This is a genomic window from Pontibaca salina (genome assembly GCF_016307205.1).
GTDB lineage: Bacteria > Pseudomonadota > Alphaproteobacteria > Rhodobacterales > Rhodobacteraceae > Pontibaca > Pontibaca salina.
In genome coordinates, this window is record NZ_JAEIJD010000003.1 from 222313 (window position 1) to 303835 (window position 81523).

Genomic DNA, 81523 nt, shown 5'->3' on the forward strand with positions numbered 1-81523 from the left:
CCGCGATCCGGAGCACCTATCCGTTTCTCGCCGCGCATGAGGCACGCCGTCTGGTGCGTGCCTATGGCACCGACGCGCGGGTGATGCTGGGGGATGCACGCCAGCCATCCGATCTGGGCCGCAATTTCGGCGCGGGGCTCAGCGAGCGCGAAGTCATCTGGCTGATCCGCCACGAGTTTGCCCATGAAGCTGATGATATTCTATGGCGGCGCAGCAAACTGGGGCTGCGCCTTAGTGCCGAGGAAGCGCAACTGCTGGAGGACTGGATCGACCAGCACCGGAACGAAATTTTGGCGACGACGCCGCCAGAGCAATATCCGGAAGAAAAAGCTTCGCCGCGCGGTTAAAGAGCGATGCGAAAACCGGCACCTTGAATTGCTACTCTGGACAATGCCATCCTTCCGGTTATCGCCAGAACATTCAGGCCGCCAATGAAATACATCCTTGCCATCGATCAAGGCACCACCTCGACCCGCGCGTTGCTGTTTGACGCGGCATTTCAGGTTGTCGCCACCTCGCAAGAAGAGTTCCCGCAACATTTCCCGCGCTCGGGCTGGGTCGAACATGATCCTGACGATCTGTGGACCAAGACCGCTGGCAGCTGCCGGAAAGTGATCGAACGCGCCGGGATAGATGCCCGCGACATTGTGGCAATCGGGATCACCAACCAGCGCGAAACCTCGCTCATTTGGGACCGCAGCACCGGCCGGCCCGTGTATAATGCCATCGTCTGGCAAGACCGACGCACCGCCGAATTATGCCGTGATCTGCGCGCTGCGGGCCATTCCGATATGATTGCGCGCCGCACCGGATTGCTGATCGACCCGTATTTCTCGGCGACCAAGGTGAAATGGATTCTCGACAACATCGAGGGTACGCGCGAGCGGGCGCGGCGAGGTGAATTGCTGTTTGGCACCGTGGACAGTTTCCTGATCTGGAAGCTGACCGGGGGAAAGGTCCATGCCACCGACGCCACCAATGCGGCACGCACCATGCTATATGACATCCACAAGGGGCGCTGGAGCCAAACAATCTGCGACCTTCTCGACATTCCTACCGAAATGCTGCCCGATGTGCGCGACAGCGCCGCTGACTTTGGCCAGACGCGGGCCGATCTGTTCGGGCGCGAAATCCCGATCTTGGGGGTTGCGGGCGATCAGCAGGCGGCGACCATCGGGCAGGCCTGTTTCACGCCGGGAATGCTGAAATCAACCTATGGCACGGGCTGCTTCGCGCTGCTGAACACCGGAACAACGCCGGTGCAGTCACAGAACCGCCTTCTGACCACCATCGCCTATCAGTTGAACGGCACACCGACCTATGCGCTGGAAGGGTCGATTTTTGTCGCTGGTTCGGTCGTGCAATGGTTGCGTGACGGGCTGGGCTTGATCCGCGATGCGGCGCAGACCCATGAAATGGCCGCGCAATCCGACCCCGATCAGCCGGTGATGCTGGTGCCCGCCTTTACCGGTCTTGGCGCGCCCTATTGGAACGCCGATTGCCGCGGCGCGATCTTTGGCCTGTCGCGCAATACCGGCCCCAACGAGCTTGCCCGCGCGGCGCTGGAAAGCGTCGGCTACCAGACCCGTGATCTGCTGGAAGCGATGCGGGCAGATTGGGCGGACACGGCCGATGCGCCGGTGTTGCGCGTCGACGGCGGGATGAGCGCCTCGGATTGGACCATGCAATTCCTCTCCGACATCATCGGCGCGCCGGTGGACCGTCCTCGCATTCTGGAAACGACTGCGCTGGGGGCAGCATGGCTGGCCGGGATGCAAGCCGGATTCTATCCGCAGCAAGAGGACTTCGCGCGCTCCTGGGCGCTTGACCATCAATTCACCCCCCGGATGGATCGCGACACCCGTGCCAAGAAATACACGGCTTGGAAACGCGCGGTGAAATCTACGCTGGAATATTGACCGGGAACGGGGCTTGCTGCGCGTTACCGTCAGCGGCCCAATCACAAAAGGGATATGCGACGGGGCCTGAGGAATATGTTGACTATTCAACCGTGAGGGATTCGGGCGCGGGCACGTGACGCCTAAAAAGCTACCTGAACAAGATTCATAAACTTGTCGCGGATTATGAATTTGCCAATAATTCGCCGCTCCGCTAGGCCTGAGGCTCCAGCCCAATAAAGGTAGCGAGCCATGAAAACCTTCAGACTGCCCCAATCCGACGTTTTCGCCGCTCTGCATGAGCAGGCGCGCCAGCGTATCCTGTTGCTTGACGGCGCTATGGGCACGATGATCCAGGCACTCGCGATGAGCGAAGAAGATTATGCGGGGACTGGCACGGGCACGCCCTGCGCGCACCCTACGGACCTTCCGCAAAAGGGTAATAACGATCTGCTGTCCTTGACCCAGCCCGAAGCCATCGAGAAGATTCATTTCGATTTCGCCATGGCGGGCGCGGATATCGTGGAAACCAATACGTTTTCCTCGACCACGATCGCGCAGGCCGATTACGGGCTTCAAGCTGCCGTTCACGACCTGAACGAACAGGCCGCCCGCGTTGCCCGCCGCGCGCTGGACCGGGCAACCGAAATTGACGGACGTCCGCGCTATGTGGCCGGGGCCGTGGGCCCGACCGCCCGCACCGCCTCGCTCAGCCCCGATGTGAACAACCCCGGTTATCGCGCCGTCACCTTTGATGATCTGCGCATTGCTTATGGCCAGCAAATCAGGGCGCTGATCGCGGGCGGGGTTGACCTGATCCTGATCGAAACGATCTTTGACACGCTGAACGCCAAGGCCGCAATCTTTGCCTGTTTCGAGGTCTTCGCCGAGATCGGCCAGCGTTTGCCGGTGATGATTTCGGGCACGATCACCGATGCCTCGGGGCGCACTTTGTCGGGGCAGACGCCGACCGCTTTCTGGCATTCGGTGCGCCATGCGCGCCCCTTCACCATCGGGCTGAACTGCGCGCTGGGGGCTTCGGCGATGCGCCCGCATGTCGCGGAAATTGGCGCGGTGGCGGATACGCTGGTCTGCGCCTATCCCAATGCGGGCCTGCCCAACGCCTTTGGCCACTATGACGAAGGACCCGAGGAAACCGCTGCACAACTGGGCGAGTTCGCCTCTACCGGCCTGGTTAACATGGTCGGCGGCTGCTGCGGCACCACGCCCGAGCACATACAGGCGGTTGCCGAGGCCATCGCCCCTCATTCTCCAAGAAAGGTTCCCAGCCATGACTGATCGCCAATTGCGCCTGTCGGGCCTTGAGCCCTTTGTCCTGACGCCGGAAATCCCCTTTGTTAACGTCGGTGAGCGCACCAACGTCACCGGCTCGGCGCGGTTTCGCAAACTGATCACCAATCGCGAATACGCCGCCGCCCTGGAGGTCGCGCGCGATCAGGTCGAGAACGGCGCGCAGATCATCGACATCAACATGGACGAAGGCCTGATCGATTCAAAAGCGGTGATGGTCGAATTCCTGAACCTGCTCGCGGCCGAGCCCGATATCGCCCGCGTACCGGTGATGCTCGACTCTTCCAAATGGGACGTGATCGAGGCCGGGCTGCAATGCGTTCAGGGCAAGCCCATCGTCAACTCGATCTCGATGAAGGAAGGCGAGGACGAGTTTCGCGAACACGCGTCACTATGTCTGGCCTATGGCGCCGCCGTGGTGGTCATGGCCTTTGACGAAAAGGGTCAGGCCGATACCAGCGCGCGCAAGATCGAAATCTGCGCGCGGGCCTACAAAATTCTGACCGAAGAGGTCGGTTTCCCGCCCGAAGACATCATTTTCGATCCGAATGTCTTTGCCGTCGCCACCGGCATCGAGGAACATAATAATTACGGCGTCGATTTTATCGAAGCGACGCGCTGGATTCGGCAGAATCTTCCGCATGCCCATGTTTCAGGCGGTGTGTCGAACCTGTCGTTCAGTTTCCGTGGCAACGAACCGGTGCGCGAGGCAATGCATGCCGTGTTCCTCTATCACGCGATTCAGGCTGGCATGGATATGGGCATCGTCAATGCCGGGCAATTGGCGGTCTATGACCAGATCGACCCAGAGCTGCGCGAAGCCTGTGAAGACGTGGTCCTGAACCGGCGCGAAGACGCCACCGAGCGCCTGCTGGATCTGGCCGAACGGTTCCGTGGCGACGGCAAGCGCGAGGAAAAGGTGCGCGATCTCAAGTGGCGCGATTGGCCGGTCGAAAAGCGGATCGAACACGCGATGGTCAATGGCATCACTGAATTCATTGACGACGACACCGAAGAAGCCCGGCAAAATGCCGCCCGTCCGCTTGACGTGATCGAAGGCCCGCTGATGGCCGGCATGAACGTCGTCGGCGACCTGTTCGGTGCCGGCAAGATGTTCCTGCCGCAGGTGGTGAAATCGGCCCGTGTGATGAAACAGGCTGTGGCGCTGCTTTTGCCTTATATGGAAGAGGAAAAGCGCCTGTCAGGTGTTGAGTCCAGTAACAGTGCAGGCAAGATCCTGATGGCCACCGTCAAGGGCGATGTGCACGATATCGGCAAGAACATCGTCGGCGTCGTGCTGGCGTGCAACAATTACGAAATTATTGATCTGGGCGTCATGGTACCGCCGCAGAAGATCATCGAAACTGCACGGGCCGAAAATGTCGATGCGATCGGCCTGTCGGGCCTGATCACGCCGTCGCTGGACGAGATGGTGAACATGGCCAATGAGCTTGAGCGGGAAGGCTTTGACATTCCGCTGTTGATCGGAGGCGCGACCACGTCCAAGGTGCATACGGCGGTCAAGATCTCGCCCGGCTACAATCGTGGTGCGACGGTGCATGTGAACGATGCCAGCCGCGCCGTCGGCGTGGTGTCCAGCCTGCTCAGCGACGAACAAAAGCCCGAGTTTGTCGCCGAAATCCGCGCTGAATACCTTGAGGTGGCGGAGAAACACGCGCGCGGCGAAGCGGCCAAAAAACGCATGCCGCTGGTCGATGCGCGCAAGAACGCGATGCAACTGGACTGGTCGGCATACGCTCCGGTGCAGCCGCAATTCGACGGTGTCCGTGTTATTGAGGACTGGGATCTGCGCGATATCGCGGATCACATTGATTGGACCCCGTTCTTCCGCACTTGGGAGTTGAAGGGGATCTATCCCAAGATCCTTGATGACGAAAAACAGGGCGAGGCCGCGCGCACCCTGTTTGCGGATGCAAAGAAGCTGCTGAACCAGATCGTTTCTGAAAAGTGGTTCAGCCCGCGCGCCGTCGTCGGGTTCTGGCGGGCCAATACGGTGGGCGACGATATTCGCCTTTATACTGACGCAAGCCGCAGTTCGGAACTGGCGACCCTGCACACCCTGCGCCAACAGACCACGAAACGCGCCCCGCGTCCGAATCTGGCATTGTCGGATTTCGTCGCGCCCGAGGGCACGGCAGAGGACTGGGTGGGCGGCTTCGTCGTCACCGCCGGACCCGAAGAAGCCGAGATTGCCAAGCGTTTCGAACAGAAAAATGACGATTATTCCGCGATCCTTGTCAAATCGCTGGCCGACCGCATGGCCGAATCCATGGCGGAAATGCTGCACGAGCGGGTGCGGCGCGAATATTGGGGCACTTCGCCCGATGAGAACCATACGCTGGAGGAGTTGATCGCCGAGAAATACAACGGCATCCGCCCTGCCCCGGGCTATCCGGCGCAACCCGACCACACCGAAAAGACCACACTTTTTGGATTGCTGGACGCCGAGGCCCACACCGGTGTGACACTGACCGAGAGCATGGCCATGTGGCCCGGCAGTTCGGTCTCGGGGCTCTATATTGGCCATCCCGAGAGCTATTATTTCGGCGTCGGGAAGGTCGAGCGCGATCAGGTGGCGGATTACGCCGAGCGCAAGGGCATGGAGCCGGAAGAGGCCGAGCGCTGGTTGGCCCCGATCCTGAACTATGTGCCTGCCGCCCGCCCGGCGCTCGCTGCCGAATAGCGCCGGCCCGCGCCTTGCCGCGATATTCCGCGTTCGTTGGCGCAGGAGTTCTGATCGCAAGACTGCTACGACCGGGGGTTGAGTTCCGCCCCCGGATCGCGCAGTTTTACGCGAGCTTACTTTGAGATGCGCCATGACTCCGGATTATCAAGTTGCCGCATTGTGGATTGGGGGCCGCCTGTCCTTTCTGGAGGAACTGTGCCTGAAATCCTTTGTCGATGCCGGCCAGCATACGGTGCTTTACACTTACGAGGGCGTGGGCAACGTTCCTGATGGGGTGGAACTGCGCGACGGCAACGACATTCTGCCCAACCCCAATATCGTTCGGCACGGACGCACCGGCAGCCCGGCATTATTTTCCGACCTGTTTCGCTATCGTTTACTTGCAAAACTGGACAACACGATCTGGGCCGATACCGACGCCTATTGCTGCAAGCCGTTCACGACCTCAACCGGACATTTCCACGGATACGAGAAAACCGACGAAGTAAATGGCGGAGTGCTGGGCCTGCCTAATGACAGCGCGACGTTGCGCGCGTTGATTGAGCTCACCTCGGACGAGTACAACATCCCCGAATGGCTACCGCCCGAGACCATCGCTGAATACGAGGCCGCGAAAGATGCGGGCAAGCCGGTTTCGGCAGGGGACATGCCGTGGGGCATCTGGGGGCCGCAGGCGCTGACGCATTACTTAAAGAAAACCGGCGAAATCGCACATGCGTTGCCGCAGATTGCACTTTATCCGATCCCATATAAGAAGCGGGGTCTGATGACTCGTCCGGGCGCGGATCTAAGCGAGATGATCACCGACGAGACATTTTCGATCCATTTCTATGGCCGCCGGATGCGACCACGCCTTTCGGAACGCTTCGGCGGCATTCCCCGCCCCCGCAGCCTGATCGGCCAGTTGCTGAAGAAACACGGAATCGACCCGACGAAGAACCCGCTGCCAGACCGCATCGGGGCCGCAACACCCGCATGACCATCACCATGCCCAACGCGCAGGCGATGCTTGATTGCATCGGCGGGAAGCCCACAACCTTCGCCGAGCTTGGGGGTTTGGCCGAAGACCTCGCGCTGGCAGCGTGGCAGCGGCATAGTTGCACGATCCTGCCGGTGGATATCGACCGGCGCGTCCATGGGCGGCTATGCAGCGGCGGCCTTCAGCGCCGCCTGGCCAGGGGCCGATGTGGTGGCAATCAGCCCGCAATCGACGCTGGACAAGGTGCTGGTCCCGTTCGAGACCCGCTATCGCGCGGCCTGGGGGTTGGATTTCTCCGGCCCCTATGGCGACGCGGCACAAGCCAGCGCTTCGGCGCGGCGGGTCACAATTCTTTACGACCCGTATGAGCGGCTGGATACCGGCCATGTCGCACGTTTCGCCGCACCCAACGTGGTCCGGCTGCGCTGCCCGCTGATGGGGCATCGGCTGGGTTCGTCGCTGTCGCAGATGGGTCTGCTGACGCCGACGATCCTCGGCGCGCTTTCGGGCAACCTGACACCGGCCGAGTTCTACCGTGCGCTGCGTGTCCGCCACCGCTTTCCCCGCTATCAGCGCGAATTGTTCCACCGCGCGCTGGCCCGGGGCCGCCCGGATCTGGCCCGCCGGGTCGGGCGCTGGGTGTTGGCGCGCGGCGATCACCGCGCGATCCGACGCGGCATGGCACAGCTGGAAGCGGACGACCGGCGCCATCAAACAAGACCGGTCAGTCAGTTTGAAGGATAGAAACAGCAGGCACTACTGGTCGAGAGGATCGATCTTATACTTCACTGATTTACCGCGAAGTATTTTTACCATCAAACGGGAAAGCTCACCGTTTTTTGATATTGGCTTCAGAACTTCATGGCCGACATTGGGCAACGGGATAAGGTGCATCTTTTGATAGCGTGGGCCGATATATTGGAACAAGAACCTGCTGTCGCGCATGATCAAGGGATCAAAAAATACCGTCGGCACTGGGCTTGGCAAAGGTTCCGGTAAAAGCTCCTCATGGTAAAAAGGCACGTCTTGATAAAGTCAAGATATGAAATGCGGGTGATTGGACAAACGTGGCGAGGCCGCGATTACCTTTGCGCCTTATGGCCCCGCCAAAATAAAATGCCGCATAGCCGCCCACACTGGCGCCATATGTGCAAATCGTTTCATATCCGCCAAGATAGTCTTTGACCGACGCTTTAAACGTCTCGCGGGATAGAAGCTGATATTGTGTCTTACGTTTTTGCGCTACATAGATGGTGTCATACCCGGTCGCGAGAGCCCAACGTGTCCCAAAACCCTCTGAAGCAAGTCTGCTTTTTATATCGCCAAACGTGATAATTAACCTGCGTGGTTTTTTCGCTCGAAAGTAACCAGTAATACAGAACCCGTCCGAGCGTGCGATTTCTTGTGTCTCGACCATCAACGTCCTCATAGTTCCGAGCATGCGAGCTTGTGCCGGGCTTTTTCACCGTCATGCCGAAGAACTATCGGTTTACCGTGCTTGGCATCAAGCCTGCAAAGTGATGCGGCAGCAGATTGGATTTCCGATCATGGGCAATTTGTTGTAGTGAATGACAATCAAATACCTTGATATTTCGGAAAACCATGATGAAACCCCGTATCATCACCCGTCATTTGGCGTCGCAGAGGCTTGGCGAGGCGCAGCTATTGGATCTGGTCGCAGACACGGCGGCGGAGCGGGTGCGGTATTTCTTTGCCAAGGGTACAGTGCGTGACGTGGCGCTGGCCGCGGTGTCGAAGCCGGTGCTGGCCGAGGCGATGATCGACGGCGCGCCGATGTTGATATGCGCTGATCCGGAACCCGGCAGCACCGTTTCGCAGACGGAACCGGAGCTTTTCGCAGGCGATAATGTCACCATCGCCACCCGCAACAACGAGCCCGCCGAAACCGTGGCCGCATGGTTGGCCTATCACCATACGCGCTTTGGCCTGACCGGCGCGGTGATCTTTGAGCGCGCTCAAAGCGGCGAGGAGCCGGGGTTCTGGGACGAAGTCGATGCGCTGTTGCACAAAGCCGGCACGGCGGTGCAGGTTGTCGTGGTGTTCTCGCAGGTGCCGCTGGGCGCGCAGCATATGCCGCCGGAATCCCATCCCTTCTGCCTGTCCGAAGCGCCGGGGCGCGACCGAATGGACGTTCCCCCTGCTGATCGCTGGCGCGCGCCCTTGGCCGAAATGTCGATCTACGAAATCGCGCGGCAGCGGTTCCTCCCCCGCGCGCGCGCCGTTGCGAATTTCGACCTGCATGATCTGTTGCAGCCGCATCAGGCTGGTTCGCCCTTCGACATGGCTGCGGCATCACCCGGTGTGGCGGTGATGCTAACGGGGCAGCATTGCTATCCCTGGCGGGTGCGCAAGGGGCAAACGCCGAGTTTCGCTGACCATATCTGCGTCCAGTTCGATAAACCATTGTACCGCCAGCGCTGGTGTGTTGCGCCCGCCACATTACCGCAAGGCGCGTCTCTGAAATGCCTGCAGGTCTCCGAGACGGCGCGCCAGCCGGGCGGTACGTTCTTCCGCTTCATGGCAATCCGCCATCCGATCAATAGGATCAGCCGGATCGTCCCGAAATCAAGTTTGGTCGAACAGGACGCGCTTTTGGCGCTGGCTCAAGACATATTCAATGCAAGCCCGGTGCGCGTTCCAGCGATTGATTTCTCCATGCCCGAGCAGACGAAAGACAATCGAACGGCCATCGTCACCACGATGAAGAACGAGGGGCCGTTCATTTTGGAATGGCTGGCCTATCACCGCGCCATCGGGGTGCAGGATTTCCTTGTCTATACCAATGATTGCAGTGACGGCACCGACCGGATGTTCGACCTGCTGCAACGCAAGGGGCTGGTCCAGCACCGCGAAAACCCATTCCGACAGGTGAACCTGAAACCGCAACACGCTGCTTTACAGGCTGCCGAGCACGAACCCCTGATCCAGAACGCCGACTGGATCATCTGCATGGACGTGGACGAATTCATCAATATCAAGACCGGCGAAGGTTTGCTGAGCGATCTTTACGCTGCTATCGGGGATGCCAATATGATCTCGTGCACATGGCGGCTGTTTGGAAACGCAGACATCGACAGCTTTTGCGACAAACCAACCATTGCGCAGTTCGAGCGCTGCGCCGAGGAGCTGTCACCAAAACCGCATCAGGCTTGGGGCTTCAAAACCCTGTTTCGCAATACCGGTATCTTCAAGAAACTGGGCGTGCACCGCCCCAAAGGCCTGAACCCGCAGCTTTGGGATCACGTGCGCTGGGTCAACGGCTCCGGCCAGCCGATGCCAAAACACGAGATCCGCAATGCCTGGCGCTCGACGGTCGAGACCTATGGCTATGATTTGGTGTCGCTCAACCATTACGCGGTGCGCAATTGCGAGAGCTTTCTGGTCAAGCGCGACCGCGGCCGGGTCAATCACGTGGACCGCGATCAGGGGCTGGCCTATTGGTTCCGGATGAACAACAACGCCACCACCGACCGCTCGATCCAGCGTCATCTTCCCAAGATGCAACGAAAATTGGAAAAATTGCTGTCAGACCCCGAGATCGCCCAGCAACACCACGCCTGTGTTGTGGCTCACGAGGCGAAGATCTCCGAACTGAAACAGGACCCCGAGCAGCAAGCGTTTTATCAGGAGCTGACCGGCGCGCGAATGAAAAAACTGTCGCGGATGCACCGGCACTTTGGCGCAAATGTATTCCTTTCTGGCCCGGATGCGATACCTGAAGAGGTCGTGTGGACCGATCACGATGAAAGGTTTTTCTTTACCGTGGAGAAGGCGAAAACCAACCACTGAGCTTTCCTCCCGGTTTCTGCGCGCGGAAATGCGAGTCGCTGACGTCGCGACCGCTGGCAGCGGGGTGATCTCAGCACCCGACGGCTCATCTACATCTGGCGGGCGGGATGTATTTTCGGCCTCGAAGGGCTGGGATCAAGAAAGTGGTCATCGGCCTCGCTGAAGGCGACCGCGAAAGCTCCAAGTGGGCGGGGCGTTATTGCTCGATCGATAACGGCGTGGCCTCACCCAAGCTCCTGTGCTTGAAATTGCCGGTGGCGCTTTTGGGTTCTGCACAGATCTGTGCCTTGCCATGGTGTTCAAACCGATAGTGTCAGTTCAAAACAAATGGCGCAAACCCCATGCCTGTGATCATTGAAGGGATTGAATTCAAGGACGGAATCAAGCAACTTCAAAATGCCGCCTGATCACGCCGTCACCAACTTTCGGTCCTTGCCCGCATCCTACCATGAACACAAATGGAGGACATTTCTCATGAAAGTTGTCGTTATGGGTGCAGGCGTTATTGGCGTCACCACCGCCTATTATCTTGCCAAACAGGGCGCAGAGGTCGTGGTCATCGATCGTCAGGCCGGACCGGGGCAGGAAACCAGCTATGCCAATGCGGGCCAGTTGAGTTATGGTATGACCTCGCCCTGGGCTGCGCCCGGTATCCCGGTGAAGGCGGTCAAATGGCTGTTCATGAAGCGCCGTCCGCTGTTTATCTGGCCCCTGATCAGCCCGACCATGTGGAAATGGTGCGTCTCGATGGTGCGCAATTGCAATGAGGACAGCTATCGCATCAACAAGGGCCGCATGGTGCGTGTCTCAAGCTATTCGCGCGATGTCATGCCCGAACTGATCGCCGAAACCGGCATAGAATACGACGGACGTGCGCAGGGCACTTTGCAGCTTTTCCGGACGGTCAAGCAGATGACGGGCTCGAAGGCGGATCAGGACATTCTGGCCGACTACGATTCCCCCTACGAGGTGCTTGGCCGCGATGCCTGTATCGAGGTTGAACCCGCCTTGGCCGAGGTACGAGACAAATTTGTCGGGGGCCTGCGCCTGCTTGCCGACCGTACCGGCGACTGCCAGATGTTCACGATCGCGCTGACCAAAAAATGCCTCGAGATGGGGGTGGAATTCAAATACGGACAGGCGATCCAGTCTATCGCCATCGAGGGTGGCAAAGTCGCGGGTGTAGACACGGAAATCAGCGGGCGGATCACAGGCGATGCCTATGTCTGCGCCATGGGCAGCTATGCGGTGAAGGTGCTGACCCCAATTGGCATCAAGCTGCCAGTCTATCCGATCAAGGGCTACTCTGTTACCCTGCCGGTTACCAATGACGAATTTGCCCCCCAGTCCACGATTATGGACGAAACCCACAAAGTCGCGATCACTCGTTTGGGCGACCGCATCCGGGTGGCGGGCACGGCGGAAATTGCCGGATATTCCAAACGCCTCGGCCCTCATGCTACCGACACGGTGAAACATGTCATCGGCGATCTGTTCCCCAAGGGGGGCGACATTTCCAAGGCCGAAGGTTGGACCGGCCTGCGGCCGATGACCCCCGATGGAACACCTGTTCTGGGGCCGACGAAATACGACAACCTGTTCCTGAACACGGGGCACGGAACGCTGGGCTGGACGATGGCCTGCGGTTCGGGCCGCGCCGTGGCGGATGTGGTGCTGGGCAAAACACCGGAAATCTCCTTCGACGGGCTCACCGCAGCGCGTTACGCACGCTGAACTTGGCCTTGACGACCAGCCAGACCCAATTCTTGGCGCGGCTGCTTGCCTCGTTGGCAGCGCAGCGTCGGGTAATGCAGCGCCATCGCAACATCGTGTAGCAGATATGGGAGAGCATGCAGGACGAGACGAGTTGCCATGTAAGGTCCAATCTGATCTGGCATTCGCGCCTGCCACCCTGAATGCAAAAAGGATCTCTTTGGGCAGAAACGACCCCTCATGCCTAAACGCGTCTAAGGTCCCCGAGTGCGACTGGTATTCGCGAAGAATCCCCACGACCTCGCAATTTTGGGTTGGGGCCAACACCCGTCGTTTGGCCCGTGATCTGACTGGCTTTAACCGCTCGAAGCTTTCGTGGGCGGGTCCACAGTCTATAAATCAGTCGCCCAAAATCGACGTTGGCGTCGGAATTTGGCGCGCAAAACTACTTGATTGCCCCTATACTTGGCATGCGGCGAGGGCGACAGTCTTCAAGTTTCGGGTATCGACCGAAGCAAAGACGCGCTCCCGAGAATGTCGACGTCAGCGTCATATCCTAGACCGCGACGCTTTTGGGGATACGAAGATGGTGAAGATCAGTCTCGTCTCAGCGCTGCTTTCAATCACAGCCAGCACGCTTCCGGCCTACGCCGACGACTTGGTCGAGCGCGGCGCTTATCTCGTGAAACACGTTGCGGCCTGTGGCAACTGCCATTCGCCGCTTGATGCCACCGGAGAGATCGCCGGTAAGGAACTATCGGGCCGCTTTGTGATTTCGACGCCAGGTTTCGACGCCTATGCACCTAACATCACTCCTGCAGGGATCGGTGGCTGGTCTGATGAAGAACTTTCTATCGCAATCCGCGAGGGCATTCGCCCGGATGGCACCTTGATCGGTCCGCCAATGCCGATCGAACTCTACCGACGCCTTTCGGACAGCGACCTCGCGGCGATAATTGCCTATTTGCGGACTGTTCCCGCCGTCGAGAGCGATCTACCCCGCTCACGCTACCGGATAGAGCTGCCCAGCAGCTACGGCCCTCCGGTCAGTTTCGTTGCGGATGTCGCGCCGGGCGAAACGGTCGAATACGGCGCTTATCTGGCAGGCCCAGTCGCCCATTGTATCGAGTGCCACACACCAATGACGGAGGCCGGCCATTTCGACTATGCCTCACGGCTTGGCGCCGGTGGCCAGATCTTGGAAGGACCTTGGGGCATCGCCGTCACCGCCAACCTGACATCCGCCCCGGATGCGCTCGCTCGCTGGAGCGACGAAGAAGTCATCAACATGATCCGAACCGGCCACCGGCCAGATGGATCGGCTATGGCAGGGCCGATGGGTTATAGCTTTTACAGGGGAATGGCTGAGCAAGACGTGCGCGCGATCGTTGCTTATCTCAGGACTCTGCCGGCGCGCGTTCCCTGACCCACATAACCTCATTAAGCCTGGGGAGCCACACGACCGGTACCAAGGCCGTCGGGCAAGTCTGCGACCTGTTGACCAAAGCGGGGCGCTATAACTTCTTTAAGGCCGCAGGTTATGAAACCGCGTTAGCGCAACATGGTCTAACGACCCGCTCGCTCGTTGTTAATCGGGAGTGTCAGAGCGCCGACCCTCTGCCAAATCTTAACTCTTGAACCTGCTTGCGGTTCTATAAAGCTTGCTCCGACGCACGGGTGCGAATGTGTCCGGCGCCGAGAGGTATTATTTTTCTGGCTCGTCCTTTGGTCGATCAGCCTCGTCCCCTTTTTCCAGCGCCGATACGTCAACAAGGTTGGCGTCGGGAATATCTTTATGATCCGGCGCAGGCTCTGAACTATCGGGCTTGCCGACGATCAGAGGTAGCAGATGCGCGCCGGTGGCCGATGCATAGTGCTGCGCTTCGGGGGTTTCCCAGCTCAATGTGTCAAAGCTCTCGCAATTGGTGCAGATCGGTGTCCAATCACCGTGGATATGCTGGCAATTCGTGCAGACCCATTGCGGGCCACGCGGGGCGCTCAGCGCTTTGGTCAACCACCCATGCACCACCGCGTCCGATGCGCCTTCGCCACGTTCGATGGCCGCCATCAAGGTCAGCGCGCGCGCGTCTGCGGCGGCATGCGGGAGATCGCCAAGCGCGCGACGGGCCTCGGGGAAATCTTCGGCGGCAATGTGCAGTTCGGCCCGCAACAGGCGGGTTTCAGGGTGGTCGGGGTGAAGCCGCGTCAGCGCAGTAAAGCGTTTGATGCGCTCGATTGGCGTTTCGTCAGGTTTGATCTCGGCAAAGGCTGCCGCCAGATCGGGATGCGGCTGAACATCCCACGCCTTTCTTAAGATACGCGTGGCATTGCGCGGCTTGTTGCGGGCAAGATAGGAGCGCGCTGCCATTGCCGCTGCCGGGACCAGATCAGGTGACAGGCGGTTTGCCTCGATCGCCTTCTCGCGCGCCTCGATTGTGGCCTCTTCGTCGATCACGTCGCGCGCCTCGGACAGGGCCAGAACCGCGTCACGGCGGGTATGGACATCGCGCGGCAGCGTACCGGATTTCAGCTTGGCATTCAGGGTGCTGCGCGCACCAGCCCAATCGTGCGCCTGCGCCTGAAGTTTTAGAAGAAGATCTTGCGTTTCCTCGTGCTTTGGCTTCAGGGCGAACGCCTTTTCGGCCAGTTTGCGCGCGGTTTCAGTATCCCCGTCGGCGACCTTCTGCTTGAGGATACCGCGAATTCCGACAAAGCGGGTGCGTTCATCCGCCACCAGTTTTTGATAGGTCTCGGTTGCGGTGGCGCGATCACCGGCAAGTTCCGCCGCCTGCGCCTTGAGCAGATTGGTCAGCGCCGGTTGTTTGAGATATTTTTCGGCCTTTTTGGCCTTGTTCAGCGCCAACCGCCCCTCACCCGAAGCCAGAGCCATCAACCCGTCGGCCAGCGCCTGAAATCCACGCTGTTCACGGCTGCGGTCAAAGTAACGTGACAGAGCAGTTTCATCGCCGCTCAGGAACCTTAGAACCGCGCCCAGCAATGCCAGCAATTTCAATAAGACCCAGACCGCCACAATCAGCAGCAGCCCGGCGATGACCGATTGCAACGGCCCTAATGTGTATTCCGTGCCTGCCACGGTGATCTGCACACCGCCGTCGGTTTCCAGAAGATAGCTCGCGCCCAGCGCCAATGCGGCGGTGATCGCCACGAAAACCAGGATCTTGATCAGGGACCAAAGCATGGGACGTCCTTCAATTTGCGTTCAGGCTTTGCGCCAGATCATCAGCCGCCTCGATTGCGGCCAGCCGGCTTTCCGCCCGCTCGCGCCAACCATCCAGCGGCGGTTTGGCCGCCTCAGTCAGACTGTCGATCTCTCGCAATGCGCGCGACAGGTCGCCATTGGTCAACGCTGCCTCGGCCCGCGACAGGATCGCGTCCGGATCGTTTCCGTCGCGTGGCGCGACCGAGCGCGCACCAAGTTGGCGTTGCAGAAAGGTTCCAAAACTATGGGATCCGTCGGCGCTCTGGGCTCGAACCGCTGCCAATGCATTGCGCGCCGCCGGTGGAAAATCGGTCTGCAGTGCCGCAATCGTGGCGACACCTTCCGCTGCCGGGCCTGACAGGACTGCGGGAACGGAAACATCATTGCTCTCAAGCAACTGCACCTGATCCATATAAGGACGTCCCGAATCCAAAGCTGCGCGCATCTGGGCAACGGCAGTGCGATTCATCGCTTTCTGCGCGGCAATGGCCGCCTGATCTTCCTTGGCGCGGGCGTCGGCCTCCATCTGACGAGCTTGTTCGACCAGCGCCTGCATCTCGGCACGTTGTTCGGCGACCGAACTTTGCAGTGTCTGCAACTCGCGCTCGTAGGCGGCAATCGCGCTTTGCGAAACGCCTTGCGTTAGCGGGCGTTTTTCAAGTTCGGTCAAGCGGTCATCCATGGGACCAAGCCGGGTCTGAATCTGCTGAAGTTCTGCGGTGATAATGTCCAAGCGCTCGGTCAACGGGTCAATCTGAGCCGTCAAATCGGCTAGCCCGGTTTCAAGGGGGGTCAGATCGGGAATCGGCAACCCTTCAATGTTGGCGCTCAAACCGCTGATTGCGGTATCATGTGCAGCAACCTCGTCGCGGAGTGCCGCGATTTCCGCACCGGTTTTCCCCGATTGCAGCGCCTTGGGCAGAAATTGATCCACCAAGTCGGCGCGTGCCGCCAGAAATCCAAGCATTGCCGCAAGGATACCGCCCAGCAGCGCGGGTACAAACCCCCGCCGTCTTTCGATCACCCGATCGGCGGTTTTTTCATCTGACAGGGGCTCGGATTTCACAGGTTCCGGCTTGGACCGGGGCTTGGTTGTCTTGGGTTTCTTCGGCAGCGGGCTTTTGGCCTCGGGCGCGGCTTTGCTTTCTTCCGGCATGACAAGGGGATCGCCCGAGGTCGCGCTTTGCGGTTTGGATGCAGGCACCTTGTTTGCGGCCTTCGAACCGTCGCCGCCGGTCGTCTTTGGGTTTTCCGCGGACTTGTCCTGGGTCTTATCGTCGGCTTTTGGCGTGGAGTCTTTCTTGTCGGCCACCGTGATGATCCCTCTTGATTCTGACCCGATACTTGTCCTGCACCGGAAAACCTTACTTCGCGCTTGGGCCACCCTCAACCCGACTTGCCTGATTAGCAAGTATTTCAACGCCATCCGCCAGCGCCGCGGCGGTTGGTCGTGATGCCACGATCAACCGTTTCAGGGGCAGATCGCGCAAAGGCCGAGCCGCCGCTTCGCTGATCGCAACGGCATGTACTTCCGCACCGATCTGCGCAACCCGGGCAAATTGCTGGGCGGTTCTGGGTGAAAATAACGGCACGATAACCTGTCCCGGACCGTTCAGCGTGGCCTGCGCGGCATCCGTAAGCGGCAGGACTTCCTGTTCGTAGATCACCTGCACCACCACACTGCATCCGACTGGGGCAAGTTCTCCGGCAATATCACCACTCCCGTGACGTCCGCGCAAATGCAATAACGGCCCCTGCGGTGGATTAGCGCGCAATGTGGCAATCAGTTCGGCGGCGTCCTCGCCCACCATGCGGGCCTGCCAGCCGAGTTTACGCGCGGTCTGAGTGGTCCACGCTCCGACGCAGTAACAAGGCAGATTCCGTCGGTCGGTCACGTCTGCCGCAATGGCAACCCCATTGGCCGACGTAAAAATAAGTCCGCGCGCGTCATCAAGATCGATCTGCTCAGCAATCGGTACGATTCGCAGCAACGGAGAATGGCAGACGGTCAGTCGCTCGCGCAGTACGGCGGGCAGGTCCGCCACAAAACGTTCGCCAGAGACGCGGGGGCGGGTCATCAGCAGGGTGGTTTCCACCATCGCGGTAGGCTCTCTCGGGATTGTTTGCAGGCTGTCCGAGTGTTACCTGCCAAGAAGCGGGGTTGCAACGGGCAGGCACATGGTGCGGACAGTAACGGTTTTAGGGTTGGAGAGCAGCTGCGACGATACCGCCGCCGCCGTGGTGCGGCAGGGACGGGACGGGGCGCAAATTTTGTCCTCGATTGTGCATAGTCAGGATGATCTGCACAGCGCTTATGGGGGTGTCGTACCGGAACTGGCAGCGCGGGCCCATGCCGAGAAACTGGATATCTGCGTGATACAGGCACTGCATGATGCGGGCCTGACGCTGGCCGATCTGGATGCGGTTGCCGTCACTGCCGGGCCGGGGCTGATCGGCGGCGTGGTGGCTGGCGTCATGTGCGCCAAAGGCATCTGTGCCGCGACCGGTCTGCCATTGATCGCGGTCAACCATCTGGCCGGCCACGCGCTGACGCCGCGTTTGACCGATAACGTCGACTTTCCCTATTTGGTGCTGCTGGTCTCGGGCGGGCATTGCCAGTTCCTGATCGCCCACGGCACCGAGAGTTTCACGCGACTGGGCGGCACCATCGACGACGCGCCGGGCGAGGCCTTTGACAAGGTCGCCCGTCTTCTAGGTCTGGCGCAACCGGGTGGCCCTGCGGTCGAAGCCGAGGCGCGCAAGGGCGATGCGGCCCATTTCGCCCTCCCCCGCCCACTGTTGGATCGGGCCGGATGCGATCTGTCGTTTTCCGGATTGAAAACCGCCGTGCTGCGCCAACGCGACATCATCGCCCTCGATAAGGGAGGGCTAACCCGGCAAGACCGCGCCGATCTCTGCGCCGGATTCCAGCAGGCCGTGACCGATGTGCTGGCCGAGAAAAGCCGCCGCGCACTGGCGCTATACCTGACGCAAGACCCCGCCGCGCCAGTGATGGCCGTGGCCGGCGGCGTCGCTGCCAATGGCACGATCCGGGCCGCATTGGAGGCGGTTTGCGCGCAAAGCAAAGTTGCCTTCGTCGCGCCCCCGCTGGCCTTATGTACCGATAACGCCGCAATGATCGCCTATACCGGGATCGAGCGGTTCCGCCTCGGCGCGCGCGATGGCATGGATCTCGCCGCCCGCCCGCGCTGGCCGTTGGATCAAAGCAGCCCGGCGATGCTGGGCAGCGGCAAGAAGGGGGCAAAAGCATGAGCATTGCCGTCATCGGCGCTGGAGCATTCGGCACGGCACTGGCGATCTCGCTGACCGCGAACGGGCCGGTTTGCCTGTGGACGCGCGACCAAGACCACGCGCAAGAAATGCAGGACACAGGCCAAAACACGCGCCGCCTGCCCGGTGTCGCGCTGCCTTCTGGGCTGACCGCAACCGCCGAGTTTGATCAGGCCGCGCAACATGAAACCGTGCTGCTGGCCGTGCCCATGCAGCAATTGCGCCGCGTGCTGAGCGAACACGCCAGTGCATTACGCCACGCCACGCTGGTTGCCTGCTGCAAGGGAATCGAACTGGAAACTGGCATTGGGCCTTGCGCCGTGATCGGGCAGGTGCTGCCCGAAACGCCCTGTGCGCTGCTGACCGGTCCCAGTTTCGCGCATGATATCGCGCGGGGCTTGCCCACCGCGCTGACTCTGGCCACCGAAAATGCCCAACGTGGTGTCCGGCTTCAACAATTGCTCAGCACAGCCAATATCAGGCTCTACCGCACCACAGATGTGATTGGCGCCGAACTTGGCGGGGCATTGAAAAACGTGATCGCCATTGCCTGCGGTACAGTGATCGGCGCGGGGATGGGCGCCAGCGCGCGCGCCGCACTGATGACGCGGGGCTATGCCGAGATGCAGCGCATGGCGCTGGCCCTTGGCGCGCGGGCCGAGACGCTGGCGGGGCTGTCAGGTTTTGGTGATCTGGCGCTGACCTGCACATCGGATCAGTCTCGCAACTATCAGCTTGGGCTGGCCATCGGCCGGGGCGAAGGTTTTGACCCCTCCATCACGGTCGAGGGCGCAGCCACCGCACGAGCGGTTGCCGCCAAGGCTGAACAGATGGGGCTAGATATGCCGATCACCGAAATCGTGGTCGGCCTTTTGGACAGCGCCCTGACCCCTGAAAGCGCGATGTCACGCCTGCTGGCGCGCCCCCTGAAAGAGGAATGACGCGACAACTTACCGGCGGTTCAAAACCAGATTCACGGACCCGTGTTCTGAGCCAGCCAAAGGTCAAGGACGCGACCGCCTTGAGTCGCAGATACCATTGAAGTCTGTACGAAAATGAACGTGTGGCTTGACTGAAGGATGATACGGAAAAGAAGATTGGAATATGACAATGACGGGTAAAAACACCGGGGCAGATTTAAAATCGGGCAGCTATTTCTTTCTCTTGGCTGCGCTCATGCTCATACTCGCCACCATCGGCATCTTGCATTTCTTCAGTGCGGAAGACCAAAAACATCTACTTGCCGAAGGAGGTTTTTTCGAGAATTTGACCGTTTTGGGCTATGGGGTCTGCCTTTTGCTTATTTGGTCCTGCTGGCCTTGGCAGAAGGTACGCGAGCGCTGGTACTTCTCGGCATTGATAATTCTTTTTGCGTTACGCGAACTCGATTATGACAAGTCTCACTTCACTTTAGGGCTTTTGAAGGCCCGTCAATATACCGGAGACATGGTGGGGTTTCCCGAGAAAATCATCTCAATCATGCTTCTGGTTTTGTTGGTGGCCTTACTGATTTCCATTCTGGTCAACGAAACCCGTGCTTTCATATCCGGTTTGATCGCAGCCAAGCCAAGCGAACTGGCCGTACTAAGCAGCCTGGTGCTTATTGTCGTTACCAAGTCGGTCGACGGACTTGGCAGAAAATTGGCTGACTTTAATATCACAATTTCCAAATCCGTAGAACAGACTGCCACTGTTGTTGAAGAGATCGGCGAACTGGGCATACCGATCATGTTCGCTGTGGCGATCATACTGAGTGCGGACTTTTATTTCAGGAAACGCTCGGTCTTGTGACAGGGGTTCAGGGGTCACATGCTACCGGAACCATGATGCGAAAGCTCAAATGCGAGGCGGCCGCCAGAGTCGGCGGGCGCTGCAATCGCGAGGCCAGACCAGTTAGCCGTAGACCGACTCTTTGCCGAAATGTTTGGTCAGCATGTAATAGACAACCGCGCGGTATTTGTTGCGCTCGGACCGGCCATAGGTGTCGATTGCCGTGTCAATGGCTGACATCAATTCGGGACCGTCCGGCAAGCCCAGTTTCTTGATCAAAAAATTGTTCTTCACGGTTTCAAGCTCACTTTCCTGCGAGCCTGCGACTGTTGCCGCGTCGTCGTTATAAATTGCCGGGCCGCAGCCGATGGTGACCTTGGTCAAAAGGTCCATGTCCGGCGTCATCCCGCATTTGTTTCGCAGATCGTCCGCATATCGTGCAATCAAATCGTCGCGCTTACCCAAAACACTTCTCCCGCTACCAATACGCGCATGCGTGTGCTGTCTGAACCAACGACACCATGCCGCACAAAGTCTAGCGGACCCTGACGATCACACAATCTTTATTTCTGGTGGCTTTGTTCCGTGGCGGCCACTCCGTTCACAGAGCGACCGCCATCCAAATCAGTATCGGTAATGTTCGGGCTTGAAAGGTCCATCCGGGCTGACGCCGATATAAGCGGCCTGATCGTCGCTCAGTTGGCTAAGTTTTACGCCGACCTTGGCAAGGTGCAAACGCGCCACCTTTTCGTCCAGATGTTTGGGCAGAACATAAACCTTGTTCTCATACTGATCGCCCCGGGTCCAAAGTTCGATCTGCGCGAGGGTCTGGTTGGTAAAGCTGGCCGACATCACAAAGCTGGGATGACCGGTGGCGTTGCCAAGGTTCAGCAGACGCCCCTCAGAGAGCAGGATGATCCGATTGCCCGAGGGCATCTCGATCATGTCCACCTGTTCCTTGATATTGGTCCATTTGTGGTTTTTCAGCGCCGCGACCTGAATTTCATTGTCGAAATGGCCGATATTGCCGACGATGGCCATATCCTTCATCTCGCGCATATGTTCGATGCGGATCACGTCCTTGTTGCCGGTGGTGGTGATGAAGATATCGGCGGTCTTCACCGCATCTTCCAGCGTCGTCACCTCGTAACCATCCATTGCCGCCTGGAGCGCGCAGATCGGGTCGATCTCGGTCACTTTCACCCGTGCTCCCGCACCGCTGAGGCTGGCGGCGCTGCCCTTGCCAACGTCGCCATAGCCGCAGACGACCGCGACCTTGCCCGCCATCATCGTATCGGTAGCCCGGCGAATGCCATCAACCAGCGATTCCTTGCAGCCGTATTTGTTGTCGAATTTCGACTTGGTGACGCTGTCATTGACGTTAATCGCCGGGAACGGCAGGTGGCCGCTTTCCATCATCTGGTACAGGCGATGCACACCGGTGGTGGTTTCCTCGGACACGCCTTGCAACATGTCGCGCTGTTTCACGAACCAGCCGGGCGTCTCTGCCATCCGCTTGCGAATCTGGGCGAAAAGCGCCTCTTCCTCTTCGCTGGTAGGGGTGGCGATCAATTCTTCCTCGCCCTCTTCGACCCGCGCGCCCATCAGAATATAAAGCGTCGCGTCGCCGCCATCGTCCAGGATCAGGTTCGCACCCCCTTCAAACTGAAAGATCCGGTCGGCATAATCCCAGTATTCTTCCAGCGTTTCACCCTTGAACGCAAAGACCGGCACACCGGTGGCAGCAATAGCCGCCGCAGCGTGGTCCTGAGTGGAAAAAATATTGCACGAGGCCCAGCGGACATCGGCCCCGAGCGCGGTCAAGGTCTCGATCAAGGCCGCCGTCTGAATCGTCATGTGCAGGCTGCCGGCGATCCGTGCGCCCTTGAGCGGTTTGCTTTCGCCATACTCCTCGCGCAGGGCCATCAGGCCAGGCATCTCGGTTTCAGCGATATCCAATTCCTTGCGACCATACTCGGCCAGTGAAATATCCCTGATAATATAGTCCTGTGCCATTCGAGGCTCCCTAACGTTGCGATCGCGAATCGGTTACCATCTTGCGCAGTCCGCCTCAATGGCGCGTGTCGCCTGGGTGCCGGGTCTTTTTGAAGCAGTCGCCGCGCCGCATGCGCGCGCTGCGATCAACTCCCCGACCAATCAAAGCTGGGCCGTGTGATCTTCCGGCACCGATCTGGACAATCCTTCGCCGGTGCATATTCTGCGCGAGATCTTGACCTGATGCGGAGCCTGTGATGCCCAGAATCCGACGCGCCTGGCAGCGCATGCTTTCTGGCCGCCGGCTGGATCTGCTGGACCCCACACCGGTGGATATCGAAATCGAAGACATCGCCCACGGGCTGGCCTTCGTCGCACGCTGGAACGGCCAGACACGGGGCGATTACGCCTACTCCGTCGCGGAACATTCGCTGTTGGTCGAAACCTTGTTCGGACGGCTCGCGCCGGATGCCCCGGTGAAATGGCGGTTGGCCGCGCTGCTGCACGACGCTCCGGAATATGTGATCGGTGATCTGATTTCCCCGGTAAAGGACGCGGTCGGACCCGGATATAGCGATCTGGATGACCGTCTTTCGGCGGCGATCCATATGCGCTTTGGCCTGCCCGCGATCCTGCCCGCCACAGTTAAACGCCAGATCAAGCGCGCCGACCGTGTCAGCGCCTGGATGGAGGCGACCCGCATCGCAGGGTTTACCCAAGCCGAAGCCGATAAGCTGTTTGGCAAACCCAAGGCCGAAATGATCCAAGGGCTGGATATCCAGTTGCGTGCGCCCAAATTGGCGCGCGATGCTTATACACAGCGCCACGAGGAATTGCTGGCGCAATTGTGAGCGCGCCTAGCGCGGGCTGCGCTTGGCCAAGATGCGCTGCAATGTACGGCGGTGCATGCCCAGACGTCGCGCGGTTTCGCTGACATTGCGATCACAAAGCTCGTAAACCCGCTGGATATGTTCCCAACGCACGCGATCCGCGCTCATCGGATTTTCCGGCGGCGGGGGCATTTCATCGGGCGTCGCCAGCAAGGCATTGGTGATATCCGTGGCATCGGCGGGTTTGGACAGGTAATCTGTCGCCCCGATCTTGACCGCCGCGACAGCGGTGGCAATCGCGCCATAGCCGGTCAGCACAACAATCCGGCTATCGGGGCGGCGGTCACGCAGCACCTCGACCACATCTAGCCCATTCCCGTCATCAAGCCGCAGATCGATCACCGCATAGGCCGGCGGGCGGGCCGTGGCGATTGCCTTGCCTCCAGCAACGGATTGGGCTGTTTCCACCTCAAAGCCGCGCTTTTCCATGGCCTTGGCCAATCGGCGCACGAAAACTTCGTCATCATCCACCAACAGAAGCGATTTGTCCGGTCCGATCTCTGGCTTTGACGCGTCGGCCATGCTCACCTCAGGTTATTAGGTAGGAATGGAAATATTAACAGGCAGCGGGAAAAGGTCAAACACGCTGTCACCAGCCTGCCGCCTCAAGATAACATCCGATCTTGTCTGCCATCTCTTCCGGGCCGGTATCGCGGCGAAAAAACTCGACAAAACCGGAATCCGGCAGGACCAGATAGGAAAAGGTCGAATGATCGACCAGATAGAAATCGTCCTCGGCCGGATGGGCGTTGTAATAGGTCTTATAGGCTTGGCTGGCCGCCTTGACCTGTTCGGGCGAACCGGTCAGCCCGACCATCCGCTGGTGCATATTGTCCGCAAAGTCACCGACCACCTTCGGCGTGTCGCGCTTGGGATCGATCGAGATGAAAACCGGCGTGACCATCTGGCCTCGCTCTTCCAGAATATCCACAGCGGCAGCGTTGCGGGCGACATCCAGCGGACAGACATCAGGGCAAAATGTATAGCCGAAATAGATGAGGGTGGGCTGGGTAATCACTTCCGTATCCGTCACGGTTTGACCCTGAGCGTTAACCAATTCAAACGGCCCGCCAATCTGGGCCGCGCCACCGGCGATCTGCCCGCCGCGACACTGCGCGAACTTGTCGCCATCATCGCTTGCCATGGTCCGCCACCAGACTGCGCCCGCAACCGCGATGACAAGCACGACGATAGCGGCGACAATAGCATGAATCGGTTTCATCTGGTCTCTCCGGGCTGGCAGAACGGTTGATCGTTCCGGCCCGCACTTCTATCAAACTGAGTAGCGGTTACAACTGAAATGGATTTTCCATGATCGAGTCCGATGTCAGCCTGCTGGACGGGCGTACACAGCGAAACTGGATTCGGCTGCGCACGCTGATCCTGTTGCGTTGGTTCGCCATTGTCGGTCAACTTGCCGCGATCAAAGTGGCCCATCAGGTCTATCAAATCCAGCTTGAACTAGGGCTTTGCTATATGGCGGTGGGCGTGTCGATGATCGGCAACCTGATCGCGATGTTTGTCTATCCGGAAAACAAGCGCCTATCTGAACCCGAAACCCTGATTACGGTGCTGTTCGACCTGCTGCAACTGGCGCTACTTCTGTATCTGACCGGGGGGCTGAACAATCCGTTCGCCATGCTATTGCTGGGGCCGGTGACGGTGGCGGCCAGTGTGATGGGTCTGCGCTCGACCTTGATTATCGGCGCCAGCGCGATTACGCTGGTGACGCTTCTGGCTCAATTTCATCTGCCATTGCTGTTGCCGGATGGATCGGTATTGCAGATGCCGGACATATTCCTGTTTGGCAATGGCACCGCCATTATTATCGCCACGCTGTTCATGGGCGCTTATTCACGTCGTGTCAGTTCGGAAATGCAGTCAATGAACGATGCACTGGCGGCAACCCAACTGGCACTGGCGCGCGAGCAAAAGCTGACCGATTTGGGGGGCGTGGTGGCCGCCGCCGCACATGAACTGGGCACCCCGCTGGCCACCATCAAACTGGCCAGTTCCGAGCTAATAGACGAACTGGCCGACAATCCCGACCTGCGCGAAGACGCTACCCTGATCGGCGAACAGGCCGACCGCTGCCGCGATATTCTGCGCGATATGGGCCGTGCCGGAAAAGATGATCTACACCTGCGTCAAGCCCCGCTCAGCGCGGTTCTGGCCGAGGCTGCAGAACCCCATATGAACCGCGGCAAGGCCGTGTATTTCGAAGAGGTCCCCGGTGACGACGACCACCAGCCTATAATCATGCGTAAATCCGAACTGATCCACGGGTTCCGCAATCTGATCCAGAATGCCGTGGATTTCGCCGATGCTAATATCTGGATCGAGACCCGCTGGAGCGACGACCAAATTGCAATACGTATCATGGATGACGGACACGGCTTTCCGCCCACGCTGATCGGGCGCATCGGTGATCCTTTCATGCGCCGACGCACGGCCCCGTCGGACCCATCCACACGCCCCGAATATGAGGGCATGGGGCTAGGGTTGTTCATCGCAAAGATCCTGCTGGAGCGCACCGGCGCCGAATTGACCTTTGCCAATGGATCAAACCCGTTTAACAACCCCGGCAAAGAATATACCCGGCGCGGCGCAGTCGTCGAAGTTATTTGGCCGCGTGACAAGATCGATGCACACCCCGACGGCATCGCCCCTGCTCACGGCAGGAACGAGCGGTTTTCCTAGATATCCGTTAGTCGCCGAGGGCGGTTAAACCCATTTTAACCATTACGCCTGCACAGTCCCCGATGAATTGCTACCTGTTTCGGGAACACTTGCGATGTGGGAATGGCTGATCCTTGGCGTGACGAGTGCAACCGCCGCGATCGGCGCCGTATGGCTTCTGGTGCCGCGCGGTGCAAAGCCCGGCGGCGCGTTGGCGGTTTTCCGTTCGGCACAGGATGCGCCGCCGGTCTGGTTGTTCGAGGGGCAAACACTGGTTGATCGCAGCCACTCCGCGCGCGCCTTAAACGGCCAAGGTGCAAACATTGTAGGCTGGGTGGATTTACGCGATCAGCTGCAGGCGCAATTTCCGGCTTTTCCAGAAACGCCCGAGGCGGCGGTCAATCCCCTGATCGTCGAATCGGCGCTGGAAGACGATGCAAGACAGGTGGTCTTCGAATGGTTGGGCGAAATGGTTCGGGTTGAATTGCGCCCTCGCCCGGCCAGTGCAACCCATAGCGACCAACCCACAGCTGATGTCCTGCTATCCGCAACCAAACATGCGCCTTATCCGGTCTGGCGGCTAGATGCAGACAACCGCGTCAGCTGGCATAATGATGCCTATTCCCGGCTGTACGCTATGGCCCGCGAGTCCCGCCCTGAACCTTCAACGCCGCTGTTCACCATCACCCCGGACAGACCGGCAACCGGTAGAGCCGCCCGCAAATTCGTCACCGTCAACAATAGCAATCAAAAACTGTGGTACGATATCTCGGTCGTGCCGCATGGTAGCGGACGCCTTTGCTACGCGGTTGATGTAAACGCGGTGGTCGATGCTGAAGTCGCCCAACGTAACTTTGTCCAGACGCTGGCCAAGACCTTTGCGCATCTGTCCATAGGCTTGGCCATCTTTGATCGCAATCGGCAACTGGTTCTGTTCAACCCGGCCCTGATCGATCTGACTGCTCTGCGGGCCGATTTTCTAAGCGGGCGACCCAACGTTTTGTCATTTTTCGACCGGCTGCGCGATCAACGTATGATGCCTGAACCGAAAAACTATAGCAGTTGGCGCCAGCAAATGGCCGATCTGGTCGCCGCCGCCGCCGACGGGCTTTATCAGGAAACATGGTCCTTGCCGTCGGGATCAGTCTACTCCGTCACTGGACGACCACATCTCGATGGCGCGGTTGCCTTCCTGTTCGAGGATATCACCGCCGAGATTACCCTGACCCGTCAGTTTCGCGCGGATCTGGAGCTGGGGCAATCCATACTCGATCAATTGCATCAGGCGATCGCGGTGTTCACAATCGATGGCACGCTGAGTTTTTCGAATGCGGCCTATCATCAGCTCTGGGGCGTCGACCCCGACCGCAGCTTTGCGCAGTCCACAATTCTGGATGCTACGCGCTTGTGGCAGGATCACTGCCGCGCAACACCAATGTGGGGTGAAATCCGCGATTTCGTAGCGATCGGCGAACACCGCACCGAGTGGTTTGGAGCAATCAGACTGGTAGACGGGGCGGAAATGATCTGCTCCGTCTACCCAATCAACGGTGGCTCGACGATGGTCAGCTTTGAAGAATCCCGTGGCGCGAGCTTGCCCGCGCTTCGGCAACCAAAGATGCAGGTGATTGGCGCCTGAACCCGCTTGCGGCCAACCCTGTGCACAGCCATTGTAGCACCATGACCGCCTTTAGGACTCTGACCTTCCACTCGCCGGAAGAAACCGCAATTTTTGCGACCCGACTCGCCCCGCAACTACGGGCGGGTGATTGTCTGTTGCTTGACGGCCCCGTGGGTGCGGGAAAGACCCATTTCGCCCGTCATTTGGTGCAATCGCTTCTGACCGTGCCCGAGGATGTGCCCTCGCCCACCTATACGCTTGTGCAGACCTACGACACCGCTGCGGGGCCATTATGGCATGCCGATCTTTACCGTCTGACCGCGTCCGACGAGATCGAGGAACTGGGCCTGATCGAAGCCTTTGACACCGCGATTTGCATCATCGAATGGCCCGACCGTCTGGGCTCGCTCGCACCGCGAAACGCGCTTTGTTTGCGGTTTGGGCACGACGACAATCTGCCCGATACGCGCCACATCGAACTCAGTTGGAACCATTCCGGGTGGGCTGACCGTATTGGAGCGATTGCCGATGTCTGAGCGGGAAGAATTGATTGCCGGTTTTCTTGCCGGCACGAGATGGGCCAAGGCGCAGCGCGAACCGCTCGCCGGGGATGCGTCTTCGCGACGCTATGAGCGGCTGAATGATCCGCAAACCGGTGCCACGGCGGTGCTGATGGATGCACCCCCCGATCAAGGCGAAGACGTGCGTCCCTTTGTGCGCATCGCCAATCATCTGCGCGACCTAGGGTTAAGCGCACCCGAAATTCTCGCAGAGGATACCGAGAACGGGTTTCTTTTGCTTGAAGATCTGGGCGACGATCTGTTTGCGCGTCTGCTGAACACCACACCAAAACAGGAAAACGACCTGTATCGCGCCGCGACCGATGTTTTGATCGCATTGCATAACACCGACCCGCCTGAACTTAAAACCTATACTCCGCCAATCATGGCGGAAATGACCGACCTGGCCTTTACCCACTACCGCGCGGCGATCTGGGGCCGCTCTGAGCCGCAGCTTCAGGAGCGCTTTCAGCAACGGTTCACCGACATCCTCAGCCAGAGCGTGCAATCCGAACCCGTGCTGGTGCTGCGTGACTATCACGCAGAAAATCTGCTTTGGCTGCCCAAGCGAGACGGCATCGCCCGCGTTGGCCTGCTGGATTTTCAGGACGCCGTGCTGGGCCACCCGGCTTATGATCTGGTGTCGCTGTTACAGGATGTGCGCCGTGATGTGTCGGTTGCCGTCGAACAGGTGATGCTGACCCATTATATCAAGCAGACCGACGCGGACGATCATCGCTTCCGGCGGGCCTATGCGGTGCTGGGCGTGCAGCGCAACTTGCGTATTCTGGGCGTGTTCGCAAGATTGGCGCGCGAACGCAACAAACCTTATTATCTGACGCTGATGCCCCGCGTGTGGGAGCATTTGACGCGCGGTCTGGATCATCCCGCTCTCGCCCCGGTCGCTGAACTACTGACCCGCGAGTTGCCACCTCCCACACCGGAAAACCTGGATCGATTGAAAACCGCATGACCCAACCCGTTATGATGTTCGCCGCCGGTTTCGGCACGCGCATGGGCGCGCTGAGCGCCAAACAACCCAAGCCGCTGATCCATGTGGCAGGGCGCGCACTGATCGATCATGCGCTGGATCTGGCGCGCGCTGTCGACGCCGCGCCGATCGTCGCCAACGCCCATTACCGCGCCGAGATGCTGGCGGCACATCTTGCGCCGCTGGCCGTGCAGGTCACCCATGAGACCCCCGACATTCTAGATACCGGCGGTGGCTTGCGCGCGGCGCTGCCGCTGCTGGGGCCGGGTCCGGTCATTACCATGAACACCGATGCGATCTGGTCGGGGCCGAACCCGCTGTCCCTGTTGTTGCGCTATTGGAACCCCGAGGTGATGGATGCACTGCTGATCTGCGTGCCGCTCGACCAGGCCATCGGCCGCAAGGGCACGGGCGATTTCACCCGCATGGACGATGGTCGCATCCAGCGGGGCGGCGATCTTGTCTATGGCGGTGTGCAAATATTGAAAACCGACGGGTTGGCGGAAATCGACGCGCCCGTGTTTTCCTTGAACCGCCTCTGGGACCAAATGCAGGCGCAAGGCCGGCTCTTTGCACATGTCTATCCGGGGCGCTGGTGCGATGTCGGCACGCCAGAGGGCATCCCGCTGGCCGAAGACCTGCTGCGAGGGGGCGAACATGTTTAAGCCAAGCGACAGGCCGCGCGTTTTCGCCCTGTCCTGTGGCGTCGATTTTCCCGCCGCATTGATCGACGGGCTTCTGGCGCGCAGTGACGGCCCGCCGGAGGCTTTGGCGCGGGTGAATCTGATCGTCAACACCCGCCGCATGGCGCGGCGCATCCGCGATATCTTAGACGCTGGGCCGGCGCGATTGCTGCCGCGCATCTCGCTGCTGACCGATCTCGACCACGGCCGCGACAGCGCCGCCCTGCCCCCGCCGATCCCGCCACTGCGCCGCCGTCTGGAACTCGCGCAACTGATCGGCAAGCTGCTGGACCGGCAACCCGATTTGGCGGCACGCGCCTCGGTCTATGATTTGGCGGATTCGCTCGCTGACCTGATGGACGAGATGCAGGGCGAAGGCGTCGACACCGATGCGATCCGCAACCTCGACGTCAGCGATATGTCCGGCCACTGGGCGCGCTCGCAAGCGTTTTTCGACATCGCCGCCGATTTCATCGCGCGCGCCGGTGTCGACGGACTTGACGCGCAGGCAAGGCAAAGGCGCATGGTAGAAACCCTTGCTGCGCGTTGGCAAAAGGCGCCGCCGCAACACCCGGTCATCCTCGCGGGTTCAACCGGGTCGCGCGGGACCACGCTGATGCTGATGCAGGCAGTGGCGCGATTGCCGCAGGGCGCAGTGGTGCTGCCCGGTTACGACTTTGACCAGCCCGAAGCTGTCTGGGCCTCGCTGGATGCAAGCGATCACGCACTGGCGGCGCAAGATCACCCGCAATTCCGGTTTCGCCACCTGATGCAAGCCTTTGACCTGTCGCCCGGCGAGATCCGCCCTTGGACCGATACGCCGCCACCCTCGCCCGCGCGGAACCGGCTGGTCTCGCTGGCCCTGCGCCCCGCGCCTGTGACCGATGCATGGATGGAGGAAGGGCCGCGTCTGCGGGACCTTGAGGGCGCGACCGCCGACATGACCCTGATCGAAGCGCCCTCGCCCCGCGCCGAGGCGCTGGCCATTGCGCTACGGCTGCGACAGGCGGCGGAAACCGGCCAGCGCGCGGCACTGATCTCGCCCGACCGGATGTTGACGCGGCAGGTGACGGCCGCGCTTGACCGCTGGAATATCCTGCCCGACGACAGCGCGGGCACGCCGCTGCACCTGTCGCCGCCGGGGCGGTTTCTGCGCCATGTCGCCGGTCTGTTCATCGGACGTCTAACTGGCGAGGCGCTGTTAACGCTTTTGAAACATCCGCTGACCCATGATGGGGCCGAGCGGGGCGAACATCTGCGCCAGACCCGCGATCTGGAACTGCGCCTGCGCGCCAAGGGGCCAGCCTTTCCCGATGCGGTTTCGCTTGCCGCTTATGGTGAAACCAATGGGCGGTCGGGGCCGTGGCTGACATGGCTCGGCACCTGCCTCTGCGGGCAGGAAGTATCGGGCGACCGCCCGCTGACCGACTGGATCGCCCGCCTGCGTGAGGTGGCCGAAGCGATCGCGGCCGGGAGCGCGGCGCAGGGCAGTGGCACGCTCTGGCAGCGCAATGCCGGGCAAAAAGCATTGCAGGTGGTCGAGCAGCTCAGCACCGAGGCCGCGCATGGCGGTGCCATGACGGCGATGGAATTCGCCGATCTGCTGGGCGCACTGCTGGCCGGGCAAGAGGTCCGCGACCGCGATGCGCCGGACCCGCGGATCATGATCTGGGGCACGCTTGAGGCGCGGGTCCAAGGCGCCGACCTGCTGATCCTCGGCGGGTTGAACGAAGGGGTCTGGCCCGAGGCCGCCCGCCCCGATCCCTGGCTGAACCGCGCTTTGCGTGCGCAGGCAGGGTTGTTGCTGCCGGAGCGGCGCATCGGCCTGTCGGCCCATGATTTTCAACAGGCCATCGGCGCGCCCGAGATCTGGCTGACCCGTTCCACCCGCACCGACGACGCCGACAGTGTTGCATCACGCTGGCTGAACCGGCTGACCAACCTGCTGGGCGGCCTGCCAGAACAGGGCGGATGCGCGGCGCTGGCCGCGATGCGCGCGCGGGGCCAGATATGGCTGGATTGGGCTGACACGCTGGAAGAGGTCAAGCGCCAACCCGCCGCCCACCGCCCGGCCCCGCGCCCGCCGGTTGCCGCGCGGCCACGCCAACTGCCGATCACTGCGATCAAGACCCTGATCCGCGACCCTTACGCGATCTATGCGCGCCATGTGCTGCGGCTGCGTCCGCTCGACCCGCTGGTGAAAACACCCGACGCGCTGCTGCGCGGGATCGTCGTGCATAAAATTCTCGAAGTCCTGATCCGCGACAGTCTCGAAAAGCCGGAAACCCTTACCCGCGACGGGTTTCTGGAACTGGCCGCGCGGCTGCTGGAAGAACAGGTCGCGTGGCCCACCGCGCGCCGCCTCTGGTTGGCCCGAATCGAGCGGATTGCCGATACTTTTCTGGCCGAGGAAGACGCACGGCAGGCCCACGCGACACCGCAATGGTTCGAACACCCAGGCCACCTGCCGTTACCGCCACTGAATTTCACGCTTACGGGGCGCGCCGACCGGATTGACCGGGACAAAACCGGCGCGTTGTTAATTTATGACTATAAAACCGGTGTGCCACCCTCGCCTGCGGAACAGCGCAAATTCGACAAGCAACTCTTGCTGGCCGCCGCGATGGCGGAACAGGGCGGGTTCAAGGAAATCGACCCGACCGATGTACGGGGCGCGGCTTTCATCGGCGTCGGTGCTTCGCTGAGGACGGTGCCCGCACCGCTGGACAAGGAGCCTCCCGCACAGGTTCTGGACGATCTGAAAAAGCTGATCGCGCTTTATCTAACGCAAGAGCAAGGATTTACCGCGCGCCTGGCGCTGCAACGAGACAGCCATGGAAGCGATTACGACCACCTAGCGCGGTATGGCGAATGGGATCGCACCGCAGCCGCAACGCCGGAGGATCTGACATGAGCCCGCGCGATGAGGCCACCGAGCGCCAGGTTCAGGCGGCGCGACCTGATGTTTCGACCTGGCTGGCGGCCAATGCCGGGTCGGGCAAGACACGGGTGCTGACCGACCGGGTGGCGCGGCTGCTGCTAGAAGGTGTGCAACCGGAACATATCCTGTGCCTGACCTATACCAAAGCCGCCGCCAGCGAGATGCAGAACCGCTTGTTTCAGCGCTTGGGTCATTGGGCGATGCTGGATGACGATACGCTGACGCAGCAGCTTGCCGATCTCGGTGGCGTGGATGGGATTGCCCGCGACGACCTGCCCCATGCGCGCACCCTGTTTGCGCGCGCAATCGAGACGCCCGGTGGCTTGAAAATCCAGACCATTCATTCTTTCTGCGCATCGCTCTTGCGGCGCTTTCCCCTTGAAGCTGGGGTCAGCCCGCAATTCAGTGAAATCGAGGACCGCGCCGCCGCGCTGCTGCGTGACGAGATCATCGAAGATTTCGCCGACGGGCCACAAGCGCATCTGATCGACGCGCTGGCGCGCCATGTCACCGGCGCCGGGTTCGACAGTATCGCCAGCGCGGTGGTGCAGCGGCGAACAGCATTTGAAACGGCGCTGAGTTGGGACGACATGCTGGCCGCATTCGACCTGCCAGCGGGTTTCGATGAAGAACAGCTTCTGGCGGGCGTGTTTCTGGGTGGTGAAATTGAGTTGATCCAGCGCCTGTCGCCCGACCTGCTCGCAAGCGGCGGCAACAATGCCAAGGCGGCCGCGAAACTTGCCGCCCTTGACGGCGCAAACCTTGCCGCCTTGCCGGTGTTAGAGAGCGTGCTGCTCACTGGTGCTTCGGCCAAGGAACCCTTTACTGCCAAGATCGGCAGTTTTCCAACGAAGGCGCTGCGCGAGGGCGATCTGGCCCCGGCCATGCCCGCGCTCGAGTCCTTGATGGCCCGTGTCGAGGCCGCGCGCGACCAGCGTCTGGCGCTGGCGGCGGCGCGCAAATCGGCGGCTTTGCATGATTTCGCGGCCGAGTTCCTGCCGGAATATGCGCGGCGCAAGCAATTGCGCGGCTGGCTGGATTTCGACGACCTGATCCTAAAGGCACGGGCGCTGCTGACCGATCCGGCGGTCGCCGCCTGGGTGCTTTATCGGCTGGATGGCGGCATTGACCATATTCTTGTGGACGAAGCGCAAGATACCAGCCCCGAGCAATGGAATGTGATTGAGAGGCTGGCGCAGGAATTTACCTCCGGACGGGGCGCGCGCAGCGATGTGGAGCGCACGATCTTTGTGGTCGGCGACAAGAAACAGTCGATCTATTCCTTTCAGGGGGCCGATCCAGACGAATTCGACCGGATGCAGCACGAATTCGCGCACCGCCTGAATGCGACCGGACAACCCTTGCAGGATCTGACCCTGGAATTCTCGTTCCGGTCTTCCGATGCGATCCTGCGGCTGGTCGATCTGGTCTTCGAAGGACAGGGCGGCGCCGGGTTTCACAAAGAATCGCTGCACCGCGCGTTTAAGGCCGATCTGCCCGGACGTGTCGATCTGTGGCCCGTGGTGGAAAAGGTTGAAACCGATGAGGATCGGCACTGGACCGACCCGCTGGACCGGCCCGGGGCGCGACATCACAATGTTGTGTTGGCCGAACGCATCGCGCAGCAGATCAGGAGCATGATCGAGCACGGCGAGACTGTTCCAATGGATGGCCCGACCCCCGGCAGCATGGGCAGACGCCCGGTGCGCGCGGGTGATTTCCTGATTTTGGTGCAGCGCCGTTCGGACCTATTCGCCGAGATCATCCGTGCCTGCAAGGCTGCGAACCTGCCTATCGCCGGAGCCGACCGGTTGAAAGTGGGGGCGGAACTTGCGGTCAAGGATCTGGCGGCGCTGTTGACCTTCCTTGCCACGCCCGAGGACGATCTGGCGCTGGCGACGGTGCTGAAATCGCCGCTGGCGGGCTGGAGCGAGCAGGATTTGTTCACGCTTGCGCATCATCGCCCGCCAAAAGGCTATCTATGGGCCGCGCTGCGTGATGCGGCCGAACAGTATCCGCAAACGCTGGCGATGCTGGACGACCTGCGCAACCAGACTGATTTCCTGCGGCCCTATGACCTGATCGAACGTATCCTGACCCGTCATCACGGACGGGCAAATCTGTTGGCCCGTCTTGGGCCCGAAGCCGAGGACGGGATCAACGCGCTGCTGTCGCAAGCCTTGGCCTATGAACGTTCGGACATTCCCAGTCTGACCGGCTTTCTGGTCTGGATGGAAACCGATGATCTGGAGATCAAACGCCAGATGGGCAGTGCTGGCGACCTGATACGGGTGATGACCGTGCATGGAGCCAAGGGGCTGGAAGCGCCGATCGTGATCCTGCCCGATACCGGTCCGCGCAACCCGCCGCAGGGGGGCGAGGTGGTGCTGGCCGGCGATGTGCCGCTGTGGCGCGTCAATGCCGATGCGATGCCGGCCCGTCTATCCGCCGCGCGGGAAGCGGCGCGCGAACGCGAGGCAGCGGAGCGATTGCGCCTGCTTTATGTGGCCCTGACGCGGGCGGAAAAGTGGCTGATCGTGGCTGCCGCTGGCGATCTGAGCAAAGAGGGCGACAGCTGGTACCAGATGGTCGAGGCCGCGATGAAACGCGACAATGCCGCGACGGTGCCAGTGGCCGATATGGAGTGTTTGCGCCTGTCACATGGCAACTGGGACGGCCCGGCATTGCAGCACATTGCCGATCCGGTGCGGGATCGCGTGCCCCTGCCCGCACTGTTCCGCCAGCCAGCACCGCCGCCCGAACCTGAGCCACAAACGCTCAGCCCCTCGGATCTGGGCGGGGCCAAGGCGCTGCCGGGCGAAGATGGCCTGGACGAAGCGGCGGCGATGCTGCGCGGCACCCGGCTGCACCTGCTGCTGGAACACCTGCCGGCGGTCGCCCCAGACCAGCGCGGGCTGTTCGCCGACCGGCTTCTTTCTGATGCACCACAGGCTGAACGCGCAGCGCTTCTGGCCGAAGCATGCCACGTGCTGGATAGGCCTGCATTGGCACATCTTTTCGCGCCCGAAACGCTGGCCGAGATCCCCGTCACCGCCGAAATTGGCGGCGTGCGGTTTCATGGGGTGATCGACCGACTGGTGGTGTCCGATGAGATGATTCTAGCCGTCGATTTCAAGACCAATGCCACCGTTCCCGCCAATACCGCCACCACCCCCGAGGGGCTGTTGCGCCAGATGGGCGCCTATGCCCAGGCTCTGCAACAGATTTATCCCAACCGACCGGTGCAAACCGCGATCCTTTGGACCCGAACAGCGCAAATCATGGAATTACCCGGCGGTCTGATTTCATCGGCATTGACCCGCGCGCTGCGTCTTGACGCGGATGGCCCGCGTTCATAGGTTCCACTCAAGCAACACCCATTCAGGAGAAAGAATATGTCCACCATCGCCGTCACGGACGATACTTTTGATGCAGAAGTGAAAAATTCCGACATTCCGGTGGTCGTGGATTTCTGGGCCGAGTGGTGCGGCCCCTGCAAACAGATTGGCCCGGTTCTTGAGGAACTGGCCACCGAATATGCCGGCAAGGTCAAGATTGCCAAGGTTGATGTGGACAGCAATTCCACCATGGCGGCACAATTGGGCGTACGCGGAATCCCCGCGCTGTTCATCTTCAAGGACGGTGAAGTCGTGTCGAACCGTGCCGGTGCCGCACCCAAGGCCGCGCTGCAAAGCTGGATCGAAGAATCGATTGCATGACCGCCTGAAGACGGTTCTGAAAGGGCGTCCGTTTCGGGGCGCCCTTTTCACATTCGGGCGCGCCCTTGTGCCGAATCTGGACGCGGTCCATATACCCTTCAATGATTAGGAGACAGCCATGAGCAACGACAGTTTCCCCGGCTGGCACGGGACCACGATCATCGGTGTGCGCAAGGGCGGCAAGGTGGTGATCGCCGGCGACGGGCAAGTGTCGCTGGGCCAGACCGTCATCAAGGGGACCGCGCGCAAGGTGCGCCGGCTCAGCCCCGGCGGACATGATGTGTTAGCCGGATTTGCCGGTTCGACCGCCGACGCCTTTGCACTGCTGGAACGTCTGGAGGCCAAACTGGAAGCCTCACCGGGGCAACTTCAACGGGCAGCCGTTGAACTGGCCAAGGATTGGCGCACCGACAAATATCTGCAAAAGCTTGAGGCAATGCTGATCGTTTCCGACGGTGTCGAGCTTTATGTCATCACCGGTGCGGGCGACGTGCTGGAACCCGAACATGACGTCACCGCCATCGGATCGGGCGGCAATTTCGCACTGGCCGCAGCGCGTGCGATGATGGACAGTGACCGCGACGCCGAAACCATCGCCCGCGAGGCGATGGCAATTGCCGCCGACATTTGCGTTTATACCAATGGCAATTTGACGGTCGAGACGATCTCGAAATGACAGAACACTATGCCTGCCCGCTGAAAGGACGCGATATATGACCGATCTCACCCCCCGCAAAATCGTCTCGGAACTCGACCGGTTCATCATCGGGCAAAAAGACGCGAAACGCGCCGTGGCTGTGGCGCTGCGCAACCGCTGGCGGCGCAAGCAATTGTCCGACGACCTGCGTGACGAGGTGTATCCAAAGAACATCTTGATGATCGGCCCGACCGGCGTCGGAAAAACCGAGATCTCCCGGCGTCTGGCGAAACTGGCCCGCGCGCCATTCATCAAGATCGAGGCGACCAAGTTCACCGAGGTTGGTTATGTCGGACGCGACGTTGAACAGATCATTCGCGATCTGGCTGACAGCGCCATCGCCCAAACCCGCGAATATATGCGCGAAGATGTCAAATCACGCGCCCATGACGCCGCTCAGGAACGGGTGATTACGGCCATTGCCGGCGAAGACGCCCGCGACGGCACGCGTGAAATGTTCCGTAGAAAGCTGAAAGCGGGCCAACTGGACGACACAATAATCGAACTGGACCTGGCGGATACATCCAGCCCGTTTCCGACGATGGAGATTCCCGGCCAGCCCGGCGCCAATATGGGCATGATGAATCTTGGCGATATTTTCGGCAAGGCTTTCGGCGGACGCACCCAGCGGCGCAGCATGACGGTGGCCGAAAGCTATGACATCTTGATCGGGGAAGAGGCTGACAAACTTCTGGACGACGAAACCGTTACCCGCACCGCGCTGGAATCGGTTGAGCAAAACGGCATCGTGTTTCTGGACGAGATCGACAAGGTTTGCGCCCGCGCCGAAGCGCGGGGGGGCGATGTCAGCCGTGAAGGCGTGCAACGCGACCTGCTGCCACTGATCGAGGGCACCACAGTTTCGACCAAACATGGACCGGTCAAGACCGATCACATCCTGTTCATCGCCTCGGGCGCGTTCCATATTGCCAAACCATCGGACCTGCTGCCGGAATTGCAGGGCCGTCTGCCGATCCGTGTCGAATTGCGCCCGCTTACCGAAGCAGATTTCGTGCGCATTCTGACCGAAACCGACAACGCTCTGACGCGGCAATATTCGGCATTGATGGGCACCGAGCAGGTGTCCGTCAACTTTACCGACAATGGGATCGCAGCACTGGCCAAGATCGCTGCCGACGTCAATCAAAGCGTCGAGAATATCGGCGCGCGGCGGCTTTATACGGTGATGGAGCGGGTATTTGAGGAACTGTCCTTTACCGCCCCTGATCGCGGTGGCGAGAATATCACGATTGATGCAGAATTTGTGGATGCCAATCTGGGCGAACTGTTGAAATCGACGGATATGAGCCGTTACGTCCTGTGACGGTGTCAGGCGTTATTTGCGTTTGCGCAGGTAAACATAATAAGCGCCTTCGCCGCCATGGCTGATATGGGCCGGAGTGACCTGAAGCACCGCCTGTGACAAGGGCGGCATGGCCAGCCATTGCGGCACCTGATGTTTGAGAATGCCGCGTGGCGTTGGAATCGGTCCGTGATCGGCACTTCTGCGTCCTTTGCCGGTAATCACCAGCACCAGACGTTTGCCCCGGGATTGCGCGGTCAGAATGAACCCTGTCAACGCCGGATGGGCGCGGTCGAGCGTCATGCCGTGTAAATCAATGCGCGCATCGGGCGCGGTCTTGCCGCGCTTCATGCGAAGATGAGCCTTGCGGTCCATCCGGACCGGCGCACCGTTTAACTGGTCGGGCAGGGGCGCGCGCAAATCATATCTCGGGACCGCGCGCGCCGGGCTATAGCAAACCCGTTCGGGAGCAACGGGCTCAATGCGTGGCTTGGCTTTGGCCGGTCGTGCTTTGGGATGCGGGGCAGGGACCGACGCCGCCTTGGCCTTTGGGTGCAACCGTTCAGCCTGATTGGCAATACGATTCCACAGGTCCAGTTCTTCTGAGGTCAGGCGACGGCGGCTGGTCATTGAAAATCATCTATCGAACTGCGCCGTCACGCATCCGTGGCGACCAAACGCCAGTTAGGATCCGACGCGCCCATTACGCGGGCAAATGTCCATGTGTCTTTCTGGCGTTTGATCGCCGACGAGCTTCCCTCGATGATCTTGCCATCTGCATCACGCACCACCGAGGTCAGTTCACCGATAAACCGCATGGTGATTTCGGCAAGGTTGGTGTCCTTGTGGAATTCGACATCGCGGATCGCGGTTTCGCGAACGCCGACAAATTCGGATTCGATCTGCAGACCCTGATCCTCGCGCGCGGCGACGACTTCGACAAAGGAGTCGAACACATCCTCGCTCAGCAGCGGCTGGAGATTATCCAGTTCACCATGTTCAAAGCCCATGACAATCATTTCATAGGCCCCGCGCGCACCCTGCACAAATTCGGTCACCGAGAACGATGGCTCGACCCGTTTCATTTCGGCGAACGCCTGAGCCTGCGGACTATCTTCGATGACATGATCGGTGATGTCACGATCAGGCCCGCCTTCGATCACTTCAAGATCGGGCCGGGAAGCGCGCGCTGTTTGTTCCGGCGCAGCGGGCTTTTCAAACCCCTCACGTGTGCCCAGCACGTTTCGCAACCGCAGAATCAAAAAGATCGCGATGCCGGCCAGAACCAGAAGCTGGATGATGGGCGAGTTCATTTTTACCTCATGATACGCGCGGGCTTTGTAACGGAACCCCTGTGCCACTATGTAGGTGACCGATGGGGCCAAGTCCACCATCCAGAGCAACGGAAAGGACGCTCATGTTATATCTGTTTCTGGCGTTTGTGCTGGTTCCGATTCTGGAAATTGCATTGTTCATACAAGTTGGCGGCGTGATCGGTCTGTGGCCAACGCTGGCAATCGTGGTGCTGACCGCGTTCGCCGGCACCTGGTTGGTGCGCAGTCAGGGCCAGCAAGAAATGAACCGGCTGCGCAAGTCCCTGTCTGACCTGAACGACCCGACCGAGCCATTGGCCCATGGTGCAATGGTGTTGCTGGCTGGTGTGCTATTGCTGACCCCGGGGTTTTTTACCGATGCCATCGGTCTGTTGCTGCTGATGCCACCGGTGCGGGTGGCCGTATTCCGCTGGTTGCGGGCGCGTATGGTCGTCACCCGATTCGAGATGGGGCCAAATCCGAAGGCGCGGCAAAATGCGCCTGACAATGGCAATGGTCGCGCCGAAGTGATCGACGGTGATTACGAAGTTGTGAACCCCAAACGTGAGCCCGATTCACCGCCTTCGGGGTGGGTAAAAGGGCCCGAGCGCCATTGAGCAGGATGCCGCGAACTGATAAGTCACTGCAACGCCCAGTTTGTAAGGAATGAGACATGACCGAAAACGGTGCAGACGCTGAAAAAACGGCGCAACCGCCTCAACAGCCGCAGATGCGGATCCTTGGCCAGTTCGTACGCGATCTGTCGTTTGAAAACATCATGGCGCAAAAGGGCACATCGGGAGAGGTACAGCCCGATGTCAGCGTTCAGGTCAATCTCGACGCGAAAAAGCGGCCGACCGACAATCAGTATGAGGTGACGATCAAGCTGAACGTCGAATCCAAGGCGAAAGAGGGTGGCGAAACCCTGTTTTTGCTGGAAGTCGATTATACCGGTGTCTTCCAGCTTGAGAACGTCCCCGAGGAACAGCTGCATCCGTTCCTTCTGATCGAATGCCCACGCATGTTGTTCCCCTTCCTGCGCCGCATCGTCAGCGATGTGACCCGCGATGGCGGCTATCCACCGCTGAATCTGGAAAATATCGATTTCCTACATCTCTATCGCAACGAGCTGGCACGCCGTAAGAGCCAAAGCGGTGAGCGCGCCGACGCCTGAGGCATTACCAGAGGGAATTTTCCCCGAGCTTTTCCACAAAGGCGGCATGTGCCGCCTTTTCGGCCTCGGTGATCCGCGGGCGCAGCGGCTCCGGACGGGGCTTGGGCCGCCAGGAACCGCTATTATCGGCACCTTGATCTGCATGCGAAGTCGACAGCACCAGACCGGGTTGGCGGCCGCCGATCAATTCCAGATATACCTCGGCTAAAATTTCTGAGTCGAGCAACGCTCCGTGCAATGTGCGCGCCGAGTTATCGATTCCAAACCGACGGCACAGGGCATCAAGCGAGGCCGGCGAACCGGGAAATCGTTTGCGCGCGATCTCCAACGTGTCGAGCGCCTGTTCCATCGGCAAAGTCGGCAGATTCATCCATTCCAGTTCGGCATTCAGGAATTTCATGTCGAACGCAGCGTTGTGGATGACCAGTTTCGCATCGGCGACGAAATCCAGAAATTTCTGTCCGACTTCGGCAAATTTCGGTTGGTTGCGCAAAAAATCATCGCCCAGCCCATGCACCTTGAACGCCTCTTCAGGCATAGGACGTTCGGGGTTTATGTAAACATGGAACGTATTGCCTGTGGCGACGTGGTTGTTCAGCTCGATACAGCCGATTTCAACGATCCGGTCGCCCGCAAACGGATCGAACCCGGTGGTTTCAGTATCAAGAACGATCTCACGCATTGTCTATCTGCCTTCGTATGTCCTGGACTATGTCCTGCACCTGCTGACGGGCATGATCCAACGTGTCCGTCACGATCACATAATCCGAAAGGGCGCATTTTTTGTCATTTGGCATCTGATTGTCGCGAACATGCTCGAATTGCGCAAAGGTCATCGTGCCCCGCGCCATGACGCGCTGTTTCTGTATGTCGGGCGGCACCGAGACACAAGCAACCGCGTCCATCGAAGCCTCACCGCCGGTTTCGAACAAAAGCGGAATATCGAAAACCAGAATATCGGCTTGCGCGGTTTCGCGGAAAGCGGCGCGGTCCTGTGCAACCAGCGGATGGACAATGGATTCGATACATTGCAACGCACTGCCATCGTCGGAAATGATTTCTTTCAATACGGCACGGCTGACCACGCCATCCTGCACAGCATCGGGAAAAACGGCCTGTATCGGTGCGACTGCAGCACCGCCTTGAGCATACAGTCGATGCACCGCGGCATCGGCATCCCACACTGCGCAACCTTGCTCGGCAAATAGTCCGGCGGTGGTGCTTTTGCCCATGCCTATGGACCCCGTCAAACCCAGATGAAACATCACCCAAGCGCTGCCGCACGGGTCGCAGCGTCTACTTCGGGACGGACACCGAACCAGCGCTCGAATGCCGGAACCGCCTGATGCAGCAGCATGCCAAGCCCATCAACGGTGGTGGCACCGGCCTGCTCTGCCACTTTCAAAAGCCGGGTCTGCAATGGCGCATAGACCAAATCGGTGACCACATGATGCTTGTCCAGCCCATCCAGCGGCACCCTCAGTTCGGATTGGCCGACCATGCCCAATGATGTTGTATTCACGATCAAACTCGCGTCGTCGATGATATTGCCGGCTTGGACCCAATCCACGACACGCACGCGGTTGCCGAACTCCTCTTGCAAGCTTGCGGCCCGTGCCATGGTACGATTGGTCAGCAGAATTTCTGGCACACCGGCATCAGACAGCGACGCAAGCACCGCCCGCGCCGCACCGCCCGCGCCCAGCACCACCGCCGGGCCAGCCTCGGGTTGCCAATTCGGCGCACCGCGACGCAAATTCTCGATAAACCCGTACCCGTCGGTGTTGTCTGCATGAATTTTGCCATCTGGGCGAAACGTCAATGTATTCGCCGCCCCGATCAGCGCGGCGTGATCGGTAATGTCATCCGCGATTGCCAACACCGCCTCTTTATGGGGAATAGTTACGTTCACACCGGCAAATCCCATGCGGGGCAGGGTGCGGATTACCCCTTCCAGATCATCCTGCGACACATCCATGGGGATGTAATAGCCCGCGAGCCCATAGGTTTTGAGCCAGTGCAGATGGATATGCGGCGATCGGGAATGAGCAATCGGTGATCCGATGACGCCTGCCAGTGGAATCCGCCCGTTCGTCATTGTTCGATAACACCTTTCGTCGCCAGAAAATTCAGTATTTCCAACAATGGCATACCCAAAACATGAAAGTAATCCCCTTCGATCCGACTGAACAGTCGCACGCCTTCCTCTTCTAACTTATAGGCGCCAACAGAACTTCGTATGCTGTCCCAGTTCCGCGCAACATAATCGTCGATATAGTCGTCTGACGCGGCACGCATCCGCAAGCGCACTTGCCCGATATGCCGCCAGATCGGCTGCCCGTTCTGGCAAATCACCGCAGCGGAGAGCAGTTTGTGGTCGTGTCCGCGCAAATTCCGCAGCTGCGTGACCGCCTGTTTCGGGGTTTCTGGTTTGGATAGAAGCTTGCCCTTGAAATCCAAAAGCTGATCGCACCCGAGAACCAGCGACTCGGGGTGCTTATTGCTGACGCGGCGCGCCTTCGCTTCGGCAAGCGCATCGGCAATGTCGCGCGGCGGCACATGCTCGGCCAGCATGGCTGCTTTCATGGTTTGTTCATCTATACGGGCTATCTGTACTTGGAACGGCACCGCCGCATTCGCCAACAACTGCGCCCGGATCGAGGAGCCAGAGGCAAGGATAAGTGGGATAACCATGTGCAAAACCACGTGTGTAAGACCGGCGGGCAACCGGGAATAATTTCATGAGTTCGTCTGGCCGCCGCAAGACGGGGGAAAACCCTGCCTCCCCAAGCTGTCCCAGCAAAGTTATACAATGGGGGCAAGGATAAGTTCAAACCATGGGATAAGTATGACCCACCACCCTTGTACACACTTTATCCACAGGCTTAATCTAGAACTTAAACCTATAAATACTTGTTTTAGAACGACTATATTACTTACCCTGATTCAATGTTAAATTTCAGCCATATTTTTCCACATGGGCATATCCAGCGGCATAACACCAAAATCAACAGTCTTCCCCAGCCCCACCACATCAACTTCCTTTTTAAATATAATTATTAAGGTTAAGAGGCCCCTGACAGAGCATGGGGCGATCATGGACGGGCTTCTTAGTTTTTTTTATCCTTGGACCAAGGCAATCCATATCATGGCGGTGATCGCGTGGATGGCCGGGTTGTTCTATCTTCCCCGTTTGTTCGTGCATCACGTAGAACAGGGCAAACACACCGCAGGGTTGAACCCGATTTTTGTCATGATGGAAAAAAAGCTGCTTCGGGTAATCATGAACCCGTCAATGATCGCCACGTGGATCTTCGGCCTCGCGCTCGTATTCACTCCGGGCATTGTCGATTGGAGCATGGCCTGGCCTTGGGTCAAGGCGGGCGGTGTTGTCGGTATGACCGGGTTTCACATGTGGCTGGCTGCGCGTCGCAAAGACCTAGCATCGGGAAATAATCGCCTCACCGGCCGCCAGTACCGTATCATGAACGAAATACCGACGGTTTTTATGATTTTCATCGTCGTGGCGGTTGTGGTCAAATTCTGAAGCTGATTGACTCGTTCCCTGGTGTGGTTTACGGACACGTCTGATACGTTCGTCCGGGCGTTGGACCTTCCCATTTTGCAATTATCGCATCCTCGCAGTCCGGGATGCTAGAGGGCCGTGCAAACATGACTGTCGAAACCGCTGAAATTGTCGAAACCCTGAATCTTGCTGATCTCAAGGCACAACGCCCCAAAGCGTTGTTGGCAATGGCTGAAGAACTTGAGATTGAGAACGCCTCGACCATGCGCAAGGGCGAGATGATGTTCCAGATTCTGCGCGAACGTGCGGATGACGGCTGGGAAATATCCGGTGACGGCGTGCTTGAGGTCTTGCAGGATGGGTTTGGGTTTCTGCGCTCTCCGGAAGCCAATTACCTTCCCGGTCCAGACGATATTTACGTCTCGCCTGAGATGATTCGGCAGCATTCTCTGCGAACCGGAGACACGATCGAAGGGGTGATAAAGTCGCCCGATGACAATGAGCGCTACTTTGCGCTGACTGATGTTACGCAGATTAATTTTGAACCACCGGAAAAAGCACGGCACAAGATAGCGTTTGATAACCTCACGCCTCTTTACCCAGACGAGAGACTGAACCTCGAACTGGACGACCCGTCAATTAAAGATAAGACTGCTCGGATTATTGATCTGGTCGCGCCGATCGGTAAAGGTCAGAGATCGCTGATCGTCGCCCCTCCGCGGACCGGTAAGACGGTGATATTGCAGAATATCGCCCATTCAATCGAGCAAAACCACCCGGAATGTTATTTGATCGTTCTGTTGATCGATGAACGCCCCGAAGAAGTGACCGACATGCAACGCTCGGTCAAAGGGGAGGTCGTTTCGTCGACCTTTGACGAACCAGCGACGCGACATGTTGCGGTCAGTGAAATGGTGATCGAAAAAGCCAAAAGACTGGTTGAACATAAACGAGATGTGGTAATCCTCCTGGACTCGATTACGAGACTTGGTAGGGCGTTTAACACGGTCGTTCCGTCTTCGGGTAAGGTTCTCACTGGCGGCGTCGATGCAAATGCACTGCAGCGACCAAAGAGATTTTTCGGTGCTGCGCGCAACATCGAAGAGGGCGGCTCACTAACGATCATTGCCACAGCGCTGATCGACACCGGCAGCCGCATGGACGAGGTGATTTTCGAAGAGTTCAAGGGTACCGGTAACTCTGAGCTGGTTCTGGACCGAAAAATCGCTGATAAGCGCGTGTTCCCGGCTATCGATATTCTGAAATCGGGAACCCGGAAAGAGGAACTGCTGGTGGACAAGGCGGATTTGCAGAAAACTTTTGTACTGCGCCGTATCCTTAACCCAATGGGGACGACAGACGCGATCGAGTTCCTGCTGTCCAAATTAAAGCAGACCAAATCCAACGCCGAGTTCTTCGATTCGATGAATACCTGAGGGCATCAGGGATATGCGAGGGTGACATGGATACAATTTACGCTTTGGCCAGTGCAGCTGGCAAGGCGGGTATTTCCGTCATCCGTTTGTCCGGTCCGGCAGCGTTCGATGCCACACGAGAATTGGCCGGCAGCGGCCTGACCGAACGTGGTATGGCGCTACGGGGTTTGCGGAATTCGGATGGAGTCCTTCTTGATCAGGCATTGGTGCTGACATTTCCCGGCCCAAACAGCTTTACTGGCGAGGACGTTGCAGAATTTCAGGTGCACGGAAGCGTTGCGGTTATTGATTCTGTTCTGCATAGTTTGAGTAAAATCAATGACTTACGCCCTGCTGAAGCGGGGGAATTTACACGGCGTGCCTTGGAGAATGGCCGGCTTGATCTGGCTCAGGTCGAAGGGCTTGCGGATCTGATCGATGCCGAAACTGAGCAGCAACGCATCCAGGCTCAGAATGTTTTTGTCGGCAAGCTTGGTAATCTCGCAGAGCAATGGCGGATTTCACTTATTCGCGCCGCTTCACTGATTGAGGCGACCATTGATTTTGCTGATGAGGATGTGCCGGTCGACGTTTCACCTGAAGTAAATGAGCTATTGGACGCGGTCCACTCTGACCTGCAAACCCAGATTAATGGAAGCCGGATATCTGAACGTATTCGCGATGGTTTTGAAATTGCAATCGTGGGTCCGCCCAATGTGGGGAAATCTACGCTGCTGAATGCACTCGCGGGGCGCGAAGCAGCATTGACCTCCGAACATGCAGGGACAACCCGTGACGTGATCGAAGTGCGAATGAATTTGGCGGGTTTGCCAGTTACCTTTCTTGATACCGCCGGGTTGCGCGAAACCACCGACACCGTGGAAGGAATGGGCATTGCTTTAGCCCGTAAACGGGCAGAACAGGCGGACCTACGGGTATTTCTGTCCGAAAACGGCGATAAACTGGAAATAACAGCGCAAGAGGATGATATAATTGTCCGACCCAAAGCGGATCTTAGGAGACAAAAGGAACAAGCCGTATCTGGGGTGACAGGTGAGGGCCTGAACGAGTTGATCGATGGGATCACAGAGGTTTTGCGGAATCGAACAGCAAGTGCCGGATTGGCAACGCGAGAGCGTCATCGGACGGCGATGATCCGCGCCGACCAAGCGCTGCTGACGGCTCAAGACGAGGTCTCGAAAGGCCCTGAACGATACGATATAGCTGCAGAGGAGTTGCGTCAGGGGATTCGTGCCTTAGAATCACTAGTGGGGCGCGTAGATGTCGAAAACTTTCTGGATGAGATCTTTGCAAGTTTTTGCGTCGGAAAATAAGGAATGTTTCACGTGAAACATTTAGACTTTGACGTTGTGGTGGTCGGTGGCGGACATGCCGGGACCGAGGCGGCCCATGCTTCGGCCCGTATCGGCGTCCGCACAGTGCTTATCACATTGAGTAAAGACGATATTGGGGTCATGTCTTGCAACCCGGCCATCGGCGGTTTGGGTAAAGGCCATTTGGTTCGCGAGATCGACGCTCTGGACGGGATCATTGGGCGGATTGCAGATGTCGCGGGGATTCAATTTCGTTTGCTGAATCGCCGCAAAGGGCCGGCCGTCCAAGGTCCGCGTGCGCAGATAGATCGCGCAATCTATAAACGCGCGATGCTGACAGAAATTGAAAGTTGTGAAAACCTAACAATCCTCCAGGGAGAAGCTGCGGATTTCCTGATGGAGGGAGAACGAGTCACCGGCGTGGTTCTTGGTGATGGGAGTAAAGTCACGGCGCAAGCCGTTGTATTGACCACTGGGACGTTCTTACGAGGGGTCATCCATATCGGTGATGTGGCCCGACCCGGCGGCAGGATGGGTGATAAACCCTCGGTTAAATTGGCTGAAAGAATTGACTCATTCGGCTTGCCCCTTGGCCGATTGAAAACTGGCACGCCTCCGCGACTGAATGGCCAAACCATCGACTGGAACGGTTTGGAGATGCAACCAGGCGATGACGACCCGGCGTTATTCTCTTTTTTATCTAGCAATGCATCGGCACGGCAGATTTCCTGCGGTATTACCCATACCAATCCGAAAACTCATGAAATTATTGAACAAAATCTAAACCGTTCGGCGATGTATGGGGGCCATCTCGATGGGGTCGGACCGCGCTATTGCCCATCAATTGAAGATAAAATCGTTCGGTTTTCGGAAAAAAACTCACATCAGGTTTTTCTGGAGCCAGAGAGCCTTAGTGATCATGTGATCTATCCCAATGGGATTTCTACCTCGCTTCCCGTTGATATTCAGAATGAATACGTTCGTAGTATCAAGGGGTTAGAATCTGTCGAGATTTTACAGCCGGGATATGCAATCGAGTACGATTATGTCGATCCACGGGCTTTGGATGCGCAACTTGCCGTGCGGGATATACCCGGCCTATATCTCGCGGGTCAGATCAATGGGACGACCGGGTACGAAGAGGCCGCAGCGCAAGGATTGTGTGCCGGGCTGAATGCTGCACATGCCGCGCTCGGTCGCGATCCGATCACTTTCAGCCGCTCGGATAGTTATATTGGCGTGATGATCGACGATCTGACAACGCGCGGGGTGAGCGAACCTTATAGAATGTTCACATCCCGTGCCGAGTTTCGGCTTAGCTTGCGGGCGGATAATGCAGATCAACGGCTGACTCCTCTGGGTATTTCGATCGGCTGTGTCAGCGACAATCGGAAGGCGGTGTATCGGCGCAAAAAGGAACAGATCGCGCAGGCCTATGCGATACTGACGGAAAGCCATTTCACGCCCAAACAGATCGGGGATTCGGGGATACGTATCAATCAGGATGGCGGGCGTAGAACCGCGTTAGAATTACTGACTTTTCCGGATATTACTATTGAAAGTTTGTTAAATTTGCTGCCGGAACTTGATGCGGTCGAACCTGAAATTCGCCGGCAAGTCGAGCGCGAGGCGCTTTATGTCCATTATATTGAGCGGCAACAGAAAGACATCGATGCCTTACGCCGGGATGAGCACCAGAAAATCCCTTCGGACTTCGATTTTAATGGTATCTCTGGACTTTCCAATGAGATAAAACAGAAGCTCAGCCGGGTAAAACCGGCTAATCTCGCTCAAGCAGGCAAAATTGACGGGATGACACCAGCGGCGCTCACGTTATTGTTGGTTCGATTGCGGCGTAATCAAAAAGCTGATCGCGCATGAGCACACAGGGATCCAAACTCGATAGTTGCGATGTTTCACGTGAAACAATCCACCGTATCGAAGTATTTGAGCGTGTACTACGGAAATGGAATCCGCGGATCAATTTGGTATCCGCATCCAGTATGAATGACTTATGGTCACGTCATATCCTTGATTCTATTCAGGTTTATAGGTGTGGTGGACCCGTCAACCATTGGGTCGATATGGGGACAGGCGGAGGCTTTCCCGGACTTATTGCCGCCTTAGTAGCAGCCGATGAAGCTCCCGAAGTAAAATTCACTTTGATCGAAAGTGATCAGCGAAAAGCCGCGTTCCTTCGTACGGCTGCGCGCGAGACCGGAATTTCGTGCGAAATTATTGCAGAACGGATCGAAGAAGTCGAACCGCTCAGCGCAGATATCGTTTCTGCGCGGGCACTCACGGATCTGTCGGGTTTGTTGTATTTCACCGAACGGCATCTTGGCAGAGATGGGTTTGCATTGCTTCCTAAAGGCGCAACCTGGAAGAGCGAAGTGGCAGCCGCACAAGAGACTTGGCGTTTTCGGTATGATCCGATTACAAGTGTCACCGACCCGCAGGCGGTCATTCTGAAAATCGAAGGAGCGTCGCTTGTCTAATTTTACCCGACAGACTGGGCCTCGGATCATCGCAATAGCCAACCAGAAGGGTGGGGTCGGTAAAACCACAACCACCGTCAATCTAGGTGCCGCCCTGGTCGAAGGGGGTGCGCGGGTGTTGATCGTGGATCTTGATCCCCAAGGTAATGCTTCAACCGGACTCGGGATTGCGCCTGAAGATCGAATAATGACCACATATGATCTGTTGGTGGACAATGTTTCTTTGGAGTCGGTGATCACCGCTACAGAAATCGAGAACCTGTCGATCATACCGGCCAATACCGACCTGAGTTCGGCGGATATTGAATTGCTATCCAGCGAAAAGCGGAGCTTTTTGCTGCATAATGCGCTGCGTCAGGAGGCGATGGACAGTTTGTCTCTGGATTATATCCTGATCGATTGCCCGCCATCGCTTAGCCTACTGACTATAAACGGGATGGTGGCATCAGATTCTGTTCTCGTACCATTGCAAAGCGAGTTTTTCGCTCTGGAAGGCCTGTCACAGTTGATGCTTACGGTTCGTGAGGTACGCCAATCAGCCAATAAAAACCTGCGGATTGAGGGTATATTGCTGACGATGTATGATCGGCGCAACAATCTGTCGCAGCAGGTTGAGCAAGACGCCCGTGATAACCTGGGAGATTTGGTTTTTAGAACGGTGATTCCACGAAATGTGCGGGTCAGTGAGGCGCCGTCTTTTGCGATGCCAGTGTTGACCTATGATACCAGATCGCAAGGGGCCGAGGCATATCGCGCTTTGGCGAAAGAAATGGTGCAAAAGCACGCACCGGTTGCATAAACGGCGAGGAGGGCAGGGAAATGGCAGAAAATAGGGCGAAGCCGCGTGGATTAGGGCGCGGATTATCCGCGTTAATGGCAGATGTTGCGGTAGAACCGGCGACGGAAGTGACACAAATCCGGCCGGATATGCGGGTTCCTATTGAAAAGCTGCAAGCCAATCCAAACCAGCCTCGGCGTCGATTTCAGCAGGAAGATTTGGATGACCTCACAGCTTCGGTGAAGGAAAAAGGGATCATTCAACCGCTTATCGTGAGGCCAATCGCAGACGACCGCTACGAAATTGTTGCAGGAGAGCGGCGGTGGCGCGCGGCTCAGAGGGCTCAACTTCACGAGATTCCCGTTATTGTGCGCGATTTCAACGATGTCGAAGTGCTTGAAGTCGCAATCATCGAAAATATCCAGCGCGCCGATCTGAACGCTGTCGAAGAGGCCGCTGGCTATCGGCAATTGATGGACAGTTTTGGCCATACCCAGGAGAAAATGGCCGAAGCGCTGGGAAAAAGCCGCAGCCATATCGCGAATCTCTTGCGGCTGTTGAACCTGCCTGACGATGTGCAGGAGTATCTGCGCGAGGGCAAACTTTCGGCAGGCCATGCGCGGGCATTGGTGACTGCCGAAAATCCGTCAGTTCTGGCGAAGAAAGTTGTCAAAGACGGCATGTCCGTGCGCGCGACCGAAGCATTGGTTAAAAAAGCCAGCACAGTTGAAACACCGGCGCAGACCCGCTCAATGAGAATGGCGGAGGAAAAGGATGCCGATACCCAGGCGCTGGAGGGGGACCTGTCGGCAAATTTACGTATGAAAGTGGTTTTAAACCATAGACCCGGACAAGAGGCCGGAGAAATATCAATTAAATACAAGACATTAGATGAGCTGGACACATTGTGTCGTTTGCTTAGCGGCGATTAAACCGAGAGCAGTTCGGCAATTACAGAATTTAAAACGATCATGCCGCGGTCAGAAACCGTGATATGCGAGCCGCTATCGTTGATCATTCCCAGCTCGATGAGCGAATGCCGCCGCGCTGGGTTTAGTTCCTGGCGGCTTAACTCATGATAGCGATCAATATCTAGCCCGCTGCGCAGACGAAGCCCCATCATCAGATATTCTTCGGCCTGATCTTGTCGGGAAATCGCGTTGCGCAAGTTCTCGCCCGATCCGGAGTTTACCGCCTCCAGCCACGCCCCCGGCATCCTATATGATTCTGTGGCAAAGCGCTGCCCGCCAAGCGTCAGCCGTCCGTGTGCGCCGGGGCCAATTCCGGCATAATCACCATAGCGCCAGTAGATCAGATTGTGCCGCGATTCCGCACCAGGACGAGCGTGATTGGATACTTCGTAAGCGGGCAATCCGTGATCGGCGCAAATATCCTGGGTCAGTTGATACATATCGGCAGAAAGGTCATCGGTGGGTAGCCCGCGCAAACCTCCGGCCTTGTAACGGTCGCCAAATGCTGTCCCATCTTCGATCGACAGCTGATAAAGAGACAGGTGGTCGATTGCCATCGTTAAGGCTTGGCCGAGTTCGTTCTGCCAGTCTTGCAGTGATTGTTCTTGCCGCGCGTAGATGAGATCAAAGCTGACGCGATCGAAACAGGAACGGGCGATGTCGAAAGCAGCGCGGGCTTCGGCAACGGTATGGAGCCGCCCCAAGCGACGCAAGTCAGCATCGTTAAGTGCTTGAATGCCCATCGAAATTCTATTTACACCAGCGTCACGATAGCCAGCGAAGCGACCTGCTTCGACCGAACTGGGGTTGGCCTCAAGGCTGATTTCGATGTCATTGGCAAAAGGCCAATGGGCGCGGGCCGCCTCGATCACCGTGGCAACGGTATCGGGCTGCATCAGGCTGGGCGTGCCACCGCCAAAGAAAATCGAATTGAGCACGCGCCCCGGAGTTTCGGCGGCAACCCGTCCGATCTCGCAAAGATAGGCGGCAGCCCAGCGGCTTTGGTCAATTTGGCGGGTTACATGGCTGTTGAAATCGCAGTAAGGGCATTTGGCCTGGCAAAATGGCCAATGAACGTAAAGTGCAAATCCGGCGTTGCGCCAATCTTCAGCCAAAGCAGCCTGCCACGAATTGCTCGACCGCGCGGGCGCGGTGGCTGATTCGGTTTTTGTCCCAGCGGTCCATTTCAGCGAATGTCAGATCGTATCCATCGGCCTGAAAGATTGGATCATAACCGTGACCTTGGGTGCCGCGCATCGGCCAGACGACCTTGCCGTCGACAATGCCGGTGAAAACTTCGTCATGCCCATCGGGCCAGGCCAGGACCAAGGTGCAGCAGAACCGCGCCCTGCGCGGGTGGGGCGCGTTGATGGCCTCAAGTTCGCGGTGAGTGCGTTCCATCGCCATGTTAAAATCGCGCCCTTGCGGGGTTTCCGCCCAATCTGCGGTATAGACGCCGGGCGCACCGTTCAACGCGGCGATTTCGATGCCGGAATCGTCGGACAGAGCGGGCAGGCCGGTTGCCTTTGCAGCGGCTTGCGCCTTGATGCGGGCGTTGCCGACGAAACTGGTTTCCGTCTCTTCCGGCTCGGGCAAGTTGAGTTCACCAGCGCCGATTACCGTCACTTTGTAAGGATTTAGAAGATGTGCCATTTCCTCTAGCTTACCCTGATTATGGGTTGCGATCAAAAGGCGGTCGCCGGTGAACTTGCGGGTCATTGCGTGGCCGCCCGTTGCGCCGCGACCAGTTCGCTGACGCCTTTCTCGGCCAAGTCGACGAGTTGGTTCATTTGATCTCGGCTGAAAACAGAACCTTCGGCGGACATCTGTACCTCGATCAATTTTCCGGACTCGGTCAAGATGAAATTGCCGTCGACTCCGGCTTCGCTGTCTTCGGGGTAATCCAGATCCAGCACCGGCTGGCCCGCGTAGATTCCACAGGACACGGCAGCGACCGGATCGACCAGCGGGTCGCAAACAATCTCGCCGGACTTCATCAACTTGTTCACGGCCAGACGCAACGCCACCCAGCCGCCGGTGATTGCCGCACAACGGGTTCCACCGTCGGCCTGAATGACATCGCAATCGATGGTGATCTGGCGTTCGCCCAAGGCGCTGCGATCAACGCCGGCGCGCAGGGCACGGCCGATCAGGCGCTGGATTTCGACGGTGCGCCCGCCTTGTTTGCCTGCCGATGCCTCGCGCCGCATCCGTGAGGTGGTTGAACGGGGCAGCATTCCATATTCTGCAGTCACCCAACCCAGACCTGAACCCTTGATGAAGGGCGGCACACGCGCTTCAAGCGAGGCGGTGCACAGCACATGAGTATCGCCAAGTCGGATCATACATGATCCTTCGGCATGTTTGGTGATACCGGTCTCGATTGAAACCGGACGCATTTCACTTAGATCTCGTCCTGAGGGGCGCATGGAACATCCTTTACTGATTGAGTGTGGATAGCGTCGGCCAAGGCCCGGATGCAAGCATTGACCTTTATCATAAGTGGACTTTAATGGAGGTTAAATCGAGGTAAACCGATATGAATGACGCAACCCATTTGTTGGAGGAGATGAACGACCGTTCACGTGAGGTGTTTCGTCGGGTGGTCGAATCCTATCTTGACAGCGGCGATCCAGTGGGCAGCCGCACCTTGACCCGAACGTTAAGCGAAAAGGTCAGCGCGGCGACCGTGCGCAACGTTATGCAGGATCTGGAATATCTGGGCCTGTTGGATAGCCCGCACACCAGTGCGGGCCGGGTGCCGACGCAAATGGGTCTGCGGATGTTCGTCGATGGGTTGCTTGAGGTCGGCGATCTGAGCGAAGGCGATCGCAAGAAAATCGACGAAACCACGACAAGTAATACAGCAGATGTGGGTAACCTACTGGATCGTGTCGGCGCGGCTCTGTCCGGGGTGACCAAGGGCGCTTCGCTGGTGCTCAGCCCGAAACATGAGACCGAGATCCGCCATATCGAATTCGTCAACTTGGCTCATGACCGCGCGTTGGTGGTCTTGGTGTTCGCCGATGGCCATGTCGAAAACCGACTGTTCAAGCCGCCACCGGGTCAAACGCCAAGTTCGATGCGCGAGGCGGCGAATTTCCTGAACGCCTTGATCGAGGGCAAGACGCTGGCCGAGGTCCGGAAGGTCATCCAATATGAGATCTCGCGGCGTCGCCAGGAAATCGACAGTCTGGCGCGCGAAATGGTCGAAAGCGGATTGGCTGTTTGGGACGGAGACGACGTGGATTCGGCCCGTCTGATCGTACGCGGTCGCGCCAATCTTCTTGCCGGCGATGAAGAGGAAGAGGGGTTAGAGCGCATCCGGACCCTGTTTGACGATCTGGAACGCAAGCGGGATATCGCGGAATTTCTGGACTTGACCGAACAAGGGGATGGAGTGCGCATCTTTATCGGTTCGGAGAATAAACTTTTTTCACTTTCGGGTTCCTCTCTCGTGGTTTCCCCATATATGAACGCTGATCGAAAGGTGATTGGGGCGGTCGGAGTGATTGGCCCCACGCGATTGAATTATGGGCGGATCGTACCGATCGTCGATTACACGGCGCAACTCGTGGGACGACTGATCGCCGACCGCAGTTAGAGGTGAAAGATGGCAGAGCCGAAAAACCACGATTTCCTTGATGACCTGGCCGAAGCCGAGGCCGAACTCTATGCCGACGAAGAGGCAGAGATCGACGGTGAGGCGCTGGAACTGGAAGAATTGCGTGCCGAACGCGACGAGTTCCGCGATCGTTTCATGCGGGCGCTGGCCGATGCAGAAAACGCGCGCAAACGATCTGAACGCGACCGTCGCGAGGCCGAGCAATACGGCGGGTCGAAATTGGCCCGCGATATGTTGCCGGTCTATGATAACATGAAGCGCGCTCTTGAGGCCGCAAATGACGAGCAGAAACAGGTTTCTGCCGCGCTGCTGGAAGGTGTCGAACTGACCATGCGCGAATTGTTGAACGTATTTTCCCGTCATGGCATCACGCTGATCGCGCCTGAAGTTGGTGACCGTTTCGATCCGCAATTGCATGAGGCCATGTTTGAGGCACCGGTGCCGGGCACGCAGGCGGGTGACATCATTCAGGTTTCCGCCGAAGGCTTCATGCTGCATGATCGCCTGCTGCGCCCCGCGCAGGTAGGGGTCTCGTCAACTCCGGCTGCCTGATCACGCGGCTAAACAGCGCCAGGCGCGGTAGGGCGACCACCGCGCCTGAATAAAATCAGCAGGTTCAGGCCGCATGGCGCTCGTCAGCGCCTTTCAATAACAACCGAATAATATCTGACCGGGTGAGGATGCCGGCCAGTTTGCCGTTGGTCGTGACGGTAACAACTTCGGTTCCGGGCACGGCAAATCGGTTGAGAAGATTACCGACCGGCAGATCATCCGGAACCGGATCGACGACGGGGCGCATGAGGTCGGCGGCCCTGAATTGTGTGCGTTTGCGACGCCAGCCGATAGCAGAACCCGATGCAATGAGCGGTGCCATCAAGTCGGCCTGCAAGACAAGACCGACAAGCGCCTCGTCCTCGTCAGTTACCGGAATGCTTTTGATGTCATTCTGACGGAACTGCTTTGCCAGCTCGGGCAAAGTGGTGTCAGGGCGGGCGGTGATCAGGTCGCGGGTCATGATGTCAGCGCAGGTCGTGCCATCAAAGCGATGCTGAGCAGCTTCCTCCTCGGCGGCGGCCAAAAGCCGGCCAAGGTCCGCCACACCAAGGTTGGTGGTCTGGTTAAAGCGCACCAACAAAGCACCCAATTCTTCGGAGGTCAGCCCCAGGCGCGGATCTGTTTCTTGGCTTTTGCGCGCGTCGACATGGCGAAACGGATACACCCGTCCGGTCAGGCGATTATATACAACCGCCGCACAAACCAGCAGCGCGGTGGTCACCCCGACAGGCATCAGCGCGAACCAAGCGCCCGCCGAAAGAACCGGATCTGGGTCCAGCACGCTAAGCAGGGCTACAGCGCCTCCAGGCGGGTGCAGGGCGCGCACCGCCATCATCGCCAGAACCGCACCGCCAACGGCCACACCGGCGGTCCAGGGCGCAGGCACGAAGCTTAGGGCGGCAAAAGCCACCAGCGTCGAGATGACGTTGCCAACCACGGCCGACCATGGCTGCGCCAGCGGGCTGTTTGGCACCGCGAAAACAAGAACTGCAGTTGCCCCCAATGGCGCGACCAGCATCAGGCTGGGCCCCGAAAGCTGACCGTTTAGGATGACGAGCAGGCTGCACAGGCACAGCCCGATCAGTGCACCAGTCGCCGCGCGAATCTGCTCGGCCATGCGAAAACCGGCCATCGCCGGAAGCAGATCTTCAATAAAACGCATCAAACAACGCTCCGAAAACTCCGGGACCGACGCCCGATGGGGTGTTTAACGTGCCCATCTGCCTTATTTCCTGTCGAATGTGAAATAAATCCGTAATGCCGGCGCGCGATAAATCGTCCCGCCGTTGCAGTCGGCCCATCGCTGCACCGCTGCAAATATGCGGTTGCGTCCCCTTGGCGGCGGGCATGCGCAGCGGTATGACTTACCTCCCGACCATCCAGCAGGAGCCTTCCATGGACAACGCGCAGCGTATCAACCAGATTATCGCCACCGAAATTGCTGCGCGCCCCGAGCAGGTGAAAGCAGCGATTGCCTTGCTCGATGATGGCTCGACGGTTCCGTTCATCGCCCGCTATCGCAAAGAGGCAACCGGCGGGCTGGACGATGTCCAGTTGCGCAAACTGGCCGACCGGATGACCTATCTACGCGAGTTGGATGCGCGCCGTGCGGCGATACTCGAATCGATCAAAGGGCAGGATAAGCTGACCGACGCTCTGGCGCGGTCAATTGCCAAGGCCGACACCAAATCGGAACTGGAAGACATCTATCTGCCCTTCAGACCCAAGCGCCGGACCAAGGCGATGATCGCACGCGAAAAGGGCTTGGAGCCGCTGCTTGAGGGCATTTTGGCGGATCGCGCGGCCAAGCCCGAAGATTTGGCAGAAACCTATGTAAATGAGGCCGTTCCCAGCGTGAAAGAGGCCTTGGATGGCGCGCGCGATATTCAGGTCGAACGCCTGTCCGAGAACGCCCAACTTTTGGGTGAATTGCGCGAGTTTATGCAGCGCGAGGCGTTGATGACCGCCCGAGTCATCAAAGGACAGGAAGAAACCGGCGCGAAATTCTCGGACTACTTCGCCCATAGCGAACTCTGGTCCAAGGTGCCCTCGCACCGCGCTCTGGCGATGTTGAGGGCATCAAAAGAAGGCGTTGTCGCGCTTGAAATCGCACCTGAACCCGAGGCGGGACAAGCCCGCGCCGAAGGCATTGTCGCCAAGTATATCGGCACAGCGGGCGGCGGGCCGGGCGATCTCTGGCTGCGCAACGTGGCCGGCTGGGCATGGCGGATCAGGCTGTCTTCGACCATGATGGTGGACTTGTTGGCCGATTTACGCAGCCGCGCCCATCAGGAGGCGATCGACGTCTTTGCGCGCAATCTCAAGGATTTGCTTTTGGCGGCTCCGGCTGGCCCACGGGCGACACTGGGGCTTGATCCGGGTATCCGCACTGGCGTCAAGGCGGCTGTCGTCGATGCGACGGGCCGAGTGGTGGCAACCGACACCCTGTATCCGTTCCAGCCCATGAACGATCTGCACGGGGCACAGGCGGCGATAATGCGTCTGATTACTCAACATGGTGTGGAATTGATCGCCATCGGCAACGGCACCGCCAGCCGCGAGACCGAAAGACTGGTCGCTGATACCCTGGCGCATCTGCCAAAAGGCACCACTGCGCCGACCAAGGTCGTCGTGTCCGAGGCCGGCGCGTCGGTTTACTCGGCGTCGGAACTGGCGGCCCGCGAATTTCCCGATCTGGATGTCAGCCTGCGCGGAGCAGTATCCATCGCGCGGCGGCTGCAAGACCCGTTGGCAGAATTAGTCAAGATCGAGCCAAAATCCATTGGCGTGGGGCAGTACCAGCATGATGTGGATCAGCACCGTCTAAGTAAATCGCTTGAAGCGGTGGTCGAAGATGCGGTGAATGCGGTGGGCGTGGATCTGAACACCGCTTCGGCCCCGCTATTGGCACATGTCTCGGGCCTTGGGCCGGGTCTGGCCGAATCCATTGTCGCCCATCGTAATGCCAATGGCGCGTTTCAGTCCCGCAAGCAGCTGCTAAAAGTTTCCCGTCTGGGGCCGGTAGCGTTTGAGCAATGCGCCGGTTTCTTGCGGATCCGCGACGGGGCCGAGCCTTTGGATGCTTCTGCTGTCCATCCCGAAGCCTATGGCGTTGCGCGGCGGATTGTTAAGGCCTGCGGGCGCGATCTGCGCGCGATCATGGGCGACGAGACCGCTCTCCGTCAGGTCCGGCCCGAAGATTTCGTGGACGAGAAATTCGGCTTGCCCACCGTGCAGGATATTTTGGCCGAGCTTGAAAAACCCGGCCGCGATCCGCGCCCGACCTTTAAGACCGCTGTATTTGCCGATGGGATCGAGGATATCAAAGACTTGAAATCCGGTATGGTTCTTGAAGGCACCGTGACCAATGTCGCCGCATTCGGGGCCTTCGTCGATGTCGGCGTGCATCAGGACGGGCTGGTTCATGTGAGCCAACTCGCCGATCGCTTCGTCAAAGACCCGCATGAGGTGGTTAAAGCGGGCGATGTGGTGCGGGTGCGCGTCACCGAAGTGGATGTTCCACGCAAACGCATCGGGTTGAGTATGCGCAAGGATGGCGGTGCCTCTGCCAAGGAAGACCGTGCGGTTCGTGGTGCATCCGCCAAAGGGCGGCCAAGCGGGCGGAACAAGGCCGCCAGCCCGCAAAACCCGAAAAATAACGATCAGGGTGGTGCGCTAGGCTCTGCATTGCGTGAGGCGATGAAGCGCCGGTAACCGTCAGTTATCGACCGAAAGCGCTCCGGTCTGAAGCATCCCCGACGCCAGATAGCCACCATCGACGGGCAAAGTGTGCCCGTTCACATAGCGCGCCTGTCGGGACACCAGAAAAACGATGGCAGCGGCGATATCGTCGGGATCGGCAATGAAGCCCGACGGGATCATCGGCAGCAGCGATGCCCGGGTTTCCTTGGTATAAGCGTCGTGGGTCATCGGGGTTGCCGTAGCGCCCGGTGCGACCGCGTTGGCGGTGATGCCATGCCGCCCCAGTTCCAGCGCCATCTGGCGGGTCAGGCCGGCAATCGCGGCCTTTGAGGTACCATATGCGGTGCGCCCGACACCGGCACGAAAACCGCTGATCGAGGACAGGTTGACGATACGGCCATAACCAGCGGCCTTCATGCCCGGTGCCGCACGTTGCCCGCATAGGAAACTGCCGGTGACATTGATCGCAAACACCCGGTTCCAGCTGTCTATATCGAACTCATCGAACGGCTCGACCTGCAAGATGCCGGCGCTGTTGACCAAAACCGAGACCGGACCGTGCCATTCTTCGACTTTGTTGAACGCCGCGTCCACCGATGCCTTGTCTTGTACATCGATCACCACGGAAAGGGCCCTGCCACCGGCTTGGGCGATCTCGGAAACCGTCTCTGCGCTGGCCTTAACGTCAATATCGGCCACGGCCACGGGTGCGCCCATTTTGGCCAGCATCATCGCGGTGGCACGGCCAATTCCCGAGCCGCCGCCGGTGATCAGGGCGGCCCCGTTTTCCAGTGTGAACATGGACGTTCCTTTCTTTATCGGATCAAGACGACATCAACTCAGGCAGCCAAATAGAGATCACCGGGAACGCGAACAAGATCGTGATCGTGATGAACTCCATCCCCACAAACCACAGCGCGCCCTTGAATATCTCGGGTAGCGGGGTTTGCCGGTCGATCCCGGCGATGACATAGACGTTCAACCCGACCGGAGGCGTAATCAGCCCGATCTCGCACATTTTTACGGTCAGGATGCCGAACCAGATCGGATCGAAGCCCAGTGATTGCACCGTTGGAAACATGATCGGGATGGCGATGACCATCATTGAAAACGCGTCGAGGAACATGCCCATCGGCACGAAAACGAGCAGCAAGGCGGCGACGATCAGATAGGGTGGTAGCTCGGACTGCACCACCGCCTGCGCGAGTTGGTTCGGCACCTGGATCAGCGTCAAAAAATAACTGAACACCGCCGCACCGATCATGGTGAACAGGATCATGACCGTGGTGTCGATGGTCGAACGGAAGCTGTCGACGATCCGGCCCATCAGTCCCGGCCATGCCGCCCGATGCGCCAGCAGCATCAGGAACGCCGCGAATGCCCCCAGTGCGCCCGCCTCGGTTGGGGTGACGATCCCGAGATAGATCCCGCCCATGACCACCAGAAACAGCACGGCGACCTGCCATGCCTTGCTGGTATCACGCACCGCCGTGCCCCAGGTTGCGCGCTTGCTCACGGCGCCGCGCGCTTTTCCGCGCCGGGCGATGAAATAAATACCGATCATGAAGACAATGGTCGTCAATAGGCCGGGCAGAAAACCCGCAATCAGCATTTTACCAGCAGAGGTTTCGGTCAGTGCGGCATAGAAAATCAGCAAGACGCTGGGCGGAATCAAAACCCCCAGAACGCCGCCCGCAGCCACTGCGCCCGCCGACAAGCTGCCATCATAGCCAGCTTTTTTCATCTCCGGGATCGCGACCGAGCCGACCGTCGCCGCCGTTGCCACGCTGGAGCCGGATGTGGCGGCGAACCCAGCGCTGGTCAGGATCGCCGCCATCGCCAAGCCACCCGGCAGATGCCCAACCCATCGGCTGGCCACGTCGAACAGCTTTTTGCCGACTTCGGCGTGCTGCGCGAGGCTGCCCATGAGGATGAACAGCGGAATGATCGTGAGCGTGTAAACCGCTGTGGTCGAGTAGGAGATCGATTTGAGACGGGTCAGCAGAAAGGACAGATCCTCGACCATAATGATCCCCGCCGCCCCCGACAGGGCAAGGGCGGCAAAGACCGGGGTGCCAAGCGCCATCAGCACAAAAATCAGCGCCACAGCGATATAAGGGGCGAGGCTTGCGTCCATTGTTATTTCCTTGGTTCAGGTAGTGCCGGATTCGGCGTTGGAGTGGTTATCCGGCTCACCGAAGAAAAAGGTCTGAACGGCCTGGATCGCCATCTGGATGCACGCGAACCACAGCCCGATTGCCAGACTGGCCTTGGTCCACCAAATCGGGATTTTGACATAACCCCAGCGGAATTCGAGGATCGAGATGGAGTAGATTGCCTCGTTCGTGGCGGGAAACGCCAGAAGTAACAACGCCAGCGCGCCGATGGCCCACGCAAGCCCTGCGACGCGGGCACGGGAGGCCCTGGATAGTCTCTCAGTCAGCACAGTTACGCGGATATGTGCGCCGTTTCGCTGTGCCCAGCCCGCGCCCATAAACACAATCATCACCAAGGCAAGTTCGGTAAACTCGAACACGCCAGAAATCGGGCTGCCGGTCAAGGCGCGTACAGCCACGTCTAACGTGATGCCGAACATCAGAAATGCTAGAAACAGCATGGCGACCGCACCGAGAACATCAGAAGCGAGGCTGAGAATTCTGTTCAGCATCTGCATTGTCCGCTCCCTTTCATTATGCGGTCGCCGCGATCCATTAGGACGTCTGGCTGATTTCATAGGGCCGCTTTAGCGTGCCCTCGGGATCATATTTGGCGATGGCGTCATCGACCAGCGACTGCATTTTTTCGCCATCGATGCCTGCCTGTTTCGCCGGTCCTTCCAGCCACTGCTCGACCTGTGCGGGCTGCACCAGATCCTTGGCCATCGCCTTTTGCTCTTCTGGGATGGTGTTCAGCGACACGCCCTCAGCCTCGGCAGTCTTGACGTAATTCGCCAGCACGTCCTCGTAGATGGCGCTGAACTGACCGCCATAGATTTCGTCCACGATCTCGTCCGAGACCTTGCGCACGTCATCAGGCAGCCCGTCATAGACACGCTTGTTCATGATTGTGGCTGCGGGGGCATGCGGGCCGTCGCCGATATCGTAGAACTGCGGTGCGATCTCGTGCAGCTTATAGGCGATGGCGGTCACAAAATCGAAGCCATAGACGCCATCGAGGATCCCGCGTTCCAGCGCTTGATAAACTTCGGGCGCGGCCATCGGGATCGCGGTGCCGCCAAGCGCCTCAACCACATCTGCAGAGACGCCATAGGCGCGGATCCGCTTGCCCTTGATGTCTTCGATGGATTCGATCGGTTTGCGCAGGATCATCGGCGCATAGTTCCAGTTGGTCCAGTACAGAACCTTGGAACGGTGGCGGTCTTCCCACTCGGCGCGCAGGGGATCGAATTGCTCATAGACGTCGCGGCAGACCTGCTGCAGCGCATCGGCGCGGTTCATGCGGAAATACCATTCCAGTCCGCGTGTCACGGGCAGTTCGGCTTGGAAATAGCCGGGCGAAATGAGCGTCATTTCCGATGTTCCATCGCGCGCCGCCGCCAGATGCTCGCCGACCTTGTTGAGCGATCCCGACCAGTAACGCCGGATCGTCACCTCGCCCTCGGTGCGTTTTTCCAGCTCGTCCAGATACCAGCGGTCGATCCACGAAGGGCCGGCAGTTTCCGACACATAGCTGTCAAACTTCAGCGATGTTGCCGCGCGCACCAGCGATGGCGCGCCAATCACAAAGGCACTTGATGCGGCTGCAGCGCTAGATTTTAGGAATGTTCTGCGTTTCATGTGGATCTCCCGTTTTTTAGGCCCATTCTTAAATTCGGCCCAGCTCTATCTGCATGTTCATGCTCGCTGCTTCTCCTCTAAAAGCAGCTCGGCGCGCTCCCGCAGACTGGTTTTCAGGACTTTGCCGTAACTGTTTTTCGGCAGGTCCTGCACAAAATAGTATCTTTTTGGTTTTTTGAACGAGGCCATCCGGCTTCTGCACCAAGTATCGAGTTCGGCCATGTCGCAATGCGTTCCATCGCGTAAGACAACGAAGGCGACGACCTCTTCCCCCCAGTCGGTGCTTGGCATTCCGATCACCGAGGCCTCGAATACTGCGTCGTGGGCCAGCAGTGTCTCTTCCACTTCGCGAGGATAAATATTGCTTCCGCCCGAGATGATGACATCCCGGGACCGGTCGGTCAGGGTCACGAACCCGTTTGCGTCCATCGTGCCCAGATCGCCGGTGCGTAGCCAGCCGTCGGCGATGACCTCGGCCGTGGCCTCGGCGTTGCGCCAATAGCCCTTCATCACCGTATCGCCTGCAACGACTATTTCGCCCACCTCACCGGCGGGGAGTTCGCGCATTCCATCGTCGACGATACGTACCTGCACGCAGGCTTGCGCGAACCCGACCGAAGCGCGCCGCGCACTGGCATCGGGATGCGTGGTATCGGCCACCAGATCGCGGGGCAGGGCGGTGATCGTCATCGGGCTTTCGCCCTGGCCGTAGATCTGCGCAAAACGGGGGCCGAAACGGTCAAGGGCTTCGTCGATATCGGCCAGATACATCGGCCCGCCGCCATAGATGATCGTCTTGATACCGGTCCCATCGTAACCGGTATCGGCGGCATGGGCGATCAGGCGCTTGACCATTGTCGGTGCGGCAAAAAATACGAGATTATCCAATTTGCGCGCCAAACCGGCGATCTCGTCAGGGTCAAAACCGCCAGATTGCGGCACGATATGGCAACCCCCCGCCCGGATGATCGGAAAGTGGTACAATCCTGCGCCATGAGACATCGGCGCGGCATATAGCGCGTTGTCCTGCGCAGATACCGCATCGACGTCGATCGCATAGGCCAGCGACATCGCTACGAGGTTGCGATGGGTCGCCATGACTCCTTTGGGGCGACCGGTGGTGCCCGATGTGTAAAACAACCACGCAACATCGTCGGCGGCGCTGTCCACCGGTGGTGTCATCGGCGGGGCCGAATCTACTGCTTTTTTCAGGTCGGAATCGTGGACCGACAGTTCAATACACTGGTTGTGCAGATCGCCTGCCTCGGGAAAGACCTTGCCGGTTTCGGTGATAGCCACCTTGGCCTCGGCATTGCCGATAATCCACGCGGCTTCACGTGGGTGCAGCTTGGGATTGATCGGCACGATGATTGCGCCGATCCACAGAACCGCGTGCACAATCTCAAGGTATTCCGGGCAGTTTTGCACGAACAGCGCGACACGCTCGCCCCGGGCGACATTCAAAGTGTCGGCCAGATAACGGCCCATCGCTGCACTACGCTGTGCGAAATCGCCATAGCTTGCGTGTAGATCGGTGCCGGACCGGATGGCCGGCGTATCAGGACGGGACAGCGCGGTCTGGTAAAGCCAGCGAGAGATATTCATCGCGACTCAGCCCCTATGCGCTTCGAGAACCGAAACGTAATTGGCAACAGCAGACCCGCCCATGTTGAAGACCAGCCCCAGAGTCGCACCCGGAGTCTGCATCTCGCCCGCTTGGCCGGTCAATTGTCGAAAGGCCAGTGCATGCATCGACACGCCGGTTGCGCCGACCGGGTGCCCCTTGGCCTTGAGCCCGCCGGACAGATTCACCGGCAGCGCTCCACCACGGTAAACCGTACCGTCGTCAAGCGCACGCACCCCTTGGCCTTTTGGCGTCAGTCCCATCGCCTCATAAGTCAGCAGTTCCGCGATCGTGAAACAATCATGCACTTCGGCAAAATCAATATCGCCAAGCGATACGCTGGCGGAGCTGAGCGCCTCTGCGAAGGCGCGCTCGGGGCCTTCAAAAGCCAGAAAGTCGCGGCGTGACATTGGCAGGAAGTCACTGACATGTGCGGCGGCGCGCAATTTGACGGCTTTCGGGAAGTTCACAGCGTTGTCATCGCTGGTCAGAACCACTGCGGCGGCACCATCCGAGACAAGCGAACAATCGGTCAGCCGCAGAGGTGGGGCGATTTCGGGGTTTGAGTTCGAAACCGTGCTGCACTGCTCGAAGGTGAATTCCTTGTGCATCTGCGCCAGCGGGTTTGCCATTGCGTTGGCGTGGTTCTTGACTGCGATCCGCGCCATTGCGTCCAGCGGGCTGGCATGGCGTTTTTCATACTCGCGGGCTGCGATGCTAAACACCTGAGGAAAGCTTAGATCTGCCTCATCGGCGTCGTTGCGATATCCGGCGCCGGCCAGTGCCTCGGTAACGTCACGGGTGGAACGATTGGTCATTTTCTCGGCACCGACGACCAGAACCGTACGCGCCTTGCCTGCCTGAATTGTGTTCATCCCGGCATGAATTGCCGCCGATCCAGAGGCGCAGGCATTCTCGGCCCGCATAGCCGGCTTGAACCGCAACTGCGGATAGGCCTGATGTATCAATGAAGACGCAAAACCGTCCGAGACCAGCCCCGAGTTGAAATGCCCGAGAAATACCGCGTCGATATCGGCGGGGTCGATACCGGCCTCTTCGACTGCCTCGCGCGTGGCGGCGACGATCAGCTCTTCGAGGTTTTCTTGTAGGCGACCGAATTTCGTGTGGCCGCTGCCCACGATTGAAATTCCTGTGCTCATGGTATACTCTCCGCGATTTCAGGGTATAATGACATGATAACGATCCGAAACCATGCGTGGAAACACGTAATATGATACGTATCTGTACCTAAATCACTGCGTGATGAGTATTGATGATCGACACATCTACACCGCAAAAGACGGCAGCCCTTGGTTTTCGTGAATCACCCGTAGCACAAATTGTTGTGCGGTATCGCCGCATCGTCGAGGCGAACAACGCCATCGAACGCATGTTTGGATACAGGCGAAGCGAGGTGGTAAATCGGTCCGTGCAGCGGCTGTATCCGACGACCGCCGATTTCACGCAGATTGGCGACAGGTGCGAAACCCGGATGCGCAAAACCGGCGATACTTACTATGAAGACGAGCGGTTCATGCAGTCGCGCGACAATGAAATCTTCTGGACACGGGCCAAGGGGATCACATTGACCCCTGAGGACCCATTCGCATTGATGATCTGGAGCTTCGAGAAGATTGCCAGCAAAGCCTATCGCTCTGTGGATCTCAGCCCGCGCGAGCGCGAAGTTGCGCACCATCTGGTCAATGGCCACACCTCGCGTGAAATCGGTGATGCGCTGGGGATTTCGCACCGCACCGTCGAAGTACATCGCGCCCGTTTGATGCGGAAGTTCAACGTTAACAACACCGCCGCACTGGTTTCCGAAATCGTGCTTGCCGTGTAACGCGCCAAAGCGGAGCCAATCCGGGCACCGTCCGCGCCAGAGGGATTTTCAGCAAGAGAACCGCTCTCGCGATTGTCTTAGATGCTCTGATCGTACTCCCCCACATCGGGTTCGGTCCGGATGACGGCATCCAGATCGTTGAAGATGGCGCGCATTTCCGTTTCACTTTCGGGACTTTCGCAAACCACCACGAGATTGGGCGTGTTGGACGAGGCACGCACCAAGCCCCAAGCGCCATTATCAAGGATCACCCGCGCGCCGTTGACCGTGACCACTTGTTTGATCGGGCGATTGGCGATTTTCTCGCCCTTATCGGCCAAGGTGGTCAGCTTCTCCACCAGCCGGTCCAGCACGCTGTATTTCACGGTATCCGGGCAGTGGGGCGACATGGTGGGTGTGGACCAAGTGTGGGGCAAAGCACGGCGCAGATCAGACATGGACTTGTCGGGATTGCGGTCCATCAGCTTGCAGATCTCGACCGCAGCGCGCAGCCCGCAATCATAGCCCCGTCCGACCGGTTCAGCCAAAAAATAGTGCCCGGATTTTTCGAACCCCGCCAGTGCGCCGATTTCTTTGACCCGGCGTTTCATGTGGGAATGGCCGGTTTTCCAGTAATCTGCCTTGATGTCGTATTTCTGCAATTCCGGGTCTGAGGCGAACAGCCCGGTCGATTTCACATCGGCCACAAAGGTTGCGCCGGGATAGAGGGTCGCCAGATCGCGGGCCAGAATGACGCCGACCTTATCGGCAAAAATCTCCTCGCCTTCGTCATCGACGACACCGCAGCGGTCGCCATCTCCGTCGAACCCCAGTGCGAAATCGGCCCCTGACCCGCGCACGCTTTGCGCCATGTCATGCAGCATTTCCATCGCTTCGGGGTTGGGGTTGTAATGCGGGAATGTGTAATCAAGCCGGTTATGCGAGGCGACGACCTCGACCCCCAGCCGTTCGAACAGCTCTGGCGCGAAGGCGCTGGCAGTGCCGTTGCCGGTGGCGCAAACCACCTTGAGCTTGCGGGTCATGCGGAAATCGCCAACCAGATCGTCAAGATAAGCCTCGCGCACGCCGTCGACAAATTCATATGAGCCGCCTTCATGCGCCAAGCCCTCGCCATTCAGCACGATGGACTTGAGCTCATCCATTTCATCGGGACCATGAGTCAGCGGGCGCTCGAACCCCATCTTGACCCCGGTCCAGCCGTTCGGGTTGTGGCTGGCCGTGACCATTGCGACTGCGGGTGCATCCAAATGGAATTGCGCGAAATAGGCCATGGGGCTGAGCGCCGGGCCGATATCCTTGACCGCGATCCCGGCTTGCATCAGCCCAAGGATCAATGCCTGTTTGATGGTCAGCGAATAATCGCGATAATCGTTGGCCACGGCAATTTCGGGGCGGATGCCGCGACGCCGCATCTGGGTACCCAGACCAAGCCCCAGCGCGGTGATGCCGGGCAGGTTGATTTCCTCGGGATATTTCCAGCGGGCATCATATTCGCGAAAGCCCGTGGGCACGATCATCGGGTCGCGCAGGAAATTCCATGTGTTCGGGGTCACCGATGTCGCGGGCTTTTGCATTCTGTCACTCTTTGTCAAACTTGGATTGGATCGGCCTTGGCGAGCGCATCAAACTTCATCAGGCTGTCGATCAGCGCCGACATCTGGTCGAGCGGGATCATGTTGGGCCCATCTGAAGGTGCGTTGTCAGGCACTTCGTGGGTTTCGATGAACACCGCCGCCACGCCGATTGCCACCGCCGCGCGGGCCATGACCGGCGCAAATTCGCGCTGTCCCCCGGTCGAGCCGCCAAGTGCTGCGGGTTGCTGCACCGAATGGGTCGCGTCCATCACCACCGGATAGCCGGTCTGCGCCATTTGCGGCAACGCGCGCATGTCGGCCACCAGCGCGTTATAACCAAACGAAGTGCCACGTTCGGTCAGCAGAATCCGTCGGTTGCCGGTGCTTTCGATTTTCTGCACGACATTGGCCATGTCCCAAGGCGCAAGGAACTGCCCCTTCTTTACGTTGATCACCGCGCCGGTCTCACCCGCCGCCAAGATCAGATCGGTTTGACGGCAAAGCAGAGCCGGGATTTGCAGCACATCGCAGATTTTCGCCACCGGGGCGCATTGCGCGATCTCGTGCACATCGGTCAGCACCGGCACGCCGATGTCGCGTTTGACGCTTTCCAGCATCAGTAGCCCCTCATCCATGCCGGGGCCGCGCTTGCCGCTGATCGAGGTGCGGTTGGCCTTGTCGAAACTGGCCTTGAAGATGAATTGCGCGCCGGCTGCGTCGCAGGCCTCTTTCAGGCGTCCGGCAATCATCTGAGCGTGATCGGCGCTCTGCAGTTGGCAGGGGCCAGCGATTAGGGTCAGCGGGCAGTCATTTCCGACCTTCAGGCCGGCGATGTCGATATGGGTCATGAAGTCACCTGTTCACGCAGGATTGAGGCGGTGAGGGATACCATTAAATAGATGCCTGCGAAAATCAGGAAAGCCAAGATCGTATTCTCGAACTTGCGCGGATAAGCAGGATCCTGACTGGGCACCGGTTTGACCGAGGTCGTCAGATAGCGCACTTGCCGGTTGGCTTCCATCCGGGTCTGCTCGACCTGTTGCAGCGCCGATTGCAGCATCATGTCACGGGTCGCTAGATCGGCCTGGGCCATCTGGATGCGCACCGAAAGCTGCGCCAATGAATTTTCGCCCTCGCTGGCATCGACCATCCGGGCATTCAGCCGCGACAGCAATTCACGCAAGCGGCGCACGTCGCCCTCGGCTCCGGCGACCTTGGCGCTGTTGGGCCGGGGGTTGTCCAGCAACGCGGCCAGTTGCAGTTCGCGATCCTGCAATTGCAGTTCCACGTTGTTGATCTGGGCGCGTAATCCGGCGATCACGCCTTCAGGATCAAGAATTGCGCCTTCCTGCTGCAGCTTGACCAATGCTTCCTGGGCTTCGCGCCGTTTCCGTTGTGCTTCTTCAAAGCCTTGCAGCGCGTCTTCCATTTGATCGCCGCGTTTCTGCTGGCTCAGCCCGTTGACGCGTTCCTCGGCATAAGAGATCAGCTTGGTCGAGAAATCGGCGCTGACCTGCGGATCGGCGGCAGAGACCTCCATCCGGATGACGCCTTCAGTCGGATCATAGCCGATTTTGATGTTTTTCGTATAGGTGTTGTGGGCTTCTTCGTTGCTGGGGGTCGCGCTTAGCCTTTGGATTGGGTCGATCCAGTCCTGCGAGAAATGCGCTTTGAATCCCACATCTCGATCAAGGCGCAGCATTGCATCCTTGGATTCAAGATAGGATTGCACCGCGATCGAATCCTGACTGGTGGCGAATTGCGTACCGCTTAACAGCCCGCCAAGACCGGTGCCGCCGACATTGTCGGCCTGCAGGATCAGGAATTCGGAGTGGGCGGCATACATTGGTGTGGCCACGCGGTAAAAATACCAGCCCGCAATCAAAGTGGGCAGGCCAATAAAGAAGGCCAGCCGCGCCATCAATAGCGCCAGCCGGCGACGGCGGCGCAGCATGATGTCGCGCTGGATTTCGCTGATCTCGCGGTTGCGCCGTTCGGCGGGGCTCATCTCGGTCGCGGGCAGTTCGAATCTGTGTGATCCGGGACGCGGCAATCTGTTGCCATCGCCGTGGGCCGGCAAGCCGGAAAGCGCATCGGGAGCGCCGCCCTCGTGGGGCTCGCTGCCGCCCCGAGGCACGATCAGTTCCAGCATATTGGCGTGTGCAAAGGGATCGATACCGTTCTGGCGCAGCAGGCGGACCGCATCCAGATCGGATGTGGCGGGCAGGTCGTATTGTGCGGCGACTCGGCGGGCCATCCGCAATTGCCGCGCAGTCAGACCTTCGCTGCGGATGGCCGCGAATTCATCTACGATCCGTGTCCCGCTGTCCGGAGTGGCCACAGGAGCAGAGCTATCGGGCGACTCGCTGAAAGTGTCTTCGCGCAGGTCCGGCTCCACTCTGGCGGCAGTTTCGTCCTGCATCTCTGCCGTGGGTCTGGTGCGGTATTTTCTAGCTCTCGGTTTCGTAGTCATAGAGCTGTTTCGCTTTTTCTAAAGTATCAAACATATGTAGCTGGCCATCCATCAGAACGGCGGCTGAACGGGCAAATTTCTGTAGCGTCTCGGGCGCGTGGGACACGATCACGATGGTTGTTGTGCGCAACCGTTCTTCAAGGATCGCGCCCGCCTTGCGGTTAAATTCGACATCCGTGGTGCCGGGCATGCCCTCGTCGATCAGATAAATATCGAAATCAAGGGCCAGCATTAACGCAAAAGAAAACCGCGCCCGCATTCCCGAAGAATAGGTGCCCAGAGGTTGATCAAAATATTCACCCAGATTGCACAGCCAACGACAATAGGCTTCGACGTAATCCGGGTCCAACCCGTATAATTGGGCGATATAACGACTGTTCTCGACCGCCGAGATCCGGTGCACGACGCCCCCCATGAATCCCAGGGGAAAAGACACATTGCAATTGCGTCTAATTTCGCCTTCATCCGGCTTTTCCAGACCGGCCATCATGTTAATTAGCGTGGTTTTGCCGGTGCCATTGGGAGCTAGAATACCAAGGGAATTACCCAGTTCCACCTTGAACGACACCCGATCCAGGATCACTTTGCGCTGGGTGCCGGTCCAAAATGACTTGCTGACATTCTCGAATTCGATCATCACATGTTCCGGCATAACTCAAGCACGGTCATTGGCCTTATCGCAAAAGAAATTCATGGCTCGGGGCCGGTTTCGGGTGCATTATGTCTAATTATGAAGCCGATAGCCAACCGCAATGCGCGTACCGGCCTTAAATCATTTACTTCTGGATGCGCTGCCCCCTCTGGCAGGGCGTGCCCTTGCGCCCTAGATAGCGATCATGCGCCATGACCCGCACCAGCCGCTTACCGAGCAAATCCGAGCTTGCACAATCTGCGCCCAGCGATTTGCCGCGACCGCCACCCACCATCAGCCCCATCCGGTGGTCTGGTATCGTCCCGGCGCGCGGATCTTGATAGCGGGGCAGGCGCCGGGCATGCGCGTCCATGAAACGGGGGTGCCGTTCAACGATCGCTCGGGCGAGCGGCTACGCGAATGGATGGGGATGAATAACGCCGAGTTTTATGATCGCGACCGCGTTGCCATTGTCCCGATGGCGTTCTGCTTTCCCGGATACGACGTCCGCGGTGCGGACCTGCCACCGCCAGCGGTCTGCGCCCGAACTTGGCATGGGCAGGTCATGGCTGAACTGAGTGATCTGCGTTTGGTGTTATTGGTCGGCGCACACGCGCAGCGCTGGCATCTGGGCGTGAAAACGTCGCTGACCGAAACCGTGGCCCGGTGGCGCGATCATGCGCCGCGCGTGTTTCCCTTGCCACACCCGTCCTGGCGCAATACCGCTTGGCTGAATAAAAACCCCTGGTTCGCCCGCGACCTGCTGCCGGTGCTGCAAACGCGGGTACGTGAGGTTCTGGATGACTGAGATAACACCCTTGGACGACGTCCACGCAGCGATGCAGGCCGCGCCCACGGATGACGCCGCCCGGTTGCGGTTTTATGAACGCCTCGGCGACAGCGAATTATTCCTGCTGCTGAAACATGAGGCCGAGGGCGACGATATCTCGCCGGAACTGTTCGATTTGGACGCGGGTCGGTTTCTGCTGGCTTTTGATCGCGAAGAACGGCTATCGCAATTTGCCGGAGGCGCTGCGGCCTATGCCGCTATGTCGGGGCGGATCCTGGCGCGAATGCTGGCGGGGCAGCAGCTTGGCCTTGCGCTGAACCTTGAGGTCGCGCCCTCATCCATTCTGATCCCCGCCGATGCGATCGAGTGGCTGGACCACACGCTTGGACATGCGCCCTCTCAGATTGAGGCGCGGATCGAGGCCTTGCACCCGCCGACCGGACTGCCTGAATCGCTGTTGACTGCGCTGGATACCAAACTGGCCAACGCGCGCGGGCTGGCATCTTGTGCCTATCTGGTCGGAGTCACCTATCGCGGTGGCGGGCGCGGGCACCTGCTGGCCTTTCTCGGCGCATTGGAGGGCGCTGAAAGCGCACTGGCCAAAGCGGCCAGCGAGGCGCTGACCTTCTCAGGGGTCGCGGCGGGGGCGTTGGATGTCGGATTTTTCGCGCCAGCGGATCCGATCACGGCGACCTTGGCCGCACAGGGCCTGCGCTTTGATCTCCCCCAACCCGCGCGCGAGGAACCGGCGCCGCCCATCGCCCCGGGCAGCGACCCAGACCGCCCGCCGATCCTGCGCTAGGCCACGATCCCGGCTAAACGTCGGCACAGAATAGCGAATACAGCAGTTGGATGACCTGTTCGGTATTTCGGTCGGACAGTGAGTAATAAATCGTCTTGCCGTCGCGCCTTGTGGCAACCAGCCCTTCGTCGCGCAACCGCGCAAGCATCTGACTGACTGCCGCTTGCCGGATATCGAGCAGGGCTTCCAATTCGCCCACCGAACGTTCTCCAGCGCTAAGATGGCACAGGATCATCAACCGTCCCTCATGGGCCAGGGTCTTGAGATAGGTGGCAGCGTCCGCTGCCCGGTCTGCCATGTCGTGGGGCTGGGGTATCGGAGTATGTCCGACGGGTGGGGTTGTCACTTGCTCGTCTGTCCTATTCTTATTCCGACGGGGTCAAGCATTGGCGCCCACCCCGGTAATGACCGCTTGGTCCATACGCGAATATTATCGGGTTTGAGGTCATGTGAATCAACGACATCAGGCGGAGTTTTTCACCGTATCCGTATTCATTCAGCGGGGAGAACCGGCGCTGCCGGACCCCGCAGCAGCATCATGCGGTGCCTGAAGGGTGGCCGATATCGTGTATAAACGCACCTAGCACTTTTGCGAAGGCCTCGGGTTGCTCGACGCAAGCCAGATGACCCGCTTTGCGGATCAACTGGAACTGCGCTCCGGGCACCAGTTCGATGGTTTCGCGCACCAAGTCGGGCGGGGTCGCGGCATCGCGGTCGCCAGCAATGCCCAGCACCGGCAGGCGCAGTCCACTGGTCGGCGTGTAAAAGTCGGTGCCCGCGATCGCAGCACAGCAGCCAGCATAGCCGGCCTCCGGCTGTTGCAGCAATCGGCTGCGCCATAGGGCCAGTTCGGGCCGGGCGCGGAAATTCGGGGAAAACCAGCGCCCCATTTCCGCCTCAGCAAGGCTTGCGATACCATTGCTGTTAATTGCATCGACCCGTTCCTGCCACATCTTTGCCGTGCCGATCTTGGCGGCAGTGTTGGACAGAACCAGAGCGCGCACCTGATCCAACCGTTTGACTGCCAATCCTTGCGCGATCATGCCGCCGAGCGACAGGCCGACAAAGACGCAATCGCGCACGTTGAGATGATCCAGCAGCATTTCTGCATCACGCACGAGCGCGCCCATCGAATAGGGCGCCGCCGGGACCGAAGAGCGGCCATGCCCGCGCGTGTCATAACGGATAAAGCGCAACCCCTCGGGCAGCAGCGGTAAGACCGCGTCCCAAATGTGCAAATCAGTGCCCAATGCATTGGCAAACACCACTGGTGCGCCATCCGAATCACCGTCGATCCGGTAATGCAATTGGACGTTACCGAGATCGGCAATCTGCATCGAAATCCCCTTTGACCGGCGCGCGCATTTGCTCAGAAGCGCTTGCGCCGCTTGACGTTGCCGCCGCGCTGTCCCGGCCGTCCCGCGGTCGAGCGGCCGCGCGATGTGACGGCGGCCTCGCTGGCCTTTTCCACCGCTTGTTGCCGTGCCAGCGGATCGTCGGAGACCACCAGATCGACCGCTTCCAGCCGCTTGATCTCGTCGCGTAGGCGTGCGGCCTCTTCGAACTCCAGATTTTCCGCCGCCTTGCGCATATCGGTGCGCAGTCCCTCCAAGACCACCTGAAGGTTTGCCCCGGCCATCGGCTTGTCAATCTGTGCGGTGACACGGTTCATGTCCACGTCGCCCTTGTACAGCCCCTGCATCACGTCATCGACATTCTTGCGGATGGTTTCGGGGGTGATGCCGTGTGTTTCGTTATAGGCGATCTGTTTTTCGCGGCGGCGTTCGGTTTCGGCCAAAGCGCGTTTCATGCTGCCGGTGATGCGATCGGCATACATTATGACCCGCCCGTCGGCATTGCGCGCGGCCCGACCAATGGTCTGGATCAGCGAGGTTTCCGAGCGCAGGAACCCTTCCTTGTCGGCGTCCAAAATGGCGACCAGCCCGCATTCGGGGATATCCAGCCCCTCGCGCAGCAGGTTGATGCCGATCAGCACGTCAAAGGCACCAAGACGCAGATCGCGCAGGATCTCGATCCGTTCCAAGGTGTCGATATCGCTGTGCATATAGCGCACTTTGATGCCCTGTTCGTGCATGTATTCGGTCAGGTCCTCGGCCATGCGTTTGGTCAGCGTTGTGACCAATGTGCGGTACCCATCGGCCGAGACCTTGCGCACTTCGTCCAGCAGATCATCGACCTGCATCTCGACCGGGCGGATTTCCACCTCGGGGTCCAGCAGGCCGGTGGGGCGGATCACCTGTTCGGTGAAGACGCCGCCGGTCTGTTCGATCTCCCATTTTGCCGGGGTGGCGCTGACGAACACCGATTGCGGCCGCATCGCGTCCCATTCTTCGAATTTCAGGGGCCGGTTATCCATACAGGATGGCAGGCGGAACCCGTGTTCGGCCAGCGTGAACTTGCGGCGGTAGTCGCCTTTATACATGCCACCGATCTGGGGCACCGACACGTGGCTTTCATCGGCAAAAACAATGGCGTTGTCGGGGATGAACTCGAACAGGGTCGGGGGTGGCTCACCCGGTGCGCGTCCGGTCAAATAACGCGAATAGTTCTCGATCCCGTTGCAAACACCGGTTGCTTCCAGCATTTCCAGATCGAAATTCGTCCGCTGTTCCAGCCGCTGCGCTTCCAGAAGTTTGCCTTCGTTGACCAGTTGGTCCAGCCGTTGCCGCAGTTCCTTGCGGATGCTGATGATCGCCTGCTGCATGGTCGGTTTCGGAGTGACATAGTGGCTGTTGGCATAAACGCGGATCTGCTCGAACCTGTCGGTCCGCTCACCGGTCAGGGGGTCGAACTCGGTGATGCTTTCCAGTTCCTCACCGAAAAACGACAATCTCCAAGCCCGATCCTCCAGGTGGGCGGGAAAGATCTCCAGTGAATCGCCGCGCACCCGGAACGAACCGCGTTGAAACGCCTGATCATTGCGTTTGTATTGCTGCGCCACCAGATCAGCCATCACCTTGCGCTGATCGTAATTATTGCCGACCTGCAGGTCCAAGGTCATCGCCCCGTAAGTCTCGACCGAGCCGATCCCATAGATGCACGACACCGAAGCAACGATGATCACATCGTCCCGCTCCAGCAGCGCCCGCGTGGCCGAGTGGCGCATCCGGTCGATCTGTTCGTTGATCTGGGATTCTTTCTCGATATAGGTGTCCGAGCGCGCCACATAGGCTTCCGGCTGATAGTAATCGTAGAAGCTGACGAAATACTCGACCGCGTTCTCGGGAAAGAAGTTGCGGAACTCACCATAAAGCTGGGCCGCCAGCGTCTTGTTCGGGGCGAGGATAATCGCCGGGCGCTGGGTTTCCTCGATCACACGGGCCATGGTGAAGGTCTTGCCCGTGCCGGTCGCGCCCAAGAGCACCTGGTTGCGCTCGCCCGCCTGCACACCTTGGGTCAGCTCGACGATCGCGCTTGGCTGATCGCCGGCGGCGGTGAATGTTGTGTGCATCTTGAACCGCTTGCCGCCCTCAAGTTTCGGTCGGTTGCGCACATCCTCGGCAGGGGCGTGCAGCATCGGCATGGAATCGCTATGGGCATAGGGCATGGGCAGGCTCCGCTCTGAAGGTCAGAGGTGATCTCTCTTTGTTCCATATCAAGGCCGTGCTGTCACTTAAATCGCGTTTTTGCCATGCGCGACAACGTTTGCGCCGGCGGTAACGGCATTTCGCGCCTTGCCCCGCAGGCTGAAATTTCGGATACATCGTGCCGACCCTTATACGGAGCCTTGTTCATGCGCGCTCGAATTTATCAAAAGGCTAAAACAGCCATGTCCTCCGGCACAGCCAACACCCGTGATTGGATTTTGGATTTTGCACCGGCCAGCAAACGTGAGATCGATCCGCTGATGGGCTGGACCTCGTCCGACGATACGCAGACTCAGGTGCGGCTGCGGTTCCCGACCAAAGAGGCGGCAATGAATTACGCAGCCGCCAAAGGCATCGATGCACGTGTTTACGAACCTAAACGCCGCAAACCCATTGTCCGTCCGGGCGGCTACGGCGAGAATTTCGCGACCAATCGCCGGGGCGGTATGTGGACACATTAAGTGTGTAAATCGGGGCGAAGTTGTCTCGGAATCAGGCTAATAAGCCCGCAAGACTGAGCGGTGATCCGCATGTTGTAAGGAAGCAGTGTTGCACCGCTGGATCCGGGTCGGCCATAGTCCACACTCAATACTGCGATCGCATTCGACGACGGGCGGCCTTTGAGGTCGCCCGAATGGTTTCAAACCCGGCCGGAGCCCGTTTCAGATGACCATCACCCACCTTGTCACCCATTCCGGTGGCTTTCATGCCGATGAGCTGCTGTCTTCGGTGATCCTGACCCGTTTGTTCCCCAAGGCCGAGCTGATCCGCAGCCGCGACAAGGCATGGATCACGCCCGGTGAAGACCGGATTATCTATGATGTCGGTGGCCAATTCGACGCGGATGCGCAGGTTTTCGATCACCACCAGCGGCCCAATCCATTGCGCGACGATGGCCAGCCCTATAGCTCCTTTGGGTTGATCTGGGCCCAGTATGGCCGCGACTACTTGCGCGCAATGGACGTGCCCGAGAATGATATCGAGGCGATTCATGACGCATTCGATCGTGCTTTTGTTTTGCCGGTCGACCTTCTGGATAATGGCGCCGTAAATGCGGCCGAGGCCGGACCGCTGTTTGCCGGTCTGACCTTGCCGGTGCTGCTGGAAAGCCTGAAGCCAGTATTTGACGACCGCGATGAGGGCGCAGATGATCGGGCGTTTATGTCTGCCTTGCCGGTGGCGCGGGCTTTTGTCGAGGCACAGGTCAAGCGCAGGGCGGCAAAGTATCGGGCCGAGGCGATGGTGATGGCGGCGATTGAGGAAGCCGGAGAGTGGCCCGTTCTGGAATTGCCAATGGGCATGCCATTTCGTGCCGGCGTCGAAAAGTCCGGCGCGGATCACCTGCTGTTTGTGATCCACCCGCGCGGCAGCGATTGGGCGCTGACCACGATCCGCAAGGGCGACGACACCTTCGCCAACCGTGCTGATCTTCCAAAGGCGTGGGCAGGATTGACCGATGCCGCGCTGGAAGCCGCCAGTGGCGTCACGGGGGCGAAGTTCTGCCATAACGGTCGGTTCATCGCGGTGGCTGACAATCGCGAGGCGGTATTGCAAATGGCTGATATTGCGGTGACCGAGGCATTGGCTGGACAGGCTTGATACGGGGCACTGCATTCTAAGGCCTCAGGTGTTTGACCCACGTGCAGCCTGTGTCGCTTTCGCGCTGATTTCGCAGGCCGATAGATTTTCCTGAAAACGCAAAACTCCAAGCAGGCTCGCAGCCCAGGAATATAGCGGCAAAATCTGGCTGTCGGAGATCGACCGGCAGAGCGTATATCCGCCTGTCGTCATGAGGCAACGTTTGCGCAGCAGAAACACTCATTGGGTTGACGGGGCATAGCGAACGCCGACACCGCCGGGGGATGCTTGGTGCAGTTTTACTTAACTTTGCAAATAAACGCCCCACCCCATCTAAATGAACGGGGCATTCTCCATTGGATCACGTCAGAGAGGCACGAAAGAGTGGCAACCTAGACGGCGACGCCAATTACGGAGCAACCCTATGTCGAGCGTTCAGCGATCCGCCCTATGCCTTTTTGCTATCGGGTTGGCTGCATTGGCGGCTTGTGGAACCCCTGAGTACCGTGCGGAAAGAAAGCATTGCGAAGCGGAATGGATGCTTAAGATTCCGCCCGTTTACCGGCAGGAGACCGTCACGAAGTACCGCAGCGAAAGACGTCCGACCGGCGAAACGAAATGTGAATCAAAGGGCGATACCCTCCTGTGCCAGCCGGTGATGGAAATAGTCTCGGTTCCCTATTCCGCGCTCGAGACGGTGGATATCCGCAAGGCGCAGCGTGCGCCGCAGATCGAGTCCTGCGCCGCGCGCGCCTGCACCGCCCGATATGGAAATCGCGAGTGCAAGACATGATCGCAATTTTTTTAAAACAACTGCGTACCATCGGGCAAATCGGCCCTGAATGCACAGGGAAAAAGCTAATACGAGGTAGTCATGTGGGATTTTAGTATCGGCAGCGCACTGGGAATGATGGTGCGCACGCTGCCGTTCATCGTGCTGCGAATGGCGGTCTATTTTGGCATCGCCGTGGGCTATGTACTGGTCACGGGTATGGGGGCCGGTATCGGGTACGGTATTGGCGGTTTCGGCGATGAGGGGTTTCGGGCCGGGTCGATCATTTGGGGCGGATTCGCCGGTTTCGGAATTTTCGGCGCGATCATGTACTGGGCGCGTGAATATATCCTTTACCTCGTCAAGGCGGGGCATATTGCCGTGCTCATCGAATTGATCGACGGCAATCCGATGCCGCAGGGGCGCAGTCAGGTGGCGCATGCCACAGCGGTGGTGAAACAGCGGTTTCCCCAGGCCAGCGTGCTGTTTGCCATTGACCAGTTAATCAAAGGGGTAATCCGCGCCATTACCGGGCTGATGCGCGGTATCCTGACCATCCTGCCGGTGCCGGGTGTACAGCAATTGGCCAGTATCCTGTCGGCGTTTCTGCGCGTCGCGGTCGGTTTCGTCGACGAGGTGATCCTTGCCTATGCGATCCGCACGAAATCCGACGACGCGTGGTTGTCCGCCAAGGAGGCGCTGGTTCTCTACGGGCAGAACTACAAGACGATGCTGAAAAACGCGGCATGGTTGGCGATCATCGTCTATGGGCTGAGTTTTCTGGTATTTGTCATAATGCTGACCCCGGCGGCGCTGGTGGTTTATTTGATGCCGGGGGCTTGGGCGGCAGGCGGTGTGGTTTTTGCCTTGCTGTTTGCATGGAGTGTCAAGGCGGCGCTGCTTGAGCCCTTCGCGATCACCTGCATGATGCAGGTCTATTTCAAGACCATCGAAGGCCAGCAGCCCGACCCCGAATGGGAGGCCAAACTGGAACAAATGTCAGGCAAGTTCCGCAAGCTGAAAGAGCGCGCGTTCGGTGCCGCAGAAGCCCCGGCAGAGCCTGCGGCGGTACACCAGGCCTGATGTGCTGTCGCAAAAGAGCGTCCGGCAATTCCGATCAATGAAGTTATGCGGAGAGATGAACAGATGAGACAGGTTACACCGAAATTGGCGGCAATGGTGATCGCGGGCGGTATCGCCTTAGCAACCCCTCTGAAAGCAGCCGAGGACGTGGTGATTGTCTATGATGCGTCGGGGTCCATGTGGGGGCAGATCGACGGCACCAGCAAGATCGAGATCGCCCGCGAGGTGATGGCTGATCTGGTCGATGGCTGGGACGCTGATACCAATCTGGGACTGGTCGCTTATGGCCACCGCAGTCAGGGCGATTGTGCCGATATCGAAACGCTTGTCGCGCCGGGGCCGCTGGACAAGACCGCGTTTATCGACATGGTGAACGCGATCCGGCCGGTCGGCAAGACCCCGATCTCGGCCTCGGTACAACATGCTGCCGATCTGCTGTCATTCCGCGACAACCCTGCGACTGTGGTGCTGATTTCCGACGGCGTCGAAACCTGCAACGCCGATCCCTGCGCGCTGTCGGCGCAGCTTGCCAAGCAGGGTGTGAACTTCACCGCCCATGTGGTCGGGTTTGATCTCGAGGACGCAGCCCATGCCAGCCTGTCCTGTATCGCTGAGAATACCGGCGGCGTATTCGTGCCCGCCGGAAACGCGGCCGAACTGCACGATGCATTGGCTCAGGTGCAAAGTGCCATGGATATGAAACCCGTCGCGCCCGAACCCGCGCCCGAAGAACCAGCATTGCCCGAGGTTCAGATTTCCGGTCCCGAAACCGTCACCACCGGTGCGGCCTTTGATGTCTCTTGGTCGAAAAGCATTCACGACAGGGATTACATCACAATCGTCCCCGCCGGCACCAAGGAAGGCGAGCATGGCGCTTACATTCGCGTCGGCGATAAAGCCGAAGGCCGTCTGACCGCCCCGGCCGATGTTGGGCTTTATGAGCTGCGCTATATCCAGAATGATGGCCGCCATACGCTCGCCAGTGCGCCGATCGAGGTGGTCAAGGCCGAGGTCGCGATCAGCGGCCCCGAAACCGTCACCACCGGCGCGGCCTTTGATGTCTCTTGGTCCAGCAGCATTCACAACAGGGATTACGTCACCATCGTCCCCGCCGGCACCAAGGAAGGCGAACACGGCGCCTATATTCGCGTCGGAGACAAAGCCGAGGGTCGCCTGACCGCCCCGGCGGAAACCGGCCTCTATGAATTGCGCTATGTGCTTAACGAGGGGCGCCGCACCCTTGCCAGCGCGCCGATCGAGGTGGTCGGGGCCGAGGTCG

The 81523-nt window shown here is 59.0% G+C and carries 74 protein-coding genes (1 of these 74 cut by a window edge); 43 read left to right on the forward strand and 31 right to left on the reverse strand.

Annotated elements, in window-relative coordinates; all coding sequences use genetic code 11:
* From glpD to JAO82_RS06115, 6 genes are all read left to right on the forward strand, one after another.
* A protein-coding gene (glpD, locus tag JAO82_RS06090) for a glycerol-3-phosphate dehydrogenase (protein ID WP_198685470.1) crosses the window boundary here: on the forward strand, window positions 1-347 show its 3' end. The gene continues 1288 nt to the left of window position 1, outside the view; only the last 347 of its 1635 coding nucleotides appear in the window; its start codon lies beyond the left edge, outside the window; its stop codon occupies window positions 345-347.
* Between the two features lie 84 nt (window positions 348-431).
* Complete coding sequence (glpK, locus tag JAO82_RS06095; RefSeq protein WP_198685471.1) at window positions 432-1919, forward strand: glycerol kinase GlpK; 1488 nt, start codon at window positions 432-434, stop codon at window positions 1917-1919.
* 231 nt (window positions 1920-2150) lie between these two features.
* Window positions 2151-3197 carry a homocysteine S-methyltransferase family protein gene (locus tag JAO82_RS06100; protein WP_198685472.1) on the forward strand — a complete coding sequence of 349 codons (1047 nt, stop codon included), beginning with the start codon at window positions 2151-2153 and terminating at the stop codon, window positions 3195-3197.
* Entirely contained in the window at window positions 3190-5913 is a 2724-nt protein-coding gene (gene metH, locus JAO82_RS06105) for a methionine synthase (protein WP_198685473.1), read from the forward strand. Before JAO82_RS06100 ends, metH begins: the two co-directional genes overlap by 8 nt.
* 133 nt (window positions 5914-6046) lie before the next feature.
* A complete protein-coding gene (locus JAO82_RS06110) occupies window positions 6047-6895 on the forward strand; it encodes a hypothetical protein (protein WP_198685474.1) in 849 nt (282 codons plus the stop codon).
* Between the two features lie 156 nt (window positions 6896-7051).
* Window positions 7052-7639 (forward strand): hypothetical protein, encoded by a 588-nt coding sequence (locus JAO82_RS06115; RefSeq protein WP_198685475.1) that lies wholly within the window; start codon window positions 7052-7054, stop codon window positions 7637-7639.
* A gap of 262 nt (window positions 7640-7901) precedes the next feature.
* Here the strand turns inward: JAO82_RS06115 and JAO82_RS06125 are convergent, their stop codons facing one another.
* Complete coding sequence (locus JAO82_RS06125) at window positions 7902-8312, reverse strand: hypothetical protein (protein ID WP_198685477.1); 411 nt, start codon at window positions 8310-8312, stop codon at window positions 7902-7904.
* Window positions 8313-8497: 185 nt separating this feature from the next.
* On the opposite strand from JAO82_RS06125, the gene JAO82_RS06130 reads away from it, so the two are divergent.
* The 3 genes from JAO82_RS06130 to JAO82_RS06140 all read left to right on the forward strand — a co-directional run bounded on the left by JAO82_RS06130 (window position 8498) and on the right by JAO82_RS06140 (window position 13844).
* A complete protein-coding gene (locus tag JAO82_RS06130; RefSeq protein ID WP_332872496.1) occupies window positions 8498-10705 on the forward strand; it encodes a glycosyltransferase family 2 protein in 2208 nt (735 codons plus the stop codon).
* A gap of 474 nt (window positions 10706-11179) precedes the next feature.
* A complete protein-coding gene (locus JAO82_RS06135; RefSeq protein ID WP_198685478.1) occupies window positions 11180-12439 on the forward strand; it encodes a D-amino acid dehydrogenase in 1260 nt (419 codons plus the stop codon).
* 565 nt (window positions 12440-13004) lie between these two features.
* On the forward strand, window positions 13005-13844 hold the full coding sequence (locus JAO82_RS06140) for a c-type cytochrome (RefSeq protein ID WP_198685479.1): 840 nt from the start codon (window positions 13005-13007) through the stop codon (window positions 13842-13844).
* 279 nt (window positions 13845-14123) lie between these two features.
* Here the strand turns inward: JAO82_RS06140 and JAO82_RS06145 are convergent, their stop codons facing one another.
* From JAO82_RS06145 to JAO82_RS06155, 3 genes are read right to left on the reverse strand one after another with little or no spacing between them, the layout of a single operon-like run.
* Window positions 14124-15617 (reverse strand): heme biosynthesis protein HemY, encoded by a 1494-nt coding sequence (locus JAO82_RS06145; protein ID WP_198685480.1) that lies wholly within the window; start codon window positions 15615-15617, stop codon window positions 14124-14126.
* A gap of 10 nt (window positions 15618-15627) precedes the next feature.
* On the reverse strand, window positions 15628-16950 hold the full coding sequence (locus tag JAO82_RS06150; protein ID WP_198685481.1) for a hypothetical protein: 1323 nt from the start codon (window positions 16948-16950) through the stop codon (window positions 15628-15630).
* A 52-nt stretch (window positions 16951-17002) separates the two neighbouring features.
* Window positions 17003-17737, reverse strand: coding sequence for a uroporphyrinogen-III synthase (locus JAO82_RS06155; RefSeq protein WP_232897262.1), 735 nt, complete (start codon window positions 17735-17737; stop codon window positions 17003-17005).
* Window positions 17738-17816: 79 nt separating this feature from the next.
* On the opposite strand from JAO82_RS06155, the gene tsaD reads away from it, so the two are divergent.
* The 3 genes from tsaD (at window position 17817) to JAO82_RS06170 (ending at window position 20720) form a co-directional block, all read left to right on the forward strand.
* Window positions 17817-18911 (forward strand): tRNA (adenosine(37)-N6)-threonylcarbamoyltransferase complex transferase subunit TsaD, encoded by a 1095-nt coding sequence (gene tsaD, locus JAO82_RS06160; RefSeq protein ID WP_198685482.1) that lies wholly within the window; start codon window positions 17817-17819, stop codon window positions 18909-18911.
* A complete protein-coding gene (locus tag JAO82_RS06165; protein ID WP_198685483.1) occupies window positions 18908-19870 on the forward strand; it encodes an NAD(P)H-dependent glycerol-3-phosphate dehydrogenase in 963 nt (320 codons plus the stop codon). Before tsaD ends, JAO82_RS06165 begins: the two co-directional genes overlap by 4 nt.
* 163 nt (window positions 19871-20033) lie before the next feature.
* Complete coding sequence (locus tag JAO82_RS06170) at window positions 20034-20720, forward strand: hypothetical protein (RefSeq protein WP_198685484.1); 687 nt, start codon at window positions 20034-20036, stop codon at window positions 20718-20720.
* A 102-nt stretch (window positions 20721-20822) separates the two neighbouring features.
* Here the strand turns inward: JAO82_RS06170 and JAO82_RS06175 are convergent, their stop codons facing one another.
* Both JAO82_RS06175 and ahcY read right to left on the reverse strand, forming a co-directional pair.
* Window positions 20823-21164: a DUF2853 family protein gene (locus JAO82_RS06175; RefSeq protein WP_198685485.1), complete on the reverse strand. Its 342-nt coding sequence runs from the start codon at window positions 21162-21164 to the stop codon at window positions 20823-20825.
* A gap of 159 nt (window positions 21165-21323) precedes the next feature.
* Window positions 21324-22715 carry an adenosylhomocysteinase gene (gene ahcY, locus JAO82_RS06180; protein WP_198685486.1) on the reverse strand — a complete coding sequence of 464 codons (1392 nt, stop codon included), beginning with the start codon at window positions 22713-22715 and terminating at the stop codon, window positions 21324-21326.
* A 236-nt stretch (window positions 22716-22951) separates the two neighbouring features.
* Between ahcY and JAO82_RS06185 the strand changes: the two genes are divergently transcribed.
* Window positions 22952-23545, forward strand: a complete 594-nt coding sequence (locus JAO82_RS06185) for an HD domain-containing protein (protein ID WP_198685487.1) — start codon at window positions 22952-22954, stop codon at window positions 23543-23545.
* Between the two features lie 6 nt (window positions 23546-23551).
* On the opposite strand, the gene JAO82_RS06190 is transcribed toward JAO82_RS06185, so the two are convergent.
* Window positions 23552-24106 (reverse strand): ActR/PrrA/RegA family redox response regulator transcription factor, encoded by a 555-nt coding sequence (locus tag JAO82_RS06190; RefSeq protein ID WP_198685488.1) that lies wholly within the window; start codon window positions 24104-24106, stop codon window positions 23552-23554.
* Window positions 24107-24173: 67 nt separating this feature from the next.
* Entirely contained in the window at window positions 24174-24806 is a 633-nt protein-coding gene (locus JAO82_RS06195; protein WP_198685489.1) for an SCO family protein, read from the reverse strand.
* A gap of 89 nt (window positions 24807-24895) precedes the next feature.
* Between JAO82_RS06195 and regB the strand changes: the two genes are divergently transcribed.
* The 10 genes from regB to hslU all read left to right on the forward strand — a co-directional run bounded on the left by regB (window position 24896) and on the right by hslU (window position 38799).
* Window positions 24896-26284: a sensor histidine kinase RegB gene (gene regB / locus JAO82_RS06200; protein WP_198685490.1), complete on the forward strand. Its 1389-nt coding sequence runs from the start codon at window positions 24896-24898 to the stop codon at window positions 26282-26284.
* A 94-nt stretch (window positions 26285-26378) separates the two neighbouring features.
* Window positions 26379-27902 carry a PAS-domain containing protein gene (locus tag JAO82_RS06205; protein WP_198685491.1) on the forward strand — a complete coding sequence of 508 codons (1524 nt, stop codon included), beginning with the start codon at window positions 26379-26381 and terminating at the stop codon, window positions 27900-27902.
* Between the two features lie 41 nt (window positions 27903-27943).
* Entirely contained in the window at window positions 27944-28420 is a 477-nt protein-coding gene (tsaE, locus tag JAO82_RS06210; protein WP_198685492.1) for a tRNA (adenosine(37)-N6)-threonylcarbamoyltransferase complex ATPase subunit type 1 TsaE, read from the forward strand.
* Entirely contained in the window at window positions 28413-29417 is a 1005-nt protein-coding gene (locus tag JAO82_RS06215; protein WP_198685493.1) for an aminoglycoside phosphotransferase family protein, read from the forward strand. Before tsaE ends, JAO82_RS06215 begins: the two co-directional genes overlap by 8 nt.
* Window positions 29414-30100 (forward strand): nucleotidyltransferase family protein, encoded by a 687-nt coding sequence (locus JAO82_RS06220; RefSeq protein WP_198685494.1) that lies wholly within the window; start codon window positions 29414-29416, stop codon window positions 30098-30100. The genes JAO82_RS06215 and JAO82_RS06220 overlap by 4 nt, the downstream gene beginning before the upstream one ends.
* On the forward strand, window positions 30093-33032 hold the full coding sequence (gene addB, locus JAO82_RS06225; protein WP_198685495.1) for a double-strand break repair protein AddB: 2940 nt from the start codon (window positions 30093-30095) through the stop codon (window positions 33030-33032). The genes JAO82_RS06220 and addB overlap by 8 nt, the downstream gene beginning before the upstream one ends.
* Entirely contained in the window at window positions 33029-36418 is a 3390-nt protein-coding gene (addA, locus tag JAO82_RS06230) for a double-strand break repair helicase AddA (RefSeq protein WP_198685496.1), read from the forward strand. The genes addB and addA overlap by 4 nt, the downstream gene beginning before the upstream one ends.
* 36 nt (window positions 36419-36454) lie before the next feature.
* The gene (gene trxA, locus JAO82_RS06235) at window positions 36455-36778 is read left to right on the forward strand and encodes a thioredoxin (RefSeq protein WP_198685497.1); all 324 of its coding nucleotides are present in this window, start codon (window positions 36455-36457) and stop codon (window positions 36776-36778) included.
* Window positions 36779-36896: 118 nt separating this feature from the next.
* On the forward strand, window positions 36897-37454 hold the full coding sequence (gene hslV, locus JAO82_RS06240) for an ATP-dependent protease subunit HslV (protein WP_198685498.1): 558 nt from the start codon (window positions 36897-36899) through the stop codon (window positions 37452-37454).
* Window positions 37455-37491: 37 nt separating this feature from the next.
* A complete protein-coding gene (gene hslU, locus JAO82_RS06245) occupies window positions 37492-38799 on the forward strand; it encodes an ATP-dependent protease ATPase subunit HslU (RefSeq protein ID WP_198685499.1) in 1308 nt (435 codons plus the stop codon).
* Window positions 38800-38811: 12 nt separating this feature from the next.
* Here the strand turns inward: hslU and JAO82_RS06250 are convergent, their stop codons facing one another.
* Complete coding sequence (locus JAO82_RS06250) at window positions 38812-39408, reverse strand: Smr/MutS family protein (RefSeq protein WP_198685500.1); 597 nt, start codon at window positions 39406-39408, stop codon at window positions 38812-38814.
* A 26-nt stretch (window positions 39409-39434) separates the two neighbouring features.
* Window positions 39435-40091 carry a Tim44/TimA family putative adaptor protein gene (locus tag JAO82_RS06255; RefSeq protein WP_198685501.1) on the reverse strand — a complete coding sequence of 219 codons (657 nt, stop codon included), beginning with the start codon at window positions 40089-40091 and terminating at the stop codon, window positions 39435-39437.
* Window positions 40092-40195: 104 nt separating this feature from the next.
* Between JAO82_RS06255 and JAO82_RS06260 the strand changes: the two genes are divergently transcribed.
* Window positions 40196-40708, forward strand: coding sequence for an FxsA family protein (locus JAO82_RS06260; protein WP_198685502.1), 513 nt, complete (start codon window positions 40196-40198; stop codon window positions 40706-40708).
* A gap of 56 nt (window positions 40709-40764) precedes the next feature.
* Window positions 40765-41265, forward strand: coding sequence for a protein-export chaperone SecB (gene secB / locus JAO82_RS06265; protein ID WP_198685503.1), 501 nt, complete (start codon window positions 40765-40767; stop codon window positions 41263-41265).
* Between the two features lie 4 nt (window positions 41266-41269).
* Here secB and dnaQ read toward each other — a convergent pair whose 3' ends face one another.
* From dnaQ to JAO82_RS06285, 4 genes are read right to left on the reverse strand one after another with little or no spacing between them, the layout of a single operon-like run.
* Complete coding sequence (gene dnaQ, locus JAO82_RS06270; protein ID WP_198685504.1) at window positions 41270-41947, reverse strand: DNA polymerase III subunit epsilon; 678 nt, start codon at window positions 41945-41947, stop codon at window positions 41270-41272.
* Entirely contained in the window at window positions 41940-42530 is a 591-nt protein-coding gene (coaE, locus tag JAO82_RS06275) for a dephospho-CoA kinase (protein WP_198685505.1), read from the reverse strand. The genes dnaQ and coaE overlap by 8 nt, the downstream gene beginning before the upstream one ends.
* Complete coding sequence (locus JAO82_RS06280) at window positions 42530-43363, reverse strand: shikimate dehydrogenase (RefSeq protein ID WP_198685506.1); 834 nt, start codon at window positions 43361-43363, stop codon at window positions 42530-42532. The genes coaE and JAO82_RS06280 overlap by 1 nt, the downstream gene beginning before the upstream one ends.
* Entirely contained in the window at window positions 43360-43959 is a 600-nt protein-coding gene (locus JAO82_RS06285; RefSeq protein ID WP_198685555.1) for a Maf family protein, read from the reverse strand. Before JAO82_RS06285 ends, JAO82_RS06280 begins: the two co-directional genes overlap by 4 nt.
* Before the next feature lie 403 nt (window positions 43960-44362).
* Between JAO82_RS06285 and JAO82_RS06290 the strand changes: the two genes are divergently transcribed.
* From JAO82_RS06290 to JAO82_RS06320, 7 genes are all read left to right on the forward strand, one after another.
* The gene (locus JAO82_RS06290) at window positions 44363-44812 is read left to right on the forward strand and encodes a CopD family protein (protein WP_198685556.1); all 450 of its coding nucleotides are present in this window, start codon (window positions 44363-44365) and stop codon (window positions 44810-44812) included.
* 125 nt (window positions 44813-44937) lie between these two features.
* Entirely contained in the window at window positions 44938-46227 is a 1290-nt protein-coding gene (gene rho / locus JAO82_RS06295; RefSeq protein ID WP_198685507.1) for a transcription termination factor Rho, read from the forward strand.
* Window positions 46228-46253: 26 nt separating this feature from the next.
* On the forward strand, window positions 46254-47540 hold the full coding sequence (gene mnmE / locus JAO82_RS06300; protein WP_198685508.1) for a tRNA uridine-5-carboxymethylaminomethyl(34) synthesis GTPase MnmE: 1287 nt from the start codon (window positions 46254-46256) through the stop codon (window positions 47538-47540).
* Between the two features lie 3 nt (window positions 47541-47543).
* The gene (gene mnmG, locus JAO82_RS06305) at window positions 47544-49421 is read left to right on the forward strand and encodes a tRNA uridine-5-carboxymethylaminomethyl(34) synthesis enzyme MnmG (RefSeq protein WP_198685509.1); all 1878 of its coding nucleotides are present in this window, start codon (window positions 47544-47546) and stop codon (window positions 49419-49421) included.
* Window positions 49418-50038 carry a 16S rRNA (guanine(527)-N(7))-methyltransferase RsmG gene (gene rsmG, locus JAO82_RS06310; protein WP_198685510.1) on the forward strand — a complete coding sequence of 207 codons (621 nt, stop codon included), beginning with the start codon at window positions 49418-49420 and terminating at the stop codon, window positions 50036-50038. Before mnmG ends, rsmG begins: the two co-directional genes overlap by 4 nt.
* Window positions 50031-50837 (forward strand): ParA family protein, encoded by an 807-nt coding sequence (locus JAO82_RS06315; protein ID WP_198685511.1) that lies wholly within the window; start codon window positions 50031-50033, stop codon window positions 50835-50837. Before rsmG ends, JAO82_RS06315 begins: the two co-directional genes overlap by 8 nt.
* A gap of 20 nt (window positions 50838-50857) precedes the next feature.
* Window positions 50858-51748, forward strand: coding sequence for a ParB/RepB/Spo0J family partition protein (locus tag JAO82_RS06320; RefSeq protein ID WP_198685512.1), 891 nt, complete (start codon window positions 50858-50860; stop codon window positions 51746-51748).
* Here the strand turns inward: JAO82_RS06320 and hemW are convergent.
* The 3 genes from hemW to rph are packed head-to-tail and all read right to left on the reverse strand — an operon-like array spanning window position 51745 to window position 54216.
* Window positions 51745-52902 carry a radical SAM family heme chaperone HemW gene (gene hemW / locus JAO82_RS06325; protein WP_198685513.1) on the reverse strand — a complete coding sequence of 386 codons (1158 nt, stop codon included), beginning with the start codon at window positions 52900-52902 and terminating at the stop codon, window positions 51745-51747. The genes JAO82_RS06320 and hemW overlap by 4 nt on opposite strands.
* Entirely contained in the window at window positions 52895-53506 is a 612-nt protein-coding gene (rdgB, locus tag JAO82_RS06330) for an RdgB/HAM1 family non-canonical purine NTP pyrophosphatase (protein ID WP_198685514.1), read from the reverse strand. Before rdgB ends, hemW begins: the two co-directional genes overlap by 8 nt.
* Window positions 53503-54216: a ribonuclease PH gene (gene rph / locus JAO82_RS06335; protein ID WP_198685515.1), complete on the reverse strand. Its 714-nt coding sequence runs from the start codon at window positions 54214-54216 to the stop codon at window positions 53503-53505. Before rph ends, rdgB begins: the two co-directional genes overlap by 4 nt.
* 110 nt (window positions 54217-54326) lie before the next feature.
* Between rph and hrcA the strand changes: the two genes are divergently transcribed.
* Window positions 54327-55391, forward strand: a complete 1065-nt coding sequence (hrcA, locus tag JAO82_RS06340; RefSeq protein WP_198685516.1) for a heat-inducible transcriptional repressor HrcA — start codon at window positions 54327-54329, stop codon at window positions 55389-55391.
* A gap of 9 nt (window positions 55392-55400) precedes the next feature.
* Window positions 55401-55964, forward strand: coding sequence for a nucleotide exchange factor GrpE (locus JAO82_RS06345; protein WP_198685517.1), 564 nt, complete (start codon window positions 55401-55403; stop codon window positions 55962-55964).
* A gap of 64 nt (window positions 55965-56028) precedes the next feature.
* Here the strand turns inward: JAO82_RS06345 and JAO82_RS06350 are convergent, their stop codons facing one another.
* A complete protein-coding gene (locus tag JAO82_RS06350) occupies window positions 56029-57129 on the reverse strand; it encodes an HPP family protein (RefSeq protein WP_198685518.1) in 1101 nt (366 codons plus the stop codon).
* 233 nt (window positions 57130-57362) lie between these two features.
* Between JAO82_RS06350 and JAO82_RS06355 the strand changes: the two genes are divergently transcribed.
* Window positions 57363-59681 carry a Tex family protein gene (locus JAO82_RS06355; RefSeq protein WP_198685519.1) on the forward strand — a complete coding sequence of 773 codons (2319 nt, stop codon included), beginning with the start codon at window positions 57363-57365 and terminating at the stop codon, window positions 59679-59681.
* A gap of 3 nt (window positions 59682-59684) precedes the next feature.
* Here the strand turns inward: JAO82_RS06355 and JAO82_RS06360 are convergent, their stop codons facing one another.
* Genes JAO82_RS06360 through JAO82_RS06385 form a run of 6 tightly spaced genes read right to left on the reverse strand, consistent with a single transcriptional unit; the run spans window position 59685 to window position 66250 of the window.
* Window positions 59685-60470, reverse strand: a complete 786-nt coding sequence (locus tag JAO82_RS06360) for an SDR family NAD(P)-dependent oxidoreductase (RefSeq protein ID WP_198685520.1) — start codon at window positions 60468-60470, stop codon at window positions 59685-59687.
* A 22-nt stretch (window positions 60471-60492) separates the two neighbouring features.
* The gene (locus JAO82_RS06365) at window positions 60493-61806 is read right to left on the reverse strand and encodes a TRAP transporter large permease (RefSeq protein WP_198685521.1); all 1314 of its coding nucleotides are present in this window, start codon (window positions 61804-61806) and stop codon (window positions 60493-60495) included.
* A 15-nt stretch (window positions 61807-61821) separates the two neighbouring features.
* Window positions 61822-62343, reverse strand: a complete 522-nt coding sequence (locus JAO82_RS06370) for a TRAP transporter small permease (RefSeq protein ID WP_198685522.1) — start codon at window positions 62341-62343, stop codon at window positions 61822-61824.
* A gap of 37 nt (window positions 62344-62380) precedes the next feature.
* The gene (locus JAO82_RS06375; RefSeq protein WP_198685523.1) at window positions 62381-63466 is read right to left on the reverse strand and encodes a C4-dicarboxylate TRAP transporter substrate-binding protein; all 1086 of its coding nucleotides are present in this window, start codon (window positions 63464-63466) and stop codon (window positions 62381-62383) included.
* 57 nt (window positions 63467-63523) lie between these two features.
* A complete protein-coding gene (locus JAO82_RS06380; RefSeq protein ID WP_198685524.1) occupies window positions 63524-65071 on the reverse strand; it encodes a class I adenylate-forming enzyme family protein in 1548 nt (515 codons plus the stop codon).
* Window positions 65072-65077: 6 nt separating this feature from the next.
* Window positions 65078-66250 carry an acetyl-CoA acetyltransferase gene (locus tag JAO82_RS06385; RefSeq protein ID WP_198685525.1) on the reverse strand — a complete coding sequence of 391 codons (1173 nt, stop codon included), beginning with the start codon at window positions 66248-66250 and terminating at the stop codon, window positions 65078-65080.
* A gap of 113 nt (window positions 66251-66363) precedes the next feature.
* On the opposite strand from JAO82_RS06385, the gene JAO82_RS06390 reads away from it, so the two are divergent.
* Complete coding sequence (locus JAO82_RS06390) at window positions 66364-66933, forward strand: LuxR C-terminal-related transcriptional regulator (RefSeq protein ID WP_198685526.1); 570 nt, start codon at window positions 66364-66366, stop codon at window positions 66931-66933.
* A gap of 77 nt (window positions 66934-67010) precedes the next feature.
* On the opposite strand, the gene JAO82_RS06395 is transcribed toward JAO82_RS06390, so the two are convergent.
* The 4 genes from JAO82_RS06395 to JAO82_RS06410 are packed head-to-tail and all read right to left on the reverse strand — an operon-like array spanning window position 67011 to window position 71617.
* Window positions 67011-68507: a phosphomannomutase/phosphoglucomutase gene (locus JAO82_RS06395; protein WP_198685527.1), complete on the reverse strand. Its 1497-nt coding sequence runs from the start codon at window positions 68505-68507 to the stop codon at window positions 67011-67013.
* Between the two features lie 14 nt (window positions 68508-68521).
* Window positions 68522-69355, reverse strand: a complete 834-nt coding sequence (gene kdsA / locus JAO82_RS06400; protein WP_198685528.1) for a 3-deoxy-8-phosphooctulonate synthase — start codon at window positions 69353-69355, stop codon at window positions 68522-68524.
* Entirely contained in the window at window positions 69352-70980 is a 1629-nt protein-coding gene (locus tag JAO82_RS06405) for a capsule biosynthesis protein (protein WP_198685529.1), read from the reverse strand. The genes kdsA and JAO82_RS06405 overlap by 4 nt, the downstream gene beginning before the upstream one ends.
* Window positions 70958-71617, reverse strand: a complete 660-nt coding sequence (locus tag JAO82_RS06410; protein WP_198685557.1) for an ABC transporter ATP-binding protein — start codon at window positions 71615-71617, stop codon at window positions 70958-70960. Before JAO82_RS06410 ends, JAO82_RS06405 begins: the two co-directional genes overlap by 23 nt.
* Window positions 71618-71816: 199 nt before the next feature.
* On the opposite strand from JAO82_RS06410, the gene JAO82_RS06415 reads away from it, so the two are divergent.
* Complete coding sequence (locus JAO82_RS06415; protein ID WP_198685530.1) at window positions 71817-72419, forward strand: uracil-DNA glycosylase family protein; 603 nt, start codon at window positions 71817-71819, stop codon at window positions 72417-72419.
* Window positions 72412-73203, forward strand: a complete 792-nt coding sequence (locus JAO82_RS06420; protein WP_198685531.1) for an SseB family protein — start codon at window positions 72412-72414, stop codon at window positions 73201-73203. Before JAO82_RS06415 ends, JAO82_RS06420 begins: the two co-directional genes overlap by 8 nt.
* Before the next feature lie 13 nt (window positions 73204-73216).
* On the opposite strand, the gene JAO82_RS06425 is transcribed toward JAO82_RS06420, so the two are convergent.
* The 3 genes from JAO82_RS06425 to uvrB form a co-directional block, all read right to left on the reverse strand.
* Complete coding sequence (locus JAO82_RS06425; protein ID WP_198685558.1) at window positions 73217-73501, reverse strand: ArsR/SmtB family transcription factor; 285 nt, start codon at window positions 73499-73501, stop codon at window positions 73217-73219.
* A gap of 238 nt (window positions 73502-73739) precedes the next feature.
* Window positions 73740-74540, reverse strand: a complete 801-nt coding sequence (gene pcaD / locus JAO82_RS06430) for a 3-oxoadipate enol-lactonase (protein ID WP_198685532.1) — start codon at window positions 74538-74540, stop codon at window positions 73740-73742.
* Between the two features lie 32 nt (window positions 74541-74572).
* Entirely contained in the window at window positions 74573-76771 is a 2199-nt protein-coding gene (gene uvrB, locus JAO82_RS06435) for an excinuclease ABC subunit UvrB (protein ID WP_198685533.1), read from the reverse strand.
* A gap of 186 nt (window positions 76772-76957) precedes the next feature.
* Here uvrB and JAO82_RS06440 point away from each other — a divergent pair, with 186 nt between their 5' ends.
* The 5 genes from JAO82_RS06440 to JAO82_RS06460 all read left to right on the forward strand — a co-directional run.
* Window positions 76958-77272 carry an ETC complex I subunit gene (locus JAO82_RS06440; protein WP_198685534.1) on the forward strand — a complete coding sequence of 105 codons (315 nt, stop codon included), beginning with the start codon at window positions 76958-76960 and terminating at the stop codon, window positions 77270-77272.
* A gap of 205 nt (window positions 77273-77477) precedes the next feature.
* Window positions 77478-78410, forward strand: coding sequence for an MYG1 family protein (locus JAO82_RS06445; protein ID WP_198685535.1), 933 nt, complete (start codon window positions 77478-77480; stop codon window positions 78408-78410).
* A 403-nt stretch (window positions 78411-78813) separates the two neighbouring features.
* Entirely contained in the window at window positions 78814-79182 is a 369-nt protein-coding gene (locus JAO82_RS06450) for a hypothetical protein (RefSeq protein ID WP_198685536.1), read from the forward strand.
* Between the two features lie 81 nt (window positions 79183-79263).
* Window positions 79264-80244 carry a hypothetical protein gene (locus JAO82_RS06455; protein WP_198685537.1) on the forward strand — a complete coding sequence of 327 codons (981 nt, stop codon included), beginning with the start codon at window positions 79264-79266 and terminating at the stop codon, window positions 80242-80244.
* Window positions 80245-80307: 63 nt separating this feature from the next.
* On the forward strand, window positions 80308-81523 hold a 1216-nt coding region (locus JAO82_RS06460), incomplete at its 3' end, for a vWA domain-containing protein (protein WP_198685538.1).

What these genes read in the sequence shown, in the direction of transcription:
- JAO82_RS06395 (WP_198685527.1), bottom strand. Translation starts at nt 68,507, where the DNA reads ATGCAAAAGCCCGCGACATCGGTGACCCCGAACACATGGAATTTCCTG.
- JAO82_RS06280 (WP_198685506.1), bottom strand. Translation starts at nt 43,363, where the DNA reads ATGACGAACGGGCGGATTCCACTGGCAGGCGTCATCGGATCACCGATT.
- hslV (WP_198685498.1), top strand. Translation starts at nt 36,897, where the DNA reads ATGAGCAACGACAGTTTCCCCGGCTGGCACGGGACCACGATCATCGGT.
- JAO82_RS06140 (WP_198685479.1), top strand. Translation starts at nt 13,005, where the DNA reads ATGGTGAAGATCAGTCTCGTCTCAGCGCTGCTTTCAATCACAGCCAGC.
- JAO82_RS06455 (WP_198685537.1), top strand. Translation starts at nt 79,264, where the DNA reads ATGTGGGATTTTAGTATCGGCAGCGCACTGGGAATGATGGTGCGCACG.
- JAO82_RS06170 (WP_198685484.1), top strand. Translation starts at nt 20,034, where the DNA reads ATGACAATGACGGGTAAAAACACCGGGGCAGATTTAAAATCGGGCAGC.
- JAO82_RS06165 (WP_198685483.1), top strand. Translation starts at nt 18,908, where the DNA reads ATGAGCATTGCCGTCATCGGCGCTGGAGCATTCGGCACGGCACTGGCG.
- JAO82_RS06185 (WP_198685487.1), top strand. Translation starts at nt 22,952, where the DNA reads ATGCCCAGAATCCGACGCGCCTGGCAGCGCATGCTTTCTGGCCGCCGG.
- pcaD (WP_198685532.1), bottom strand. Translation starts at nt 74,540, where the DNA reads ATGCAGATTGCCGATCTCGGTAACGTCCAATTGCATTACCGGATCGAC.
- JAO82_RS06220 (WP_198685494.1), top strand. Translation starts at nt 29,414, where the DNA reads ATGACCCAACCCGTTATGATGTTCGCCGCCGGTTTCGGCACGCGCATG.
- JAO82_RS06415 (WP_198685530.1), top strand. Translation starts at nt 71,817, where the DNA reads ATGCGCCATGACCCGCACCAGCCGCTTACCGAGCAAATCCGAGCTTGC.
- hrcA (WP_198685516.1), top strand. Translation starts at nt 54,327, where the DNA reads ATGAATGACGCAACCCATTTGTTGGAGGAGATGAACGACCGTTCACGT.
- kdsA (WP_198685528.1), bottom strand. Translation starts at nt 69,355, where the DNA reads ATGACCCATATCGACATCGCCGGCCTGAAGGTCGGAAATGACTGCCCG.
- uvrB (WP_198685533.1), bottom strand. Translation starts at nt 76,771, where the DNA reads ATGCCCTATGCCCATAGCGATTCCATGCCGATGCTGCACGCCCCTGCC.
- JAO82_RS06145 (WP_198685480.1), bottom strand. Translation starts at nt 15,617, where the DNA reads ATGCTTTGGTCCCTGATCAAGATCCTGGTTTTCGTGGCGATCACCGCC.
- addB (WP_198685495.1), top strand. Translation starts at nt 30,093, where the DNA reads ATGTTTAAGCCAAGCGACAGGCCGCGCGTTTTCGCCCTGTCCTGTGGC.
- glpK (WP_198685471.1), top strand. Translation starts at nt 432, where the DNA reads ATGAAATACATCCTTGCCATCGATCAAGGCACCACCTCGACCCGCGCG.
- JAO82_RS06355 (WP_198685519.1), top strand. Translation starts at nt 57,363, where the DNA reads ATGGACAACGCGCAGCGTATCAACCAGATTATCGCCACCGAAATTGCT.
- JAO82_RS06380 (WP_198685524.1), bottom strand. Translation starts at nt 65,071, where the DNA reads ATGAATATCTCTCGCTGGCTTTACCAGACCGCGCTGTCCCGTCCTGAT.
- JAO82_RS06115 (WP_198685475.1), top strand. Translation starts at nt 7,052, where the DNA reads ATGGGCGGCTATGCAGCGGCGGCCTTCAGCGCCGCCTGGCCAGGGGCC.
- JAO82_RS06370 (WP_198685522.1), bottom strand. Translation starts at nt 62,343, where the DNA reads ATGCAGATGCTGAACAGAATTCTCAGCCTCGCTTCTGATGTTCTCGGT.
- JAO82_RS06360 (WP_198685520.1), bottom strand. Translation starts at nt 60,470, where the DNA reads ATGTTCACACTGGAAAACGGGGCCGCCCTGATCACCGGCGGCGGCTCG.
- JAO82_RS06155 (WP_232897262.1), bottom strand. Translation starts at nt 17,737, where the DNA reads ATGGTGGAAACCACCCTGCTGATGACCCGCCCCCGCGTCTCTGGCGAA.
- regB (WP_198685490.1), top strand. Translation starts at nt 24,896, where the DNA reads ATGATCGAGTCCGATGTCAGCCTGCTGGACGGGCGTACACAGCGAAAC.
- JAO82_RS06410 (WP_198685557.1), bottom strand. Translation starts at nt 71,617, where the DNA reads ATGATCGAATTCGAGAATGTCAGCAAGTCATTTTGGACCGGCACCCAG.
- JAO82_RS06320 (WP_198685512.1), top strand. Translation starts at nt 50,858, where the DNA reads ATGGCAGAAAATAGGGCGAAGCCGCGTGGATTAGGGCGCGGATTATCC.
- JAO82_RS06420 (WP_198685531.1), top strand. Translation starts at nt 72,412, where the DNA reads ATGACTGAGATAACACCCTTGGACGACGTCCACGCAGCGATGCAGGCC.
- trxA (WP_198685497.1), top strand. Translation starts at nt 36,455, where the DNA reads ATGTCCACCATCGCCGTCACGGACGATACTTTTGATGCAGAAGTGAAA.
- JAO82_RS06130 (WP_332872496.1), top strand. Translation starts at nt 8,498, where the DNA reads ATGATGAAACCCCGTATCATCACCCGTCATTTGGCGTCGCAGAGGCTT.
- tsaE (WP_198685492.1), top strand. Translation starts at nt 27,944, where the DNA reads ATGACCGCCTTTAGGACTCTGACCTTCCACTCGCCGGAAGAAACCGCA.
- JAO82_RS06445 (WP_198685535.1), top strand. Translation starts at nt 77,478, where the DNA reads ATGACCATCACCCACCTTGTCACCCATTCCGGTGGCTTTCATGCCGAT.
- JAO82_RS06425 (WP_198685558.1), bottom strand. Translation starts at nt 73,501, where the DNA reads ATGGCAGACCGGGCAGCGGACGCTGCCACCTATCTCAAGACCCTGGCC.
- JAO82_RS06350 (WP_198685518.1), bottom strand. Translation starts at nt 57,129, where the DNA reads ATGCGTTTTATTGAAGATCTGCTTCCGGCGATGGCCGGTTTTCGCATG.
- JAO82_RS06390 (WP_198685526.1), top strand. Translation starts at nt 66,364, where the DNA reads ATGATCGACACATCTACACCGCAAAAGACGGCAGCCCTTGGTTTTCGT.
- JAO82_RS06375 (WP_198685523.1), bottom strand. Translation starts at nt 63,466, where the DNA reads ATGAAACGCAGAACATTCCTAAAATCTAGCGCTGCAGCCGCATCAAGT.
- addA (WP_198685496.1), top strand. Translation starts at nt 33,029, where the DNA reads ATGAGCCCGCGCGATGAGGCCACCGAGCGCCAGGTTCAGGCGGCGCGA.
- JAO82_RS06125 (WP_198685477.1), bottom strand. Translation starts at nt 8,312, where the DNA reads ATGGTCGAGACACAAGAAATCGCACGCTCGGACGGGTTCTGTATTACT.
- dnaQ (WP_198685504.1), bottom strand. Translation starts at nt 41,947, where the DNA reads ATGCGTGAGATCGTTCTTGATACTGAAACCACCGGGTTCGATCCGTTT.
- rdgB (WP_198685514.1), bottom strand. Translation starts at nt 53,506, where the DNA reads ATGACCCGCAAGTTCACCGGCGACCGCCTTTTGATCGCAACCCATAAT.
- ahcY (WP_198685486.1), bottom strand. Translation starts at nt 22,715, where the DNA reads ATGGCACAGGACTATATTATCAGGGATATTTCACTGGCCGAGTATGGT.
- secB (WP_198685503.1), top strand. Translation starts at nt 40,765, where the DNA reads ATGACCGAAAACGGTGCAGACGCTGAAAAAACGGCGCAACCGCCTCAA.
- JAO82_RS06205 (WP_198685491.1), top strand. Translation starts at nt 26,379, where the DNA reads ATGTGGGAATGGCTGATCCTTGGCGTGACGAGTGCAACCGCCGCGATC.
- tsaD (WP_198685482.1), top strand. Translation starts at nt 17,817, where the DNA reads ATGGTGCGGACAGTAACGGTTTTAGGGTTGGAGAGCAGCTGCGACGAT.
- JAO82_RS06405 (WP_198685529.1), bottom strand. Translation starts at nt 70,980, where the DNA reads ATGACTACGAAACCGAGAGCTAGAAAATACCGCACCAGACCCACGGCA.
- JAO82_RS06345 (WP_198685517.1), top strand. Translation starts at nt 55,401, where the DNA reads ATGGCAGAGCCGAAAAACCACGATTTCCTTGATGACCTGGCCGAAGCC.
- rho (WP_198685507.1), top strand. Translation starts at nt 44,938, where the DNA reads ATGACTGTCGAAACCGCTGAAATTGTCGAAACCCTGAATCTTGCTGAT.
- rph (WP_198685515.1), bottom strand. Translation starts at nt 54,216, where the DNA reads ATGCGCCCCTCAGGACGAGATCTAAGTGAAATGCGTCCGGTTTCAATC.
- JAO82_RS06290 (WP_198685556.1), top strand. Translation starts at nt 44,363, where the DNA reads ATGGACGGGCTTCTTAGTTTTTTTTATCCTTGGACCAAGGCAATCCAT.
- JAO82_RS06285 (WP_198685555.1), bottom strand. Translation starts at nt 43,959, where the DNA reads ATGGTTATCCCACTTATCCTTGCCTCTGGCTCCTCGATCCGGGCGCAG.
- JAO82_RS06255 (WP_198685501.1), bottom strand. Translation starts at nt 40,091, where the DNA reads ATGAACTCGCCCATCATCCAGCTTCTGGTTCTGGCCGGCATCGCGATC.
- JAO82_RS06450 (WP_198685536.1), top strand. Translation starts at nt 78,814, where the DNA reads ATGTCGAGCGTTCAGCGATCCGCCCTATGCCTTTTTGCTATCGGGTTG.
- JAO82_RS06110 (WP_198685474.1), top strand. Translation starts at nt 6,047, where the DNA reads ATGACTCCGGATTATCAAGTTGCCGCATTGTGGATTGGGGGCCGCCTG.
- JAO82_RS06250 (WP_198685500.1), bottom strand. Translation starts at nt 39,408, where the DNA reads ATGACCAGCCGCCGTCGCCTGACCTCAGAAGAACTGGACCTGTGGAAT.
- JAO82_RS06100 (WP_198685472.1), top strand. Translation starts at nt 2,151, where the DNA reads ATGAAAACCTTCAGACTGCCCCAATCCGACGTTTTCGCCGCTCTGCAT.
- metH (WP_198685473.1), top strand. Translation starts at nt 3,190, where the DNA reads ATGACTGATCGCCAATTGCGCCTGTCGGGCCTTGAGCCCTTTGTCCTG.
- mnmG (WP_198685509.1), top strand. Translation starts at nt 47,544, where the DNA reads ATGTTTCACGTGAAACATTTAGACTTTGACGTTGTGGTGGTCGGTGGC.
- JAO82_RS06365 (WP_198685521.1), bottom strand. Translation starts at nt 61,806, where the DNA reads ATGGACGCAAGCCTCGCCCCTTATATCGCTGTGGCGCTGATTTTTGTG.
- mnmE (WP_198685508.1), top strand. Translation starts at nt 46,254, where the DNA reads ATGGATACAATTTACGCTTTGGCCAGTGCAGCTGGCAAGGCGGGTATT.
- JAO82_RS06190 (WP_198685488.1), bottom strand. Translation starts at nt 24,106, where the DNA reads ATGGCCGACGCGTCAAAGCCAGAGATCGGACCGGACAAATCGCTTCTG.
- hslU (WP_198685499.1), top strand. Translation starts at nt 37,492, where the DNA reads ATGACCGATCTCACCCCCCGCAAAATCGTCTCGGAACTCGACCGGTTC.
- JAO82_RS06385 (WP_198685525.1), bottom strand. Translation starts at nt 66,250, where the DNA reads ATGAGCACAGGAATTTCAATCGTGGGCAGCGGCCACACGAAATTCGGT.
- rsmG (WP_198685510.1), top strand. Translation starts at nt 49,418, where the DNA reads ATGAGCACACAGGGATCCAAACTCGATAGTTGCGATGTTTCACGTGAA.
- JAO82_RS06215 (WP_198685493.1), top strand. Translation starts at nt 28,413, where the DNA reads ATGTCTGAGCGGGAAGAATTGATTGCCGGTTTTCTTGCCGGCACGAGA.
- JAO82_RS06440 (WP_198685534.1), top strand. Translation starts at nt 76,958, where the DNA reads ATGCGCGCTCGAATTTATCAAAAGGCTAAAACAGCCATGTCCTCCGGC.
- JAO82_RS06195 (WP_198685489.1), bottom strand. Translation starts at nt 24,806, where the DNA reads ATGAAACCGATTCATGCTATTGTCGCCGCTATCGTCGTGCTTGTCATC.
- JAO82_RS06135 (WP_198685478.1), top strand. Translation starts at nt 11,180, where the DNA reads ATGAAAGTTGTCGTTATGGGTGCAGGCGTTATTGGCGTCACCACCGCC.
- JAO82_RS06260 (WP_198685502.1), top strand. Translation starts at nt 40,196, where the DNA reads ATGTTATATCTGTTTCTGGCGTTTGTGCTGGTTCCGATTCTGGAAATT.
- coaE (WP_198685505.1), bottom strand. Translation starts at nt 42,530, where the DNA reads ATGTTTCATCTGGGTTTGACGGGGTCCATAGGCATGGGCAAAAGCACC.